At 34.5% G+C, this 115,343-nt stretch carries 87 protein-coding genes, 1 tRNA gene and 1 pseudogene (1 of these 89 running past the window's edge); 58 read left to right on the top strand and 31 right to left on the bottom strand.

What is annotated here, in order from left to right:
* A protein-coding gene (locus RM538_RS04695) for a S1C family serine protease (RefSeq protein WP_311332248.1) crosses the window boundary here: on the top strand, positions 1-1,044 show its 3' portion. Its footprint begins 342 nt before the window's first position; only the last 1,044 of its 1,386 coding nucleotides appear in the window; its start codon lies beyond the left edge, outside the window; it ends in the stop codon at positions 1,042-1,044.
* 123 nt (positions 1,045-1,167) lie between these two features.
* Here RM538_RS04695 and tsf read toward each other — a convergent pair whose 3' ends face one another.
* The 6 genes from tsf to RM538_RS04665 all read right to left on the bottom strand — a co-directional run bounded on the left by tsf (position 1,168) and on the right by RM538_RS04665 (position 8,893).
* Positions 1,168-2,130 (bottom strand): translation elongation factor Ts, encoded by a 963-nt coding sequence (gene tsf, locus RM538_RS04690; protein WP_311332247.1) that lies wholly within the window; start codon positions 2,128-2,130, stop codon positions 1,168-1,170.
* An 87-nt stretch (positions 2,131-2,217) separates the two neighbouring features.
* Positions 2,218-3,156: a 30S ribosomal protein S2 gene (gene rpsB / locus RM538_RS04685; RefSeq protein WP_311332246.1), complete on the bottom strand. Its 939-nt coding sequence runs from the start codon at positions 3,154-3,156 to the stop codon at positions 2,218-2,220.
* Between the two features lie 191 nt (positions 3,157-3,347).
* On the bottom strand, positions 3,348-3,734 hold the full coding sequence (gene rpsI, locus RM538_RS04680) for a 30S ribosomal protein S9 (protein WP_311332245.1): 387 nt from the start codon (positions 3,732-3,734) through the stop codon (positions 3,348-3,350).
* Positions 3,734-4,189: a 50S ribosomal protein L13 gene (gene rplM / locus RM538_RS04675; protein ID WP_311332244.1), complete on the bottom strand. Its 456-nt coding sequence runs from the start codon at positions 4,187-4,189 to the stop codon at positions 3,734-3,736. Before rplM ends, rpsI begins: the two co-directional genes overlap by 1 nt.
* A 115-nt stretch (positions 4,190-4,304) precedes the next feature.
* Complete coding sequence (locus RM538_RS04670; protein WP_311332243.1) at positions 4,305-7,757, bottom strand: pyruvate carboxylase; 3,453 nt, start codon at positions 7,755-7,757, stop codon at positions 4,305-4,307.
* Positions 7,758-7,834: 77 nt separating this feature from the next.
* The gene (locus RM538_RS04665; protein WP_311332242.1) at positions 7,835-8,893 is read right to left on the bottom strand and encodes a hypothetical protein; all 1,059 of its coding nucleotides are present in this window, start codon (positions 8,891-8,893) and stop codon (positions 7,835-7,837) included.
* A gap of 159 nt (positions 8,894-9,052) precedes the next feature.
* On the opposite strand from RM538_RS04665, the gene RM538_RS04660 reads away from it, so the two are divergent.
* Positions 9,053-11,698, top strand: a complete 2,646-nt coding sequence (locus tag RM538_RS04660) for a DUF5916 domain-containing protein (RefSeq protein WP_311332241.1) — start codon at positions 9,053-9,055, stop codon at positions 11,696-11,698.
* 59 nt (positions 11,699-11,757) lie between these two features.
* Here RM538_RS04660 and polA read toward each other — a convergent pair whose 3' ends face one another.
* The 4 genes from polA to RM538_RS04640 form a co-directional block, all read right to left on the bottom strand.
* Positions 11,758-14,613, bottom strand: coding sequence for a DNA polymerase I (gene polA, locus RM538_RS04655; RefSeq protein ID WP_311332240.1), 2,856 nt, complete (start codon positions 14,611-14,613; stop codon positions 11,758-11,760).
* 134 nt (positions 14,614-14,747) lie between these two features.
* On the bottom strand, positions 14,748-16,112 hold the full coding sequence (locus RM538_RS04650) for a phage tail-like protein (RefSeq protein ID WP_311332239.1): 1,365 nt from the start codon (positions 16,110-16,112) through the stop codon (positions 14,748-14,750).
* A 106-nt stretch (positions 16,113-16,218) separates the two neighbouring features.
* Complete coding sequence (locus tag RM538_RS04645) at positions 16,219-16,836, bottom strand: response regulator transcription factor (protein ID WP_311332238.1); 618 nt, start codon at positions 16,834-16,836, stop codon at positions 16,219-16,221.
* 2 nt (positions 16,837-16,838) lie between these two features.
* Entirely contained in the window at positions 16,839-18,587 is a 1,749-nt protein-coding gene (locus RM538_RS04640; protein ID WP_311332237.1) for a tetratricopeptide repeat-containing sensor histidine kinase, read from the bottom strand.
* 134 nt (positions 18,588-18,721) lie between these two features.
* Here RM538_RS04640 and RM538_RS04635 point away from each other — a divergent pair, with 134 nt between their 5' ends.
* On the top strand, positions 18,722-19,651 hold the full coding sequence (locus RM538_RS04635; RefSeq protein WP_311332236.1) for an isoaspartyl peptidase/L-asparaginase family protein: 930 nt from the start codon (positions 18,722-18,724) through the stop codon (positions 19,649-19,651).
* A 30-nt stretch (positions 19,652-19,681) separates the two neighbouring features.
* On the opposite strand, the gene RM538_RS04630 is transcribed toward RM538_RS04635, so the two are convergent.
* Together RM538_RS04630 and RM538_RS04625 are read right to left on the bottom strand one after the other, a co-directional pair.
* Positions 19,682-20,017, bottom strand: coding sequence for a hypothetical protein (locus RM538_RS04630; RefSeq protein ID WP_311332235.1), 336 nt, complete (start codon positions 20,015-20,017; stop codon positions 19,682-19,684).
* A gap of 10 nt (positions 20,018-20,027) precedes the next feature.
* Positions 20,028-20,885: a cyanophycinase gene (locus RM538_RS04625; protein ID WP_311332234.1), complete on the bottom strand. Its 858-nt coding sequence runs from the start codon at positions 20,883-20,885 to the stop codon at positions 20,028-20,030.
* A 97-nt stretch (positions 20,886-20,982) separates the two neighbouring features.
* Between RM538_RS04625 and cphA the strand changes: the two genes are divergently transcribed.
* A complete protein-coding gene (cphA, locus tag RM538_RS04620) occupies positions 20,983-23,619 on the top strand; it encodes a cyanophycin synthetase (RefSeq protein ID WP_311332233.1) in 2,637 nt (878 codons plus the stop codon).
* Between the two features lie 88 nt (positions 23,620-23,707).
* On the opposite strand, the gene RM538_RS04615 is transcribed toward cphA, so the two are convergent.
* The 4 genes from RM538_RS04615 to RM538_RS04600 form a co-directional block, all read right to left on the bottom strand.
* Complete coding sequence (locus RM538_RS04615; protein WP_311332232.1) at positions 23,708-28,252, bottom strand: tail fiber domain-containing protein; 4,545 nt, start codon at positions 28,250-28,252, stop codon at positions 23,708-23,710.
* A 317-nt stretch (positions 28,253-28,569) separates the two neighbouring features.
* Complete coding sequence (locus RM538_RS04610; protein ID WP_311332231.1) at positions 28,570-29,880, bottom strand: sugar MFS transporter; 1,311 nt, start codon at positions 29,878-29,880, stop codon at positions 28,570-28,572.
* 11 nt (positions 29,881-29,891) lie between these two features.
* The gene (locus RM538_RS04605; protein WP_311332230.1) at positions 29,892-30,899 is read right to left on the bottom strand and encodes a glycosylasparaginase; all 1,008 of its coding nucleotides are present in this window, start codon (positions 30,897-30,899) and stop codon (positions 29,892-29,894) included.
* A 9-nt stretch (positions 30,900-30,908) separates the two neighbouring features.
* Positions 30,909-33,842 carry a GH92 family glycosyl hydrolase gene (locus RM538_RS04600; RefSeq protein ID WP_311332229.1) on the bottom strand — a complete coding sequence of 978 codons (2,934 nt, stop codon included), beginning with the start codon at positions 33,840-33,842 and terminating at the stop codon, positions 30,909-30,911.
* Positions 33,843-33,955: 113 nt separating this feature from the next.
* Here RM538_RS04600 and RM538_RS04595 point away from each other — a divergent pair, with 113 nt between their 5' ends.
* Positions 33,956-35,176: a metallophosphoesterase gene (locus RM538_RS04595; protein ID WP_311332228.1), complete on the top strand. Its 1,221-nt coding sequence runs from the start codon at positions 33,956-33,958 to the stop codon at positions 35,174-35,176.
* Between the two features lie 55 nt (positions 35,177-35,231).
* On the top strand, positions 35,232-35,528 hold the full coding sequence (locus tag RM538_RS04590; protein WP_311332227.1) for a thioredoxin family protein: 297 nt from the start codon (positions 35,232-35,234) through the stop codon (positions 35,526-35,528).
* On the opposite strand, the gene RM538_RS04585 is transcribed toward RM538_RS04590, so the two are convergent.
* A complete protein-coding gene (locus RM538_RS04585; protein WP_311332226.1) occupies positions 35,529-36,149 on the bottom strand; it encodes a polysaccharide deacetylase family protein in 621 nt (206 codons plus the stop codon).
* A 4-nt stretch (positions 36,150-36,153) separates the two neighbouring features.
* A complete protein-coding gene (locus RM538_RS04580) occupies positions 36,154-39,453 on the bottom strand; it encodes a DUF2723 domain-containing protein (protein ID WP_311332225.1) in 3,300 nt (1,099 codons plus the stop codon).
* 210 nt (positions 39,454-39,663) lie between these two features.
* Here RM538_RS04580 and RM538_RS04575 point away from each other — a divergent pair.
* From RM538_RS04575 to mddA, 11 genes and pseudogenes are all read left to right on the top strand, one after another.
* Positions 39,664-39,734: transfer RNA gene (locus RM538_RS04575), tRNA-Gln, on the top strand.
* A 488-nt stretch (positions 39,735-40,222) separates the two neighbouring features.
* The gene (locus RM538_RS04570) at positions 40,223-40,711 is read left to right on the top strand and encodes a hypothetical protein (protein ID WP_311332224.1); all 489 of its coding nucleotides are present in this window, start codon (positions 40,223-40,225) and stop codon (positions 40,709-40,711) included.
* Between the two features lie 233 nt (positions 40,712-40,944).
* Positions 40,945-41,874, top strand: a pseudogene (locus RM538_RS13440) (DUF5677 domain-containing protein).
* Between the two features lie 242 nt (positions 41,875-42,116).
* Positions 42,117-42,452, top strand: coding sequence for a gamma-glutamylcyclotransferase family protein (locus RM538_RS04555; RefSeq protein WP_311332221.1), 336 nt, complete (start codon positions 42,117-42,119; stop codon positions 42,450-42,452).
* 77 nt (positions 42,453-42,529) lie between these two features.
* Positions 42,530-42,763: a thioredoxin family protein gene (locus RM538_RS04550; RefSeq protein WP_311332220.1), complete on the top strand. Its 234-nt coding sequence runs from the start codon at positions 42,530-42,532 to the stop codon at positions 42,761-42,763.
* Positions 42,764-42,831: 68 nt separating this feature from the next.
* Positions 42,832-43,557 carry a hypothetical protein gene (locus RM538_RS04545; RefSeq protein WP_311332219.1) on the top strand — a complete coding sequence of 242 codons (726 nt, stop codon included), beginning with the start codon at positions 42,832-42,834 and terminating at the stop codon, positions 43,555-43,557.
* A gap of 1 nt (position 43,558) precedes the next feature.
* Positions 43,559-43,822, top strand: a complete 264-nt coding sequence (locus tag RM538_RS04540; protein WP_311332218.1) for a DUF2024 family protein — start codon at positions 43,559-43,561, stop codon at positions 43,820-43,822.
* A 49-nt stretch (positions 43,823-43,871) separates the two neighbouring features.
* The gene (locus RM538_RS04535; protein ID WP_311332217.1) at positions 43,872-44,492 is read left to right on the top strand and encodes a MarR family transcriptional regulator; all 621 of its coding nucleotides are present in this window, start codon (positions 43,872-43,874) and stop codon (positions 44,490-44,492) included.
* A 231-nt stretch (positions 44,493-44,723) separates the two neighbouring features.
* Positions 44,724-45,590, top strand: coding sequence for an AraC family transcriptional regulator (locus RM538_RS04530; RefSeq protein WP_311332216.1), 867 nt, complete (start codon positions 44,724-44,726; stop codon positions 45,588-45,590).
* A gap of 105 nt (positions 45,591-45,695) precedes the next feature.
* Positions 45,696-46,274, top strand: coding sequence for an OsmC family protein (locus RM538_RS04525; protein WP_311332215.1), 579 nt, complete (start codon positions 45,696-45,698; stop codon positions 46,272-46,274).
* A 12-nt stretch (positions 46,275-46,286) separates the two neighbouring features.
* Positions 46,287-47,024, top strand: coding sequence for a methanethiol S-methyltransferase (mddA, locus tag RM538_RS04520; protein WP_311332214.1), 738 nt, complete (start codon positions 46,287-46,289; stop codon positions 47,022-47,024).
* Between the two features lie 153 nt (positions 47,025-47,177).
* On the opposite strand, the gene RM538_RS04515 is transcribed toward mddA, so the two are convergent.
* The 5 genes from RM538_RS04515 to RM538_RS04495 form a co-directional block, all read right to left on the bottom strand.
* The gene (locus RM538_RS04515) at positions 47,178-48,548 is read right to left on the bottom strand and encodes a vanadium-dependent haloperoxidase (RefSeq protein ID WP_311332213.1); all 1,371 of its coding nucleotides are present in this window, start codon (positions 48,546-48,548) and stop codon (positions 47,178-47,180) included.
* 32 nt (positions 48,549-48,580) lie between these two features.
* Positions 48,581-49,498 carry an NAD(P)H-dependent flavin oxidoreductase gene (locus RM538_RS04510; protein ID WP_349254602.1) on the bottom strand — a complete coding sequence of 306 codons (918 nt, stop codon included), beginning with the start codon at positions 49,496-49,498 and terminating at the stop codon, positions 48,581-48,583.
* A gap of 133 nt (positions 49,499-49,631) precedes the next feature.
* On the bottom strand, positions 49,632-51,107 hold the full coding sequence (locus tag RM538_RS04505; RefSeq protein ID WP_311332211.1) for an amidohydrolase family protein: 1,476 nt from the start codon (positions 51,105-51,107) through the stop codon (positions 49,632-49,634).
* 3 nt (positions 51,108-51,110) lie between these two features.
* A complete protein-coding gene (locus tag RM538_RS04500; protein WP_311332210.1) occupies positions 51,111-51,722 on the bottom strand; it encodes a hypothetical protein in 612 nt (203 codons plus the stop codon).
* A complete protein-coding gene (locus tag RM538_RS04495; protein WP_311332209.1) occupies positions 51,722-52,543 on the bottom strand; it encodes a universal stress protein in 822 nt (273 codons plus the stop codon). The genes RM538_RS04500 and RM538_RS04495 overlap by 1 nt, the downstream gene beginning before the upstream one ends.
* A gap of 160 nt (positions 52,544-52,703) precedes the next feature.
* Here RM538_RS04495 and rimP point away from each other — a divergent pair, with 160 nt between their 5' ends.
* The 3 genes from rimP to infB are packed head-to-tail and all read left to right on the top strand — an operon-like array spanning position 52,704 to position 57,221.
* On the top strand, positions 52,704-53,168 hold the full coding sequence (gene rimP, locus RM538_RS04490; RefSeq protein WP_311332208.1) for a ribosome assembly cofactor RimP: 465 nt from the start codon (positions 52,704-52,706) through the stop codon (positions 53,166-53,168).
* A gap of 9 nt (positions 53,169-53,177) precedes the next feature.
* A complete protein-coding gene (gene nusA, locus RM538_RS04485; RefSeq protein WP_311332207.1) occupies positions 53,178-54,410 on the top strand; it encodes a transcription termination factor NusA in 1,233 nt (410 codons plus the stop codon).
* A 57-nt stretch (positions 54,411-54,467) separates the two neighbouring features.
* Positions 54,468-57,221: a translation initiation factor IF-2 gene (gene infB / locus RM538_RS04480; RefSeq protein ID WP_311332206.1), complete on the top strand. Its 2,754-nt coding sequence runs from the start codon at positions 54,468-54,470 to the stop codon at positions 57,219-57,221.
* A gap of 160 nt (positions 57,222-57,381) precedes the next feature.
* Here the strand turns inward: infB and RM538_RS04475 are convergent, their stop codons facing one another.
* Positions 57,382-57,771: an SPOR domain-containing protein gene (locus RM538_RS04475; RefSeq protein ID WP_311332205.1), complete on the bottom strand. Its 390-nt coding sequence runs from the start codon at positions 57,769-57,771 to the stop codon at positions 57,382-57,384.
* Between the two features lie 226 nt (positions 57,772-57,997).
* Between RM538_RS04475 and RM538_RS04470 the strand changes: the two genes are divergently transcribed.
* From RM538_RS04470 to queG, 10 genes are all read left to right on the top strand, one after another.
* The gene (locus RM538_RS04470) at positions 57,998-59,323 is read left to right on the top strand and encodes a c-type cytochrome (RefSeq protein ID WP_311332204.1); all 1,326 of its coding nucleotides are present in this window, start codon (positions 57,998-58,000) and stop codon (positions 59,321-59,323) included.
* A 67-nt stretch (positions 59,324-59,390) separates the two neighbouring features.
* Positions 59,391-62,465, top strand: coding sequence for a TAT-variant-translocated molybdopterin oxidoreductase (locus tag RM538_RS04465; RefSeq protein WP_311332203.1), 3,075 nt, complete (start codon positions 59,391-59,393; stop codon positions 62,463-62,465).
* Positions 62,466-62,492: 27 nt separating this feature from the next.
* The gene (locus tag RM538_RS04460; protein ID WP_311332202.1) at positions 62,493-64,214 is read left to right on the top strand and encodes a helix-hairpin-helix domain-containing protein; all 1,722 of its coding nucleotides are present in this window, start codon (positions 62,493-62,495) and stop codon (positions 64,212-64,214) included.
* A 4-nt stretch (positions 64,215-64,218) separates the two neighbouring features.
* Positions 64,219-64,755 (top strand): DUF3341 domain-containing protein, encoded by a 537-nt coding sequence (locus RM538_RS04455; protein ID WP_311332201.1) that lies wholly within the window; start codon positions 64,219-64,221, stop codon positions 64,753-64,755.
* A 1-nt stretch (position 64,756) separates the two neighbouring features.
* Positions 64,757-65,452 (top strand): c-type cytochrome, encoded by a 696-nt coding sequence (locus tag RM538_RS04450; RefSeq protein WP_311332200.1) that lies wholly within the window; start codon positions 64,757-64,759, stop codon positions 65,450-65,452.
* Between the two features lie 27 nt (positions 65,453-65,479).
* Positions 65,480-66,844, top strand: coding sequence for a quinol:cytochrome C oxidoreductase (locus RM538_RS04445; protein WP_311332199.1), 1,365 nt, complete (start codon positions 65,480-65,482; stop codon positions 66,842-66,844).
* Between the two features lie 25 nt (positions 66,845-66,869).
* Positions 66,870-67,931, top strand: a complete 1,062-nt coding sequence (locus RM538_RS04440) for a cytochrome c oxidase subunit II (protein WP_311332198.1) — start codon at positions 66,870-66,872, stop codon at positions 67,929-67,931.
* A 21-nt stretch (positions 67,932-67,952) separates the two neighbouring features.
* Complete coding sequence (locus tag RM538_RS04435) at positions 67,953-69,779, top strand: cytochrome c oxidase subunit I (RefSeq protein ID WP_311332197.1); 1,827 nt, start codon at positions 67,953-67,955, stop codon at positions 69,777-69,779.
* 114 nt (positions 69,780-69,893) lie between these two features.
* A complete protein-coding gene (ruvB, locus tag RM538_RS04430; RefSeq protein ID WP_311332196.1) occupies positions 69,894-70,916 on the top strand; it encodes a Holliday junction branch migration DNA helicase RuvB in 1,023 nt (340 codons plus the stop codon).
* A 40-nt stretch (positions 70,917-70,956) separates the two neighbouring features.
* On the top strand, positions 70,957-71,874 hold the full coding sequence (gene queG, locus RM538_RS04425; protein WP_311332195.1) for a tRNA epoxyqueuosine(34) reductase QueG: 918 nt from the start codon (positions 70,957-70,959) through the stop codon (positions 71,872-71,874).
* A gap of 4 nt (positions 71,875-71,878) precedes the next feature.
* Here queG and RM538_RS04420 read toward each other — a convergent pair whose 3' ends face one another.
* On the bottom strand, positions 71,879-72,901 hold the full coding sequence (locus RM538_RS04420) for a LacI family DNA-binding transcriptional regulator (protein WP_311332194.1): 1,023 nt from the start codon (positions 72,899-72,901) through the stop codon (positions 71,879-71,881).
* A 161-nt stretch (positions 72,902-73,062) separates the two neighbouring features.
* Between RM538_RS04420 and RM538_RS04415 the strand changes: the two genes are divergently transcribed.
* The 12 genes from RM538_RS04415 to RM538_RS04360 all read left to right on the top strand — a co-directional run bounded on the left by RM538_RS04415 (position 73,063) and on the right by RM538_RS04360 (position 94,420).
* On the top strand, positions 73,063-75,696 hold the full coding sequence (locus RM538_RS04415) for a TonB-dependent receptor domain-containing protein (RefSeq protein WP_311332193.1): 2,634 nt from the start codon (positions 73,063-73,065) through the stop codon (positions 75,694-75,696).
* 142 nt (positions 75,697-75,838) lie between these two features.
* Complete coding sequence (locus tag RM538_RS04410; protein WP_311332192.1) at positions 75,839-77,143, top strand: MFS transporter; 1,305 nt, start codon at positions 75,839-75,841, stop codon at positions 77,141-77,143.
* 7 nt (positions 77,144-77,150) lie between these two features.
* A complete protein-coding gene (locus tag RM538_RS04405; protein WP_311332191.1) occupies positions 77,151-78,320 on the top strand; it encodes a glycoside hydrolase 100 family protein in 1,170 nt (389 codons plus the stop codon).
* Positions 78,320-79,255 (top strand): carbohydrate kinase family protein, encoded by a 936-nt coding sequence (locus RM538_RS04400; protein ID WP_311332190.1) that lies wholly within the window; start codon positions 78,320-78,322, stop codon positions 79,253-79,255. The genes RM538_RS04405 and RM538_RS04400 overlap by 1 nt, the downstream gene beginning before the upstream one ends.
* A gap of 78 nt (positions 79,256-79,333) precedes the next feature.
* Positions 79,334-81,634: an NADP-dependent malic enzyme gene (locus RM538_RS04395; protein WP_311332189.1), complete on the top strand. Its 2,301-nt coding sequence runs from the start codon at positions 79,334-79,336 to the stop codon at positions 81,632-81,634.
* 188 nt (positions 81,635-81,822) lie between these two features.
* On the top strand, positions 81,823-82,404 hold the full coding sequence (gene ruvA, locus RM538_RS04390) for a Holliday junction branch migration protein RuvA (protein WP_311332188.1): 582 nt from the start codon (positions 81,823-81,825) through the stop codon (positions 82,402-82,404).
* 3 nt (positions 82,405-82,407) lie between these two features.
* Positions 82,408-89,757, top strand: a complete 7,350-nt coding sequence (sov, locus tag RM538_RS04385) for a T9SS outer membrane translocon Sov/SprA (RefSeq protein ID WP_432279793.1) — start codon at positions 82,408-82,410, stop codon at positions 89,755-89,757.
* Between the two features lie 24 nt (positions 89,758-89,781).
* A complete protein-coding gene (gene gcvH, locus RM538_RS04380; RefSeq protein ID WP_311332187.1) occupies positions 89,782-90,162 on the top strand; it encodes a glycine cleavage system protein GcvH in 381 nt (126 codons plus the stop codon).
* A complete protein-coding gene (locus RM538_RS04375; protein ID WP_311332186.1) occupies positions 90,128-90,511 on the top strand; it encodes a VanZ family protein in 384 nt (127 codons plus the stop codon). The genes gcvH and RM538_RS04375 overlap by 35 nt, the downstream gene beginning before the upstream one ends.
* A 68-nt stretch (positions 90,512-90,579) precedes the next feature.
* Positions 90,580-91,302 (top strand): energy transducer TonB, encoded by a 723-nt coding sequence (locus tag RM538_RS04370; protein WP_311332185.1) that lies wholly within the window; start codon positions 90,580-90,582, stop codon positions 91,300-91,302.
* A 114-nt stretch (positions 91,303-91,416) separates the two neighbouring features.
* A complete protein-coding gene (locus RM538_RS04365; protein ID WP_311332184.1) occupies positions 91,417-92,217 on the top strand; it encodes an energy transducer TonB in 801 nt (266 codons plus the stop codon).
* Positions 92,218-92,317: 100 nt separating this feature from the next.
* The gene (locus RM538_RS04360) at positions 92,318-94,420 is read left to right on the top strand and encodes a gliding motility protein RemB (RefSeq protein WP_311332183.1); all 2,103 of its coding nucleotides are present in this window, start codon (positions 92,318-92,320) and stop codon (positions 94,418-94,420) included.
* A gap of 17 nt (positions 94,421-94,437) precedes the next feature.
* Here RM538_RS04360 and RM538_RS04355 read toward each other — a convergent pair whose 3' ends face one another.
* Positions 94,438-95,400, bottom strand: a complete 963-nt coding sequence (locus RM538_RS04355; protein WP_311332182.1) for an MBL fold metallo-hydrolase — start codon at positions 95,398-95,400, stop codon at positions 94,438-94,440.
* 155 nt (positions 95,401-95,555) lie between these two features.
* Between RM538_RS04355 and cyoE the strand changes: the two genes are divergently transcribed.
* From cyoE to tsaB, 15 genes are all read left to right on the top strand, one after another.
* Positions 95,556-96,458, top strand: coding sequence for a heme o synthase (gene cyoE, locus RM538_RS04350; RefSeq protein WP_311332181.1), 903 nt, complete (start codon positions 95,556-95,558; stop codon positions 96,456-96,458).
* The gene (locus RM538_RS04345) at positions 96,458-97,072 is read left to right on the top strand and encodes a cytochrome c oxidase subunit 3 (RefSeq protein WP_311332657.1); all 615 of its coding nucleotides are present in this window, start codon (positions 96,458-96,460) and stop codon (positions 97,070-97,072) included. The genes cyoE and RM538_RS04345 overlap by 1 nt, the downstream gene beginning before the upstream one ends.
* Positions 97,073-97,207: 135 nt before the next feature.
* Positions 97,208-98,188 carry a cytochrome c oxidase subunit 3 gene (locus RM538_RS04340; RefSeq protein ID WP_311332180.1) on the top strand — a complete coding sequence of 327 codons (981 nt, stop codon included), beginning with the start codon at positions 97,208-97,210 and terminating at the stop codon, positions 98,186-98,188.
* 20 nt (positions 98,189-98,208) lie between these two features.
* A complete protein-coding gene (locus tag RM538_RS04335) occupies positions 98,209-98,592 on the top strand; it encodes a cytochrome C oxidase subunit IV family protein (protein WP_311332179.1) in 384 nt (127 codons plus the stop codon).
* A gap of 127 nt (positions 98,593-98,719) precedes the next feature.
* Positions 98,720-99,370, top strand: a complete 651-nt coding sequence (locus RM538_RS04330) for a hypothetical protein (protein ID WP_311332178.1) — start codon at positions 98,720-98,722, stop codon at positions 99,368-99,370.
* A gap of 1 nt (position 99,371) precedes the next feature.
* Positions 99,372-100,055 carry an SCO family protein gene (locus tag RM538_RS04325; protein ID WP_311332177.1) on the top strand — a complete coding sequence of 228 codons (684 nt, stop codon included), beginning with the start codon at positions 99,372-99,374 and terminating at the stop codon, positions 100,053-100,055.
* Positions 100,055-100,579 (top strand): DUF420 domain-containing protein, encoded by a 525-nt coding sequence (locus tag RM538_RS04320; protein WP_311332176.1) that lies wholly within the window; start codon positions 100,055-100,057, stop codon positions 100,577-100,579. The genes RM538_RS04325 and RM538_RS04320 overlap by 1 nt, the downstream gene beginning before the upstream one ends.
* The gene (locus RM538_RS04315; protein WP_311332175.1) at positions 100,579-100,803 is read left to right on the top strand and encodes a hypothetical protein; all 225 of its coding nucleotides are present in this window, start codon (positions 100,579-100,581) and stop codon (positions 100,801-100,803) included. Before RM538_RS04320 ends, RM538_RS04315 begins: the two co-directional genes overlap by 1 nt.
* Positions 100,804-100,950: 147 nt before the next feature.
* Positions 100,951-101,661, top strand: a complete 711-nt coding sequence (locus tag RM538_RS04310; RefSeq protein WP_311332174.1) for an ABC transporter ATP-binding protein — start codon at positions 100,951-100,953, stop codon at positions 101,659-101,661.
* 2 nt (positions 101,662-101,663) lie between these two features.
* The gene (locus RM538_RS04305) at positions 101,664-102,908 is read left to right on the top strand and encodes an ABC transporter permease (RefSeq protein WP_311332173.1); all 1,245 of its coding nucleotides are present in this window, start codon (positions 101,664-101,666) and stop codon (positions 102,906-102,908) included.
* Position 102,909: 1 nt separating this feature from the next.
* Entirely contained in the window at positions 102,910-104,169 is a 1,260-nt protein-coding gene (locus RM538_RS04300) for an ABC transporter permease (RefSeq protein ID WP_311332172.1), read from the top strand.
* A gap of 25 nt (positions 104,170-104,194) precedes the next feature.
* Positions 104,195-105,355: an efflux RND transporter periplasmic adaptor subunit gene (locus RM538_RS04295; protein WP_311332171.1), complete on the top strand. Its 1,161-nt coding sequence runs from the start codon at positions 104,195-104,197 to the stop codon at positions 105,353-105,355.
* A 91-nt stretch (positions 105,356-105,446) separates the two neighbouring features.
* On the top strand, positions 105,447-106,889 hold the full coding sequence (locus tag RM538_RS04290; protein WP_311332170.1) for a TolC family protein: 1,443 nt from the start codon (positions 105,447-105,449) through the stop codon (positions 106,887-106,889).
* Positions 106,890-106,891: 2 nt separating this feature from the next.
* Positions 106,892-108,178, top strand: coding sequence for an efflux RND transporter periplasmic adaptor subunit (locus RM538_RS04285; RefSeq protein WP_311332169.1), 1,287 nt, complete (start codon positions 106,892-106,894; stop codon positions 108,176-108,178).
* A complete protein-coding gene (gene tsaB, locus RM538_RS04280) occupies positions 108,178-108,831 on the top strand; it encodes a tRNA (adenosine(37)-N6)-threonylcarbamoyltransferase complex dimerization subunit type 1 TsaB (RefSeq protein WP_311332168.1) in 654 nt (217 codons plus the stop codon). The genes RM538_RS04285 and tsaB overlap by 1 nt, the downstream gene beginning before the upstream one ends.
* A gap of 1 nt (position 108,832) precedes the next feature.
* Here the strand turns inward: tsaB and RM538_RS04275 are convergent, their stop codons facing one another.
* The 5 genes from RM538_RS04275 to RM538_RS04255 all read right to left on the bottom strand — a co-directional run bounded on the left by RM538_RS04275 (position 108,833) and on the right by RM538_RS04255 (position 113,800).
* A complete protein-coding gene (locus RM538_RS04275) occupies positions 108,833-109,537 on the bottom strand; it encodes a hypothetical protein (protein WP_311332167.1) in 705 nt (234 codons plus the stop codon).
* 10 nt (positions 109,538-109,547) lie between these two features.
* Positions 109,548-110,384 carry a mechanosensitive ion channel family protein gene (locus RM538_RS04270; protein ID WP_311332166.1) on the bottom strand — a complete coding sequence of 279 codons (837 nt, stop codon included), beginning with the start codon at positions 110,382-110,384 and terminating at the stop codon, positions 109,548-109,550.
* 27 nt (positions 110,385-110,411) lie between these two features.
* Positions 110,412-112,526 (bottom strand): thioredoxin domain-containing protein, encoded by a 2,115-nt coding sequence (locus RM538_RS04265; RefSeq protein ID WP_311332165.1) that lies wholly within the window; start codon positions 112,524-112,526, stop codon positions 110,412-110,414.
* Positions 112,527-112,591: 65 nt separating this feature from the next.
* A complete protein-coding gene (locus RM538_RS04260) occupies positions 112,592-112,792 on the bottom strand; it encodes a dodecin family protein (protein ID WP_311332164.1) in 201 nt (66 codons plus the stop codon).
* A 102-nt stretch (positions 112,793-112,894) separates the two neighbouring features.
* On the bottom strand, positions 112,895-113,800 hold the full coding sequence (locus RM538_RS04255) for a NifU family protein (protein WP_311332163.1): 906 nt from the start codon (positions 113,798-113,800) through the stop codon (positions 112,895-112,897).
* A gap of 76 nt (positions 113,801-113,876) precedes the next feature.
* Here RM538_RS04255 and RM538_RS04250 point away from each other — a divergent pair.
* A partial coding sequence (locus RM538_RS04250; protein ID WP_311332162.1) for a hypothetical protein occupies positions 113,877-115,343 on the top strand: 1,467 nt, incomplete at its 3' end.

The following is a 115,343-nucleotide window of genomic DNA, read 5'->3' as shown; positions in this document are numbered from 1 at the left end:
TATACAGGTTATACTGTTCCCGTTGTTCAAGTTTTCTACGGACCCGGAGAAAATGATTACAAATTATATCTCGCAGAAGTTGTTGCAACAGGTTCGGGAGAATATGATGGAGCATTACTTAAAATAGTTAATGACCTTGATGGCAAAAAAGTTTCAAAGAAGTTTACTCCTGTTCCTATTGGTAATTCTGATAATATAACACAAGGAGAGAATCTTTGTGTTTATGGGTACCCGGCTCAATTTTCTGGGACTGCTAGTTTAATGCTTAAAGATTTAAGCACTCTTAGCCTTGGAATTATGAGTGGTTACGACTATGTGTTTAATCAAGATTATGGTTACATTAAAACAGATGCAGAGATACACCCTGGTAATAGTGGAGGACCCGTGTTTAGTGAAGATAATAAGGTGGTTGGTATCGCTACAGCAAAAGGACCTACTACAGGTATTGGATTAATTGGAGGGTTAAACGGGATGTATTATATCTCAGCAATAGATAATAAAGCCCACACAGCACTTGTAGAAAGAGGACTTACTCTTCCTAAAAGATCAAGTTCTATAAATGCAATAAAAGGAGAAAGACAACCAATTAAAACTGTTGCACAAATAAATAATGACATTGCTATTAGAGTTGAAAATGAAAATGCAGCGAAAAGAGCTGCATTAGCAAAAAATTATACTGGCTCAAATTTGTTTTTTTCCTTAATTTCTAGCTCGCCAAATGGAACTCTTCCTCCAAAAGAAAAAAGATATACTAATTTCACATTAGGCAATGGAGCCCAGAGAGGTAAAATAAGGGTTTTCTTAAATAATAGTCCTAACCCGCTAAAAACAGAATCTATTTTGGTTTTAATTGATAAACTATCAACTTATGATGGAAAGTACTACAAGTATAAAGACTTAACTCTCTCTGTCAACCCAAGATTTGCCTCTACATATTTTGATTTTAACTTTTATGATGCTGCAACTTATAGAGTGAGTATTTATAGTGGAGAAAAGGTTTTTATAAAATCAAATACACTAAAAATGAGTCCCAAAAAACTTTAATATCATATAAGCAGAAGTTATAGCATAAAAAAATCCGTTCTCAATTATAATTGAAAACGGATTAAATTATTTATATAAAGCCATTGCAAATTGCAGGATGGCTCTGTTTATTATAAGCTTGAATTAAGCTAAAGAAACTCTCTTAAAGCCTACAACCTCTACATTTTTACTCGCTACATAATCTGCAACAGTTTGCTTATCGTCCATAATATAGTTTTGGTCTAATAAACATTGCTCTTGATCTAATGTAGTATTATCGCTAATAAAACGCTCTAGTTTTCCAGGTACAATTCTATCTAGAATTTGCTCTGGCTTTCCTTCAGCTAATAATTCAGCTTTAATATCAGCTTCAGCTTTTGCTAAAACCTCATCTGTTAATTGTGCTCTAGAAATATAGCTAGGAACATTTTTTAATGTTTTTCCTAAACGACCTAATTCTATATTATCTTTTTCTATAGCAGCGATACGAGCTTCAGTTTCACTAGCAACATAATCAGCATCAAAATCCTTGTATGATAATGTTGTAGCACCCATAGACGCAACCTGCATAGAAACATTTTTAGCAATCTCTGCAGCATTATCAACTGCTTTTGATAAACCAGTTAATGCTCCAATTTTATTACCGTGGATATAAGAACCTACAAAAGGAGCTTCTATTACTTCAAAACCTCCAATTTCAATTTTCTCACCAATAACACCAGTTTGCTCTATTAATTTTTCGGCAACAGTTAAGTTTCCAAGAGAAACCTCAAGAAGTTCTTCTTTAGAGTTTGTATTGATTGCAGCATCTGCAATCTCTTGTGCCATTGCCTTATAAGAGTCATTCTTGGCAACGAAGTCTGTTTCACAGTTAAGAGAAACTAATATTCCTCTTGTGTTATCGTCACTTATTTTTGCAACAACAGCTCCTTCACTAGAATCTCTGTCTGCTCTTTTTTCTGCAATTTTTTGTCCTTTCTTTCTAAGGATTTCAATTGCTTTATCCATGTTACCTTCGGCTTCAACAAGGGCTTTTTTACAGTCCATCATTCCAGCTCCAGTTTTTTTACGTAATTCGTTTACCTCTGCGGCAGTTACTTTTACCATGATATATGTTTAGTATTTTAAAAAAGTCGTCCAAATTTACTCTTGAGAAAAAACCTGAACGACTTATAGGTATTATAAAATTGTTATTTATTCTTCTTCTTTAGTTAGTCCTGCTTTCTCCATTGTTTCAGACTTAGAAGCTACAACAGGTTTTTTTACTTCTTCTATAGCTTTTTCGTCACTAACACTAGTGTTTGCAGCTTCAGATACCTTTGTTTCTTCAGCAACATCGCTAGAAGCTTCTACGGCAGCTCTTTTACGAGGTGCTTTCTTAGCTTCTTTTGGCTCGCTAGCTCCTGCTTTTTCTGTAGTCGCTTTTTCTTTACCGGCTTTTCTCTCAGCCAGCCCTTCAATTACAGCTTCAGAAACTGAAGACATAATTTTTTCGATAGACTTAGATGCATCATCATTAGATGGGATTACATATTCTACCTCTCTTGGGTCACTATTAGTATCTACCATCGCAAAAATTGGAATGTTCAATTTTTGAGCTTCGGCAACTGCAATATGCTCACGTGTAGTATCTACAATGAATAAAGCGCCTGGAAGACGACTCATATCACTAATAGAACCTAAGTTTTTCTCAAGCTTAGCGCGAAGACGATTTACTTGTAAACGCTCTTTCTTTGAAAGTGTGTTAAATGTTCCGTCTTGCTTCATTCTATCAATAGAGGCCATTTTTTTAACGGCTTTTCTAATAGTTACAAAGTTAGTAAGCATACCACCTGGCCATCTTTCTGTGATGTAAGGCATGTTTGCATTACTTGCTTTTTCTGAAACGATATCTTTTGCTTGCTTCTTAGTAGCTACAAAAAGAATTTTACGTCCACTAGCAGCAATCTTTTTTAAAGCTTCGTTAGCTTCATCAAGTTTTGCAGCAGTTTTGTATAAGTTGATAATGTGGATTCCGTTACGCTCCATGTAGATGTAAGGCGCCATGTTAGGATTCCATTTTCTTGTAAGGTGTCCAAAGTGTACACCTGCATCTAGAAGTTCTTTAACTTCTACGCTTGTTTTGTTTGCCATTTTGTTTTTAGTTTACGTTCTGTGTGTTTAGATGTCAACCTTCTCGTAAAGAGCTTGGTTTAGATACTAAACTAATTGTCCCGCCCGGCAGAACGGGACTAACAGCTTATTAATAATTGTAATTGTATGAACTTGTAATTCGAGTAATTTTTAACAACACCCGAAACAGATACCCAACCAAGTTGAGTATATTAACGCTTAGAGAATTGAAATTTCTTACGTGCTTTCTTCTGTCCAAATTTCTTACGTTCTACCATTCTTGGGTCTCTTGTAAGTAATCCTTCTGGCTTTAAGATAGCTCTGTTCTCTTCGTTTAATTCGCATAATACTCTAGACAATCCAAGTCTTATAGCTTCAGCTTGTCCAGTTACTCCACCACCATGTACATTTATAGAAATGTCAAAAGATTTTTCGTTTTCTGTTAATGCTAATGGTTGTTTTACTTTATACTGTAATGTTGGTGTAGTAAAGTAGTTATTTAATTCACGCTTGTTAATCGTGATGTTTCCTTTTCCTTCAGAAACATATACACGTGCAACAGCTGTTTTTCTTCTTCCAATTTTGTGTATAGTCTCCATTACTTGATTTCGTTAAGGTTAATGCTTCTAGGTTTTTGTGCTTCTTGTCCGTGGTCTGCTCCCGCATATACTTTCAAGTTTCTAAAAAGAGTTGAACCTAATTTGTTTTTAGGTAACATACCTTTTACTGCCTTTTCCACCACGCGTGCTGGATTTTTTTCTTTTAATTCTGAAGCTGTCAAACTACGTTGACCACCTGGATAACCTGTGTGACGAATGTATGATTTTTCGTTCCACTTGTTTCCACTTAATTGGACGTTTTCTGCGTTTATGATAATCACGTTGTCACCACAATCTACGTGTGGTGTAAAACTTGGTTTGTGTTTACCACGAAGTAACTTTGCTACTTCACTCGCAAGACGACCCAATGTTTGCCCGTCCGCATCTACTAATAACCACTCTTTTGTAACGGTAGCTTTATTAGCAGATACTGTTTTGTAACTCAATGTATCCATTTCGTTTTTTGTCTAATTGTTAATACTTATTTTATTGCCCTATTTTAGGGTCTGCAAAAGTACTATTATTTATTTGAAAAACAAGCAGGTGTAGATTTATTTTAAGCCTTTACTGTTATTTTAATTTTACTACCAAATCTCCTTTCATAACCATGGTGCCTGGTTGCAGAGCGATAGACGACACAGTACCTGGTTTAGTAGCTGTTACGGTACTTTCCATTTTCATCGCTTCGATTACAAAGAGTGGGTCATTCTTCTTAATATTTTGCCCTTTTTTAACTAATACTTTGTAGAGTGAACCTTGTAGCGGAGCACCAAACTGGTTTTCATCTTCTGGGTCTACTTTTACATGGGCTACTTTTTCTACTTTTATAGACTTATCTTTAATTTCTACAAAGCGGTTTTCTCCATTTACAGAGAAAAATACAATTCTATACCCATCCTCATTAGGAATTCCTACCGAAAGTAGTTTTACAGTAATTGTTTTTCCAGGTTGTAACTCTATCATAATCTCTTCTCGTAGCTTCATTCCATAAAAGAAGTTGGCAGTAGGAAGTATAGATACATTACCGTATAACTTATATTTTTTATGTGCTTCTTCAAAGACACGTGGGTACAAGCTATAACTTAAAAAGTCTTCAAACTCAATAGGGCGCGTAAATCCTTTTTGATACTTTTTCTTGAAACTTTTAAATTCTGTATCAAAATCTATGGGCTCCAAATGCGCATTGGGTCTTTCAGTATAAGGTTCTGCATTCTTAAGGATTACTTTTTGTAATTTTTTTGGAAATCCACCAAGTGGTTGCCCTAAGTCTCCTTTAAAGAAATTAATCACAGATTCTGGGAAGGAAATAGTTTCTCCTTTATCAAGAATATCTTCTGGAGTTAAATCATTAGTAACCATAAAAATAGCCATGTCTCCTACAACTTTAGAACTTGGCGTAACTTTTACTAGGTTACCAAAAAGCATATTAACTTCTTCGTACATTTTTTTAACTAAGTCAAACTTATCTCCAAGCCCTAGTGCTTCGGCTTGTGGTCTAAGGTTTGAATATTGTCCGCCAGGAATTTCATGGCTATACACTTCTGCAGTTCCTGCTTTTAATCCGCTTTCAAAAGGGTAGTAGTATTCTCTAATGTCTTCCCAGTAGTTTGAAAACTCATTTAATTTTTTACTATCAAAGTCATGCATACGCTCTTGATAACGCATCATTTCTACAACACTATTAAAGTTAGGTTGTGAGGTAAGACCAGAGAGCCCTCCAAGGGCTACATCCACAACATCTACTCCGGCTTCTATAGCTTTTAAATACGTTGCAGACTGTATGGAGGATGTGTCATGCGTGTGTAAATGCAAAGGAATCTTTAAAGTATCTTTTAAAGCGCCTACAAGCTGGGTGGCAGCATACGGTTTTAATAGTCCCGCCATATCTTTTATAGCAATCATGTGTGCTCCTGCGTTTTCCAAATCTTTAGCAAGTTGGGTATAATAGCCTAGGGTATATTTTGTTTCATTTGGGTTTAAAATATCTCCTGTATAACTAATAGCAGCTTGTGCAATTCCTCCTGTTTTTTCTCTTACATACTTAATACTAGGCTCCATGGCTTTTACCCAGTTTAGGGAATCAAAAATCCTAAAAACATCAATTCCATTTTCCCAAGACGTTTCTACAAACTTTTCAATCAAGTTATCTGGGTATGCTTTATAGCCCACTCCGTTAGAGCCTCGAAGTAACATCTGGAATAAAATATTTGGCATTAATTTACGGAGCTCTCTTAATCGTGTCCAAGGACTCTCGTTTAAAAAACGCATACAAACATCAAAAGTGGCGCCTCCCCACATTTCAATACTAAAAATATTGGGATGATTTTTAGCATAACTTTCAGCTATTGCAAGCATATCGTAACTCCGCATTCTAGTTGCTAATAAAGACTGGTGTGCATCTCTTATAGTGGTGTCTGTATATTGAATCTTTTTTTCTGAAGAAAGCCATTTGCAAAATGCTTCAGGACCTAATTCAGTAAGTAAATCTTTTGTTCCTTTTGGGAATGCTTCCGAAGGTGAAAAAGTTGGAATTTTTGGTGTTCTAAATATTTTGGTATCGTCTTTATATTTTACATCTGGATTTCCGTTGACAATTACTTCACCTAAATAATTTGTAATTTTTGTTGTTCGATCTTGCGGAAGTTTTATGTCAAATAGTGAAGGCGTTTCAGCTATAAAATTTACTGAAGCTTTACCTTCTTTAAACGTTTCGTGTTGTATAACGTTTTGTAAAAAATGGATATTAGTTTTAACACCACGTATTCTAAATTCTTTTAAAGCACGTGTCATTTTACGAACAGCACCATCTAAGGTTCTTCCATGAGCCGAGACTTTTACGAGCATAGAATCGAAAAAGGGACTCACGCTATAACTCTGGTAAATACTACCAGCATCTAGACGAATTCCCATCCCAGAGGCACTTCGGTAGGTAGTAATGGTGCCATAATCTGGTGTAAAGTTATTAGCGGGATCTTCGGTTGTTAAGCGACATTGCAATGCAAAACCATAGGTTCTAAGAGAGTCTTGGTCGTATATTTTAATTTGTTTATCACTTAGTTTATACCCACCAGCAACAAAAATTTGCGTTTTTATCAAATCGATTCCTGTTACCATTTCAGTAACTGTGTGTTCTACTTGAATTCTTGGGTTTACTTCAATAAAATATACATTATCATCTTTATCTACTAGAAACTCTACAGTCCCAACATTGTTATATGAAACCTCTTCTGCTATCGCAATCGCATATTGGTATAATTGGGTTCTTACATTTTCTGAAACATTAAAAGAAGGTGCAACTTCTACCACTTTTTGGTGCCTTCGTTGTACCGAACAGTCGCGTTCATAAAGGTGTCTTATACTTCCGTGATTGTCTGCCACAATTTGAACCTCTAGATGCTTTGGATTTTCTACATATTTTTCTAAAAACATGGTGTCATCCCCAAAGGCATTTCCAGCTTCACTTTTAGCACTATTAAAAGTATTTGTTAAATCTTCTTTGGTTCTTATAATTCGCATGCCGCGACCACCACCACCAGATGCAGCTTTAAGCATAACTGGGTATCCAATATTTGAAGCTTCTTCAATGGCTGTTTCTACGTTGGTGAGTTCTTTTGTATTGCTTTCAATAATGGGAACATTACATTTTTTAGCAATATTTTTTGCCATTATTTTATCCCCTAATGCGTCCATTACTTTTGGGTCTGGCCCAATAAAGATGATATCATTTTCCGCACATTTGCGAGCAAATTTGGAATTTTCTGAAAGAAAACCATAACCAGGGTGAATGGCATCAACATTTTTAGATTTTGCTAAAGCAATAATAGCATCTCCATCTAGATAAGGCTTTAATGGCTCGTCTTTGTTTCCAATTTGGTATGCCTCGTCTGCTTTATATCTATGTTGAGAGTACCTGTCTTCATAAGAATAAATAGCAACTGTTCTCAAGTTGATTTCTGTACAAGCTCTAAAAACTCGTATGGCTATTTCACTTCTATTGGCAACAAGTACCTTTTTAATTTGCATAACAGGGTATTTGAATGATTAAAACCCTAAAGATACCAAAAATACTATGCATGCATAGTATTTTTGGTATTAAATTTTTATGAAATTATATATGGGTTTTCGTTTTTGTAGTTTCTAACAATAAAGTCTAGTGCAGCTTCTAAAATCTCACCCATATTTTTAGATTTTTTGAAATTGATATCATTTGTTAACACAAATAAGTCTTTTTGGAGTTGCTTTATTTTTGAAGAAGTAGATATGGTATCATTTTTCATGCAAAACAGTAAAGACTGTAAGCGCTCTTTTTCACTATTAGCTCGCTTTGCTAACAAAGAGCGTTCTTCTTTTTTGTACTGTTCTATAGACTCCTCTTGCAGTACTGAAAGTGTTAGTTTCACCAATTCATTATTTTCTTTTAAAAACTGGGGTTTATAAACTTTACTGTTTCCTTCAAAACTTTGTTGGTCAAAATCTATTGCTCGAATTCTATATTGAATTCTATCGAAATCGTTGGTTAACACCATTACATAATTGTAAGCTCGCATGTCTCCAAGAAGCCTAACGAAACAGCGTTCATTAAACTTTACAAACTCTTTTGCAATTTCTCTTTTATCTCTTTCTGAGCAAAATTGAAGATGATTTTCAATAAAATCATCCCCAGGTATTCCAGAGATGTGTTCTTCAATTAAAGAGTTTTCATGTACAAGAAAATTAATATGGTTAGGAGAAAGTAAATGCTCTAGCTCTAGTCCATAAATTCTAGAAGCATCAGCTTTTTTGATGTATAAAAATATATAATTATCGTTTAATATATTTCTAACTTTTACTCTAAAAGGTTTTGTGTTTCCAAAGGTGCAAAAGTCTATACTATCTATAGATAGATAAGGTAAAAGGCTATCGCTACCATCACTATGTAAGATGGAGTACATTCTTTTTAAACTGAATTCTATTTCCTCTCGTTCACTTTCAGAATAGTACACGCTTATCCATAGCGTATCATTTCCTTGAGCGTCGTAAATTACCACAGAACCTTGAAACCGCAATAAATCATCATAGTAAATAGGAATCTTAATAGTTCTTCCATGCTCTGTTAGATACTCAAGTAATTTTTCTGATATATCAAAAGCTGGCTTTTTTTTTGAAATAAGTTTTCGCATAGATTTTGGTAAATATGTATAAAGATAGTGTTATTAAAGTACCTTATTGAGATCACTCAAAAAGTTAAAATTATCTTAAACATAATACAAAACCGTCACAAGCTCACCTTCTATATGTCTATATTTATATAGACATCAATCAATCTAACCTAATCAATTATGAAATTTTTAAAAATCGCTGCGATAGCAATTTTCTGTTTTTGCTGTAGCATTTCTTTTTCTCAAACCGATACTACACCAGATAATCAAGTTACCGAATACCCTAAACGAAGCTACACAACTACTTCAGTAGCTAACTTAGAACCTATTAAAATTGACGGAGTGTTAGATGAAGCTACTTGGGATGCCGTAGAATGGACTACAGATTATACTCAGTTTGAACCCGATAATGGTGCAGCTCCTACAGAGCAGACCAAAATGAAAATTGTGTATGACGACAAAAACCTCTATGTAGCTTTTAAATGTTATCAAGCTGACCCAAGTACTATTGAAAAAAGGATGGGGCGTCGTGATGACTTCCCAGGTGATTGGGTTGAGATTAATATAGACAGTTATGGAGATGAACGTACTGGCTTTTCGTTTACGGCTTCTGCATCTGGAGTAAAAGGGGATGAGTTTATTTCAAATAACGGTAATTTTGATGGGAGTTGGAATCCTATTTGGTATCTAGATACTAAAATTGATGATGATGGTTGGACTGCAGAAATGCGTATTCCTCTAAGTCAGTTGCGCTTTGGAAAAGATGACGAGCAAGTATGGGGAATACAATCAACCAGGCGTTATTTTAGAAATGAAGAACGTTCTACTTGGCAGCAATTGCCAGCTAACCCTCCTGGTTGGGTAAGTTCTTTTGGAGAATTACGTGGTATCAAAGGCTTGAAACCTCAAAAACAACTCGAAATACAGCCGTATACTGTAGGAAAATTGGATACCTATGAAAAAGAGCCTGGTAATCCTTTTAGGGATGGTAGTGATACAAAGTTAACAGGGGGGTTAGATGCTAAAATTGGTGTGACCAATGATTTAACTTTAGACTTAACAATTAATCCAGATTTTGGGCAGGTAGATGCAGATCCGGGAGCCGTTGCACTTGATGGTTTTGAAATTTTTTTCCAAGAACGAAGGCCTTTCTTTGTAGAAAACAAGAGTGTTTTTGATTTTAATGTAGGGGGAGGAGCAGACAACTTATTTTTCTCCAGACGTATAGGAAGAAGTCCACAGGGGTCTGCTTTTGGTGCAACAACTGTATTTGTAGATCAACCTATAAATAGTACTATTTTGGGGGCGGCCAAGTTTAGCGGAAAAACTCAAAATGGATGGACACTTGGAGTTTTAGAAAGTGTAACTGCAAAGGAGTTTGCAGATGTAATTAACCAAGATGGTAGTGAAAGCGAAACTGTGGTAGAACCGCTTACTAATTACTTTGTTGGACGAGTTCAAAAAGATTTTAATGATAACAATAGCTATGTAGGAGGCATCTTTACAGCTACGCATAGAAATATGGAAGACAATCTTCAGTTTTTACATTCGCATGCTTACTCTGGAGGGTTAGATTTTTTACATAATTGGAAAGACAGAAAATACTATGTAACCGGAAAATTTAATTACAGTCATGTTCGTGGTAGTAAAGAAGCCATAGAAGAAACACAACGTTCTATAAGACATTTATTTGCAAGACCAGATGCAAGCCACTTAGAAGTTGACCCTAACAGAACTTCATTAACAGGTACTGGAGGTAGTTTTGAAATTGGAAAAGGGGGTGGTGGAAACTGGAGATATGGAACTGGTGGAAACTGGAAATCACCAGAATTTGAAATAAATGATATTGGGTTTCTTAGGCAGGCAGACGATATTCGTCAATATACCTTTGTGACGAGAAACTTTAATACTTCTACTTCGTGGTATCGTCGTGCTAACCTAAGAGGTAATTTGTCAACTGCCTTCGATTTTGAAGGTAATTATAATCGTATTCAATATGAAATAGGAGGTTTTGTAAACTATAAAAATAATTGGTGGAGTGATTTTGGGGCAGCCCATAAACCTAGAATATTTACAAATACAGCCTTACAAGGTGGTCCAAGGTGGCGATTTAATGAAGAAAACTTTTGGTTCTTTTTTAGTGGTACAGATCAGCGAAAAAAGTTGAGTTTTAGAGCAGGACATGTAAACTCGCAAGCTAAACAAGATAATTTCGCATTTTACAATTATGAGTTTGGAGTACGCTACCAGCCATTAAATACTTTAAGTTTAAACCTAGATTTAGAGTATTCAGAAAACCCAAATAAAACACAATATGTAACTACAAGAAATTTTAATGGAGACCCTCGATATATTACAGCTGCTATAGATCAAGAAACGTTAAGCGCAACACTACGTGTAAATTATAATATTAATCCAAATTTGACAATACAGTATTACGGACAACCTTTTATTTTTAAAGCTAAGTATTCAGACTTCAATTTTGTTAATAATCCTATTGCAGAAGATATAAATGAGCGGGTTACTTTGTTTAACAATGACCAAATAACTTTTGAAGAAGGAGGCTATCTTATTGATGAAGATGCCGATGGTGCAACAGATTACAGTTTTGGAGATCCTAATTTTGCATTTGTGCAGTTTCGTTCTAATCTAGTAATGCGTTGGGAGTATATTCCTGGTTCTGAAATTTTCTTAGTATGGTCTCAAGGGATTACAGGAGTTGGAGATCCTGATAATAGTTTTGGGACTATTATAGACAATCAACTTCTTAGACAGCGACCACAAAACACCTTTTTGATTAAGGCTACCTATCGTTTTGTTTTATAGTGTTATTTGAAAACTACTATTAAATGTTTTAGCGTTGAGGCTCCCGCTTTATTATGAATTTAATGCGCCTCTAGCCAATTTTCTCCTACCCCTATTTCTACATCTAAGGGAACGCTCATTTTGTAAGCGTTTTCCATTTCGGTTTTAATGAGGGTTTTAAGATTTTCTAGTTCTGGTTTATAGGCATCAAAAACTAATTCGTCATGTACTTGCAATAGCATTTTGCTAGTGTAGTTTTCGGCTTGCAGTTTTTTATGGATGTTTATCATTGCCAACTTGATAATATCTGCGGCGCTACCTTGTATGGGAGCATTTACTGCATTACGTTCTGCTGCGCCTCGCACTACTGCATTACGAGAATTAATATCTTTTAAATACCTGCGACGCCCCATTACTGTCTCTACATACCCATTATCTCGAGCAAAGTCAACTTGCTCACTCATGTAGTTACGTAACTTAGGATAGGTTTTATAATACGTATCAATTAACTCTTTAGACTCACTTCTAGACAAATCGGTTTGATTACTTAACCCAAATGCAGATACACCATAAATAATCCCAAAGTTTACTGTTTTTGCATTACTACGTTGCTCGCGAGTTACTTCTTCAAGAGGGACATTAAAAACCTTTGCAGCTGTGGAGGCATGAATGTCTTCCCCATCTTGGAATGCTTTTATCATTGTTTCTTCCTCACTTAATGCTGCAATAATGCGCAGCTCTATCTGGCTATAATCTGCTGCGAGTAATACATAATTTTCATCTCTTGGCACAAACGCCTTACGTACTTCCCGACCTCTTTCGGTACGGATAGGGATGTTTTGTAAGTTAGGATTATTACTACTTAATCGTCCTGTAGCAGCTACTGTTTGCATATAGTCTGTGTGTACACGTTGAGTTGCTTCCTCCACCTGTGTTGGTAATGCGTCTACGTAGGTGCTTTTTAATTTACTAAGACCTCTAAACTCCAATACATCTGCAATAATTTTATGGTCTTTGGCAAGGTAACTTAGCACATCTTCGGCAGTAGAAAATTGACCTGTTTTTGTCTTTTTAGGCTTATCTACTAACTTTAGTTTTCCAAATAGAATTTCTCCCAATTGCTTAGGAGAAGCAATGTTAAATTCCTCACCTGCTTCTTTATAAATATTAGCTTCGAGTTGTTTTATCTCTGTATCTAATTCTGAAGATAATTTCTGAAGAAATGCTTTATTGAGATTAATACCCTCTAATTCCATATCTGCTAGAACACGAAGTAAAGGCACTTCTATATCATCAAATAGTTTCTGAGTATTAGCAGCTCCTAATTCTTCTTGAAAATGTTGCTTTAACTGAAGCGTAATATCTGCGTCCTCAACAGCATACTCGGTTTGTTTCTCAATAGGGACTTCTCGCATAGAAAGCTGGTTCTTCCCTTTTTTACCAATGAGTTCAGTAATAGAAACGGGAGTATAGTTAAGGTAGGTTTCTGCAAGAACATCCATGTTGTGACGCATATCCGGATTAATTAGGTAATGTGCTAACATGGTATCAAAAATTTTCCCTTTTACAGAAACATTGTATTTAGCCAATACCTTTATATCATATTTTAAATTCTGGCCAATTTTCTCAATAGTTTCAGATTCAAAGAATGGGCGAAGTAATTCAATTAGTTCTTGCGCTTCCTGCTTGTCTTCTGGAAAAGGTAAATAAAATCCTTTTCCTGCTTCCCATGAAAATGCAATACCTACTAATTCTGCAGTTAATGGGTTTAGACCTGTCGTTTCTGTATCAAAACAAACAGATGTTTGTTTCATTAAATTACCAATAAATAACTTGGTGCCCATACCTGATTGTACAGTTTGGTAAAAATGCTCCGTATCGTTAATTGTTTTTCTTGAGCTGAAAACTTGTGACTCCTCTGTAGCTTCTCCGTCACCTCCAAATAATGAAAATTGTCCTTGTCCAGCAGTATTGGTTTTAGATTTTATAGTGTTAGCAGATTTCTTTTCTTCTAAACCTTTTTTTGAAGTTGTTGTTTCACCTTTAGTACTCTCTGAAGCAAATGTCTTTAAAAAGTTATCCTTTAGTCTTCTAAACTCTAATTCTTCAAAAATTTCAGTCACTTTAGAAACATCAGGCTCTGACATTTCAAAATCTTCGGCATTAAAAGTTACTGGTACATCAAGCATAATAGTAGCTAGTTGCTTGGAAAGTAAACCAAGTTCTTTATTTGCTTCAACTTTTTCTTTCATTTTGCCTTTTAGCTGGTCTGTATTCTCTAGTAGTCCTTCCATAGAGCCAAATTGTGCCAAAAACTTCTTGGCGGTTTTTTCACCAACTCCAGGTAATCCAGGAATATTGTCACTACTATCTCCCATCATTCCAAGAAAGTCAATTACTTGTAGTGGCTCTTTTACTTCAAATTTTTTCTGTACTTCGGGAATTCCCCAAGTTTCGTAACCACCTCCAAAAATGGGACGATACATAAAGATGTTTTCGGTCACTAATTGTGCAAAATCTTTATCTGGAGTTACCATATAAGTTTTATAGCCTTCTTTTTCAGCTTGTCTAGAAAGTGTACCTATTACATCATCTGCTTCATACCCCTCTTTTACCATGATTGGGATGTGCATTGCCTCTAGGATGTTACAAATATGTGGGGTGGCAGTTCTTATGCCCTCTGGCGTTTCATCTCTATTGGCTTTGTATTCTTCGTACATTTCTACCCTATCCACACTTCCACCTTTATCAAAGCAAACGGCAAGATGGTCTGGGCGCTCTCTTTTAATAACATCTAGAAGCGAATTCATAAACCCCATAATTGCTGAGGTATCTTCTCCTTTTGAATTAATTCGCGGGTTTTTTATAAAAGCGTAGTAGCCACGAAAAATAAGTGCATAGGCATCTACAAGAAAAAGTCTTTTTTGGTCTGGCATGTTGGATAAATTGAATAGTTTATAAAACTACAAAACTTATATCTCCAACCGAAATATATTGTATTACAATTCCTGTTTTTTTATAATAGAAATATGTTAAGAAAACTAGTATGAGTTGTAAAATATATTTGAGACTATCTAAGACGTTCTATTTCAAAGGATGTTTCTTGAACACTTGAGCTAATTGATATTGTTGATGGATTGTAGAACCTGATTTCTATAAAATCACCAGCACTTAACTGTAATATTTGATCTATTGATCTTATAAAATTTGAAGTCCCTGTATGAGTATAACGATTATATCTAACTCTTGAGCCATTTATGTAAATTGCTATTCCAAAGAGGTTGGTTCCGCTTGGCACACTAAATGTTCGACATATGGCATTTACCCTATAATAACCATCTACAGGCACAACAAATCGATCATTTGTTGTGTTGAAGTCTGAATTTATGTCAAAGTCAACGGTGTCAAAATTAATTTTTGTCCATCCAGCTCCAGACATTGCTTGATAACTATTCATTACTATTCTAGCCAATGAAAAATTGGAAATGGAAGTTGTGTTTTCAAAACTAACTTGTCCATTCCCATCAGTAGTTAATATTTGTCCAGCAGTACCATCTGTGGTAGGCAATGCATAGCCACTTCCTGTTGGGTTTCCAATTTGAAATTCGCTATTGGTTCTTAAAATGTTGTTGTCAAACTCACCATATATAAGAGCATTATTTTCATCTGCATTGCTATTTTCAATATAAAGTCTATTACCCTGTGTTTCATTTCTACCAGAACTTTCACCAATAAAAATACCTGAATTACCTGCATAGCTAGAATTTGGACCTGCAGAAAATCCAATGGCAATATTATTTGAACTATTTGAACTGTTTGCAAATGCACCATACCCAATAGCAATATTCTCACTTCCTGTTGCATTGCTACCTAAAGATGCACTACCAATGGCAATATTTCTATCACCACTAACATTACTATATAAAGTTTCAAAACCTATGCAAAGATTACTGTTTCCATCAACATTAGAATATAGTGATCGATAGCCAAGGGCTGTATTTGCAATACCGTTAATGTTGTTGTATAATGATTCAATACCTAAGCCAAAATTTGAATTATTTGAATCGTCATTTTCTCCTGCACCAGCCCCCAAAAAAATTGATGAGTAATCACTTTTCCCATCAATAAGGTCGTCTATTTTTTCTACGTCACTTTTTCCAAAAACAACCCAGTTTGTTGTATTATTATCCCAATAATAAAACCCTTTTGTAGGTGTTCCATTACCTGTGATAAAGACCAACATTCCATTTTGATTGGCGTTTACGCCTGATGGAAACTCATCTAATCTAGGGATGAGCAATCCATCTTTTTCAGAAGGTGTAGCTCCCGCAGATATATCCAATTGTGCATTGGGGCTTAGATTGCCAATACCTACTTGCGCAAAGCCTGTAAAGCTAAAAAAGAGGGGAAGTATATAAACTAAAAAACGTTTCATTACTATTATTTGTTTTACTACAAAAGAAGGTAGCCAGGACCATACTTTTATAAGATTTAAAAATAGTAAGAGCGTTTTAGTAAAAAATCACCTATTTGGGTGATATTTAATAGCTTAAAAGTTTTCTTGTTTTTACAATTGCTTCAGAACGCGAATGAACGTCGAGTTTTTCATATATATTTTTAATATGAGTTTTAATGGTATTAATACTTACAAAATGGTCATCTGCAATTTGATTACTTGTTTTTCCTTGATATATATCTTTTAATACATCAAACTCCTTCATCGTGAGTTTGTTAGGTATAGATTTGTTAATTAATTCTATTTGAAGCGAGTCTGTTTTATTAAATTTATAAAAGTTGGAAACTGCAATTTCTATTGCAGCAAACAAGTCGGCTTCTTCAAACGGTTTTACAATGTACCCCATAGGAAGCGTATGTTTTACTTTATCAAGAATTTCTTTGTTAGAGTAGGATGTTAGGTATAAAAAAGGAATTTCATATTCGCTGTTTATAGTCTCTGCTATAAGAATACCATCTAAATTATCGCCTAAATTTATGTCTATTAAAACAATATCTGGGGTTAGGCTTTTTAAGAAACTTAGAGCGTCAATTTTATTGTAAGCGAGCCCAACTACGTTGTAGTTTACATTGGTAAGTGCCTCCTTAATATCTTCTGCAATAATGGGGTCGTCTTCTACAACAAGAATATTAATTACACTCATTACTATACTGTTTTTAAGTTAGGAATTATTACTGCTATTTCTGTTCCTTTTTTTGAAGAGGTGATTTTTAGATTGGCTTTTAATTTGTCACTAAATGCTTTTATTAGTCTAAATCCTGTACTTGAGATTTGATTTACAGAAAAGTTTTCTGGTAATCCTTTACCATTATCAGCTATAGAAAGGATTAGTGAGTTATTATTAGATGTTAGAGAAACATCAATTCTTCCAGTAGGTTGATCTGTAAATGCATATTTTAAAGCATTGCTAATTAACTCATTTATAATTAAACCTAATGGAATTATAGTATCTACATCTACTTTTATTGAATCTACATTAACTTTAACTTCAATTAATTTATCCTCGGTTTTATAATTTTGAACTAGGTTATTTGCTAACTTATTTACATAATCACTTGTCTCAATACCAATAATTTGTGTGTCTTGATATAAGTTTTGATGAATAAGTGCCATAGCTTTTACTCTGTCTCTCCCTACTTGCATGGCTTGCGAAGCTTTAGGGTCTTTTAATTGACGTTGTTGTAAGCTTAATAAAGAAGAAATAACCTGTAAATTGTTTTTTACACGATGATGAATCTCTTTAAGTAGCGTATTTTTTTCTTCAACAGTACTTTCTAAAAGATTTTTTTGTTTTCCAAGTAGCTGATTCTTTTTCCGGTTTTTAATATAAAATAATGTGACAAGCGTAAGTAGGATGGCTAAGAAGATTACAATAATTATAAATAAAGTTTCATTTGCTTTTTTTCTTTCTAATTCACGCTCTTTTTTCTCAGTTTGATATTTAGTTTCTATATCATATACTGTTTGGTCACGTTGTTTTTCTTTTATTTCAACAAAAGCAGCTTGGTATTTTTTATGGTAATCTATTGCTGTTTTATAATCTTCAAAGGCATAAAAATATTTAGAAAGGGCGTCGTACAAATTGCTTTTAGCTCGTAATGCCGTAATGTTTTCAGCTTCAATAATTGCACGCCTTATTTTAGGCTGCATACCTGTAGAGTCTCGCAATGCCGCTTTAGCTTCAATTAGATACATTAAGTTTTTTTCAGAATCTAAATTATCAGGAGTAACCTTTACAGATTTCTCTAAGTAAGGAATTGCTTTTTTATATTGTTTTTGACGAATAAATAAGTTTCCTAAATTGGCATAAATATTATAATCTAGTTCACGCCTTTTATCTAAACGTAAGCTTTCAAGCATAAACACTTTTGCTTTTTCATAGTTTTGAAGAGACGAATGTATAGACCCCAGATTTATTAGACATTTCTTTTGAAGAACAGAATCCTTATCCTTTTTAGCTCTATTGTAAGCTATGTTGTAATATTCAAGGGCTTTGTTATAATTATCTGAGGTATGAAACATTACACCAAGTGAATGGTAAATAGAAGATGCGTATGCAAGGTTATTAGTTTCGCAAATCCGAATACCTTCAAAATAATACCCACTAGCTAAATCGTAATTTCCAGTAACAATCTCATGGTATAGCCCTTTACTTTCAAGTGCCATTGCTATACCAAAGGGATACTTATTTTTTTTGGAAAGCTGTAAGGCTTTTTCAGCATAAATAAGCGCGCTGTCGTTTTCATTTAAGGTATATTCCCAAGCGTTATCTATATGGGTTTGAATGGTTTTTTTATAAACTGATGTAGCGTTTTGTTCAACTTGTGAAAAGTGAAAAAAGCCATGGAGTGTAGCGAGAAAAATAAGCGGTGAAAAAAAACAATATAATTTCAATACATGTTTTTTGAAAACTACAAGATACTATTTTTTAAAAACCCCAACAAGAATAGTAAAACGAAGAAAAGATATCAATTAAGTCTAACGCATTTAAAATCAAAACGTATTTTTGAGTTTTAAAAACAATAAAAATGAATAAATTCTCAATTGCCATTCATGGAGGAGCTGGAACCCTTGTAAAAGGCTTAATGACGCCAGAATTAGAATCACAATACAAGGCAAAACTCGAAGAAGCACTTGAAAGTGGGTATAAAGTTTTAGAAGCTAATGGAAGTGCGCTAGATGCTGTGGAGGTTAGCGTTACAATACTAGAAAACTCTCCGCTCTTTAATGCTGGAAAAGGGAGCGTTTTTTCTAATGCCGGGACCCACGAAATGGATGCAGCAATTATGGAAGGTAAAAACCTTGAGGCAGGAGCTATTTCTTTAATAACAGGTATAAAAAACCCTATTACTCTAGCTAGAGATGTAATGGAAAAAAGTGATCATGTGTTTCTGGCAGGAGAAGGTGCTATGCAATTTGCAGAGAGTTTGCATTATAGTTTAGAGGAGCCCTCTTATTTTTACGATGAGGTGCGTTATAAACAATGGCAAGGAATTAAAGATAGTGACAAGTTTCAGTTAGACCATAGTGTGAAAAAAGATGGCAAGTTTGGTACTGTAGGTGCAGTTGCCTTAGGTATGGATGGTACTATTGGTGCGGCGACTTCTACAGGTGGAATGACTAATAAAAAATGGGGCCGTGTAGGGGATAGTCCAATGATTGGCGCTGGAACGTATGCAAACAATAAAACCTGTGCCGTAAGTTGTACCGGAAGTGGTGAATTCTTTATACGTGGAGTTGTAGCCTATGACGTTTCATGCTTAATGGAATATAAAGGTATGTCTCTAGAAGAAGCTGCTAATGAGGTAATACATAACCGTGTAAAAGCGATTAATGGAGATGGCGGGTTAATCGCGGTAGATGCGCAAGGAAATATTGCACTCCCTTTTAATACTGAAGGGATGTATCGAGGGTATAAAAAATGGAATGGAGAAAAAGATGTGTTGATTTATAAGTAAACTTGTAATTAAGGCGAAAGTTGTAACTTATTACTTCTTATGTTTATTAGGTTCAATAGAATTAAAATAGTCGTAGCTTTCGTTTAATAAATCCAAAATTAGAGTTTCATTAGTTAGCATGGCTTCAGTAATTAAAATATACCCTTTCATTACAGCTCCATAGGATTTATAAATAGTAGTGTCAAACTTTTTAAAATAGGTTTCTTGGACCTCTTTTGAGAATCTAATTCCTAACTCAGCATTTTTATTTAATAATGAAAACATATACCCGTTTGTGGATGTATAGGGCATTGTTTTCCCAAGACGATCAAATCTGGCACATTTAGTTACAAAGCTATCGTAAAGTTTAAGCCTTTCTTCCCACATCTTGATTAGTTTAGATAAAAGAGGCCTCTACAGGGAGCACTTTAACCTTCTTTTTCTTGATATTAAAGCGATCACCATTAGCAAGAACATGTGTTTTTAAATTTGTTAAGGACATCGGGGTGCCAACATCTAATATTTTTTCGTTATTGTGCTTTAATTTCCTAGGGTCAAAAAGAATAACCATCCCAGAGCCAATTACCTCAAAAGTTTTAGCATTTTTAATAAGAAGTCCAGTATCCTCAGCAAGACCAACACCTACTAGGGTTGGGAATTTAGCTACGGCTTCTGCTAGTCTTCCAAAGCGACCACGACGTATAAAGTGAGAGTCAATTATTAATTCTTTAATAAACCCCATCCCTGTACTCATACCAACTGCACCTTTTATAAATGATTCTGTAGCACTTCCGCCAGTAATCATTTCTTGTGACATACACATAGCACCAGCACTAGTACCTGCTATTACAAAGTCCTCATTTTTATATTTATCAAGAAGAATTTTATGAATAGTTGTTTCTCCAATTTTTCGTGTAATCTTAGATTGATTTCCGCCAGAGAACATAACACAATCTGCATTTTTCACGAGTGTAATATTTTCAGGCAACTCAGAATCCTCACGCTTTCTAATATCAAGAACAGTTACATTGGTACAGCCTAATTTTCCAAAGGCATCAAGGTAGTTCTGTCCTACTTCTTCCGGAATACTTGATGCGGTAGGTACTACTACAATGTTTGCGTCAATTCCACCAGCTTCTTTCACTACATGAAATAAGATTCCCTCACTAATAAACTCTAGTGTGTGTTGCTCATGTTTCTCCGTCCCTTTGTCTTCATTTCCACCTATGGGAATTAATGTTCCTTTTACTTTCATTAAATAGCTTTTGTTGCCTGCAAAAATAGGGTTTTGTTAGTAAAAAAATCTATATATTTATAAACTTTCAGTTATTAATATAATAAACTAACCCTATATGAAAATTCGCGAAATAAATGCTATGCGAGGTCCTAACTATTGGTCTGTACGTCGTCATAAATTAATAGTAATGGTGCTTGACTTAGAAAAAATGGAAGACTTTCCAAGCGATAAAGTACCTGGGTTTAGCGATCGTCTTAAAAAGATGTTTCCTTCTATGTATTCTCATAGATGTAGTGTTGGTGAACCAGGCGGTTTTTTTCAGCGTGTAGATGATGGTACTTGGATGGGGCATATTATAGAGCACATTGCCCTAGAGATACAAACCCTTGCTGGTATGGATACTGGCTTTGGAAGAACTCGTGATTATGGAGAAAGAGGTGTGTATAATGTAGTATTCTCCTATATGGAAGAAAATGTAGGACGTTATGCAGCTGAAGCTTCTGTTAAAATTTGCGAAGCTTTAATTGCAGGTGAAGAATATGACCTAGAACCAGATATCCAGCGTATGCGTGAGCTCCGAGAAAAAGCAAGATTAGGTCCTAGTACAGGTTCTATTGTTGAAGAAGCTGAAAGCAGAGGCATTCCTTGGATTAGACTTAATCAATATTCGCTTGTGCAATTAGGGTATGGAGCCAACCAAAAAAGAATTCAAGCAACTGTAACTAGCGAGACGTCATCTATTGGAGTTGAATTAGCATGTGATAAAGAAGATACTAAATACCTGTTGGAACAGGCTGAGGTTGAGGTTCCTAGAGGAGATATTATTTCTAGAGAGCGAAGCCTTGAAGACGCTTGTCGTTATGTTAGTTACCCTTTAGTCATCAAGCCTATAGACGGGAATCACGGAAGAGGAATCACAGTTGATATTCAAAATTATGAAGATGCACTTGTTGCTTTCCATGCTGCAAAAGAGGTAAGTAGAAGAGTAATTGTAGAAAAATATATTACAGGAGAAGACCATAGACTATTAGTTATTAATAACGTGCTTGTTGCTGCAGCAAAACGGACACCTGCTCATGTTATTGGTGACGGAAAATCAACCGTAGAAGAGTTAGTTGACGAAGTAAATAAAGATCCTCGTCGTGGGTATGGACATGAAAATGTGTTAACTCAAATAACTATTAATGACCTAACAAAAACAATACTTAAAGACGCTGGTTATACAGTAGATTCTGTTATTCCAGAAGGAGAGATGTTAATACTAAAAGATACAGCCAACTTAAGTACTGGAGGTACAGCTGAAGATATAACAGATATTGTACACCCTGCTAATGTTTCTATGGCAGAACGTATAAGTAAAATTATAGACCTTGATATTTGTGGGATTGATATTATGACAACAGATATTACTAAGCCTCTTTCTGAAACTGGAGGCGCGGTACTTGAGGTTAATGCTGGACCAGGATTTAGAATGCACTTAGCACCCACAACAGGATTACCTAGAAATGTTGCCGCTCCAGTTGTAGACAAATTATTTCCGCAACAAGGTGATACTGGTAGAATCCCTATTGTTGCTATCACAGGAACAAATGGAAAAACAACTACAAGCCGTCTTATTGCACATATGGCAAAAATGAAGGGATATAGAGTGGGCTATACCACAAGTGATGGTGTGTATATCCAAAACAGATTGTTAATGACGGGAGACTGCACTGGGCCTGCTAGTGCGGAGTTTGTATTAAAAGACCCTACAGTAAACTTTGCTGTTTTAGAATGTGCTAGAGGGGGTCTGCTTAGAGCTGGGCTTGGTTTTGGAAATTGTGATGTTGCTGTTGTAACTAATGTAGCTGCAGATCATTTAGGTTTAAAAGGGATTCATACCATAGAGCAATTAGCAAGAGTAAAAGGGGTGATACCAGAAACAGTATTACCAGACGGACATGCAATTTTAAATGCAGATGATGATCTTGTGTATGATATGCGTAGAAATATAGATTGCAATCTTGCCTTATTCTCAATGGATGAAAATAACCCTAGAGTACAAGCACTACAGCGTAAAGGAGGAATAACTGCTGTTTATGAAAATGGGTATGTAACCCTATGCAGAGGTGCTTGGAAAATGCGAATTATGAAAGCCGAAGATATCCCGTTAACCTATGGAGGTAAGGCCAAATTTATGATTCAGAATGTATTGGCTGCTGTCATTGCCGCCAATGTTAGAGGTATTAGTATTGAAGATATGAAGGCAGCTTTAGAAACGTTTATTCCATCAGCTTCACAAACTCCTGGACGTCTTAACTTATTTAAATTTAAAAACTTTAAAATCTTACTAGATTATGCTCACAACCCAGCGGGGATGAGAGCATTAAAAGATTTTTCAGATGAGCTTGACGCCAGCCATAAGGTTTGTATCATTGCAGGAATTGGAGATAGGAGAGAAGAAGATAATAATATGATAGGAAGTATTGCTGCTGAAATGAGTGACGAAATCATTATCAGACAAGACAAACGTTTACGAGGTAAAACAGAAGAAGAACTCATTAAGATGCTAGATGATGGTATTAAAATGAAAAATCCAAAAATGAAAACCACGATTATTCCTTCAGAAAAAGAAGCAATAACATTTGCTGTTAATAATGCAAAAAAGGATTCGCTTATTATTTTGTGTAGTGATGTGGTGCCAGATGCCTTAGATTTAGTACAAAAATTTAAAGCACAAGAAGCTGCGGGTGAGAAGGTTTTTTCTCAATAGTTTATAAAATTTAAAAGACCGCTTTTAGAAGAGCGGTCTTTTATTTACATCTATTTGGATTAGTTAGATGCGCCAGTCAAAATCCATTTTATTTTTCTGCTGTTACTTTTGTTTCTTTTGGGTTTATTTTATTCCCGTTTTCTAATGCCAAGAGACGTGCCTCTAGACTTTCATATTTTGCTAATTGTTTTTTTAATTGTTCGTTTTCTTCAGAAAGCGTTTGCAATTCTTTTTTAAGTTCTTTTATTGCTTCAACAAAAAGAGGGTCGTAATCACCATAAGCAGTTTGATAAAAACCAAGATTGTCCTTAGTTACTTTTTCTGGAAAAACTTTCATCAGCTCTTGAGCAATGAATCCGTATTGTAATCCTTTTGGTCGGTTGGAACCTGTTTTGTCATCATTCCACTCATAGGTAACTCCCCGCATCTTTTCAATTTTATCAAGCGCAGTTTCTCCTTTTATAGAAACAATATTTTTCTTTAGCCTTCTGTCACTATTAGCTAACCATGAACCCGCTGTGGTTTTGGATGCATCGCCTTGTACTTCTAAAGTATTGGTTACTGGATTTCGCATAACACCCATTTTACCATCACTATCAAGCCGTATTACATTAGCTCCAGCTTCACTTGAAAAAATATTAAATGTTCCGCCATTTGCTGCATTATCTGAGCGTGCAAAAAGCACCCAATTGTTTGTGGTTTCAACAGCATTGTCAAAAGTAATGCGCGTTCCTGTATTTGCATTTTGAGCTGTCAACATAATATGTGGAGAAGAGGAGCCTGTACTATTATGTATAATATCAAGACGTCCATCTGGGTTTGGGTTATTAATACCTATAGACTCAGACACATAGTTTTTGCCTAAAAAGTAGCCGGCCCACCCACTAGTAGTCGAAACTTGGTTATACGTACCATAGTGTGTGCCTCCTGCTGTAGCCGCAATTTCATTGTAGGTTCCATATCTAAATCCTGTTCCTGTTGTATTAACTTGGTTATAACTTCCATAATGCGAAACAGCTGAAGGTGTCGATGAACCATTTATTATAGTACGAGTTCCGTAACGTAAATTACTCCCGCCAGTTCCTTCAATAAGATTGTTTACACCAATACTTGCACCCCCGCCACTATTAGAAACATAGTTATCCACGCCGAAGTGTAATCCTGCAAAACTTCCTACTTTGTTGGTTTTTATACTCGTTGCCTTGGTGCCAGCATCGATACTCAATCTACCAGTACCCGATGTATTTTGTCCGATGACTACATCTTCTGTTGTTCCATCTGTAGGATATAGAAATGTACCACCATCTGTCCATTCTGAAGTTACCGGATCTACCCAACTAACATTACCTGTGCCATCGGTTTGCATAGTCTGTCCATTGGTTCCACGTGATGCAGGTAAAATATATGTGTTAGCTGTTGTAGTTCCAATGGCCAAATTTCCTAAAAAGTAACCTGCAAAACTGTTAGATTTTAGTGCACTTGAATATACACCATAATGAGTACCACCGGCAGTAGAATTAATAATATTATATGTACCATACTTGGTGCCGCTTCCTGTACCACTTAAAAGGTTTCTAGCACCATAGTGATCCCCTCCGCCAGTTGCTGAAAAAACATTATACATTCCATAGATATCTCCTGTAACAGAAGCGTATGAATAATTGTGTAACCCTTTGTAAGTTCCACTCCCATTCCCTATCATTAGATTGTAAATAGCGGTGTTGTCTCCAGCTTGAGAAGAGCCGAATGTGTTATACAAAATAATTTTGTTATCGTTTCCTGAGTTACTAACTGAGTTATATTGAAGATAATCGGTAGTTCCATCAGAGGCTTCGTTGTGAGAAATATTAAAGTCTCCAAAAGTTGTAGTAGTGTTTATTGATACAGAGCCGTTAGTATAAATATTATCTGAAATCGATGTTGAGGAGGCACCGGCTGTAGTTAGCCAATCAAAATCCCCAGAGTTGAGTGTGTTAGGATCTGTCCATGTAGCATTCCCATTTGCATCTGAAGCAAGAACATATCCATTAGCTTCATTACCATCCACAAACTGCATTGTTCCAACTACGTCTAAGGTAGCTGAAGGGCTTATGTTATTAATTCCAAGATATTTTTGATGCGTAATACGCATTGCTTCTTCCATTGGATTTGTATTTACAGGTCCAGGGTGTATATAAAAAGCTAAACCCACATTATCTTCATCTATGCCTGTTTGCATCGAGGCAATAGCAGCTCTCCTAGAATTGTCTCTTGCTGGGTGTGCTCCACCAAAAGCTATAGAGCCTCCAACTTCATTTAAACCTGAAGTTTCACTTCCTCTAATAAAAATGGCATCTTGTCCTGTGACACCAATATTTGTATTAAAATTATTCAATGTACCAATATGTAATGTTGTTCCAGGCGTATTTGTCCCTATTCCAATTCTATTCCTGCTACCATCAACAAAAAACATATTTTGATTAGTGCCGCTTTCAACCCTAAAATCACTTTCAGTACTGTCTTCGTTAAAAGCAATTTCTTCATTTGCGTGCTGGATGTCGATATAATTCCTACCACCTGCATCAAACTGAACTCGATCTGGGGTAAAGCTCATAAAAGTATTCGTATCGCCATCATGAAAAATATTTGAGGCAGCGGAGATATTTCCTTCTACACGAAGTCCTCCAGCTCCTTGAATGTCAACGGCGCCATTGTCTGCAGTAATTGCTCTTCCAGTCCCAGCACCACCAAAGTCGTAAGCATCGTCTAGTGTTCCTCCTCCAGTTGCATCTTGAAAAGTTACATTACCACCTCCATCAGTTGTCAACACCTGGCCATTGGTACCATCGGTATTTGTTATGGTGTAGGCATCATTAATATTCATTCTACCGTCCTTGTAGATAATTAGTGCATTGCTAGGGGTTGCACCAACTCCGTTCCCTAATACAAATAACCTATCGGCTGCATCAAAAGCGGTTGTAGAATTTGCTGTATAGGATGTATTATAAAAACCAAAAACGGTTTCTCCATAAGAGTAGGAGGTAACTCCTTCTCCTTTTGCAAAACTATGCACACCATATGAATTTACTCCACTTCCAATTGCCCAAGAATAATCATCCCGAGCATTTGCAACATTTCCAAATACTACTGCATGATTAGAGTTATTAGTGTACGAGTTTAGACCAAATGCAAATGAATTATCTCCACTTGCAGCACTATTGTTTCCTGCTACAAAAGAATAATCTCCAGTTGCTTCACTATCGTACCCTAACGAAATTGAACCAAAACCAGAGGCTAAACTTCTCCTGTTTACAGCAAATGAATAGTCACCAATGTTTGCATCGTCCCAACGTGCATCTTCAGAGTATCCTGCTCTAAAGGCTGCTTTTCTGGGGTTAAAAAACATACGAGTTCCTGTGCCGGTTATTTCTGTGTCAATTGCATCACCGCTTCCAAAAGTTCCTGTAACTAAAAAACCATCTTCTCCATCAACTCTTAAAGCACCCGTGTCGGCAATAATATTTTTACCAGCTCCTGCACCTCCAAAATCGTAAGCTTCATCTAGAGTACCCCCTCCTGTAGCGTCTTGAAATGTAACATTTCCACTTCCATCTGTGGTCATTACTTGTCCAGCAGTACCATCTGCTGCTGGCATAAGATACCTATTAAGAACACCATCTGTACCTAGCGACATTCTACCAATAAAAAAGCCAGCATAACTATTTGCTTTTCTTACATCTGAATAAACCCCATAGTGAGTACCTCCTGCGGTGCTTCCAATATTATTAAATGAGCCGTACTTTGCTCCCGTTCCTAAACCGTTAATAATATTTCTAACACCGTAACGCACTCCATTTCCTCCAGCACTCAAATCATTTTCAACACCCGTTAACGTACCAGTTACAGACCAAGCTCCAGGTGCTTCAGTTCTTACGCCAGTTACAAAGCTATCTCCTCCTTCAAATCTATTTAATACTCCTAGTTTTGATCCTTGAGGCGCACTAAGGTCAAATTCGTTTACAATAGCCGTCTTAGGACCACTTCCAGTAGCAACCATTCTATTTTCAATACCATACAACGTGTTATCTGTTGTTCCTCCAATAACATTATGAAACCCTGCATGACGTAGTGCATCTGTAATTGAACCTTGATTATAAATACCATAACTAATTACAGTATCGTCATTTCCACTCATTATATTTCTAATACCACTATTAGTTGTTGCTAGATCACTATTTACATAAAAACGTGATGTTTCAGTAGTATTATTGAGTCCAATTTTTACATTACCAAGGGTGTAAATGTTATCATTAATAGAGGTAGGACTTGTTGAAGTTCCGTTTATATTCCAGTCTGCATCACTTCCACCCGCACCACTAACAGGAACCCAAGCCGATCCAACATTGTCCCAATAGTAAAAACCTTTTGTAGGTGTGCCATTGCCTGTAATAAATACAAGCATTCCATCTTGGTTGGTTCCTACACCTGTTGGGTATTCATCTAATCGAGGGATTAAAATACCATCCTTTTCTGAAGGGGTATTTCCTGCAACAATATCTAATTGAGCTTGTGGGGTAATTGTATTAATTCCTACTTGGGAGTAGGATAGAACACTTGTTAGACTAAAAAGTGTAATTAGTAAACGTATTTTCATAACTATGGTATATTTAGGTGTAAACCACAGCTAAGTAGGGATTGGTAAAGGGCAAAAAAGTTTAATTTGGTGATTTCAAAAATATAGTAGCGAAAAAGAAAAAACCTCTATGATTTCATAGAGGGATATAAAATATGGGTATTCTGTTATGAATTCTTTTAAATAAAGAAAAGTCACCACATGTGATGACTTTTCGCCCCAAATTTGATTGACCCCAAAGAGGAATCAACCTACTTATGTAGTACGAAATTACAAAATATTATTGGACTTCTTTATCCTTTTAAGCAAAAATCAATGAAATCATAGAGTGTAAAACGTTATGCTAAGCTTTTGATTTTCTGTTTTTTATAACCAAAAAATAAGATATAGCCATAACAAGCTATGATTAATATAAATGCAATTTTAAAGCCTACATTGTCTGCTAGTAAACCATATAATGGAGGAATAATAGCACCTCCAACAATAGCCATACATAGTAAACCAGAAGCTTGTGGTTTTAAATCACCAAGTCCTTCTAATGTTAAAGTAAAAATAGTAGGAAACATTATGGAATTAAATAATCCAACTGCAAGAATAGCAAACATAGATAGTACTCCAATACTACTCACAGATACAATTATCATTAGTATTGCAAGCGAAGCGAAAATACTCAACACTTTGGCTGGCTTTATAAGTTGTGTAAGATAGGACCCTACAAACCTTCCAACCATAGCTCCAGTCCAATATAAAAAAACAAAAGCACCTACAATAGCTTTTGCATCTACGTTAGATATGTCTTTACTTATTATATAAGAGGCGAAACTGTTTAAAATACCATTCTCCGAAATAATTTCAGCTAAGTTCATATCCATAAAGTAAAGTACCAAAAAACTGCCAATTGCTACTTCAGAACCTACATATAGAAAAATCCCTAAAACACCCATTAGAACATACTTATTTGAAAGTAGTTTTATATACCCATCTTTTGGACTTTTTTCTAGAATTTTGGGAAGCTTGATGGCTATAAACACTAGAGCAAGAACTGCAATACTTGCAGCTAGAATTAAAAAAGGACCAGAGACTGCTGAAGCTTCGTTAATGTAGTATTCGTTTTGAGCTTCTTCTGAGAGTTTACTAATCGCCTCACTAGACATAATAGTATCACTTAATAAAAAAGATGCACCAATTATGGGAGCAATAGCAGTACCTAAAGAGTTAAATGCTTGCGATAGGTTTAATCTACTTGAGGCTCCATCTTCACTTCCTAGTACAGCTACATAGGGATTAGCTGCCACTTGTAAAATGGTAATACCTGCTGCCAATATAAAATAGCCTAAAAGAAATAATGTAAATATACGTTCTGATGCGGCTGGAGAAAATAATACACAGCCTATTGCCATTACAGCTAAGCCTAATACAATTCCTTTTTGGTACCCAATTTTTGAAAGTAACCACCCAGCAGGCACAGAAAAAATAAAAAAAGCACCAAAAAAAGCAAACTGCACTAATACTGCTTGAAAGTTTGAAAGTTCAAAAACATCTTTTAATCTTGGAATAAGACTATCTACAAGTACTGTAATAAAACCCCAAAGAAAAAAAAGAACAGTAACAATAATAAAGGCAGAACGATAGTTTTTAGATGAGCTCATGTGGTAATTGGTTATTTTTTATTGTAAAATTCTGAGGCAGTATTAGTGTTTTTATCATTTACATACTTAGTCACCCAAAAACCTTCATGAATAGAATAGGAACCAGTTTCTCCTTTTTTATTTACGGCAATGTATCCAATCTGGAAATCCTCATAATTAGGATTTTTTTTAATGATTCTACCTATTGCTTCTTCACAGGCTTTTTGAGGAGACATCCCATTTCGCATTAATTCTACAATTAAAAAACTCCCTACTGTTTTTAAGACAGCTTCCCCAAGTCCAGTTGCTGTAGCACCTCCAACTTCATTGTCAATAAATAAACCAGAACCTATAATAGGTGAATCTCCAATACGTCCTGCCATTTTATAAGCTAAACCACTTGTAGTGCAAGCTCCAGAGATATCGCCATTTTTATCTATGGCAAGCATCCCAATAGTGTCATGGTTTTCAATATTGATAATAGGTTTGTAAAGAGATGTTTTTTTCCATTCTTCCCAAGCCTTTTTTGAAGCCTCTGTTAATAGGTTTGTTTTCTCAAAACCTTGAGAAACTGCAAATTCTTCAGCACCAACTTCAGCTAATAATACATGTGGAGTATCTTCCATAACTTTTCTTGCCACACTAACGGGGTGCATAATGTTTTGCATACAAACCACAGCACCATAATCTCCATCTTTGTTCATAATGCACGCATCTAATGTTACTCTTCCATCTCTATCTGGTAGACCGCCATAACCTACACTTTGGTTTTTTGGGTCTGCTTCTTCTACTCTACATCCTTGCTCTACAGCATCTAAAGCAGATTTTCCCTGTTGAAGTGCTTCCCAAGCTTTTGCAGTTGCATTATTTACATTCCAAGTTGCAATTACTAAGGGTTTTACAATAGTGTTAGATGTTACTTCTTCTGAAGCTAAAGTGCTAGTTGCTTCTTTATTTTCCTTACATCCAATAACTGAAGCTCCTGCTACAACGCCTAAACTACTTAATGATGCATTTTGTATAAATTTTCTACGTTTCATTTACTGTTGTTATTTTACTTCAATTTCATCAACAAAAATCCAAGCTTTTCCATTGTAAGGGTGTCCTAAATGCCATGAAGGTAAGTCACCTAAATTTTTTGCTACAATTTTCACATAGCGAGCGCTATACCCTCTCATGCTAAAGGTAACATTTTTAATTTCGGTGTTTTCGTTAGGTGTTTTACTGTCAATAGTTTGTTTTGGTAGCTCCTTGTAGAAGTTGTTTGGGTTGTCTGATACATAACAAGAAACTTCAGTAGGATAAAAAATCCAACTACGTTGGTCTTGTAAAAAGTTAACAGTAATATCCTCTATAGGTTTTACTTTTCCAAGGTCTACTATAGCAACTACATCTGTGTCTTGATACCCTTGCCAAGCACCTGTTCTAAAGTCTCTAGCTCCTCTTATACCATCAATAAGGGCGTTTTTGCCTCCTCCATTATATTGGTTGGCATATTCACTTTCTAATGTAATACTAAGGTTTGGGTCAATTTTATAAAACTGAGTTTTAATACTACTACTTTTAACCCCATCTTTTTCTGCATACACACTAAGTAAAGTGGCTTCAGAAATTGTAAATGGTTCTTTGTATTCTATATACTCTTCGGTATTTAAGCGATAGTAAATATGTGCTTCTTTATCAATATTACTAAGTGCTATGGTTGTTTCATTTTTGAAAGCCACATCGCCTTCAGAAATATAAGGAACAGGAGTTATTAAGTGTTCTGTAATTTTTGAAGTAGGTACTTCTTCATCTTTTGTTCCCCAACTTGAAGGGGTTGAGGTCATTTCATAAACTAGTGTTCCACCCTCCATAATTTCCTTATGGTACAGGTAGCTTCTATTAAGTTGGTTTCCATTTAATGTGACAGATGCTACGTATTTATTTTCTTCTGAATTATTATTAGCAACAACAGTAAATTGCTTTCCAGATTCTAAATTAATTGTGGCCTTATCAAAAAGTGGTGCTCCCATAATGTATTGATTGCTTCCTGGTGTTACGGGATAAAAGCCTACGGAACTAAAAATATACCAAGCGCTCATTTGTCCACAGTCTTCATTTCCGCTAATTCCATCTGGCTCGTTAGTATAAAGTGTGGTGAGTATTTCTCTTACTTTTTCTTGTGTTTTACTTGGCTTATTTACAAAGTTATATAAGTATGCCATGTGGTGACTGGGTTCATTTCCGTGTGCGTATTGACCAATAAGTCCTGTAATATCTTTTTGGTCTCTTCCAGAAGTTTCAGTCTTTGCACTAAATAATTCATCAAGATGTGCCGTAAACTTTTGTTTCCCTCCCATGAGTTCAATATGACCATTTACATCTTGTGGAGTATATAAACTGTATTGCCAAGCATTGGCTTCTGTATAATTAAAGTTTACTTCAAAAGGGTCAAAAGGTGCAAACCACGTATTTCGAAAACGTCCTCTCATAAATCTACTTTTTGGGTCGTAACTATTTTTGTAAAACTGTGCACGTTGAGTGTATAGCTTATAGTCTTCAGGCATATTAAGCGCTTTTGCCATTTGTGCTATAGTCCAATCATCGTAGGCATATTCTAAGGTTTTTGATACACTTTCGCTTTCTTCTTCCACAGGAATAAAACCAAAAGATTTATAGCTTTCTAATCCTAGTTTATCTCGTGTTGCAGAGTGTTTCATTGCTGCAAAAGCTTTTTTTGCATCAAAGCCATCAATTCCTTTAAGGTAGGCATCTGCAATTACGGGAACGGCATGATACCCAATCATGCAACCTGTGTAGTTAGCCGATAAATCCCAGATAGGCATAATGCCTCCTTCATCATATTTTGCTAAAAATGTATTTATAAAGTCGATAGTGCGTTCTTGCTCAATAATAGTGTAGAGTGGGTGGGCAGCGCGATAGGTGTCCCAAAGTGAAAATACCGTGTAGTAGTCAAAATCTGTGGTTTTATGAATTTCTAAATCCATCCCCCTGTAACGTCCATCTACATCTTGATAAAGATTAGGGGCTAGCATGGTATGATAAAGCGATGTGTAAAAGTTAGTTTTATCATCTTCGTTAGTACCTTCAACAACAATTTTTTCAAGTTGTTTTTCCCAAGTATCATTGGCTTCTTGTTTTATCTCCTCAAAGGATTTTTCCTTAAGTTCTTGTATTCTGTTTTGTTTAGCTCCTTCAACATCTACTGCCGAAATTCCTATAGAAATATAAACAGGTTCATTATTTGGGTTTATAAATTGTAGTGATATCCTTCTTGCCCCGGGCAGACCTGTAGCTGGAGGAGATTGCAAAACATCAATAAATGGATGTGATGTTTTAATATTGAAAAACAAACGCTGGTCTTTGGCCCAGGCATCTGAAAAACGATAACCAGAAATCTCAGTATTAGATATTTTTTCAATTTTAGCGTCTAATACCTTATCACGATGTACTAAGTCTAAAATAGTGTATTGATTTTCAGAAGAAGGAAATTGATATTTGTGCATTCCTGCTCTAGCGGTCACGGTTAGTTCTACATTTATATTGGTTGAATCTAATTGCACTTTGTAATACCCTGGTAAGGCTTCTTCATTATTATGAGAAAAATGAGCGCGATATCCTTCTTTACCATCTGCGCCATTGTTAAAAACTAGTTTGTTAGTAGGCATTAGTAATATGTCACCGTAATCGCTAACTCCTGTGCCACTTAAATGAGTATGAGAAAAACCATAAATGTACGAGTCTGTATAATGATAACCACTACAACCATCCCAGCCGTCGAGTCGAGTATCTGGACTTAATTGCATCATCCCAAAAGGCATTGTAGCTCCAGGGTAGGTATGCCCATGGCCACCGGTACCTATAAATGGGTTTACATAACTTGTTAAGGATTTTGATTTTGTGGCTGGAGCCTCTTTTGTTGAAGTGTTGCAACTAAAAAGCAAGATAAAAAGAATAAGAAGAGGTAAGCTGTGTTTCATTAGATAGAATTATAACCGAAAGGTACAAAAAGCGTTAAAAATAAGTGAATTTCAAATAAGAGGTTTTAAAGTGTAGTATCTTTAGAATTTCATCAAAAGTTTTTGGATACCACATGCGCTGGATTATTTTTATTGTTATCTATATTCTTGTAGATATTTACGCCTTTCAAGCTTTACGAACAGTATCAAAAAATAGCTTGATATATGGGTTATACGTTGTAAGTTCTATTGCTGTATTGGCACTTTTTATTTACGCTCTTTCTTCAGGAGAGTCTAGAACAAATCCAAAACTGATGTATATTTTTGGTTTTTTTCTAGCTTTTTTCATTCCAAAACTGTTCTTAACTATTTTTATGTTTGGGGAAGATGTTGTCCGGCTCTTTGTAGGAATATTTTCCAAAATAGGTGGGGGTAATGAATCTTTTTATATGCCTTCAAGAAGAAAATTTGTAAGCACCCTAGCTTTAGGAATAGCAGCTATTCCCTTTTCTTCTTTGCTTTACGGAATGTTTAAAGGAAAATACAACTACAAAGTATTAAAGTACGCCTTAGAATTTGATGATTTACCAGAGGCTTTTGATGGGTTTACGCTAACTCAAATTAGTGACATCCATAGTGGTAGTTTTGATAATAAAAACAAGGTAGAATATGCTGTTAATTTAATTAATGAACAAAAGAGTGACATTATTCTTTTTACAGGAGATTTGGTTAATAATCTTGCAAGTGAAATGGATGACTGGAAAGCCATTTTTGGAACCCTTACAGCTAAAGATGGAGTATATTCTGTTTTAGGAAATCATGATTACGGGGACTATGTACGTTGGAATACTGAGGATGATAAAAGTGTAAACCTTGCAAAATTAAAAGGTATACAACGTGAAATGGGCTGGGATTTATTACTTAATGAAAATAGAACACTTGAGAGAAAAGGGGAGGCTATAAAATTAATAGGAGTAGAAAACTGGGGCGAAGGAGGTTTTAAAAAAGCGGGCGATTTAGATAAAGCATGTGAAGAAGTAACTACCGAAGACTTTAAAATTCTACTTAGTCACGACCCATCTCATTGGAAGGCACAAGTAAAGGAAGATGATAGAAACTTTCAGCTTACATTAAGTGGTCACACTCATGGAATGCAGTTTGGTATAGAAATCCCAGGCTGGTTTAAGTGGAGCCCCGTAAAGTATAGATATGAAAACTGGGCTGGAATTTATGAAGAGCTAGGGAGATACATTAATGTAAATAGAGGATTTGGGTATTTAGGCTACCCGGGAAGAGTGGGGATATGGCCAGAAATAACAGTAATTAAACTTAAAAAAAGAGTAAATTCTGCTTAATTAAGCGGAAATACTATATTTGTAGTACTATTTTTCCTATAATCTAATTAGGCTTATGTCAAAATTTGGAGAATTAATTGAAAACAGTATTCCTGTTTTGCTAGACTTTTATGCAGAATGGGACGAAGCCTGTAAAGGGATGCACCCTGTTTTAAGAGATGTAGCAGCTGCTATGGGTGATAAGGCAAAAGTTATTAAAATTGATGTTGAAAAAAATCAAGAACTTGCCGAAGCTCTTAGAGTAAAAGGGCTACCAACCCTTATGATTTATAAAAATGGCGAAATGAAATGGCGCCAAAGTGGAGAGCAAGATGCCAATACACTTATTGGTTTAATTAAGGAATACGTTTAGTTACTTCTTGCTTACCGAAATTTTCTCTAATACTTTGGGTAATACATACCGAAGGTTTTTTTCTGCTTTTAAACTATCATGAAAGATAATAATACGTCCATTTTTTAAACCCGATAATGTATTTTCTAAACACTTTTCTTTTGAAATTGAAGTGTCAAAATCGCCACTAAGTGTGCTCCACATTAAAATTTTATAGCCCTCTAAAAGTATTAATTTTGCTTGTTTAAAAGAAAGCTTTCCGTAAGGTGGGCGAAAGAGTTTAGTGTAGTTTTTTGAGGTGTGTTTCTGTATTTCAGTTTCACATTTCACTACATTTTCTAGATACTTGTCTGTATCTGTTTTCCAACCATTAAGGTGATTATACGTGTGATTACCTATTTGATGACCTTCTACAATAATACGTTTAAAAATTTCTGGATGTTTGGCAATATTTTCTCCAATGCAAAAAAAAGTAGCTTTTACATTATGTTTTTTAAGCTCATCTAATACCCAAGGCGTTACTTCTGGTATAGGTCCGTCATCAAAAGTAAGATGTGGCTTTTCTGTGTTTGAAAACGCCCAAATTCTTTTAGGATATATCCATTTAAAAAATTTGGGCGTTTTAACAAAATACCATTTCACGGTATTAATTTATTGGGTTTTCCTCAAGTAGCTCTGCAGCTTCAGGGTCTAGCATTATGTCTAATATGGAGTCCTCAGCTTCTTTAGTTTTGTCTATATCTATTCCTTCTTCTGGAGTATAGAAATGACGGAATAACTTTAGATAATTATTAAAGGTTGAAGCTTCAGGTCTAGCATACTCCTCCTTATCCATAATGATTAAGATATCAATTAGACCGCGATATCGTTCCATATCACTAATAATTTCATCCGCAATAGGATATTGGTTTCTTATCTTCATGCCGCTATAGTACTCAAGTTTTTCTTGATATACTTTTGCAACTTCTTGATAAATTTCTCTTGCCCTTTCGGGATTGCCAACTTCATAGTATCCTAAAACATATGGCTCTAACAAAGAGTAGTATGTAAAGTACTTAACGGGCATTTTCTCCATAGCGAGGTCTAAGATTTCTTCTGCCTTTTCAAGCTTTCCTTCATTAATTAACGTTTCAGCAAGACGAGCAAGATTACTTCGGTACGTAATAGAATTTCTACGTGTTTCTACATCATGATAAATGTCTGGGCTACCACTATTACCCCATTCCCAAGACTTTACAATATCGTACATCTTTTCACTATCTATTCTTCCCATATCAAAAGGATTTCTTGGGTCAACAGGTGTTTTAATTGGAACCAACTTATAGACCACACCATCAAGTTGTAAATAGTCTTTCATCCAGATATAATCATCATCTCCAAAAGCACCACCGCTAAAGTATATAGGACGCTCCCAATTGTTATTAGCTATAACATCTAGCATTAACAATCTGTTTTTATAGAGCACATCACCTTTAAGCGTAATATCTATGTAAGGAACTATTTTATCTGCATCTTCAGGTTTTACTATTCCATTTTTAAGAACAGCTTCTTTATCTACTGGAATCCTAATAACTTTTGAAGGAAATGTGTTTGCAAACTGCCCGCTTTGTAATTCTACCTTAGTTTTAGGGCTATCATCTGCTACAAAGTCCATCCAGGTATTTATGTCTAACGTGTCTCTTTTAGTTTCCTGATAAAACAAGAAGTCTCGAGTACCATATTTGTATTTATCATGTGTTAATTGTGATGGTATAGGATCACTTGTATATGCTTTTTTCTTCATGTCGTCTATATACCAATCTGTTTGAAATAAGCTGGTATTAACAATCCGCACATCTTGTCTGTATTCTTCTATATTTTGAAGATACCATAACATAAAGGTATCATTATCTCCAATGGTGAAAATAATTGCGTTCTCATCAACAGAGTCGAGGTACATTTTACCCATTGTTCTAGCAGTATATCTGTTAGAGCGGTCATGGTCATCCCAGTTTTGTGAAGCTAATAAAACGGGAGCGGCAAGCATGGTTACCCCAAGCACAATAGGTAGCACAAGCTTTGGTTTTAAATAATCTTTAAGCATATCATACAAAGCATAGACCCCAAAACCTATCCACATCGCAAATACGTAAAACGAACCAACTAAGGCATAGTCACGTTCTCTGGGCTCAAAAGGCCGTTCGTTGAGGTACACTTTTAGGGCTAATCCTGTGAACAAGAAAAAGACGAGTAATACCCAAAAGTTTTTAGGGTTTTCTTTAAAATGAAAAACTAATCCTAATATCCCAATAATGAGCGGTAAAAAGTAGTAGGTGTTTCTTGCTTTGTTATACTCTATATCACTTGGAAGGTTATCTTGAGAGCCTAATCTCATTGAATCAATAAAGTCGATACCGCTTATCCAATTTCCATGCAAATCTGTGTATTGCCCTTGTACATCATCTTGCCGTCCGGCAAAATTCCACATAAAATATCGCCAATACATATATCCAAACTGAAACTCAAACATAAAGGATAGATTATCCCAAAGCGAGGGTTTTTCTACATCTAGGAATGGGCCAAAGTCCCTTAAAAAACTATCGTAATTCTCGCCATCTACAAGACCTTCGTTATATGCTTGTTTAAACCTATTGACTTCTTCAACAAGTCGGGGCTCATTTCGATATTCGCGTTTTATTGAAAAATCTAAGCCTCCAGCAAATTCTATATAATTTTTATTGTTCTCTAAGCTCCACATCCTTGGTAATATTGCCTTGTGGGCATCATCTGTATTCTGGCTTGCATTTTTGTAATCGTTTACAATTACATACTTGCCAGCTTCTTCGTCTTTTTCATATTTAGGCTTGTCGTCTTTATAAGGGTTGTCTGGGTCTAAACCTGCATAGGTTTCAGTAAAAAGAGGGCCATAAAACAAGTGCGTTTCTGGATATTGTTCTCTGTTGTAGTATGCTAGTAATTCTCTAGCATTATTAGGATTATTTTCATTAATAACTACACCTGCATTAGCTCGAATAGGTAGCATTAACCAACTAGAAAACCCAATAAAAATAAACAAGATGCACAGTAATAGCGTATTAACTTGCGTATAGTTTTTTTGTCTTGTGTAGCGTAATCCAAAATAGAAGAGTGCTATAAAAAGTAAACCAGCAATTATAGACCCCGAATTAAAAGGAAGTCCTATACTATTTACAAAAAATAACTCCGAAGCACTAAAAAACTTCATTGTCATTGGTAATAATAGCTTGAATATAAAAAGTAGAATAGCAACGACTACCACATTGGCAATAATGAAATTTTTAAGGGTAACTTTTTTATAGTTTTTAAAGAAGTATAGAAAACCTATTGCAGGGATGGTGAGTAATCCCATAAAGTGAATACCAAAAGAGAGTCCTATAATAAAACAGATAAGAATAAGCCATTTGTTTCCTCTTGGTTCATTCATAGCTTGCTCCCAACGTAAACCACAATAAAATAACGCTGACATTATAAAAGCGGCAGCGGCATATACTTCGGCCTCTACAGCACTATACCAAAAACTATCAGTAAATGTAAAAGCTAGTGCTCCAATTGCTGCGCTGCCTATAATAGCGATGCTATTGTAGGTGTTTAACTCATTGTTTTTACCTACTATTTTTCTAAGTAAAATAGAGATAGACCAAAACATAAATAGAATAGTAAAGGCACTCGCAAAAACAGACATTAAGTTAATAGTCAATGCAATATTGGAGGGCTCCATAGCAAAGATAGAGAAAAATGCTCCGAGCAATTGGTACAATGGTGCCCCTGGTGGGTGCCCCACTTCTAGATTACTCGCTGTGGTGATATATTCTCCAGCATCCCAAAAACTTGCTGTAGGTTCTACCGTTAACCAGTAGGTGAGTAGTGCGATTGCAAAAACAGACCATCCTACGATGGTATTCCATTTACTAAAATTAAAATTGGGCATACTTTCTTGTTTTACTTGTGGCGAATTTACTAATATTCTCTCTAAGAGTGTTGCTAAAAAAATGCTAACGTGCCTATTTAGCGTTATATTTTATTAAAATGGGGGTGGAAATTGGGACTAGCACTTTTATACAGATGTTTTAGTACTTTTTTTCTAAAAAAATATTTGCTGAAAACAAAGATTGTAGTAAATTTGCATCCGCAATTACATTGTCCCATGGTGTAATGGTAACACTCCGGTTTTTGGTACCGTCATTCTAGGTTCGAGTCCTAGTGGGACAACAAAACTCCAGCTATTTAGCTGGAGTTTTTTGTTTCACTTGACTGTGGGTGATAGAAGTTCTGAAAATTATAGTTTTAATTTTACAATTTTCAGAACTTCTATCGTAAAAGCATCTAAGAATACTACTAGGTGGGCATTTTTTGTTTTACTTAATTATGGTATAATAACTTTCAAAATAGCTACCATAATCGAAACAATTGCACTTCTATTTGTCTAGACTTTATAGTATTAATCTTTATATTTAGCAAGTCTCTATAAAAAATTAAAAGCATTGTATAATAAAGTAACTAAGGTATCTTTACAGGATAACGTTAACAAAAAACACATGTTATCCTACCTTATTTACGGGATAACGCTACTAAATAGAACGATATAACAAGTTGGCGGTAATATTTATATCATTCGCTAATTCAAAATATCTATTCACGCATTAATACTATTTAGAATTGAGAAACCTGAATATATTGCTCAAAATAAATAGTCGAATATGTATTTAAAATCAACTTTATTATTTACCATCTTTCTCTTAATATTTTGTTCCTGTAGTGTCAAGAGCTATAGAGAAAAGAATAAACACTATTTTGATATTTCAAATGAGCTTAATTTTATAGAAAGCAATATCAAAAATTCAAACGATAATAATTTCAAAATCGAAATTTTCTTTGGTCATAGAAATTTAATTTTAGCAACATCGGACATAAAGGTTTATAAAGATTCAGTTAATATAAAAACTAACACTAAAGATTTTTATGAAAAAAAACATATTTATGCTGACACTTCCTTTGTAGTATCTAAGGAAAAGTTCCTTCGAGAAATTTTATATCAAAAAAATAATGCAAGTAAAATGATAATCTTAGCAGGAAATTATCAAAGTTTTAGAATTTCGAAAGGTGAAAAGGTAATTGAATACCCAACAACTCGAATAGCTGGATATATGATAGATTTTTTAGAAAAAGGAAAAGTTAATTACAAATAATACTACCGCCAACAATGCATATATTTTATGTCTCTTTCCTGCTAATCCTGAATCTCCCCAATTAATCGTAAATTGCCCTAACGGATAAATCCGTCTGCGCGGCGCCATTACGCTAGCTGATTCTCACGCTGCTCCGCAGCTGCGGGCCCGCCTTCGGCGGCCAGCTTGCCGAATCAGCCGCAGTCACGCCACAAAACATATACAAGACCGTTAGCTGTAATTATTAAAAAATCGTGAAACCATTAGATGATTTACTGCCCTTAGAAAGAGATCCATACTTAATTAAAGTCCAAAATCATTTTTCTGATTTATTGAATCAAGTTATTTATTATGGAACCAATATTGTCGAACTTGATACCAAAGTCAAGAGAGAAGGAAAAGACAATAATGTTCCAACATTATTTTTAAGGAATATTCTCGAAATTTCGGATTCCATTTCGATTCTAATACGTAATTCATCAATTGAACCATCAAAGATATTGCTAAGATCTCTGATTGAAAACTCACTTTCACTAGCTTACATGCTAGAAAAAAATGAAAAACAAAGAGCCTTATCTTAAATGGTTTATATCACAAATGAACAAATCAAACATTATTCAAAATTTATGAATGATGAACCCAGTTCAAATCAATTCAAAATTCAATTAGAGAAAGATAACTTAAAAACTGATTTTGGAAAATACTTTGATCATCCCAATTTTGAACGCGTTATTAAAAGCAAAAAAAGCCTTTTAGGTCAGAAAGAATTTATAAAAGTTCAAGAGGAGTATTTAAGAACTAAAAGAAAAAATAAAGGCAGAGTAAAATCTTGGTATTCTTTATATAACGGACCAAACAACATCTTTGAACTAGCCGAGTATTTAAAGAAAACGATTAGATATGAATTCTACTATAGAAAGTATTCGCAAACAGTTCATGCTCAAGACTTATTTAAAGGAATGGCCCATGTTGAAGATAATTCTGCACAAATTATTCAAATAAGAAATTTCAAGGATACACAACCTGTTGCCCAAACTGCAATTTCTCTTTTACTTGAAGTGCTAACTAGTTTTGTAGACAAAAGAATTCCTAATGAGAAAAAAGGTTTTAGTGAATGGTATTTGACAATAAGAGAAGATTTTATTGAATTGAATGATAAGCAGTTTATTAATTATAAAGAGTAATAACTACAGCTAACACTGCATATATTTTATGGCTCGTTTCCGGATAAATCTAAATCTCCCCAATTAATCGTAAATTGGTCCAACGGATAAAACCGTCGGCGCGGCGCCATTGCGCTAGCTGATTCTCACGCTGCTCCGCAGCTGCGGGCCCGCCTTCGGCGGCCAGCCTGCCGAATCAGCCGCAGTCCCGCCACAAAACATATACAAGACCGTTAGCCACAAGCTAAACAAACATCCTGCAAATGAATGAACTTTTGTTTTCATACGGAACACTTCAACTTGAAAAGGTGCAACTCGAATCATTTGGGCGAGAACTGAAAGGAACAAAGGAATTACTTACAGGCTACAAATTGGAACAGCTTCAAATAACCGACAAGACTGTTCTTGAAAAAAGCGAACAGGAGTTTCATCCAATTGCTGTTCCAAGCAAAGACCCAAACGACAAAGTAAAAGGAACACTTTTCAAAATTTCCACAGAAGAACTAAAGCAAGCAGATTTGTACGAAGTAGCTGATTACAAAAGGGTAAAAGCAACATTTCAATCGGGAAAACAAGGTTGGATCTATGTAAAATCTTGAATTTAATTTGTATAGTTAGGAATCCTTACTATATTTGCAGGGCAATAATGCAATAACAGTTTAAATTCATTCAGAAAATGAGCAAATCAATTTTTTATCACGCAGGTTGTCCAGTATGTGTAAGTGCAGAACAGGACATCGTAAACTTAATCGGAGCAGACAATGTGGAAGTGGTTCACATTGGCGAAAACAGGTCGCGAATTACAGAAGCTGAAAACGCAGGCGTAAAATCTGTACCAGCTTTGGTAACACCAAATGGAAATACCTTGCACATCAACTTTGGTGCATCAATGGACGATGTAAAAAGTTAATATTTTTTACCAAAATAGTTAGGATTCCTAAATATTTATTGGAATCCTAACTTTTAAAATCTATAATTATGAAATCAATAGTATTATTACTTTCAGCAACAATGCTTTTCAGCACAACAAAGTCGTGTGCACAGGAAAGTGAATATAAAAACGATGACTTTGCCATAAAAGAAGTTCGTGTGACCAATAAATCTGATTCGGGAATAACCGTTTGGGAAATTGATGTTAACGGAACAGCAGGAAAAACTACACCAACAAAGGTAGGCCAATTAGATGGTGCGCCAGTTTTGGGTTATGTGTTCCCAACCAGTCTAAAACCGACCGATGTAGGCTTTGGTCAGACCGATGGCATTGTTGCCCTTGCCCTAACCTCGCATCCCGATTTTGACGACACACCACTTTGGGATGAAAACAACGACAAGATTTTTGACAATGACGGACTTGTATGGCATCCACATTGGGTGGTCTTGACCAAAGACGAAAGGGTCGCAGGTGGACTTTCGGTAAAACAATTCAAAAAAGCGGACAAAACGGTCGTATTACCACCAACAAACCCAGGAATGCCGATGTATATGGACTCACCAGGATTTCCTGTAACCACGATGGGAAATACTATAAAGGTCATCGTTCCGAATTACAGAATGAATAATCAATCAAATTTCAATTACGATGGTGTTACGGCGTTTATGCGAGTGAACACGAGCAAAGAGAATATGCCAATGTTGGGCGTTTATGAAGTGTATAGCGTTGCAAGTGGCGATTTATCATTGCCTTACACCGTAAAAAAACAATAGAATGAAAGTTTCAGTTTGGGATACCTACATTCAGCGAGAAGATGGAAAAGTGATGCATTTTGATATTCTCGTGCCAAGTGAAGTTACTGACGAAGAAATTATTTTTGGTTTCGGAAAGAAATATCTAAAAACAAAACCCTTTACCGCAAATCATCTAAAGGCAAAAGAATGTAGGTTCTGCCACATAGAACAAGCTACCGAACAGATAATTACATCTATTGAAAATGTTGGCTTTCACATCATTGAAATGGAAAATTGCGATTAATTTAATTAGGATTGCTAACTTTGTCCCGTTCAATAAACGGGACTTTTTTATGGATAACAGCTTATTTAACCCAAAACAACAGGAAATAGATACTTCGAGCAAAATCGTTGCAGGATTGGAACGGATTTCAGAAGTTTTTAAAGTATTGTTGTGGGAAAAAGCCAAATTGGTAGGTTTAAGCCCAATCCAAATTCAGATACTAATTTTCATAGCATTCCACAAACAGGAATTGTGCAATGTGAGCCATTTGGCAAAAGAATTCAATGTAACTAAGCCAACTATTAGCGATGCGGTTAGGGTTTTGGACAAGAAAGGAATGGTTTTAAAAGACTTTTCATCTTCGGACAGTCGTAGCTACTCACTACAGTTGAGCGAATTGGGGAAAAAATTGGTAACAGAAACAAATGATTTTGCTAAACCTCTAAAAAAACAGATAGACAAGTTCAACGAAAACGAATTGGAAAGCCTATTCGGCACAATTAGCGAACTTATTTACAAATTAAACAGTAGCGGAATATTAACCGTGCAACGGACTTGTTATGGTTGTACGTTTTACAAAAAAAATAACGGAACGGATTTCTGTAACCTACTTAAAAAGGAATTAAAGACGACTGAAATTCGGTTAGATTGCCCAGAATATGAAGAAAAACCAGTGGCTAACAACGCATAACGGCTTATGGCTAGTCTTAGTGCTAGCTTGAAATTAAATCCAACAAAAAAACATACCTTTATCTATCGGAACGTATTAGTAAAGCGGCTTTGCCGTAACTTCTGATTCTCACGCAGCTCCGCTGCTGCTTGCTTGCCTTTGGCAACCAGCTTCCGAATCTGAAGCCGCAAAACCGCCACAAACGTTATACAAAACCGTTAGGTATAATTTAAGAAAACTGAAAACTACATAGTGATTAATGCATACGAATACTTTAAAAATCATCCGAAATTCAACAAGCTTGTTGGAAATGATTTCTTGTTCGTAGAATATAAATGTCCTCTCAATATTGAAGAGTATCAATTGTGGATTGAAAATCATTTAATTACTTATGTCATTAGCGGAAAAAAGGATTGGATTACTTCAAAAAAAACACACAAACTTATTGCTGGTGACACTCTATTTGTTAGAAAAGGTGTTTATACTACAAAGCAATATTTAGAAAGTGAGTATTGTGTAATGCTATTTTTCATTAATGACAATTTCATTAAAAGGTTTATTTCAGAGAATCCAACATTTAAAAGAGAATTCAATAATAAGAAAGAGTATAATCAAATTTTCGACATTACTACTAATGATGTATTTAAAACACTAATTGAAAGTATATTCCAATATTTAAACCAAGAAGTGGAAATGCCTAAAGAATTAGTGGAAATTAAATTTAAAGAATTACTCTTCAATATCGTACTTAATTCAAACAATAAAGAACTGCTGTTATTCTTCAATTCAATAATGCAAAACAGTAAAACAACTATTGAAAATATAATGACAGAAAATTTTCAATACGATTTAAAAATAGCTGATTTCGCAAAACTTTGTGGAAAAAGTCTATCTTCTTTCAAGCGTGAATTTAAAAATAAATTTAATACAACACCAAGTAGGTGGTTAATCAACAAAAGGCTAGACCACTCTAAAACACTACTATTAGGTACAAATTTAACGGTAAGTGAGGTAGGTTATGAATGTGGTTTTAAAAATAATTCCCATTTTATACAAGCTTTTAAAAAGGTCGCAAAAGTAACGCCCAATAGTTATAGAATACTCAAAAAAGAAGCGTAACTATATTTATTGAACCTTTAAGAACATTATTTGGGCTTTTAAGAAATCCTGATTGGCAATATAAATACAACCTTTACATCATTAGTAAATTAAAAAAATGATGTGATGCCAAATCAAGAATTTTCAACCAAGAATACAACATCGTATAAAGTCACTTCCATTGTTCACCAAAGACATTTAGTTCTTAATGAAAAATATTTAAAAGATTCCACATCTGCCTGGATTACTGATTCTGCAGAGGTTATTGGAATAAACTTACACGACCCATTTAGAACATCAGTTTCCATAAATGATAAAATGAAGATTCCTTTTAAAATTGGAGTTCATAAAGCAGTTGGAGGCGACCACGATTTTCCAAATCCTGGAGATTTACTTTGTGCTTCGCTAGCATCTTGTTTTGAAAGCACTATCAGGCTGATTTCTAATAAATTGAGAATAGAACTTATTGAAACAAAAATAAACGCAACGGCTCAAGTTGATGTAAGAGGAACTTTAATGATTGATAAATCTGTTCCAGTTGAGTTTCAATCTATGCATATTGATGCATTAATTATTTCTAAAAACACCAATGAAAAGCTGTTACATAAACTAATAGAAGGAGCAAAACGTAGCTGTATTGTCTATCAAACTATAAAAAAAGGCATTCCAATTACTTTAAATACAGTCGTTAAAATCAAAAACTAAAAACAATAAATTATGAAAAAATCAATCATCTTATTATATGGAATTGTAGCATATTTTGTCTTTCTAATTGCTTTTCTATATGCCATTGGATTTGTAGGTAATATTATTGTCCCAAAATCAATAGACTCTGGTACAGAAACTACAATGTATTCTTCCATATTTATCAATGTAATTTTATTAAGTGTTTTTGCTTTACAACATAGTATAATGGCGAGACCAAAATTCAAAGTATGGTTTAATTCTATTTTTAGTCAAGCTATGGAACGTAGCACTTACATTCTGCTATCTAGTTTAGCTCTAATTTTAATCTATTGGCAATGGCAACCAATAACAACTATAGTTTGGAAAACCGAAAACACAATTCTTTCTAGTATTATAACTGGAATATTTTTTCTAGGTTGGCTTATTGTTCTACTTTCTACATTTATGATTAATCATTTTGAGCTTTTTGGATTATCCCAAATTTTCGATAATCTAAAAAACAAACAAACTGCTAACCCAAAATTTCAAACCAACTATTTATATAAAATTGTTAGACATCCCATAATGCTAGGTTTTATAATCGCCTTTTGGGCAACACCTACTATGACAGTTGGGCATTTACTATTTTCATTAGTAACCACTATTTACATTTTTATAGCTGTAAAATATTTGGAGGAGAAAGACCTTCGTAAATTTATTGGAGAAAAATATGAAACGTACCAAAAAGAAGTGCCAATGATTATTCCTTTCACTAAAAACAAGCGGTAGATGTAGAAAAAACTATGCCTAACAATGTATATAATTCATTGAACCTGTATTCCTAATCGGAATTCATAGTGCAATTTACTATCTTTCGGTTAGAGCGGAAAATCATAGCTAATTTTCTATATACAAACACTCGGTAATATTTTTATTTTACTTCTAATTAAACAGATTGTAGCTACTTACAGCTTCGGCTATCTCGTAGCCCAAACGCAGTCCTTCGTCACTATCAACTTGGACATGGACACCTAGCGGTACTCTTGAATATGCATTTTCTTCGGCCATTTCAGAAAAAGCGCTGTAACTCCTTGAAAGCCCTCTAAATTCACTTCTAGTTTCGTGTGTTCTGTCTGTGAAATTAATAGTATCCCCACCAAAATGATCAATAAAAACTCCTGCGGCTGCTCCAGCAAAAGTAGCGTGCCCTGATGGGTAGCTTGGGAATGCTGGATTTGGCGAAGAAATAAATCTTGCAAGATTAGTTGTGAAATCCTCGTTTATGTATTCAATAATATAAGTGCTTGGGCGCTGTGTATTGTAAGTATATTTATCTGCCCATGCTGAAACTGCAGCATCATTTATTGCAAATCCTAACTTTAGTAAAAGCTCTAAAGTTTGTTCGTAATCTAATTCTTCTTGTAAAATTAGTTGGTTCGCTATAGAAAATTGTCTGCCTGGAGGACTCATCATTAAGCCTTCTACATCATCTGACCAAAATTCTGCAATCCATAAATCTTCATTGTCCTCTAACCTTGCGGTAGTACAAATTACGTTTACTTCATCCATTTTTGTATAATACCTACTAGATGTTTCTGTACTATATTCAGCATCTGGAGCAATACTGGAAGTTTCATTAGATCCAATAACAAAAGTTCTCACGCTTTCCCAATAAGGAAACCAAGCACTTTCGCCTTCCCCTGCAATCCATAAGCCATCTCCAACGGGAGGTACATAAGATGCTGGGTTTGGGTCTATTATTTGAGTTTCAGCTTCAGAGTCTGTCTGGCTATAGGCAATAACGGTTTCTGCAACATAGGTTCCCCAGTTAATAGAGTTGTCTATTTCAGATTGTGATAATCCTGTGGAGAGCTCAATTTTGTTTTCTTCATATAGTGTGCTTATTTCAGCAATTGCATTTTGAGTTACACTAAACATAAAGTGTTCTGCAACTTTTGCATATGTAGCGTTCAAGGCTAAGTTTAAGTCTACATTGTCTTCTCTTCTATTAAAATCGATATTAAAGTCTTGAAGCCTATTTGAATTAGAGGTGTAGCCATTCATGTCTACTACAGCTGTCTCATACCCTGCTAAATGAATGTAAGCTAGAGCGCGTGCAATTGTGTTAGGTCTCATGTTCTCTGTATACCTATCGATAGCTAGCCATTGAGAGTTCCATTGAGTGATTAATTCTGTTGTTTGGCTAATTAGTTGTATTTCATCATCTGATTTAAGGTCGTCATTAGAACACGACTGTAAAATGGCAGATAAGACTACTAATACCACAAAGATTTTGATTGCTTTTGTCTTCATAGTTATTGGTTGAGTTAGTTGTTTACATTTTTTTAGACTCTATATTGTTCCAATAGTTTAGCTTGCTCATTAATCGCTTCTTTAAATTCTTTTTTCATAGAAGAAACAAGCTTTTCTAAAGAAACAGTATCTTGTATAGCAGAAACGCCTTGCCCAGCAGACCAGAGTGTCTTCCAAGCTTTTGCTTCGCTGTCTAATTCTTTTCCGAAATCTACTTTAGCTTTACGCTCCCATTGCTCTTTAGTAATACCCATAGATTCTAGGCTTTTGCGCATAAAATTAGCAGGCACACCAGAGATAGCAGCGGTATAAACAATGTCGTCTGCACTAGAGTCAATTATCATTTGTTTGTATTCTTCACTTGCCTTACTTTCATGGGTGTTAATAAAACGAGTACCCATATAGGCAAAGTCGGCTCCCATTTGTGTGGCTGCTGCCACATCACGTCCAGTACTTAAACATCCAGAAAGTAAAATTGTACCATCAAAGATAGATTTTATTTCATTTATAAAGGGGACTGGGTGCAATACGCCAGCATGTCCTCCAGCTCCATTACAAACCAATATAAGACCATCTACTCCAGCTTCAATAGCTTTTTCGGCATGTCTTCGTTTAACAACATCATGAAAAATAACACCTCCATAACTATGTACAGCTTGTACTACTTGTTGTACGGCTCCAAGCGAAGTAATAATTAACGGAACTTGATGTTTTACACAAATTTTTAAATCAGCCTCCACACGAGGGTTGGTATGATGTACAATTATATTTACTCCAAAAGGAGCTGCTTTTTTACCTGTTTCTTTTTCCCAAGCAGCAAGTTCTTGTTTTATCTGGATAACCCATTCTTCAAAACCTTCGGTTGTACGTTGGTTAAGAGCTGGAAACGTTCCAACTATACCAGCTTTGCAGCTTGCTATTACTAATTCGGGTCCAGAAATTAAAAACATGGGTGCGGCAACTACGGGAAGTGAAATGCCTTGAGAAGCTAATTTTTTCAAAATATATTTTTGTTTAAAGTTGAGTTACTATGCGCGCATAGTAGTTGCGAAGATACAAATTATACCTTTTTATAATTAAAAATTAAAAATGCGTGTCCAAATGTGTTTTAAATGATGAATGTAAATATCGCTTAGGATTATCGTGGGCTATTTTATAAAACAATTCTTCTCCTATATATGAGCGTAAATTTTGATGCAGAGATTTTTCGGTTGTTTTTTGAGCAACTACATAATAATCTGTTCCATATAGAATTTTGTGTGAAACCTTTGAGTCATGCAATAAAAACTTTAGCATAGGGAATAAGTCTTCATTAAATAAAATAAAACTTACATCTGCATAGACATTTTCATACTTAATCATTAAGTCATAAATAACCGAAAGCCAACTTGCATTCCACCAAATGGTACGCTTACTCTTATGATTTAATGTGTTTTTCACTCTATTATAATGCTCCACAGAAGCGTGGCTTATATTTTTATTATAGTTATTCCAGCCATCTACTTCGTATTTATACCATTCTTTACTGCCGCCAAAATGCGCCAAACAAATTTTAAGTTTACTTAAATCACATTCGTACCCTAAATAAGAAGAAAGTAGCTCTTTGTCTAACAAGCAATGATAGTTAAGTGGGTGTGTAAAATTGGTTGTCCATTGATAGTTACCTGTCTGTGGTAAAGGAATAGGTTGTGGGTTTTTGGTTCCTTTTTTATTATACTTTAAAATAGGATGCTCATTCCATTTGTCTTCTTTTTTGCCACGATAGAAAACAGTCCCTTCAATACAATGTGTCATAATAGGGATTTGATGTTCTTGCGCAAAAAGGTAACTTTTAATTAAATCTTTGTCAAAAGGATAGTAGCCTAAAGCGGGGTATAGCTTTATACCAGAAAAAATCCCTTTGCTTATTTCAGACTTTACGCGGTATTGAAAGTTTTCGAAGCCATTTTTGTTTGTGGTTTCTTTAATCCTTCTTGGATCAATAAATATAAAAGGAAGTAAATCTGGATTTGTTTTTGTAACTTTTTTAAGTCCTTCAAGTTGTTGTAAGTAAGGTGTTTGTGCTTTTCCAGCTTCCATATAGTCCATATCCATAGAAAGGACTACAAACTTTGTATTCTGAGCATAGGTTTTTTCTAACAAATCATAAATTCTACCTTGGGTTTTATACTGAAGGGAATACCGACCAAGCGTCATAAAACGGTCTCTAATTTGTTTAAATTCTTTACTGAATAAAAACTCAACCCGTAAGATATTTGTTATTACGTTAAAACACCATTTTAAGACAAGTGCTACAATTGCATATACCCAATATAAAACGATTGTCCATTTGCAAAACCGAAGAATTCCAAATTTAATTTTTTTAAGGCTATGCCTAAATTTTTTATACTTATAACTTCCTCTGCTTGTAAGAGTAGAGTAATACCATTTTACCAACTTTATGGTTAAAACCTTTGCTAAAAAACTAGGAACAAACGTTCTAGCAAACTCATTAGGCACATGGTCTATAGTAAATATATGTGTGTGGCAGTTATATATAGTTTTATCTTGTAATGCCATTTCTTATTTAATAATAGGTACACTTTCTTGTAATAAGCGCCAGGTGTATCCTTTGTCTGATGTTTTATCCAAGTCAAAAACAGAGTAAAACCTAAGCATATTGTTAGGGTTATTTGGGTCTACTTCAATAGGTGTTGATACTTCATTAATATTGTCTTCATGAATAGCAAAACCATTGACTACTAAAACCCATTTACCGTTTTTAAACTGATACAAAAAGTACTTGTTGAAGATGGGATCTTTTAGCTTTGCTGTTACTAACAATAAGTCGCTCTCAAATTCTGGAAACCGAAGTGTTTCTATAGTTGCTCCATACGTTTCTTTAATAAGAATAGGTGGTGTGTAGTTGTTTTCAAAATGTATGGATGTGATTCCTTTATTTTTGTTTATTTTTTTTACAAAAGCGTAAAAAGAGGTTTCTTTATTAATATAGTTTCCAATTACAGCGCCGGGAGGTAATGTAGTTTCTTCAGAAATAATTACATCATTCGTGTTAGAGTTGGTTTCTGTAACTTCAGTATCCGCGCTATTAATAATATCTTTTGAAGTATTTGTTGTTTTTGAACCACATTTCAAAAAGAAAAATAGTATAAACCCTAATAAAAAAAGTCTCATTATATTTTAAAAGTAATTACGGGCATATTGGCGTGATTAACTAAATCTTCACTAATACTTCCGTTAAAAAAGTGCGCCAACCCTTTTCTACCGTGCGTACTCATGCCTATTAATTGCATTTTATTGTTTTTGGCAAAGTTGAGTATTCCTTTTTCAACACTTAGGTCGTTATAGATATGAAGCTCAGCGCTATTAGTTTTTGTTTTGTTTAAAAACTGATGCATAAGTTTGTTGGCGTCTTCAGAAGTTTTAAAGCCACTAGGCGTATTTACATGAAGTAAATTAAGAGTGGCGCCAATGGCTTCAGCAAAATCTCTAGCTTTTTTGAAACTTGGAATATTTTCATCTGAAAAATCTGAAGCATATACAAAATCATTCACCTCAAAATTTGGATGCTCGTTTTTAATCACCAAAACAGGTATGGAAGCTGTTCTTACAACTTTTTCTGCATTACTACCTATAAACATTTGCTTAAACCCGCTTGCGCCATGAGAACCCATAACGATAAGGTTTATGTCTTTTTCTTTAACAGTTTGATTTATGTCTTCGTAGATTTCACTATGGCCTACAGCAGTTTTAACAGCAACTTCTGCTAAGTAGGGTTTCTTTAATATTTCTTCAAACTTTTCCTCTGCAAGTTTTACAAATGCGAGGGACTCTGGCATAGGCCCTCTTTTTGCAGTTTCATTAATGTGTGTAGGTAGATTAAGGGAATGTTCAAGATAAATTTCACTACTATTTCTCTTGGCAATTTGAGCAGCAACTTTTAATGCGTTTTCTGCTTGAGGGGAAAAATCTGTTGGTACTAAAATGCGATCCATAAGTGTTTGGTTTGATTAAAATAAAGTAGCATTAAGGTACGAAAAATAAATCGCTGTGCAACAGTTTTTTTTATCCTAAAAAATGTGATATATTTGCACCGAATTTAAGACGCACAAAGGGAGGGGACGAAAAGTCCCCTCTTTTTATAGCCAAAAAGTAATGCAGGAAAAGGTAGAAAATTTGCTTTCTAAAGCGCTAAAAGAACACCCATCACTTTTTTTGATTGATTTAAGTATTACTGAAACCAATCAAATTAGAGTAACCATAGATGGAGATAAAGGTGTTAAAGTAGAAGATTGCATAGCAATTAGTAGAGCTATTGAGCATAACCTAGATAGAGAGGAGCAAGACTTTTCTTTAGAGGTTATGTCTGCTGGGGTTTCAGAGCCTTTAGTGCTTTCTAGACAATACAAAAAAAATGTAGGGAGAAAGCTTAAAGTAAAGACTGAAGCAGGTAAAACTGTAGAAGGAGAGTTGACCAATGTAGATGAAGAGGCGGTTACCCTTAAATGGAAAACAAGAGAACCCAAACCTGTAGGTAAAGGAAAAGTAACAGTACAAAAAGAAGCTGTTTTACCTTATAAAGAGATTGTAGAAGCAAAAGTTATGGTAACATTTAATTAGAAGAATGACATGGAAAATTTAGCGTTAATCGATTCTTTTTCAGAATTTAAAGACGATAAGCAAATTGACAGAGTAACGCTTATGGCGATACTGGAAGAAGTTTTTAGAAGTGCCCTAAAGAAAAAATATGGTAGTGATGATAACTTTGATATAATTGTAAACCCAGACAAGGGAGATTTAGAGATTTGGAGAAATCGTGTTGTTGTTGCAGATGGCGAGGTAGAGGAACCTAACGAAGAAATCTCATTATCAGAAGCCCGTAAAATAGAAGATGACTTTGAGGTTGGAGAAGATGTTTCTGAAGAAGTAAAGTTAATAGATTTAGGACGTCGTTCTATTTTAGCGTTACGCCAAAATCTAATTTCAAAAATACATGAACACGATAATACTATAATTTATAAGCAGTTTAAGGATATGGAAGGTGATATTTACACCGCAGAGGTGCATCACATTCGCCATAGAGCTGTCATATTATTAGATGATGAAGGGAACGAAATTATTTTACCAAAAGACAAGCAAATTCCTTCAGATTTTTTCAGAAAAGGAGATAACGTAAGAGGAGTTATTGAGTCGGTTGAGCTTAAAGGAAACAAGCCAACAATTATTATGTCTCGTGCTAATCCATTGTTCTTAGAAAAACTATTTGAGCAAGAAATTCCTGAAGTTTTTGATGGACTAATAAATGTAAAAAAAGTAGTTCGTATTCCTGGAGAAAAAGCAAAAGTAGCGGTTGATTCTTATGATGATCGTATTGATCCTGTTGGAGCATGTGTTGGGATGAAAGGGTCTAGAATTCATGGGATTGTTCGTGAACTAGGTAACGAGAATATTGACGTAATAAACTATACTAATAATTTACAGTTGTTTATTACAAGAGCATTAAGCCCAGCAAGAGTAACTTCAATAAAAATAAATGAAGAGACAAAACGTGCAGAGGTTATTTTAAAGCCAGAAGAAGTGTCTAAAGCAATTGGTCGTGGAGGTCATAACATTAGACTAGCAGGGCAACTTACTGGATATGAAATTGATGTATTAAGAGAAGGAGCAGAAGAAGATGTTGAATTAAGAGAATTCTCTGATGAAATAGAAGAATGGATTATTGACGAATTCAAAAAAATAGGACTAGACACCGCAAAAAGTGTTTTAGAACATGATATTAGCGACTTGGTAAAACGAACAGACCTCGAAGAGGAAACAGTTGTTGAGGTTGTTAATATCCTTAAAGAAGAATTTGAAGAGTAGTTAGTATAATAGCTACCTTTAACATATATTACAATAAAGAAAATAGAGAAGCATTTTATGGCTGAAGCAAAAAAAATGAGGCTTAACAAAGTATTGCGTGAGTTTAATATCTCGCTGGATCGTGCCGTGGAATTTTTAAGTTCCAAAGGTTTCGAGATAGAAGCGCGCCCTACTACCAAAATTTCTAACGAAGAGTACCAAGTACTTTTTGACGAATTTCAAACCGATAAGTCTAAAAAAATTGAGTCCAAAGAAGTTGGGGAAGAAAAACGTAAGGAAAAAGAAGAACTTCGTTTGGAGCGTGAGCGTGAGCTAGAAGAAAAACAGCAACGTGAAGCAAACAAAGTAGTTAAAGCTGAAGCCAAACTAGACGGTCCAAAACAGGTTGGTAAAATAGATCTTGACGCTAAAAAGCCTTCTAAAGAAACTAAGGAAGAAACTAAGGAAGAAACTTCTAAAGAAGAAAAAGAAGTAGAGAAGGAAGAACCGGTAGCTAAAAAAGAAGCTCCTAAGAAAGAAGTAAAGAAAGAGGCTAAGGCTGCAAAACCAAAAAAGAAAGCTGAAGAGCCTAAAGAAGAACCTAAAAAAGAAGAAAAGCCAGTTGCTAAAGCTTCTCCAAAAGAAAGCTCAGAGGAGCCTAAAGAAGAAACTAAGGCAGAAAGTGATATTGTTGAAACCAATTATAAAAAACTAGATGGCCCTAATTTTACAGGTAAAAAAATTGATTTAACTCAGTTTAAAAAACCTGAAAAGAAGAAAACAGAAAAGAAAGACACTAAGAAACCTGAACGTAAAAGTAGAAGACGCCGTATAAGTAAAGGTCCTGTAAAAGGAAATGCTGGCGGAAACAATTACAGAGGTCAAAACAAAGGAAGAGGGCGCTCAAATGTTCCTAAGGAAGAGCCTAGTGAAGAAGAAGTACAAAAGCAAGTACGTGAAACTCTAGAGAAACTGCAAGGTAAATCTAGTAAAGGTAAAGGAGCAAAATATCGTAGAGAGAAACGAGATAGTCACCGTCAAAAAACAGAGGATGAACTTGCACAACAGGAAGCAGCTAGTAAGCTACTTAAAGTTACAGAGTTTGTTACTGTAAGTGAGGTTGCAACTATGATGAATGTTCCCGTGACCGATATTATTTCGGCATGTATGTCGCTAGGAATGATGGTTACGATGAACCAACGTCTTGATGCTGAAACACTCTCGATTGTTGCAGATGAGTTTGGATATGAAGTAGAGTTTGTAACAGCAGACATTGAAGAGTCTATACAAGTAGAAGAAGATAACCCAGAAGACTTAGAGGCAAGAGCACCTATCGTAACTGTTATGGGGCACGTAGATCATGGTAAAACATCTTTACTGGATCATATTCGTGAAGAGAATGTAATTGCTGGAGAATCGGGAGGAATCACACAGCACATTGGCGCCTATGGTGTAGAGTTAGAAAATGGTCAAAAAATTGCCTTCTTAGATACACCTGGTCACGAAGCCTTTACGGCGATGCGTGCTAGAGGAGCACAAGTAACAGACTTAGCAATTATTGTAGTGGCTGCAGATGATGATATTATGCCACAAACAAAAGAAGCAATCTCGCATGCTCAAGCTGCAGGAGTACCTATTGTTTTTGCAATTAATAAAATAGATAAGCCTACAGCAAATCCAGACAAAATTAAAGAAGGTTTAGCAAGTATGAATCTTCTTGTTGAGGACTGGGGAGGTAAAATCCAATCGCATGATATCTCTGCAAAGACAGGACAAGGAGTAAATGAGTTACTTGAAAAAGTATTACTTGAAGCAGAATTATTAGAGCTTAAAGCTAATCCAGATAAGTTAGCGACAGGTACTGTTGTAGAAGCTTTCTTAGACAAAGGTCGTGGGTATGTTTCCACAATATTAGTACAAGGAGGAACTTTAAAGATTGGGGATTATGTATTAGCTGGTCAGCATAGTGGTAAAGTAAAAGCAATGCACGATGAGCGAGGAAAGAAAATTAAAAAAGCTGGCCCTTCAACTCCTGTTTCTATTTTAGGATTGGATGGGGCACCACAAGCAGGAGATAAGTTTAATGTGTTTAACGATGAGCGTGAAGCAAAAGATATTGCAAGTCGCCGTACACAATTACAACGTGAACAATCTGTAAGAACACAACGACATATTACCCTTGATGAAATTGGACGACGTATTGCACTTGGAGAATTTAAAGAATTAAACATTATTCTTAAAGGAGACGTGGATGGATCTGTTGAGGCATTAACAGATAGTTTCCAAAAACTTTCTACTGAAGAAATTCAAGTAAATATAATTCACAAAGCAGTTGGACCTATTACAGAAAGTGATGTGTTATTGGCTTCAGCTTCAGATGCAGTTATTATTGGATTTAACGTACGCCCAATGGGGAATGCTCGTCAAATAGCAGATAAAGAAGAAATTGACATCAGAACATACTCAATTATCTATGATGCAATTAACGACCTTAAAGATGCAATGGAAGGAATGTTGTCTCCTGAAATGAAAGAAGAGGTAACAGGTACTGCAGAAATTAGAGAAACTTTTAAAATCTCTAAAATTGGAACTATTGCAGGTTGTATGGTGATGAGTGGTAAGATCTTTAGAAACTCTGGAATCCGTCTTATACGAGAGGGAGTCGTAGTATTTACAGGAGAGTTAGAATCGCTTAAACGATTTAAAGATGATGTAAAAGAAGTCTCTAAAGGATATGATTGTGGTATACAAATTAAAAACTATAATGATATACAAGAAGGTGATATTATTGAAGCCTTCCAAGAAGTAGCTGTTAAGAAAAAACTGAAATAAGGTTTTAGTTTTTCAATAAAAGAAAGCAGTAAAAAGCCTTCAATTTATATAAATTGAAGGCTTTTTTATTTATAATATTTTCGTCAATTCGAATGGTTTAAATTTCCATTTTGAACTGTATTGAGAATAAATCTATACTGAAATTTTAATCTAGCTAGAATTACTTATTGGGCTTTAAAATAAATGCAGAAGAAAAATTATCCTGTATTTCTACAAGTGCTCTATCTGCTTCAAGTCGTGTTGCAAAACTACCAACCCAAACCTTGTAATTAGGCGTTTCATATTCTATAGAAGCAGGCCAAGCACCGTAAATGCCTCTGTATTTTCTTATTACGCTATTGGCTTTATTTAACTCACCATAATACAATTGGATTGTGTATCCATCAGTCAATTTATTATCCTTCTCTAAAGATTTTTTGAGTGTTAATAGTTTTGGGATTTTTGAATCCTGATTTATTGTAACACTTCCTTCTTGTGCATCAGCAGTATGAGTTGTGACTAATAGTAAAAAACTGATTATTAGTAAATTAAAAACGTTTCTAAACTTCATAAAAATAGCTTTGTGTTGCAAATGTAAATGATAATAACTTTTAAACAGGTAAATTTATTATTTAGAACTAATATAAATTAGCGATTAACACTTTATTAGCATTTCTAAAATCGATTGTATGCCGTACTTTTGTGCTGTTATTTGAGGCATGTGTTTTTTGCTGTTTTTATATAGCATTTTGTAACTAATTACATGCCAAAACTATGGACAATAATTAACCATTAGTATGAAAAAGGTAATTTACCGAAATCTATCCACAAAGCTGCCATATCTATTATTGGCATTAGTACTCACTTTTTCAACTACCTCTTTTGCGCAGGACGCAACAGAAACACCAGCCGAAGAAACTGCACCAGCAACTAGTAATGGTGGAGATGCTGCTGTTGGAGAGAAACTTTTTAAAGCAAACTGTGCTGCTTGTCATAAGCTATATAAGAGAGCTACTGGTCCTGCTTTATTTGGTGTAGGCGACAAATATGAAAAAGAATGGCTTTATAAATGGATAAAAAATAGTTCAGAGCTTATAGCTAGTGGAGATGCACGTGCAAATGCCATTTTTGAAGAATATAATAAGTCTGTTATGCAGGCTTTCCCTGCGTTGACTAATGAGGATATAGATAATATAATTGCATATACCTATACCGCTAAGCCTGAACCTGCAGTAGCAACTGTTGATGGTGAGGGCGGAACTGATGGTGGTTCAGGTGTTTCGAGCAATATTATTCTTGGAGGTCTTGCGGTAATCTTTGCTTTACTTGTAATTATGTTGTTCTTAGTAAATGGAACACTTAAAAAGATTGCTGCTGCTAATGGTGTTGAGTATGCTCCTAAAGAGAAAAGAACGCCTATCTGGAAGGCTTTTGTGGAAAATCAATTTATGGTATTCGTGACAGCAATTTTCTTATTACTTGCTTCAGGATATTTCATGTATGGGTATTTTATGCAAGTGGGTGTAGACCAAGGGTATGCTCCAGTACAGCCTATTCATTATTCGCATAGAATTCACGCTGGCTTAAATCAAATAGACTGTAAGTACTGTCACTCTTCAGCAAGAAAGAGTAAGCATTCAGGTATTCCTTCTCTTAATGTTTGTATGAACTGTCACAAAAACATTGCGGAGGTTTCTGAAGATACCTACGCAGAAGGACAAAACGAATACGGTGTAGATTACAATAAAGAAATTAAAAAGTTATATGAGGCAGTTGGTTGGGATGAAACAACACAATCTTACACAGGAGAAGAAAAACCTGTAAAGTGGGTGCGTATTCATAACTTACCTGACTTTGCATACTTTAATCATTCACAACACGTAACTGTTGCAGGGGTTGAATGTCAGAAATGTCACGGTCCTGTAGAAGAAATGGAGATTATGTATCAGTATTCTCCGCTTACAATGGGATGGTGTATAAACTGTCACAGAGAGACTAATGTAAATTTACAAGGAAACGATTACTACAAGAAAATCCATGATGAGCTTTCTAAGAAATATGGAGTGGATCAATTAACAGCTGCTCAAATGGGTGGACTGGAATGTGGTAAATGTCACTATTAATAATTAGATTTTTCTTCTTCAGTTTTTCTGAAGAACAATAAATAAAAGATAACAAGTACTATATACTATGGCATCAAACAAGAAATACTGGAAAAGTGTTGAAGAGCTAAACGAAAACAGCTCTATTGTTGAGACGCTACAACAAAATGAGTTTGTAGAACCCATCCCAACAGATGAATTTTTGGGCGATAAAGAAACGTTAGAGGCGTCTTCTACAACACGTCGTGATTTCTTAAAATATGTTGGTTTTACAACTGCAGCAGCTGCGGCAGCTGCCTGTGAAGGGCCGGTAATCAAATCGATTCCTTACGTTGTTGCACCAGATGAGATTGTTCCAGGAGTAGCTAATTATTATGCTTCAACGATAGCAGATGGTTTTGATTTTGCTAATGTACTTGTAAAAACTAGAGAAGGGCGTCCTATTAAAATAGAACGCAACGATTTATCAAAAACTGGAGGAGTAAATGCTCGTGTGCATGCCTCTGTACTTTCGTTATACGATAATAATAGATTAAAAGCGCCATTAGTAGATGGTGCTGAAGTTACTTGGGAAGAGTTTGATACTAAAGTAGCTCAAAAAATGAATGAGATGACTGGAAAGGATATTGTGTTATTAACACAAACCTTTGCGAGTCCTTCTACTTCAAAACTTATTAAAGAATTTACTGCTAAGTATCCAAATGTTCGTCATGTGGTTTACGATACAGTATCTTCTTCTGAAGCCTTAGAGGCCTTTCAATCTACATACGGAGTTCGCGGATTAGCAGATTACGATTTTTCAAAAGCTGAAGTAATTGTATCTGTTGGTGCAGATTTCTTAGGAGATTGGCAAGGTGGTGGTTATGAAGGTGGTTATGCCAAAGGAAGAGTTCCTAAAAAAGGTAAAATGTCTCGTCATGTTCAGTTTGAGGCAAATATGACATTAAGTGGTGCAAATGCAGATAAGCGTGTGCCAGTAACACCAAGTCAACAACTTCAAATTGTAAAAGCGTTAACCGGAAATGGAAGTACTTCGGGTCTTTCAGAAAAAGTAGCCGAGGCTGTAAATAATGCAAAGGCGCAACTTAGAAATGCAGGTGCTAACGGAGTACTTGTAACGGGTTGCCCAGATGTTTCCGTTCAAAAAATGGTGCTAGCTTACAATCAAGGAGTTGCAAGTAAGGCCATGGATGCTGCAAAACCTAGAATGACACGCCAAGGAAATGCTGCACAAGTTGCAAGTGTAATGAACGGTATTCTTTCTGGTACCGTAAAAGGTATTATTACTGTTGGTGTTGACCCAGTTTATTCATTCCCTGCAAAGGGTCTTAAAGAAGCTTACAAGAATCTTGAAATGTCAATGGCATTTTCAATGAAGAAAGATGCTACGGCAAGTGTTTCTCAATTAGTTGCCGCAACCCCACATTACCTAGAATCTTGGGGTGATGCTCAAATCAAGAAAGGTACATTTAGTTTAATGCAACCTACAATCCGTCCATTATTTAATACAAGACAATTTCAAGATAGCTTGCTGCAATGGACAGGAAATTCAAAAAAATATTACGATTACATTAAAGAAACTTGGAGTACAGTTTTAGGAGGTGCTTCATGGAATAAAACATTAGAAGCTGGAGTTTTTGAAAGTACTGCAGATGTCTCTGTAGAAGAAGTAACCGCTTCTGGAGAAGATAGTATGGAAAGCATGACATCTAATGGTGCTTTTGCTGCTACTTCGCAAAATGGAGGATTAGAACTTACCTTATATACCAAGACTGGTTTAGGAGATGGGCAACAAGCTAATAACCCTTGGCTACAAGAATTGCCAGATCCTATTACAAGAACTACTTGGGATAACTATCTTACAATCTCTAAGGCAGATGCAGAAGCATATGGTTTAGAAAACTATAACGTTGCTAATGGTGCTTTAAATGGTAGTAAGGTACACGTTAAGATGGGAGATGTTACTATTGAGAATGTTCCTGTTTTAATTCAGCCAGGGCAAGCAAAAGGTTCGGTTGGTTTAGCATTAGGATATGGTAAAACTGCTGCGATTCAAGAACAAATGCAAACAGGTGTTAATGCATATGCGTTGTATCAAAACTTTTCTTCGGTACAAAATGTAAGCATTGAAAAAGCTTCTGGTGCAGATCATGAGTTTGCTTGTATTCAATTACAAAACACAATGATGGGTCGTGATATTATTCGCGAAACAACATTAGAAATATTTAATACAAAAGATGTTGAGCATTGGAACCCAATGCCAATGGTATCTAAAGATCATCAAGAAATTCCTGTAACTTCAGAAGATGCAGATTTATGGGAACCTTTTGACCGTTCTGTAGGACATCACTTTAACTTATCTATAGATTTAAATGCTTGTACTGGATGTGGTGCATGTGTAATTGCATGTAACGCTGAAAATAATGTGCCTGTTGTAGGTAAGCAAGAGATGCGTAAGAGTAGAAATATGCATTGGTTACGTATTGATAGATACTATTCATCTGAAGACTCTTTTGATAGTGACCTTGCTAAAAAAGAAGGTTTCTCTGGATTAACTGGAGATAATGGTTCATTAGGAGGTTTTGGAGAATTAGAAGATCCTGCAGCAAATCCGCAGGTGGCGTTCCAGCCAGTAATGTGTCAGCATTGTAATCATGCTCCTTGTGAAACTGTTTGTCCAGTTGCGGCAACATCACATGGACGTCAAGGTCAGAACCACATGGCGTATAACCGTTGTGTAGGTACACGTTATTGTGCAAATAACTGTCCTTATAAAGTAAGACGTTTTAACTGGTTCTTGTATAATGAGAATGATGAGTTTGACTACCATATGAACAATGACCTTGGTAGAATGGTACTTAACCCAGATGTTGTAGTACGTTCTCGTGGAGTTATGGAAAAGTGTTCTATGTGTATCCAGATGACTCAGAAAACTATTCTTGATGCTAAGAGAGACGGGAGAGCCGTAAAACCAAACGAATTTAAAACAGCGTGTTCTGCTGCTTGTGATAGTGGAGCATTAGTTTTTGGAGATATAAACGATCACGATAGTGATATATATACTTCAAAGAATGATAATAGAATGTATCACTTACTTGAAGCGGTAGGTACAGAACCAAATGTATTCTACAAGACCAAAGTGAGAAATACTAAAGAAGTTTAAACTAACTAAGAAATAGTAAATAAAGATATGGCGTCGCATTACGAAGCACCTATTAGAAGACCCTTAGTTTTAGGAGATAAAAACTACCACGATGTAACTGTGGATGTTGCTGCTCCTGTAGAAGGAAAAGCTAATAAATCATGGTGGATTGTTTTTTCAATTTCACTTATTGCCTTTTTATGGGGATTGGGTTGTATAATTTATACTATCTCAACAGGTATTGGTACTTGGGGACTTAATCCAACTGTAGGTTGGGCTTGGGATATTACCAACTTTGTATGGTGGGTAGGTATTGGTCACGCAGGAACATTAATTTCGGCTGTACTACTACTTTTCCGTCAAAAATGGAGAATGGCAATTAACCGCTCTGCAGAGGCGATGACTATCTTCTCTGTAATACAAGCAGGTTTATTTCCAATTATTCACATGGGTCGTCCTTGGTTAGCATATTGGGTATTACCTATTCCTAATCAATTTGGTTCTTTATGGGTAAACTTTAATTCACCATTACTTTGGGATGTATTTGCAATTTCTACTTATTTATCTGTTTCTTTAGTATTCTGGTGGACAGGTTTATTACCAGATTTTGCAATGATTCGTGATAGAGCAATTACACCATTTACAAAAAGAGTATATAGTATATTATCATTTGGATGGAGTGGGCGTGCAAAAGATTGGCAACGTTTTGAAGAAGTTTCTCTGGTATTAGCTGGATTGGCAACACCTCTTGTACTATCTGTACATACTATTGTATCTTTTGACTTTGCTACTTCTGTTATACCAGGATGGCACACCACAATTTTCCCTCCATACTTCGTTGCTGGGGCGATTTTCTCTGGTTTTGCCATGGTAAACACCTTATTAATAATTATGCGTAAGGTTTCTAATCTAGAAGCTTATATCACAATACAGCATATTGAATTAATGAACATTGTAATTATGATTACAGGTTCTATAGTTGGTGTGGCATATATTACTGAGCTATTTATTGCTTGGTATTCTGGTGTTGAGTACGAACAATATGCATTTTTAAATAGAGCAACAGGACCTTATTGGTGGGCTTATTGGGCAATGATGACATGTAATGTATTCTCTCCACAATTTATGTGGTTCCCAAAATTGAGAAGAAGTATTATGTTCTCTTTCTTTATCTCTATAGTTGTAAATATAGGAATGTGGTTTGAGCGTTTTGTGATTATAGTAACTTCACTACACCGTGACTACTTGCCATCTTCTTGGACAATGTTCTCTCCAACTTTTGTAGATATTGGAATCTTTATTGGAACAATTGGATTCTTCTTTGTGTTGTTCTTACTTTATGCTAGAACATTCCCTGTAATTGCACAGGCAGAGGTAAAGTCTATCTTGAAGTCCTCTGGAAGTAAATACAAAAAATTGAGAGCAGAAAAAGGTGATGATGCAAAGCATTATGATGAAGTTGCAAAAACTGGAAGTGCTCCTAAAGTTGAGGCTTCAGAAGAAGAGACTAAAGAAAATTTAAATCAGCTTCTTAGTACTATGGGTACGTTTGATGCTGCTACACAACAAGCAGATGATTTAAAGAAAATTAGTGGGGTGGGTCCTGTGATGGAACAAAAACTAAATCAATTAGGTATTTACACTTTTGATCAAGTAAGTAAAATGACCGATAAAGAATACGATTTACTGGACAGTATCATTAATGAATTCCCAGGAAGAGCAAAACGTGATGACTGGGCTGGACAGGCATCTAAACTTAAAAATAACTAAGAATATGGCTTCGAAAGTGGTTCACGCTATATACAACGATGATGATATCTTAATGCAGGCTGTAAAGCAGGTAAAAGATGAGCGTTATCATATTGAAGAGGTGTATACTCCTTTTCCTGTACACGGGCTAGATAAAGTAATGGGCTTAGCACCTACTCGTATAGCAATTTGTTCATTCATGTATGGATTGGTTGGGCTTACTGTTGCAATCACTATGATGAATTTTATAATGATTGAAGACTGGCCGCAAAACATTGGTGGTAAACCAAGTTTTAGCTACATAGAAAATATGCCAGCTTTTGTACCTATCATGTTTGAGCTCACAGTATTTTTTGCAGCACACTTAATGGTAATTACCTTCTATATGAGAAGTAAATTATGGCCATTCAAGAAAGCAGAAAACCCAGATGTTCGTACTACAGATGACCATTTCTTAATGGCTATAGACGCAGGAAGTCATGATGTGGAAAAACTAAGTAAGTTTTTATACGATACAGGAGCCTTGGAAATTAGTTTAATTGATAAAGAAGACGACCATTAATATGAGAAAACTATTAAATATAGGCGTTTGTTTACTAGCTGTATTGGCTTTGGTTTCTTGTCAAAATGATAATAGACCTAATTACCAATATATGCCAAATATGTATGAACCAATTGGGTATGAAACCTATGGTGAATATGAAGTGTTTCCTGGAAACCAAGAAGCATTACTTCCTGTAGAAGGAACCATACCAAGAGGATGGCAACCATACGATTATGAAAATACAACGGCAGGATTAGAACTTGCAAGAGCAGAATTAAAAAATCCTCTACCAGTAACTGAAGAGAATCTTGCAGAAGGAGCTGCCCTATATACAATATATTGTGCGGTTTGTCATGGAGATAAAGGAGATGGTCAAGGAATATTAATGAAGCGTGAAAAATTCTTAGGGATACCAAGTTATGCAGACCCAGGAAGAAATATTACCGAAGGTAGTATTTATCACGTGCAGATGTATGGTCTTAATTCGATGGGATCTTATGCATCTCAAACCAATGAAGAAGAACGCTGGCAAATTACACAACACGTAATGAACCTAAAAGCAACACTAAAAGGAGAGCCGTTATTGGAGCCAGTTGCTGGAAGTGATTCATTAGCTGGAGAAAATGCTATAGTTGAAACAATGCTTGATGATATTCATGAAGGAGACCAAAATCAAGATGAAGAAGAGGATAACAACGAAGAAGACCAAGAATAAACAATATTAAAAGAGAATAGCTAAGATATGTATACGCTACCTAGTAAATTAAGACTTTTTTCAATCATATTTATTGTGATTGGTGCATTACTATTCGGAATGGGTTACATGAGTACTCCTTCTACTACTGCAGAAGTTAAAGAAATGATGGCGGCTCACCATGATGATGGTCATGGAGGTGAAACGCATGATTCATCTCATGATACCAAATCAACAGATCAACATGAAGAAACTGCAACTAGTCATGGTGAAGGAAGTCACGATAGTGAAGAAGCACATTTAGAGCATACATTACATCAAATGCAAAACAGACCTTGGTCTGCATTATACATTGCATCGTTCTTTTTCTTTATGATTGCACTTGGAACTTTAGCCTTTTATGCAATACAGCATGCTGCACAAGCAGGTTGGTCTCCTGTGCTCTTTAGAGTTATGGAAGGGATAACAGCCTATTTACCATGGGCATCGGCAATTATAATCATATTACTATTACTTTCAGTATTTCATGTAAATCATATATTCCACTGGATGGATCCAGAATTAATAGATCCAAATAGTGATCATTACGATAAACTTATTGATGGTAAAAAAGGATGGTTAAACTCTACTGGATTCCTTATCAGAGCTGTAATTTACTTATTAGGGTTTAACTTATACCGTCATTTTTCAAGAAAATGGCAACAAAATCATGACAATGCAGAAGATAACCGTTGGTTTAAAAGAAACTTTAAACTTTCAGCTGGATTCTTAGTATTCTTTATATATACAGAGTCTATGATGTCGTGGGATTGGATTATGAGCTTTGATCCACATTGGTTCTCAACTCTTTTTGGATGGTATGTATTTGCAGGGATGATGGTATGCGCAGTAACAGTTATTGCAATGGTTACAATTGTATTAAAGGCGCAAGGGTATCTTGAGTATGTTAACGACAGCCATATTCATGACTTAGCTAAGTTCATGTTTGGGTTCAGTATTTTCTGGACATATTTATGGTTCTCACAATTTATGTTGATATGGTATTCTAATATCCCAGAAGAGGTAACATACTTTGTAACTAGAATTGAAGATTACAACTTACCATTTTTCGGTATGCTAGCAATGAACTTTATATTCCCAGTATTATTGTTAATGAATAGTGACTACAAACGTGTTAATTGGTTTGTAATTTTAACTGGAATTGTAATATTAGCTGGGCACTATATAGACGTGTTTAACATGGTAATGCCTGGAACTGTTGGTAAGTCTTGGTTTATAGGACTTCCAGAAATAGGATCATTACTTTTCTTCTTTGGATTATTTGTATTAATTGTGTTTACAGCATTAACAAAAGCACCATTACTAGCGAAGCGCAATCCATTTATTAAGGAGAGTAAGCATTTTCATTATTAATTAATTTGAATAGAGACAGATAACGATGACCGCATTTTTAATTGTATTAGTAATTATTCTTTTTGTAGTTGCAGTTTGGCAATTGAATAAAATTTTTCAGATGTCAAAACCTGCTGAAACTGATACTTCAGAAGTTGCTAATGATACCGATAATAATATTAATGGTTGGTTAATGCTAATGCTAGCATTCTTTACCTACGGATTAATTATAGTTTGTTTTATTAAATGGGGCGATGTATTGCTTCCAGAAGCTGCTTCAGAACATGGTTCTGGTATAGACAGTTTAATGCTTATTACTTGGATAGTTATTTTTATTGTAGGTATCATAACACTTTGGTTGTTAAGTTATTTTGCATTCAAATACAGAGGAGAAAAAGGAAAGAGAGCTACTTTTTATGCTGACAATGATAAGCTAGAATTTATTTGGACTATTATTCCAGTAATTGTATTAGCAGGATTAATTATCTACGGTCTTTTCACTTGGACAGATATTATGAATGTTGATATGGAAGACGACCCAATGGTGGTTGAATTATACGCCTATCAATTTGATTGGAGAGCAAGATATAGTGGAGATGATAATACCTTAGGTGAAGCCAACGTCCGTCTTATCGAAGGCGTTAATCAACTAGGAGTTGATGCAGCAGATCCTAATGCTCAAGATGACATTGTAGTAAATGAATTGCATTTACCTGTAGGAAGAAAAATTATCTTTAAAATGCGTTCTCAAGATGTGTTGCACTCTGCCTATATGCCACATTTTAGAGCACAAATGAATTGTGTTCCAGGAATGATTACCCAATTCTCTTTTACGCCTATTACTACTACTGAAGAGATGCGTAATAATCAAGATATTATAGACAAAGTAGCTAAGATTAACGAATTACGTAGAGAGAAAAGCATAGATTTAGTAAAAGAAGGAGATGAAGCATTAGAACCTTACGAGTTTGACTATATGCTTTTATGTAATAAAATTTGTGGTGCTAGTCACTACAATATGCAGATGAAGATTATTGTTGAAACACAAGAAGAGTACGACAAGTGGATTGCTGAACAACCAACCATTGCCGAACAACTTAAAAAATAATAAAAAGCTAAGAAAAGAGATATGTCAGCACACGCACACGAACACGCAGTAGATCATCATGATGATCACGGACATCATCATAAAGAAACTTTTATAACTAAATATATATTTAGTCAAGATCATAAAATGATTTCCAAGCAATACCTTATTACAGGATTGTTTATGGGTATCATTGGTATTGCAATGTCACTTTTATTTAGATTGCAATTAGCTTGGCCTGATAAAGAGTTTACTATTTATGAAGTATTACTTGGTAAATGGGGTGAAGGTGGTGTTATGGATCCTAATGTATACTTAGCATTAGTTACTATCCATGGTACTATTATGGTATTCTTTGTATTAACTGCTGGTTTAAGTGGTACATTTAGTAACCTATTAATTCCATTACAAATTGGAGCAAGAGATATGGCATCTGGATTCCTTAACATGGTTTCTTACTGGTTGTTTTTTATCTCTAGTGTGATTATGGTATTGTCGCTTTTTGTTGAAGCAGGACCTGCTTCAGCTGGTTGGACTATTTACCCTCCATTAAGTGCCTTGCCACAAGCCATTCCCGGCTCAGGAGCAGGGATGACATTATGGTTAGTTTCTATGGCAATCTTTATTGCATCCTCATTATTAGGATCGCTTAACTATATTGTTACAGTAATTAACTTAAGAACAAAAGGAATGTCTATGACGCGTCTTCCATTAACGATTTGGGCGTTCTTTGTAACAGCAATTATTGGTGTTGTTTCTTTTCCAGTATTATTATCTGCTGCTTTAATGCTAATAATGGATAGAAGTTTTGGAACTTCTTTCTTCCTGTCAGATATTTACATTGCAGGAGAAGTATTACACAATCAAGGAGGTTCACCAGTATTATTTGAACACCTATTCTGGTTCCTTGGACACCCTGAAGTATATATTGTAATCTTACCTGCGATGGGTATGGTTTCAGAAATTATGGCAGTAAACTCAAGGAAGCCTATCTTTGGTTATCGTGCTATGGTAGCTTCTATACTTGCAATTGCATTTTTATCTACCATTGTATGGGGTCACCATATGTTTATTTCTGGAATGAATCCATTCTTAGGTTCTGTATTTACATTTACAACCCTATTAATTGCAATTCCATCTGCGGTAAAATCATTTAACTGGATAACCACACTCTGGAAAGGTAACTTGCAGATGAATACAGGTATGCTATTCTCTATTGGATTTGTTTCTACCTTTATTACAGGCGGATTAACAGGAATTATTTTAGGAGATAGTGCTTTAGATATTAACGTACATGATACGTATTTTGTAGTAGCTCACTTCCACCTGGTAATGGGTATCTCTGCATTATATGGTTTATTTGCTGGAGTATATCATTGGTTCCCAAAAATGTTCCAAGGGAGAATGTTAAACAAAAATCTTGGATACGTCCATTTCTGGGTAACTATTATAGGTGCTTACGGAGTATTCTTCCCAATGCACTTTATTGGAATGGCTGGATTACCAAGACGTTATTATACCAATACAGCATTCCCATACTTTGATGATTTAGCAGATGTAAATGTAGTAATCTCAATATTTGCATTTATTACAGCAGCAGCACAACTAGTGTTCTTGTATAACTTTATACATTCTATTTTCCACGGAAAGAAAGGGCCAAAAAACCCTTGGAATGCTACTACTTTAGAATGGACTGCAGAAGTAAAACATATTCATGGTAACTGGGATGGACCTATTCCTCATGTATATCGTTGGTCTTATGATTATAGTAAATTAAATAAAGACGAAAGTGATTACGTGATTCCGGGTCAAGACTTTGTTCCACAACATATTCCATTACAGGACAATGAAGAAGAATTAAATCACTAAGAAATTTAGAAACCCTTTCAAATCGAAAGGGTTTTTTTATATTTGATACTACCGAAGATTATTTCTTAAGATTTCAGAAAACTAATTTCAATTCCTGCTTTTGCAGGAAGTAATATGAACGAAAATTTAGACCCTTCCGAAGAACACTTAACTCCTCAAGATATTGAAATTGAGAAAAAATTACGACCTCTCACTTTTGATGATTTTACAGGGCAGGATCAAGCATTAGAAAATCTTCAAGTTTTTGTACAAGCTGCAAACTTAAGAGGAGAAGCCTTAGATCATACGTTGTTTCATGGGCCTCCGGGATTAGGAAAAACAACATTAGCTCATATTCTTGCCAACGAACTTTCAGTAGGCATTAAAGTAACCTCTGGACCAGTATTAGATAAACCAGGAGATTTAGCTGGATTACTAACCAATCTTGAAGAAAGAGATGTACTATTTATTGATGAAATACATAGGTTAAGCCCCATTGTAGAAGAGTATTTGTACTCTGCAATGGAAGATTATAAGATTGATATTATGATAGAATCTGGGCCAAATGCTCGTACTGTCCAAATTAATCTTGCACCTTTTACACTAGTAGGAGCTACTACTCGTTCTGGTTTATTAACAGCTCCTATGCGAGCTCGTTTTGGAATTGCTTCAAGGCTTCAATATTATACTACCCAGTTACTTACAACTATCGTTCAGCGTAGTGCTTCTATTTTAGATGTTCCTATTACTATGGAGGCAGCTATAGAAATAGCTGGTAGGAGTAGAGGGACACCTCGAATCGCTAATGCACTATTAAGACGTGTTAGAGACTTTGCTCAAATTAAAGGAGACGGCACAATTGATATTGAAATATCCAAGTTTGCATTAAAAGCGTTACATGTAGACGCTCATGGCTTAGATGAAATGGATAATAAGATACTAACTACTATTATTGAAAAATTTAAAGGAGGTCCAGTTGGGATTACAACCCTTGCTACTGCAGTATCTGAAAGTGCCGAAACCATAGAAGAAGTCTACGAACCTTTTTTGATTCAACAAGGATTTATTATGCGTACGCCTAGAGGACGTGAAGTAACCGAAGCTGCATATAAGCATCTTGGCAAATTAAAAGGACCAACACAAGGTGGGTTGTTTTAAACCTTAGGCTTATTATTTAACTCTATTATTAGTTTGATAAGTGAATAAATCAAAAAACACTCAGCTCATTAAAACCGAAGCTAACCGCTTGGGTTTTTTGTCTTGTGGTATTAGTAAAGCAGATTTTCTTGAAGAAGAAGCTCCTAGGCTAGAAAAATGGCTCAATAAAAATATGCATGGAGAGATGAGCTACATGGAAAATCATTTTGACAAACGCCTAGACCCCACAAAACTAGTTGAAGGATCAAAGAGTGTGGTTTCTTTATTACTTAACTACTTCCCTACAGAAGAACAAAGAAATGACAGCTACAAAATCTCCAAATATGCCTATGGTACAGACTACCACTTTGTTATTAAAGACAAATTAAAAAACTTACTCAATTATATACAAGAAGAGATTGGTAATGTTCATGGTCGTGCTTTTGTAGATTCTGCGCCCGTTTTAGACAAAGCTTGGGCTGCAAAGAGTGGGTTAGGATGGATGGGTAAACACAGCAACTTGTTAACTAAGCAAGTAGGTTCTTTTTACTTTATAGCAGAACTTATTATCGATCTCGAATTAGAATACGATACTCCTGTCACAGACCATTGTGGTGCTTGTACCGCCTGTATAGATGCTTGTCCAACACAAGCCATTGTAGAGCCCTATGTCGTAGATGGTAGCAAATGTATTAGTTACTTCACAATAGAGTTAAAAGATGCAATACCTACTCAAGTAAAAGGACAGTTTGACGACTGGATGTTTGGTTGTGATGTGTGTCAAGATGTATGTCCGTGGAATCGTTTTAGCACATCGCATAAGGAGCCTTTGTTTAATCCTAATCCCAAGCTATTAGAAATGTCCAAAAAAGATTGGGAAGAAATAACCGAAGAAGTGTTTGCAGAAATTTTTAAGAAAAGTGCTGTAAAACGAACTAAATTTTCTGGGCTAACAAGAAACATTAAGTTTTTAAAATAGAAAATTAAAAAGCTGTGCTCTCTCTTTTAATCAGTTGTACAGGGAGCTCTACTTTTTTATACTTTACTTCAATATTTTCTTTTTTATTCTTTATTTCTTTGTAAAGAAGTTTAAATGCTTTTTTACCCATTTTATAACCCGGTTGATCAATTGTAGTTAACGAAGGAGATATTACAGATGACATAAACCAATTACTAAATCCAACTATGGCAATATCTTTTGGTACTATGACACCTCTTTTGTTAAATTCAGAAATTGCTCCTACTGCAACTAAATCTGTATTTATAAATAGACCATCAACGTTACTATGCTCTTCTATTAATTGCTTAGCAAAATTTTTTCCCTCATCAAAACTCATGTCGTTACATACATATACAAGTGATGAGTCATATATTAAATTATTATCCTCCAAAGCCTTTTTATAGCCTAAAAATCTATCTATTGAATTTTGAGGTAATAGTGGACCTCTAAAATGAGCAATTCTTTTACATCCAATGTCAATTAAATGTTGTGTGGCTAAATATGCAGCTTTACGATCATTAATGATAACCTTTGAACAATTAACAAGTTTTGCAATTTTGTCAAACATTACAATAGGCTTATTTTGGTCAAGCACCTCGTTAAGATGCTCATAACGTACCGTTGAATTTGCAAGTGATATAAGTATTCCATCAACTTGTTTCCTCAGTAACAAATCAATTTGTTTTTTTTCAAGTTCAAAAGATTCATTAGACTGGAGAATGATTACCATATACCCATTTTTTTCTGCTTGTGAAATAATTCCTTTAATAACACTAGAAAAAAAATGGTGAACAACTTCAGGAATTATTAATCCTATAGTTTTAGATTCTCTAGTTCTAAGGTTTACGGCAAAAGAATTAGGCTTGTAGTTTAATGTTTTTGCAGTCTCTTTTACAAGTCTTTTTGTTTTTTTACTTACGTCTGGATAGTCCTTTAGAGCTTTTGAAACAGTAGTGATAGATATGTTTAAAATCTCTGCTATTTGCCTGAGTGTGACTGGTTTCATATAGAATAAACCTTTTAAATGTTAAAATTTAAATCTACGAAAACGTTTTCGATTAAATCGAAAACGTTTTCGTTAAAAAAAACATAATTTTTTTTTGATTCTCAATGTAAATTGTCAAAAATTAACCAGAATAATAATCATATTCTAAAAATAAGACCAACATGAATTTATTTAAAAGAAATGTTAGCATTTTATTTTTGATGCTATTTTTAGTTACTGCTAGTGGATTTGCACAATCTACAATTTCAGGGAAAATTAATGATGAGAGTGGGATTCCACTTTCTGGAGTTAATGTAGTTTTAGACGGCACTACCTATGGAGCTGTTTCAGACTTTGATGGGAACTATCAAATTCAAAATGTACCAGATGGAACATATGCGTTATCTGCAACATTTATAGGTTTCTCAAACTTTTCTCAAAGTGTAACAGTTAGTGGACAAGATGTTACAGTAAATTTTTCAATGTCTGAAGATGCAGAGTCTTTAGATCAAATACTATTAACGGGTGTTGCTAATCCAAGGTCAAAAATTGAGTCTAGTGTGTCTGTTACTACTATAAAGCCAGAGAATATTGAAAAATCTGCACCCAGAACTACTGCAGAAATTTTTAGAACAATACCAGGTATAAGATCTGAGTCTTCTGGTGGAGAAGGGAATTCAAATATTGCAGTTAGAGGTGTGCCAGTATCTTCTGGAGGTTCAAAATATGTGCAACTTCAAGAGGATGGACTGCCTGTACTATTATTTGGTGATATAGCTTTTGCTACAGCAGATATTTTTACTAGATATGATTCTAATATTGCTAGAATTGAAGCAATTCGTGGTGGATCTGCCTCTACATTATCATCAAACTCTCCTGGCGCAATAATAAATTTAATAAGTAAAACAGGAAAAAAAGAAGGTGGCTCTTTGGGAACATCTTTTGGAGTTGATTATAATACATTTAGAACAGATTTTGAATATGGTGCTCCAATAGGTGATGGATTTTATTTTCATATGGGTGGTTTTTTTAGAGTTGGAGAAGGCATAAGAGATGCTGGTTATACTGCTAATAAAGGAGGACAGTTTAAATTTAATTTAACTAAAGAGTTTGATAAGGGATATGTTAGGCTTTATGGAAAATACCTAAATGATAAGGCTATTGCTTACCTACCAAACCCAATACAAGTAACAGGAACAAATGATGATCCTGATTTTGAAGACCTTCCTAATTTTGATGCTAATTCGCAAACATTACACACACCTTTCTTATCTCAAAGTGTTGGGTTAGGTGAAAGTGGGGAGTTAAGAAGATCTAACGTGGCAGATGGAATGAACCCTGTTTCAACTTCAGTAGGAGTAGAGTTTATGTTTGAGCCATCTGAAGGTTGGAAAATTAAAAACAATGGGAGATTCTCCTTCAATAAAGGAGGTTTTAATTCTCCTTTCCCAGCATCAGTTGTAACAGCAAATGATTTCTTAGCAGGTGATTTTGCTACAGATAATGGATATTCATCTCTTACTTATGCAAATGATGGTTCTCCTGTTCCAGGAAGTGCAATTTTAGCTCCAACTGTACTTTTTGACACAGAGCTAAATAACTTTAACAACTTTATGAATGACCTTAGGCTGTCTAAATCGTTTGATAATATTGATGTTACTCTAGGATTTTTTAAATCTTACCAAAACGTATCTATGTCTTGGTTATGGAATTCTTACTTATTAGAAGCTTCTGGAGATAAGGCTCGTTTAATTAATGGTTTTGATGCTGCAGGAAATCCATTGTCTGTTAATGGTTTAATAGGGTATGGAGCAGCGTTATTTGGAAACTGTTGTCAAAGAGGATATGATACAAATTACAATGTATCTGCACCTTATGCAGATGTGTCTATTGATGCTACAGAGAATTTAAACTTTAATGCTAGTATTCGTTTTGACAACGGAAAAGTAGATGGGTCTTTTGCTGGACCTGTTACTTCATCTACAGATATAAACAACGATGGTGTTATTTCTTATCCAGAGCAAACGGCTCAAGCTATAGACCGCGCTAATCCAACAACTGTAGATTATGATTATGATTATGTTTCGTATTCTTTAGGTGCAAATTACAAATTACAAGATAATGAAGCAGTCTTTGCAAGATACAGTAGAGGCGCCTCTGCAAAAGCAGACCGTATCCTTTTTGCAGGATTAAACTACCTAGATGGAGATCAAATTAATGCATTAGATTTCATTAATCAAGCAGAACTGGGTTATAAAAGAGGTTTTGATAGAGGAGCTCTTTATGCAACTTTATTTTATGCTAAGACTATAGAAGAAGGAGGTTTTGAGGCAACAACTCAAAGTATAATTGAAAATGATTATAAGTCTTTTGGTGTCGAATTAGAAGGTACTTATACTATAAACGACTTAAACTTAAGAGGAGGTATTACTTATACTAAAGCTGAAATAGATAGTGGTGATAATGAAGGGAATACCCCTAGAAGGCAGCCAGATTTTATTTACAACTTTATACCTACTTATGTTTTTGGAAATAGCAAGCAACATAGTGTTGGGTTAAGCTTTATTGGTCAATCTAAAGCATTCGCTCAAGATTCTAATATGTTAGTTTTACCTGGATTTGTAATTGTAAATAGCTTTGTTAGTGTTGAAGTAACAAATAATTTATCTGCAAATTTATCTGCAAATAATGTATTTGATTCTTTAGGTATTACAGAGTCTGAAGAAGGAAGCATTGTTGAAGGACAAACAAACTTTTTAAGAGTTAGACCCGTACCAGGTCGTTCAATCTCATTAGGGTTGAATTATAAATTTTAATATATCTTAGAATCATATTAATATAGAATTTTTTATTAGATTGTTTTGTTAGTTATAAAGAGTCAATAGTTAATTTTATTATTGGCTCTTTTTATTTTTCGCTTATGCACCATACTAGACTAGTATAACATTAGACTTTAAAATGATGAAAAAACCAAAGTTAAGTTTTTGGCAAATACTGAATATGAATGTTGGATTTTTTGGAATTCAATATAGTTTTGGGTTGCAACAAAGCGCAGTTACACCAATCTATGATTTTTTAGGAGCTACACCAGACGCAATTCCTATATTACATTTGGCAGGGCCAGTAACAGGCTTACTAGTACAACCTGTTATTGGAGCTATGAGTGATAAAACATGGAGTCCAAGGTTTGGTAGACGTAAGCCCTATTTTTTAGTAGGTGCAATTTTATGCAGTTTAGCTTTGCTCATGTTTCCATTTAGCAGTTCTTTATGGATGGCAGCAGGTTTACTTTGGATTCTTGATGTAGGTAATAATACTGCTATGGAGCCTTACAGAGCTGTAATTGCAGATAAGTTAGATGGTGAACAACAACCATTAGGTTTTCAAATGCAAAGCTTTTTTACTGGTTTAGGGCAGGTATTGGCAAATTTATCAATATTTATTTTTCCATTAATATTTATAGGAACTACAGGCTCTTTGCCAAGATGGATTTACGCTTCTTTTTTCTTAGGAGCTGCTTTTTCTATTGGAACGGTTTTGTGGAGTAATAGTAAAACAAAAGAAATACCACCAACACCAGAAGAGTTAGCAAAACTTAAAAGCGAAAAGCGAAGTGTTTTGGGCCCGCTAATTGAAATATTTTCGGCAATAAAAGACATGCCTAGAGTTATGTGGCAATTAGCATTAGTTTATTTATTTCAATGGTACGCTTTGTTTTGCTATTGGCAAAACTCCTCAAAAAGTGTGGCGCTTTCTGTTTGGAATGCAACACCATTAAGTAATCCAGAGGCATATAGCGAAGCGGTTGGTTGGACAGGCCTAGTAAATGGCTGGTACAATGTAGTTACTTTTTTAGTAGCCTTTGCATTGGTTGGTTTTGCAAAAAAATATAGCCCTAAAAAAGTACACGCGTTTTGTTTGATAATTGCAGCAATAGGGTTTTTAGCCTTTCCGCATATAGAAAATAAGAATTTGTTGTTCTTTGCTATTTCTGGATTTGGAATTGGTTGGGCAAGTATGATGGGTATTCCTTATTTAATGGTTGTTTCAGATATTCCTAAAGAACGCTATGGTGTATATATGGGAATAATTAATATGATGATTGTTATACCAATGATAATTCAAACATTATCTTTTGGTTTTATTTTAAAGCATTTTTTAAATAATGACCCAAGAAATGCTATAACATTTGCAGGGGTATTATTAATTATTGCCACAATTTGTACCCTTTTAATTAAGACTAGTAAAAAAACAACTTCATAAGTATTCTATGAGTGATATTTCCTATGTAAAAGCAAAAAATTTGCTTTTAGAAGCTAGTTCTCCTAAAGGTTTTTTGGCAAGTGCTAATGAAGTTTCTAACTATAAAAGAATATGGGCTAGAGATGGTGTTATAACTGGACTTGCTGCTTTACTTGATGGGGATAAAAAATTAATTGAAACTTTTAAAAAGACCTTAATTTCCTTAGCTGAAAATCAACATGATTTAGGTCATATACCATCTAACGTTCATTTCAAAGAAAATAAAACAGAGATAAGTTTTGGTGGTCTTGCCGGAAGAGTAGATACAGTTTCTTGGTTTATTATTGGTGTTTGTAATTACGCTAAACTTCAAAATGACACTTCTTTTATTGAACAATTTAAACCTAATATTGAAAAATGTTTCAGGTTGTTAGATTGTTGGGAGTTTAATAACAACCATCTGTTATATGTTCCTAAATCTGGAAATTGGGCAGATGAGTATATCACAGAAGGGCATATACTGTATGATCAAATATTGAGGCTTTGGGCATTAAGATGCTATGTTGCCTTTTATCCAGAAAAACAATATATAGAGAAAATAGAAATCATTTCAAATAAAATTTTGGACAATTATAAGTCTGGAAATATAAAAGAGTCGTATCACCCTAAAGCATACAAGGATCTTAAAAATTCAAAATACTTTGCTGCATCAATTAACCCCTCTGGATATCAAAATATGTTTGATGCTTTTGGCAACTCTTTGGCTTTACTTTTAGATATTGATAAGTCTTCTTTCAGAAAAAAGATTTTAAAGTACACAGAGAATTTAAGAAAAAGTTTGCCTCTACAATTACTTCCCGCCTTTTGGGAACCAATAGATACAGAGAGTATAGATTGGGAACAACTTAAAAATAATTGTAAATATGAGTTTAGAAACATGCCCTTTCAATTTCATAATGGAGGAACTTGGCAAATGGTTAATAGTTTTTATGGGATTGCTTTAATAGATTATGATATGGATATAGCTGTAGATGTATTAAAGTACATTAAAAAGCTCAACAGAATTGAAAATTATGGTTTTTACGAGAACTTTGATACTAAACTTCAAATCCCTAACGGTGTTAAAAAATGCACTTGGAGTGCAGCTGGAGAAATACTACTTGAACAATATATAAACGGAAAAAAACTTTTGTTGTAATGACTTTTTCGAAATCAATAGACATACTATGTGTAGGAGAAGTGCTAATAGATTTTATAGGACACCAGCAGGATGTATTTATAAATCAAACTAGAGATTACCATAGATATTTAGGAGGTTCTCCTGCAAATGTGGTTATGAACTCTGCAAGGCTTGGATTAAAATCAAAATTGGTTGCCGCAGTAGGCAAAGATGGTTTTGGAGAATACGTTTTTGAAAGGTTAGATGAGTTAGGAGTAGATACGTCAAGTATCTGTAAATGTGAACAACCAACTAGCATTATATTTGTTTCAAGGTCTTCTCAAACTCCAGAATTTTTACCTTATAGAACCTCAGACTTTTTAATAAATGAAGAACAAATAACTTCAGAAACCCTAAGAAGCTCATCAATTTTTCATACTACTTGCTTCGCGTTGAGTAAAAAACCAGCACAGAAAACAATTCTTAAAAAAGCAGAAGAAGCATATAATGCAAGCTGTAAATTAAGCATTGATGTTAATTTTTCTGAAAAAATATGGAATGATAGAGATGAGGCAATTACTGTCTTGAAAGAATATTGTTCGTATAACCCACTAGTTAAAATAAGTGATGATGATTCTGAGAGGCTTTTTGGAAATAACTTCAGTAAGAATGAACTTTTTTCTTTTTTCCATGAAAATGGAGTAGATATCGTTTGTCTAACCTTAGGTAAAAAGGGCGTTGAGTTGTCTCAAAAAGGCAAGCCAGTAATAAAAATGTCTGCAATAAAAATAAAAAAAGTTATGGATACTACTGGTGCTGGTGATGCTTTTTGGTCTGGCTTTCTATTTTCATATTTAAAGAAGAAGTCTCTAGAAGAATGCCTAAGTATTGCATTAAAATTAGCGTCGCTAAAACTTCAAAACGTAGGTAGACTTCCCAATAATATTAATATAATCTCTCAGCTTATAGAATAATTTTTGTCTCTACATACTGTCAAGGTTAAAAATAGTATGTTTTCTTACTACCTTTGTTTTTCTTGAAAAAAGACTTTTATGAGTAAACAAAGACGCAGAAGAGAAGCCCTTTTATATCATGCTAAACCTAAACCAGGTAAGGTAGAGGTAGTGCCTACAAAAAAGTATGCTACCCAAAGAGACCTTTCGTTGGCATACTCTCCTGGAGTGGCAGAGCCTTGTCTTGAGATTGATAAAGACGTAAATAACGTATATAGATATACTAATAAAGGAAATCTTGTTGCGGTAATATCTAATGGTACTGCGGTCCTTGGTTTAGGAAATATAGGTCCAGAAGCTTCTAAGCCTGTAATGGAAGGAAAGGGTTTATTGTTCAAAATATTTGCAGATATAGATGTGTTTGATATTGAAGTAAATACTGAAGATATTGACGCATTTGTAAATACTGTAAAAAATATTGCACCCACTTTTGGAGGAATAAATTTAGAAGATATTAAAGCTCCTGAAGCTTTTGAGATAGAACGAAGATTAAAGGAAGAGTTAGATATCCCAGTAATGCATGATGACCAGCATGGGACTGCAATTATATCTTCGGCAGCATTACTAAATGCACTTGAAATTGCAAACAAAAAAATTGAAGAAGTCCGTTTTGTAGTTTCTGGAGCAGGTTCTGCAGCAATATCTTGTACTAATTTATATATAGCCCTTGGAGCAAAACTAGAAAATATAGTTATGTTTGATAGTGAAGGTTTGCTTTCTGAAGATAGAGATAATCTTGCGCCTTCTCAAGAAAAATTTAGAAGCACTAAAAACTACAAATCTCTTGCTGAAGCTATGAAAGGAGCAGATGTCTTTCTGGGTCTTTCAGTAGGAAACATAGTAACACAAGAAATGGTTATTTCTATGGCTAGCAATCCTATTGTTTTTGCCATGGCAAATCCAGAGCCAGAAATTGATTATAACCTTGCGTGTGCTAGTAGAGATGATATTATAATGGCTACTGGCCGAAGTGATCATCCCAATCAAGTAAATAATGTACTTGGATTCCCATTTATTTTTAGAGGAGCTTTAGATGTTAGAGCAACAAAAATTAATGAAGCAATGAAGATGGCTGCTGTAAAAGCGCTAGCTAACCTTGCTAAGGAGCCAGTTCCGGAACAGGTTAATATTGCCTATGGCGAAACACGACTTAATTTTGGAAAAGACTACATAATACCAAAACCTTTTGACCCTAGATTAATTGGTACAGTTCCACCAGCTGTTGCTAAAGCTGCAATGGATAGTGGTGTTGCAACAGAGCCTATTTTAGATTGGGATAAATATGAAGATGAGCTTTTTGAAAGAATGGGAAGTGATAACAAGATTATTAGACTTCTTCTTAACAGAGCAAAAACAAACCCTAAACGAATAGTTTTTACAGAAGCAGATCATTTAGATGTATTAAAAGCAGCTCAAATTGTTCATGATGAAGGCATTGGAATTCCTGTTTTGTTGGGTAGAAAAGATATCATTTCAGAGCTTATGGAGGAGATAGACTTTGATGCTCCTATAGAAATAATAGACCCAAAAAGTAGAGATAAGAATAACAAACTAGAAGTGTATGCCGAAAAGTTTTGGCAGAAAAGGAGGCGAAGCGGTGTGACCTTGTATGATGCCCAAAACCTAATGCGTTTTAGAAATTACTATGCGTCTATGATGCTTAATGAAGGAGATGTAGATTGCATGATTTCTGGCTATTCTAGAGCATACCCTACTGTGGTGCGTCCAGTGCTTGAAACAGTAGGAAGGTTTGATGGAGTAAGTAAAGTTGCCACGACCAACTTAATGTTAACAAAACGAGGGCCACTATTTATTTCAGATACTTCTATAAATATTGACCCAACAGCGAAGGAGCTTGCTAAAATTGCACAAATGACTAACTACACCATGAAAATGTTTGGTCTTACTCCTGTTATCGCAATGATTTCATATGCTAATTTTGGTTCGTCAAAAGATGAGCATGCAACCAAGGTAAGAGAAGCGGTTAAACTGCTTCATAAAAGTAATCCAGATATGATTTTGGATGGGGAATTACAAACAGATTTTGCTTTAAACCCAGAAATGCTTCGAAAGAATTTTCCGTTTTCAAAATTGGCCGGTAAACGAGTAAATGCTTTAATTTTTCCAAATTTGGATTCTGCCAATAGTAATTACAAGCTTTTAAAAGAGCTAAATAATGTAGAATCTATTGGGCCTATTATGTTGGGTATGAAAAAACCTGTACATATTCTTCAACTTGGCGCTAGTGTAGAAGAAATTGTTAACATGGCAGCAGTATCTGTGGTAGATGCGCAACAAAAGGATAAGAGAGAAAAAGAACTCGCTTCTAAAACTAACTAATAAGTTTACATTATAAGTAACTAGCAAATTAAGAGTGTTCTAATTTTAATAAATAGGAGTTTAGCATAAAAAATAATGCAAATACCAACTGTAAAGCGTGAACTTTTTTAATTGAATAATCCCTTTTTATTTGGCTGGCAGATGAAAATAATTATACTATATTTGAAGCTTTAACCTATTGTTAACAAATGATTACCCATATACAGGGCAGACTCGTTGAAAAATCCCCCACAGATGTAGTTATAGACTGTAATGGTATAGGCTATTTTGTAAATATTTCATTTCATACATTTTCGCAACTCCCCGATGAAGAAAATGTGAAAGTGTTTACACATTTACTGGTTCGTGAGGATTCTCATACATTGTATGGATTTTCAACACATTTAGAAAGGGAAATTTTTAGATTATTAATTTCAGTTTCTGGGGTAGGTGCAAATACGGCGAGAACAATGTTGTCGTCACTTTCACCAGATCAAGTTAAAGAAGCGATAGCTTCCAATGACATTGGAGTGATACAATCGGTTAAAGGAATAGGTCTTAAAACAGCACAACGTGTTGTCTTAGATCTTAAAGATAAAGTTTTAAAAGTGTACGGTTTGGATGATGTTTCTACTGTATCAAGCAATACGAACAAAAATGAAGCGTTATCTGCTTTGGAGACATTAGGTTTTGCTCGTAAACAAGCAGAAAAAGTGTGTGATAAGATTATAAAAGAGGATCCACAGGCTTCAGTAGAAACGATAATAAAACAAGCTTTAAAAAATTTGTAAACATTGGGCGCAAAAAATTACGATTTAAACAATAGCTTTAGTAAGCTTTTTATAGTATTTATTTTCATTTTTGGGAGCTTGGCAATGGTTCAAGCACAGGACTCTACCAGTACAGGGGTCACTATGGGACGATTAGATCTCCCAAACCCACCTAGTATTCAAGATTTGTATACCTATGATCCTATCACCGATAGGTATATCTATACCAAGACTTTAGGTGGTTTTTCAATCTCATACCCTCTTATCTTAACTCCTAAAGAGTACCAAGATTTACTGCTTAAAGAGCAAATGCGTTCTTATTTTAAAGACAAAATTGATGCTGCAGATGGAAGAAAAGAAGGCGCTGAAGAACTACAAAAGAACTTATTACCTACATTTTATGTAAACTCTAACTTTTTTGAAACTATATTTGGGGGTAACACTATAGAGGTTATACCACAAGGTAGCGTGGAAATGGATTTAGGGCTACTTTATACTAAACAAGATAACCCAGCATTTTCACCAAGAAATAGAAGTAACCTTTCTTTTGATTTTGACCAGCGTATTAGTCTTAGTCTATTAGGAAAAGTTGGAGAACGACTTCAGATTAATGCAAATTACGATACGCAATCTACATTCGATTTTCAAAATCAAATAAAACTAGAATATACACCTACCGAAGACGATATTATTCAGAAAATAGAAGTAGGTAATGTAAATATGCCATTAAATAGTACGCTTATTCAAGGAGCACAAAGTCTATTTGGTGTAAAAACACAACTTCAGTTTGGAAAAACAACCATAACTGGAGTATTTTCTGAGCAACAATCAGAAACACGTTCAGTAACTGCAGAAGGTGGGGCAACTATAACAGATTTCCAGTTATTTGCTTCAGAGTATGACGAGAATCGTCACTTTTTCTTATCACATTACTTTAGAGATAACTACGATAGATTTTTAGCACAATACCCATTTAATCGTTCTAATATTCAAATTACAAGAACTGAAGTTTGGATTACCAATCGTACAAACCAAACAAATAATGTTAGAAATGTAGTTGCTTTACAAGATATAGGAGAATCTGACCCCGAAAATATTGGATTAAATATTACGCCAGGAGGTTTTATTAATGCATCAAGAACTGCTTTTCCAGATAATAGTAATAACGACTTTAATCCTTTTGGTATTGATGGGCCACAACAGTCGCTTCTTACTCCTGCAATTAGAGATGTAGCAACAGTTGGTCAAGGATTTAGTGGTACGCCGGTTAATGAGGGCCTTGATTATGTGACTTTAGAAAATGCAAGACGATTAAATACGAGTGAGTATCAATTAGATTCTCAACTAGGATATATTTCACTAAATCAGCGTTTAAATAATGATGAGGTTCTTGCCGTAGCTTTCCAGTTTACTGTAAATGGAGAAGTATATCAAGTAGGTGAATTTTCTAATGATGGAGTAAATGCATCTGGTGGTGAAATACCTAATCAAGAAAACCCGGAAGAACCTATTGAAGGTATTTCTCAAAGTCTTGTTGTAAAACTCTTAAAAAGTAATATTACTACAGTTCAAGAACCAGTTTGGGATTTAATGATGAAAAACATTTATGCATTAGGTGCTTTTCAATTAGAGCAGGAAGATTTTAGATTAGACATTCAATACACAAATCCTTCCCCAATTAATTATATTGAACCAGCAACAGGTACAGTAGAATTTCCTGCAGTACCCCTACCAGAGGATGTAGAAAACACTATTTTACTAAATGTCTTTAATCTAGATAGGTTAAACTTTAATGGTGATCCGCAATTTGGTGGCGATGGATTTTTTGATTTCTTGCCAGGCCTTACTGTTGATACACAAAACGGACAAATTATATTTACAAGTGTAGAACCTTTTGGTGAGTTTTTATTTGAAAAACTTTCTAATAATCCTGGAAGTGAAAATTATGAAATCCCTTCTACTTACAATGCTAACCAGAACAAGTATGTATATAGAACCTTATATACAACAACAAAAATACAAGCAGAACAAGAGGATAGTGATAAAAACCTATTCCAGTTAAAGGGTAGTTATAAATCTACAGGAGCAGATGGAATTCCTATTGGAGCCTTTAATATTCCTCAAGGATCAGTAACTGTAACTGCTGGAGGAAGAGTACTTGTAGAAGGTGTTGATTATACTGTTAACTACCAATTAGGTAGAGTGCAAATTCTAGATCCTGCGTTATTAAACTCGAATACACCAATTAACATAACAACAGAGAATAATACATTATTTGGACAGCAAACAAAACGTTTTACAGGTTTAAATATCGAGCATAAGTTTAGTGACAAATTTCAAATTGGAGCAACGTACCTTAATTTGAACGAGAGACCGTTAACACAAAAATCTAACTTTAACGCAGAGCCAATTAACAATACTATTTTTGGCGTAAATGCAAACTTTTCTACGGAAGTGCCTTTCTTAACTAGATTAGTAAATAAGCTTCCTAATATTGATACAGATGTAGAATCTAATGTTTCTCTAAGAGGAGAGTTTGCCTATCTGCAACCAGGGGCTCCTAAAGTGTCTGATTTTGGCGGAAAAACAACCTCTTATGTTGACGATTTTGAAGCTTCTCAAACCGAAATTGATGTAAAATCACCTTTAAGTTGGTTTTTAGGTGCAACCCCAGTAGGGCTCGGTTCTCAAACAAATAACGATTTAACCTATAACTATAATCGTGCAAAATTAGCTTGGTATACCATTGATCCAATTTTTTATAGCACACAAAGACCAGACGGGATAGATGACCAAGATTTATCTTCGCCATTTACTCGTAGAGTATTTATTGATGAAATCTTCCCAGACAGAGATATTATTCAAGGGCAAACGCAAGCATTATTTACGTTAGACTTAGCATTCTACCCAGGAATTCGTGGAGAATATAATTACAACCCTCAAGCCCTAGGTGATGGAGACCCCAATACACTTCCTAACCCAGAAGATAGGTTTGGTGCAATTACAAGACAATTAACTACCACAGATTTCGAAAGAGCCAATGTTGAGTTTATTCAATTTTGGGTTATGGATCCCTTTATATACGATGAAAACGCAAACAACCCAGGTGGTACTTTAACATTCAATTTGGGTAATATTTCTGAAGATATTCTAAGAGATGGTAGAAAACAATATGAAAACGGACTTCCTGCAGATGGTTCAACAGACAATACACTTCCAACCGTTTGGGGTAAAATTCCAACTAATCAATCATTAGTATACACTTTTGATACTGAAGGGCAAGAGCGTATTAATCAAGATATTGGACTTGATGGTTTGAGTGATGTTGACGAGCAGTCTAAACAAGAGTATCCACAACAGTTTAGAAACCTTCCAGATCCTGCAAATGATAACTATCAATATTTCTTACAATCTGAAGGTAATATCTTAGAGCGTTATTTAACTTATAACGGTACACAAGGAAACTCTCCTGTTGAAGTAACAGATACCAATAGAGGTTCAACTCCACAACCTGACGTAGAGGACATTAACCGTGATAATACAATGAACACGGTAGATAGCTACTTTGAGTACAATATTGATATTGCACCAAACATGCATCTTAACAATGAGTATGTAACAGACTTTAGAGAACTTGATGTTACATTACAAAATAATGAAACAATTCCAGTTAGGTGGGTACAATTTAAAGTTCCTATTAGTCAACCAGATGACGCTGTTGGAGGAATAGGTGATTTACGTTCTGTTCGTTTTATGCGTATGTATATGTCTGGTTTTTCTCAAAACACTAATCTTCGTTTTGGAACATTAGACCTTGTTCGTGGTGACTACAGAAGATTTACTCAAACATTGCAGCCTAATGACGACCCAGATGATGACATCACTACTTTTGAGTCTGAATCTGTAAATATTATTGAAAATGAAAATAGAGATCCAATACCATATGTGCTGCCTCCAGGAGTAATTAGAGAAGAGCTTAATAATAACAATAATGTTATTCGTCAAAATGAACAATCATTAGCGTTACGAGTTACCAATTTAGAAGCTGGTGATGGACGTTCTGTATATAAGAATTTTAATGTAGATATGCGTCAATATAAAAACATTGAAATGTTTTTACATGCAGAATCATTACAAAATCAAACAGCACTTTCTGATGGTGAACTTATTGCATTTATGAGATTAGGTAATGACTTGGATCAAAATTATTATGAGATTCAAATACCATTAAATCCAACTGCTTTTTCAGAAACAACTCCAGAAGCTATTTGGCCAATTGAAAATAGAATAAACTTGCCTTTAAGTTTATTACAAGAAGTAAAAACTAGAGTTTTAGGAGGAGAATCTGGAGACATATCAACAGTAGATGGTGTAGAGTTTTTCCAGCAGGCTAGTGTTGGTGATGCTTCAGGTCCAGAAAATGATATGCTTCTTGGGATAAAAGGAAATCCAAGTTTTGGTAACGTGCGTATTATTATGTTAGGTCTTAAAAACAGAGAGGGAAATACAAATGATATCTCTGGAGAAGTTTGGTTTAATGAATTACGTCTTTCAGAATTGAAAAACCAAGGAGGGTATGCAGCTATTGCAAGTATGGATGCAAATGTAGCAGATTTTATGAACGTGAGCGCTTCTGGGGGTATAAGCACTATAGGTTTTGGTAGTATTGAACAAGGACCAAATGAGAGAAGTAGAGAAGATTCTCAAATTTACGATGTACTTACTAATGTAAATTTAGGACAACTATTACCTAAAAAGTGGGGTGTGCAATTACCATTTAGTTATGGTATTGGGGAGGAATTAATTACACCACAATTTGATCCAGAATTCCAAGATATTGAGCTAGAAACTAGATTAGATAATGAAGCCGATGAAGCCGAGAAAGATAGAATAAGAGAGCAAGCAGAGGATTATACCAAAAGACAAAGCGTTAATTTTATTGGAGTTAGAAAAGAACGTACGGGTGACAAAAAACCAATGCCTTGGGATATTGAAAACCTTACAGTCTCTTATTCATATAATCAAGTAGATCATCGTGACTTTGAAATAGAAGAATCATTGGATCAAAGTGTAAATGTAGGAGCGACCTATAATTACAATTTTGTACAAAAACCTTTTGAGCCATTTAAGAAAAATGATTCTATTTTTAGAAGTAAGTACTGGCAGTTCTTAAAAGATTTTAACATCAATTACTTACCAACTAATATTTCGGTAACCTCAAATATTGTAAGGCAGTATAATGAGCAAAAGTTTAGAGAAGTTAACTTTGAGGAGGGTAATATCCCAGCACCTTTATTATTTCAAAGAAATTTCTTATTTGATTGGCAATACACACTAAATTATAATCTAACTAAATCGTTACGTTTTAACTTTAGCTCTTCAAATAATAGGATTGTTACAAATTATCTAACAGAACGATTTAATGATGACGGGAGTGTAGATTTTATTTCAGATGACACGGTAGGAATTTGGGATGGTTTCTTTGATATTGGAGATCCAAATCAACATTTTCAATCATTACAATTAAATTATGATTTACCGTTTAGTAAATTTCCATTCTTAAAGTTTATACGAGCTACTTATTCTTATACAGGTGACTTCCAATGGCAAGACGGTAGTGATCAATTTAATAACTTACCTATCACACTTAGTGATGGAACTACTGATGTATTTGACTTAGGTAATTCTGTTCAGAACGCTAATACTCATAGAATTAATGGTAATCTCGACATGAATGCTTTTTATAAGTATGTTGGTCTTACCAAAATTAAAAAGAGTAATAGAAATAATGCTGGAGGAAGAAATGGAAATAATGAAAACAGTAAAGCTGGCGGGAATAGCAATAACCCCAAAGGAGAACGTGGAGGTAAACTAGGCGGCGGTGACGGAAATAAAGGAAGCGAAACAGAACAGGAATCTGGTGGTAAGGCAGGAAGCTCATCTTTATCTACAAGAGCAGGTGGAAGAAATGGCAATGAAAACAATAGTGGTGGTAGCGGAGGCGGTACTGGCCTAAGCGGTGGTGCAAAAGCTGCAAACTTTGGTATTGGGTTATTAACCTCTATCAAGAAAATTCAGTTTAATTATCAAGAAAATAACGGTATATTCTTACCAGGATATACCCCAGAAGTTGGTTTTGCAGGTACACTTGAACCTACATTTGGTTTTACATTAGGTAGTCAAAGAGAAATACGTGAACTGGCTGCACGAAAAGGATGGTTAACCCTATATCCAGAATTTAATGAGCAATATACTGAGACGGAAAATAGGCAACTTGATGTACAGGTTAATATGGAGCCAATTTCAGATTTAAAAATTGATTTAAACGCAAGTAGAATTTATGCTGAAAATTATGCCGAAAATTACATAGTAGAAGATGGTCTATATAGATCACTAGCGCCAAATACATTTGGTAATTTTAATATTTCTACTGTTTTAATTAGAACGGCCTTTAGCACAAGTGATGAAGAAAGTTCTGCTGCTTTTGATGATTTTAGAAACAATCGTCTTGAGGTTGCAAATAGACTAGCCGAAGATTTCTATGGAAACTCTAACTTTGAAAGAGATGAGAATGGATTTCCTGTTGGTTTTGGTAGAACAAGTCAAGATGTATTATTGCCAGCCTTTTTGGCTGCATACAAAGGAAGCAATGTCTCTAATGAGAAAAACGGATTCTTACGTGACATACCATTACCAAATTGGGATATTAAATATACAGGATTAATGAAACTTCCATGGTTTAAAAAGACTTTTAAGAGGTTCTCTTTACAACATGGGTACAGAGCAAATTATTCTGTTAACCAGTTTCAAAACAACTTAGATTTTGATCCTAATAATCCTGAGGAAGTAAATCAAGAAGGAAACTTTAAGCCAGAAACATTATTGACAAACGTTAACTTAACAGAGCAGTTTTCTCCGTTATTACGTATTGATTTTGAAATGCAAAACTCATTAAAAATTTTAGCAGAGTTGCGTAAGGATAGAGCACTTTCTTTAAGCTTTGCAAATAATCTTCTTACTGAAATTAAAGGCGATGAAATTATTATAGGCCTAGGATATAGAATTAAAGACCTTAAAATTGGGACAAATTTTGGAGGTAAAAAGAAGATACTTACAAGTGACTTAAACTTTAAGTTAGACCTATCTAGAAGGGATAATAAAACAATAATTAGATACCTTGATATTGAGAACAATCAAACAACGGCGGGTCAAACCATCTACGGGATTAATTTTGTAATGGACTATGCCTTAAGTAAAAACTTAACAGCCTTATTCTATTACGACCATACATTCTCAGATTATGCGATATCTACAGCGTTCCCACAGACAACTATAAGAAGTGGATTTACGTTACGTTATAACTTCGGAAATTAAAAACACTATAACACTTAATTTATTATGAATATTCCATCAAACCTAAAATATACAAAAGACCATGAATGGGTTGCAATCGACGGAGATGTAGCAACAGTTGGTATCACAGATTTTGCACAAGGAGAGCTTGGTGATATTGTATATGTAGAAGTTGAAACTTTAGACGAAACTTTAGATAAAGATGAAGTTTTTGGCACAGTTGAAGCTGTAAAAACAGTTTCAGATTTGTTTTTACCCCTTAGCGGTGAGATTATAGAATTTAACGATAGTCTTGAATCTGAGCCAGAAAAAGTAAACTCTGACCCCTATGGAGAAGGCTGGATGATAAAGATTAAAATGTCTAATCAAGATGAAATTTCGGAGTTATTAGATGATGCTGGATATAAAGAGCTTGTTGGCGCCTAAAAGACTCCTCATAACTGCCATTGCATATACTATTGTAATTACAGTTGCATTCTTATTACCTTCAATAGAAGAAAAGCCTATTGATATAAAAAATTTTGATAAAGCATTACATGTATTAATATATGTAATGCTTGTTTTTTTATGGTTACTTTTTTTCAGAAATAAACTTAATCTCAAAACTTGGTGCTATATATTAGGAACAATATTTTTATATGGCATAATTATTGAAGCTTTGCAAAGTAGTATTACAACTTCTAGACAGGCTGATGTGTTTGATGTACTAGCAAATAGTTTTGGTATGTTAATAGGAGTAATACTCTTTTTTACGATTTCTAAAAAGATTTCCTGAGATTGTATAAATTTTCTTTTTATTAAGTAAGAAAATATATATTTTAGCAACACTTTAAATATTCTATTATGGAAAACAAAAAAAACCCAAAAGCAGATTTAAGACATAGACTGTTGATTTTCTTTCAACTAGGTATGGCTTTCATGCTATTAGTAGCTTGGCAAGGTATTGAGTACAAAAGTTATGACAAAAGTGACCTTGACGCAGGGATGCTTGATGTAGGTGATGAGCTGGAAGAAGAAGTTCCAGTAACACAACAATTAACACCACCACCACCTCCACCACCACCACCACCAGCTCCAGAAGTTATTGAGGTTGTAGAAGATGAAGAAGAAGTTGAAGAAACCATTATAGAATCTACAGAGACAAATGCTGAAGAAGAAATTGTTGAGGTAGAAGAAATTGAAGAAGTAGAAGAAGAAGTAATTGCAGATGTACCTTTCGCGGTAATTGAAAACGTTCCAATCTATCCTGGTTGTGAAAAGGAGAGCGGAAACAATGCAAAGAAAAAATGTATGTCTGAGAAAATTCAAAAGTTTGTACAAAGAAAATTTGATACAGACCTAGCAAGTGACTTAGGACTAGAAGGAAGACAGCGTATTTCAGTTCAGTTTAAAATTGATAAAAACGGAAACGTTGTTGGTGTAAGAGCTCGTGCTCCACACCCTAGACTAGAAAAAGAAGCTGTAGATGTTGTAAAAGCATTGCCTAAAATGCAGCCTGGTAAGCAACGTGGTAAGCCAGTTGGTGTACTGTATGCGTTACCAATCCTATTCCAAGTAGAAAACTAATGTAGAGTTAGTATATAAAGTATAGTAAAAAGACCTCCTAAATTTAGGAGGTCTTTTTTTTGGCATAACACTTGCAACTGTTTTTATACTATTAATCGTTTAAATTTTTTTATTATGAAATCACTAGACCACAACGCCAACCAAAAAAAGCCGTTTGTATCTAAGAGATTAGATAAAAAGAACATTAATATAAAATGGAACTCAGTACGTTATTTTCAAGTAGGTATTATTGTTAGTTTATTGCTTGTTTTTGGAGTAGTAAACATGTCTTTTAAGATTAAAGAAACAATAATTAATGTAGAAGAACCTATTTTTTTAGAACCAGAGATTACTATGGGTCCTGTTACTTTAGAACAACCCAAGGTTAAGATTGTAGCTCCCAAAAAGAAGGTTGTTAAAAAACAACCTACTCCTCAAAAAAAAATCACAGATGTGGTAAAAGTAGATGATAATACGGCTACAATTGATGATACACCAGTTGAGCCTACAGATACACCTACAAATAATCCAGTTGTTGATGATGCACCTCCAACTACTACAAAACCAGTAGAGCCTTCAGGTCCTGCAAACATAATTGGAGTAGAACAAGTTCCTATTTTTCCTGGATGTGAATCGCAGCCTACAAGAGAAGAAAAAATACAATGTATGTCTTCAAAAATAGGGAGCTTTGTAAGTAAAAAGTTTGATACAGATAATTTTGATTACTTAGAAAGTGGTAAAACACATAAAATTTATGTAAAATTTACTATTGGAGATAATGGTGCTGTTAAAGATATAGAAACTCGAGCGCAATATAGAGGACTAGAAAAAGAAGCAGAACGAGTAATTAATAAGCTCCCTCTAATGGAGCCCGGAAGACAAGGAAGTAAAACGGTAGATGTAGTATATATGATACCTATTGCTTTTAAACTTTAAAAGAAGAAATTTATAAACCTGCTTTTAGAAAAGCAGGTTTTCTTTTTTACATAAATCATTATAAAAACAGTATCTTTCAACTTTAAATCGTATTGTTGAAATGAAGTTACTTACCTCAGTTTTATTCTTAGTTTCATTTGTGTTTATTAATGCCCAAACCAATACTAACTCCTTTGAGAAATACCCTGTTTTTCCTGAATGTGAAACAAAAGAAATTAATGAATTAGAAAATTGTTTCAATAAAACATTACAAGAATTTATTTATAAAAACTTTAATACCCCAGAAATAGTTTCAGAAGAAAATTATAATGGAAATGTTTCAGTTTTCTTTGAAGTTGATAAAGAAGGAGTTTTTAATATTCTTTATGTTGATGGTGTTTATACTGAGCTAAAAGATGAAGCAAGACGTGTTTTTGAACAATTACCAACAATAACACCAGCAACCTATAATGGAAATCCAGCTTATGTGCAATTTACATTTACTATTGCTATTCCTTTGCAAGAGCCAGTAAATAATACTGTTAAAGAGGGCGTAAGTAAAAACAATATTACTACTAGAGAAGAAATAACATCTTTAAAGCAAGAATATGATGAAATAACTAATCTTGCTTATGAAAATGAGGAGTACACAAGTGTTATAAATATTCCGCTTTCACATCATAATTATAGTTTGTTTGATCCCGCATTAAATAGGGTTGGTCAAAATAATCATACCGCTCAAAAACCATTTATTTATAGTGAAGTAAATAAATACTACAACTTTGAAGCAGAAAATGCAAAGCTTTTAAAAAACAAAGAATCATGGTTTGGAAGAAAGTTCTGGGACGAGCACATGGTAACAATTAAGGGTGAAGACTACTGGATTACGTTAGACCCTGGAGTTGATTTACAAGTGGGTAAAGATTTTGATCAAGAAATAGACACTTATAATAATACAAGGCTAGTATACGCACAAGGGGGTTTAGGTAAAAACTTCAATTTTTTTGCTGTTGTAAGAGAAAGTCAAGGAAGGTTTGCAGATTACTTTAACCGGTTTGCTGAAGCAAGAAAACCAGATGGAGGGAATCCAGCTATTATTCCTGGACAGGGAATTGCTAAGGATTTTAGAACAGACTCATATGATTACCCCATTGCCGAAGGACATATTTCATACTCTCCATCAAAATGGATTAACATTCAATTAGGGCATGGTAAAAATTTTATTGGTGATGGGTACCGCTCACTTTTACTAAGTGATAATGCAAGTCCATATCCATTCTTCAAACTCAATACAACGTTCTGGAAATTAAAGTATACAAATACATGGATGTCTTTAAGAGATGTAAGACCAGAGGTTACAGCAGACGGATCTTTCAGAACAAAATATGTTGCTAGTCATTATTTGAGTTATAATGTGACCAAACGTTTAAATCTAGGATTCTTTGAGTCTGTTATTTGGCAAAATGATAATGATAGAGGTTTTGATTTTAATTATCTAAACCCTGTAATATTTTACAGAGCGATAGAGTTTTCAACAGGGTCTAGAGGAGGAAATGCGTTAATAGGGTTAAGTGCAAAATATAAATTTACAGATAGAGTAAATGCCTATGCGCAATTAATGATTGATGAATTCTCATCTGGTGATATTTTTGGAGGAGAAGGGAGTTTTAAAAATAAAATAGCACATCAAATAGGAGTTAAATATTATGATGCATTTGGAGTACAAGGCCTATTTTTACAGGGTGAGTATAATAGAGTACGCCCTTATACTTATTCTCATAATACTATAGTCTTAAATTATGGTCATAACAATCAATCTTTGGCCCACACGCTTGGAGCAAACTTTTACGAGTTTGTAGGTGTTGCTAGATACCAAAATGGAAGGATTTTTGGAGATGCTAAGGTGGTTTATGCTAAAAGAGGTTTTGAGTTTAATACTACAGAAGATTCTTTTTACTATGGTAGCAGTATTTATGGGACAGAGGATAACAGGATATCAGATTTAGGAAATGAAATTACGCAGGGAAACACTACAGACTTTTTTCATACAGAAATACTAGGAGGTTATTTATTAAACCCAGCAACAAATTTAAAAGTATATGGTAGTGTGATTTTTAGAAATTTTTCTCCTAATGAAAATACCCAAGATGTATTTAAGAACAATACAACTTGGGTAAATTTTGGAATTAGAACAGATTTATTTAATTGGTATTATGATTTTTAAGAGCTAGAAGCCCTAGCTTATTTTTTTTCTTCTTTTTGCTGTTCTTTTCTCTTCTTCTGAAATTCTTTTTCTACTTCTTTATACATTGTTCTTCGCAGTTTTTCACCATTAATATAGCCATCTCCAAATCCTCGGCTATCATAAGAAGCAGTTATTTCTTCCATATTAGCTACTTCTTCTTCGGTTTTACCTTGTAAATAAGAATTCTCGACTCTTTTCATAAAACCTGTCAGCATTATAATAGTGTTTCTTAAATCATTGGCGTTTCCTACAGGGCCATGACCAGGAATGATTTTTGTTGAATTATCACACATCATATAAATTTCTTCTAATGCCTCTATAACTCCCCATACACTTCCTCCGCTAGACAAATCAATATAAGGGTATTTTTTATTGAAAAACACATCTCCAGTATGTATTACGTTAGTAGAAGGAATATATACTACAACATCACCATTGGTATGTGCCTCTGATACATGAAAAGCGTATATCTCTTCTTTTCCTAAATAGATTTTAAGATCTTCATCAAAGGTAATTTGAGGCATTTTTTCAACGGGCATCAAATTAGTTCTGGCTTTCTTTCTTTCAAGATCACTCATTTTTTCTAAGTCATTAGTATCTGTCCCTCTTAAGTTTTTGTGTCCAATGATAGTTGCGCCACTTTGCTTAAAATTTTCATTTCCTCCTGTGTGGTCACCATGGTGGTGTGTGTTTATTAAAAATTTTATTGGGTTAGGACTTAGAATTTGTATTTTTTCAAGGATAGAATTGGAGATTTCTGCAAACTGGCTGTCTATTAAAAGTATTTCATTCTCTCCTAAATGCATACCTATGTTCCCGCCTTTCCCTTCTAGATAGTAGGTGTTTTTGTTTACTGGTCTAAGCTTAATATTTATTTCTTTTTCTTTTTTGGTTTTATCTTGAGATAAGCCAAAAAATGGAACTAAAAGCATCCCTATAATTAGTAATGATAATCGCATAATATGTGTTTTAATTTTAAAGTTCGAAAAATACTAAATATTACTACATTATTAAACAATAAACTCAAATATATATTGTGATAAAACTATAGTGTACAGTATCTTTGCAATCCTAAATAAGAGAAATCTAAAGTAGGTTTTTTTAAAACTATAAGTTGAAAACAGTAGAAACAAAAAAAATAAATAAAGGTTTTCTTCGTAATTTTTTAGAAATTACAAAGTTTAGGCTTTCAATAAGTGTTGTCTTTTCTTCTGTAGCTGGATATTTATTAGGTGTTAATGAAGCCATAAGCTTTAATATTACAGTTTTCCTTCTCTTATGTTTTGGTGGTTACTGTATGGTAGGAGCTTCTAATATCTTCAATCAAATTATTGAAAAAGATTTAGATGCTTTAATGGACAGAACAAAAAACAGGCCACTTCCAGCAGGTGCTATAAGTAATAATCTTGCCCTTTTTTATGGAATAATACTAACTAGTCTTGGTCTTATTTCATTGTACATTATAAACCCTCAAACGGCTATGTTTGGGGCAATTTCAATTATACTATATGTAGCTGCATATACACCTCTCAAAACAAAAACACCTTTGTCTGTATTTGTAGGTGCTTTTCCGGGTGCAATACCCTTTATGTTAGGATGGGTTGCTGCAACTAACGATTTTGGAATAGAGCCAGGAACTTTGTTTATGATTCAGTTTTTTTGGCAATTCCCTCACTTTTGGGCAATAGGGTGGTTTCTTTTTGAAGATTATAAGAAAGGAGGCTTCTTTATGTTACCCAACGGAAAAAAAAATAAGGGGACCGCTATACAGGCAGTTTTGTACTCTGTTTGGACTGTATTAGCTTCTTTAATTCCCGCATTTGGCTTTACTGGAGCGCTATACCTATCTCCTGTTGCTGCTATATTAATTGGAGGTCTGGGAATTTGGTTTATAACATTTGCAGTAAAACTGTATAAAAATCAAACAGATAAAGCAGCAAAACAGCTAATGTTAGTAAGTGTAAGTTATATTACTTTACTGCAAATTATTTATGTTCTAGATAAATTTATACGATGATGGATTCACAAAATAATGAAGAAATAAAAAAGCAAGAAGAACAAGCGCTTTTTGAAGAAAATCAATCTAGAAGAGCTAAAAAAATGATGCTTTGGTTTGGTATTATTAGCTTGTCAATGAGTTTTGCTGGACTAACTAGTGCCTATGTTGTAAGTAGCGAACGTAAAGATTGGTTAACAGATTTTCAAATACCTCAAGCGTTTTACATTAGCCTTGTTGCAATTTTATTAAGTAGTGTGACAGTACATTTTGCTAAAAAAGCAATCCTAAATGGAAACAACAAAAACGGGATGGCTTTATTAGTATCCACTTTTATTTTAGGAGTAGGTTTTGTTGTATTACAATTTATTGGCTTTAGTCAAATTATAGAAAACGGATACTACTTTACAGGAAGTGAGAGTTCAATAACAACCTCTTTTATTTACTTGGTTGTTCTTATGCACTTAGCTCATATTCTGGTTGGATTAATTTGTTTATTAGTTGTGATTTATAATCATGCTAAAGGAAAATATATTAACGGTAAAATACTAGGAGTGGAATTAGCTGCAACATTTTGGCATTTTGTAGATATCTTATGGATATACCTCTTCTTGTTTTTTTATTTTGTAAGGTAAATTATTGTTTTCTAGTGAGTTCTATAAACAACATATAGCACTAATTATTAAGGATTAGTATAAATTAATAAATCATGTTTCGTGAGATAAAAATTATACCTATTTTTGTGCTTTATTTAACACCAAATAATTTCTATGGAAGCAACTGTTGCTAAAACAGGTACCGAAGGAAAAACCTGGGGTGGAGGTAACCAACCACTTAGAGCCAGTTATGGTAAAATGATGATGTGGTTTTTCATCGTTTCTGATGCTTTAACTTTTTCAGGTTTTATTGCCGCTTACGGATTTTCAAGATTTAAGTTTATTGATGCTTGGCCAATAGCCGATGAAGTGTTTACCCACGTTCCTTTCTTACATGGAGTACCTGCTCCAATGTACTACGTGGCATTTATGACACTTGTGCTTATTTTCTCATCTGTAACAATGGTACTTGCTGTTGATGCAGGTCACAAAATGCAGAAACAAAAAGTAATTTGGTATATGTTTTTTACCATTATTGGTGGAGCAATATTTGTTGGTTCTCAAGCATGGGAGTGGGCAACTTTTATCAAAGGGGATTATGGAGCAGTAGAGACAAAAGGAGGAAAAATACTTCAGTTCTTAGACAACAATGGAGAGCGAGTTGCAATTTCAGAATTTGCAGTTGAAATTCCTTCAACGAGAGAAATGCATAAAGAAGGAGATGGTATTTGGTATGATGCAGACGGAACACAAACCACTTATAATTTTGAAGAAGTTAAAGCTGGTTTCTTAGCTAATGATGATTTATTGATACGTACTCAATATTTAGATGAAAACGGTGAGCCTACTGTTTTATCTAGAGAAGAATCCATAGCTAAAATTGAAAAAGATGGGAAGCTCGTTGTTGAAGGTGCAAACCTTAAACATAACGAATACGGAACACCGCTATTTGCAGACTTCTTTTTCTTTATAACTGGATTTCACGGTTTTCACGTATTCTCAGGAGTAGTTATAAACATCATTATATTTTTTAATGTAATTATTGGAACATACGAGCGTAGAGGAAGCTATGAAATGGTTGAAAAAGTAGGACTTTATTGGCACTTTGTCGATTTGGTTTGGGTATTTGTATTTACATTTTTCTATCTCGTTTAATTGTATTGAAAGTTTAAGAAATGGCACACGAACATAAATTAGAAATCTTTAGAGGCGCTTGGAAATTTAAAAGTAATATATCCAAAATATGGGGTGTATTCTTTTTCCTTTGCTTTGTAACTGCAATAGAAGTAGTCTTAGGTATTATAAAACCAGAAGTGTTAACAGAGAATCGCTTTCTCGCGATGAAGTTACTTAATTGGATATTTATTATTCTTACACTTGTAAAAGCATATTATATAACTTGGGACTTCATGCACATGCGTGATGAGACCAAAGGCTTAAGAAGAATGGTAGTATGGACAGCAGTATTTTTAATATGCTACTTAATCTTAATCTTACTTATAGAAGGAGATTACATTTTTGATGTGTATAAAGCAAATTACGTAAAGTTTGATTTTTAAAAACAATCTGCAAATAATTAATTTAAAACCACGCTTTATGCGTGGTTTTCTGTTTTTAAAAAGTAGTTAATTAGGTTGTGATAACACCTTTTAGGCAGTATTTTTGTAAAATAAAATGTGTAACACGATGCAGGTAAAAAAGTATTTAGTTTTAGGAGTTCTTTTCATTTTACCATTGTCTATGTATATGTTTTTTGCTTCTGGGAAAGATAACTTTGGTCGCTTACCATTACTTACCGAAAATGTAAATGATGTTTCTAATTTCTTAGATATAACAGGAAAACCTGTAACACTTCAAGATAAAATTACTGTATTAGGGTTCTTTGGTAAAAACCCTATAGATCAAAAGGCTAGTGCTTTTAATTTGGCGCACAAAATTTATAAAAAAAATAGAGAGTTTCAAGATTTTCAATTTTTGTTTTTAGTCGAAAATGGAACTCAGAACCAAGTAATCAAGCTAAAAGAACAAATTGGAGAAATTGCAGATCCAGAGCAATGGATATTTGCGTTTGGAACTTCAGAAAATATTGATGAAGTATTTAACTCTCTTAAAACTAATTATTCACTTAACTCAAGCTTTGCCACATCACAAGTTTTTATAATTGATAAAGAGTTAAATTTAAGAGGTAGAAAACAGGATGAAGACGTAGGTGTCTTGTTTGGTTTTGACGCTTCAGATTATTCAGAGATTAATAATAAAATGGGGGATGATGTAAAGATTATCTTAGCAGAGTATAGGCTAGCTCTTAAAAAATATAAAGCAGATAGAGAAATATAAAATGAAGTACTCTAAATATTCATACGTAGGTTTAGGCGCAGTAATTGTTGTTTTTGCTATTATCTTTTTACCAAGAATTGTAAATAGAATTACAAATGAAGAAATTGTAGATGGTGATAGGCATAACCTTGAACGTAAATCGCTAGAGAAAGAACTAGCTACTATAGCTAATAAAACTGTCCCTAAGTTTGAGTTTGTAAATCAAAATGGTGATACTATTACTAATGACTTCTATAAAGGAAAAGTCTATGTAGTAGACTTCTTTTTTACCACCTGCCCAAGTATTTGCCCCATAATGACAACTAATATGCTAGATGTACAAGAGGCGTATAAGGAAGAAGAAAGTTTTGGGATTGCATCCTTTAGTATTGACCCTACATATGACACTCCAAGAATACTAAAACAATATGCAGATGGTTATGGAGCTACACACCCCAACTGGAATTTCTTAACAGGAGATAAAGCTAAAATACACAGCCTTGCCAATGCAGGCTTTAATATTTATGCTGTAGAAAACCCTGAAATAGATGGCGGTTTTGAGCATCAAGGCTACTTTGCTTTAATTGATAAAGAAGGAAAAATACGATCTAGAGTAGATAGTAATGGAAACCCCATTATTTATTATGATGGTCTTGAAAAAGAAGGTATAAAAATGTTAATTGAGGACATAAAAAAATTATTATAATGAGCGCAAGCACTACATCAAAAAAATACAATATTTGGATTTGGATACTTTCCATTGTTATTCCGGTTGCTGTTGCAGTTTTATTTACTATTAGAATTCCTAATGTAGAACGTTTGGGTTTTTTGCCTCCTATTTATGCTACAATTAACGGGCTTACTGCAATCCTATTAATTATTTCTGTAATTCAAATTAAAAAAGGGAATAGAAGAGCACATGAGCTTTTAATGAAAACATGTATTGTATTGTCAGTACTGTTTCTCCTCATGTATGTTGCTTATCACATGACATCAGACTCAACCTCATACGGAGGAGAAGGCTTTATAAAGTATATTTATTTCTTCATTTTAATATCACACATTTTACTTTCTATAACAGTAATCCCTTTTGTGTTAATTACCTATGTGAGGGCCATTACATCTAATTTTGAAGCCCATAAAAAAATTGCTCGCATCACTTTTCCAATATGGTTGTACGTGGCTGTAACGGGCGTTATTGTATATATCATGATATCTCCTTATTACTAATGAAATATAAATTATTAATAACTCTGTTGTTTTTAATCGCAGTACTTCCTGCTGAAGCACAATGTGCTATGTGTAGAGCTGTGTTAGAAAGTGAAGAAAGTGGTCAAGCTGCCAAAGGAATTAATAATGGTATTATGTATTTAATGATTTTTCCATATTTACTTATTGGAGGAATAGGTTTCGCAATCTATAGAAGTAGACAAAAAGCCAAAGCAAAAAATTAACATACTCTTAATAAAATAAGTGTAACAATTAAAGCAGTAAATAGTCTTGTTGTATAGACTTTTACTAACCAAAATTGAAGTAAGTCTTAACATGATTTTCACAAATAACAACCAATTTGATTGTTACTTTGTAGTAATATTACTTTTATGATAGAAATTAAAGACTTGCACAAATCTTACCAGATGGGAAGTAACTCACTTCACGTTTTAAAAGGTATAAACTTTAATGTTTCTGAAGGTGAAATGGTCTCAATAATGGGGTCTTCTGGATCTGGAAAATCTACCTTATTAAATATCCTTGGTATGTTAGATGAAGCAGATGAAGGAAGCTACACCTTAGACGGGAAACCCATAAAAAAACTTAATGAAAAAGTTGCAGCAAAATATAGAAACCAATTTTTAGGTTTCATTTTCCAATCCTTTAATCTTATTAACTATAAGTCTGCTTTGGATAATGTTGCTATGCCTTTATATTATCAAGGTGTAAAAAGAGCAGAACGTACAGATAAGGCATTGCATTATCTTGAAAAAGTTGGACTTGCAGAATGGGCAACTCACTTGCCAAACGAACTTTCTGGTGGACAAAAGCAAAGAGTTGCAATTGCAAGAGCACTTGCTAGCGACCCAAAGGTTTTACTAGCAGATGAGCCTACAGGAGCACTAGATACTAAGACGTCTTATGGAGTTATGGAGTTAATTCAAGGAATTAATGATGAGGGAAAAACCATAATTGTGGTTACTCACGAAGATGATATTGCACACATGACTAAACGTATTGTTAATCTTAAGGATGGTGTTATTTTAGATGATAGTGTTGTGTCTCAAGTGAGAGCAGTAGCAAACGCTCAAAACCAATAGCAATGTTTGATTTAGAACGTTGGCAAGAAATATTTGAAACAATAGGAAAAAACAAACTCCGTACTTTTTTAACGGGGCTTTCAGTTGCTTCAGGAATTTTTATTCTTGTAATTCTTTTAGGTTTTAGTAGTGGAATACAAAAAGGGGTTAAAACACAATTTGAACAAGACGCTACTAACAGAATTTCAGTTTGGACACGTGTTACTACAAAAGAGTATAAAGGGCTAAATCCAGGACGTTTTATACAAATGCGCATAGGTGACTACCAAGCCATTAATGAAAAATATGAGGAGGACTTAGAATACAAAACTGCTATTTATAATATTTGGGGGAGTCAAGTTAATTACAAAGGTGAAACAGGAAATTATCGTTTAGAAGGGGTAAGTCCAGACCAGCAATTTATTGAAAATGCTAGTTTAACTTCAGGGCGTTATCTCAATCAAGATGATATGGATGAGTCTAGAAAGGTAGCTGTAATTGGATATGTTATTCAGAAAGATTTATTTAAAGGAGAAAACCCTATTGGAGAAATCATATCTATTTGGGGAGTCAACTTCAAAGTAGTAGGTGTTTATACAGACCCTGGTGGAGAACGAGAAGAAAGTCGAGTGTTTGTTCCATTACCTACCTCTCAAATTGCTTTTGCCGCCGGAGATAGAGTTCGATCACTAGCATATACTGTAAAGATGTCTGATAATTTTGATGAAGCCGTAGCAAAATCTACTGCAATTTCAGAAAATATTGAACAGGATATTAAAGAAAGGCACATTGTAGCACCAGATGATAGGAGTGCAGTTAGAGTAAATAATACCTTAGAAGAAGCAAAAAAAATCTATAGTCTAATCGCTGTTATTAGAAATGTTTTTTGGTTTATAGGCATCTTTACAATCATAGCTGGTGTAGTGGGTGTGAGTAATATAATGCTTATTATAGTAAAAGAAAGAACTAAAGAGATTGGAATTAGAAAAGCTATTGGTGCTTTGCCAAGTTCTATTATAGGTCTTATTCTACAAGAAGCTATTTTCATTACAGCCTTAGCAGGATTTATAGGTCTTTTTGCAGGTGTAGGCTTATTACAGTTAGTGAGTCCTCTGGTTGATAATGATTTTATTAAATCACCTCAAGTAGATTTTAATACAGCAGTAACAACTGTTATTGTTTTAATAGTAGCTGGAGCCCTAGCAGGTTATATCCCAGCAAGAAGAGCAGCCAATATTAAGCCAATTGATGCATTAAGAGACGAGTAGTATGTTTAATAGAGACCGTTGGAACGAAATTTTAGAGGCACTAAATGCTAACACATTTAGAACCTTCTTAACTGCTTTTGGTGTTTTTTGGGGAATTTTTATTCTAGTTGTATTGCTTTCCTTAACTAAGGGACTTAGAAATGGAGTAAGTAAAGATTTTGGAGATTTTGCTACCAATTCTATGTTTATGTGGGGTCAAGGAACTTCTAAGCCCTACAAAGGGTTGCCTAAAGGAAGACGTGTGCAATTTAAAGTTGAAGATGTAGGAGTTTTAAAGCAGAAATTACCTGAACTAAAATATGTGTCTCCAAGAGGGCAATTAGGGGGATATCAAGGAGCAAATAATGTAACTCGTAATGATAAAACAGGAGCTTTTACAGTAAGTGGAGATTACCCTGAATATATAAAACAGCAGCCTATGGATATTACTGCTGGTAGGTTTATAAGTTACTCAGACATAAACGAAAAAAGAAAAGGAGTTGTAATTGGTAATGGAGTAGTGACAAGCCTTTTTAATGTTGGAGAAGAAGCTGTTGGGGAGTACATAAAAATTAATGGAGTAAACTTTATGGTAATTGGCACTTTTCAAGCACCAAACAATAATGGGGATAGCGAAGAACTTGCAAATACTATATATGTCCCATTTACCACTTTTAATCAAGTGTTTAATAGAGGAGATACAGTAGGGTGGATGGCAATAACTGCGCACGATGATTTTAGTATTACATCTTTAAAACCTAGAATTTTAGAAATTATGCGGGAACAGCGTACTATTCATCCAGAAGATGAAAGAGCTATTGGAAACTTTGATCGTGCAGAAGCCTTTGGAAGAATTACAGGGCTTTTTGATATTCTAAAATTCGTTGGCTTCTTTGTTGGAGGCTTAATATTAGCCTCTGGAATGATAGGGGTCATTAATATTTTACTAATTTCAGTAAAAGAGAGAACTAATGAAATAGGTGTACGTAGAGCATTAGGAGCCACTCCTTGGCAAGTGAGAGGTCAAATAATTCAAGAATCTCTAGTGTTAACTATCTTTAGTGGGATGTGGGGTGTTGCATGCGGTGCATGCGCAATAATGCTTATGAACTATGCTTTAGAACAAAGTGGTCCAGTAGATAATTTTGCCAATCCTTCTGTAAATATTTGGGTTGTAGTTATTGCACTTGGAATATTAATTTTTTCTGGAATAGTTGCAGGGCTTTTTCCAGCAGTAAGAGCAACAAGAATAAAACCTGTAGATGCATTAAGAACAGAATAACTAACAAATTACTATTTATATTAAGATGAAAAAAGGATTTATTATAACCGTACTAGTCGTTATAACTTTAGGATTTATTTGGGGACTTTGGTATGTCTTTAATCTGGACAGAAAAGACCCAGAAATTTTTAAAACAGAACAACCTTCTAAAAAAACTATTGTAAAGAAAACAGTAGCTACAGGAAGCATAGTTCCTAAAGAAGAAGTACTTATAAAGCCAAATATTTCAGGTATAATTGATGAAATTTTTGTAGAGGCAGGAGACGTTATAAAGTCTGGAGACTTAATAGCGAAAGTAAAGGTAGTGCCCAACGTTACTTCTTTAACTAGTGCTAAAAACAATATTAACTCTGCAAATACGCAAGTTGAAACAGCCCGCCTAGCTTTCGAAAGTCAAAAAAATATATATAATAGGCAAAAGGAGTTATTTAATAAAGGTGTTATTTCTGCCAATGAGTTTGATCAAGCACAGCTTTCTTATGATCAGGCAAAGCAACGTTATAATCAAGAAAAGGTTAACCTAACAGGAGCTAGACAAAATTATGATATTGTGAAAACTGGAACCACAAGCGGTTTAGGAGCTTCTGCAAACACCGAGATTAGAGCAACTGTCTCTGGGATGGTGTTAGATGTGCCTGTAAAAACAGGGAATCAAGTTATTGAAGCAAATAACTTTAATGATGGTACTACAATTGCTACTCTAGCAGATGTAGATAAAATGATTTTTGAAGGAAAAGTTGATGAAAGTGAAGTAGGAAAAATTAAAGAAAACCTTCCTTTAGAAATTACAGTCGGAGCAATAGAAAATAAAAAATTTGATGCAATACTAGATTATATAGCACCTAAAGGAGTTACTGAAAACGGAGCTATTCAGTTCGAAATTAAAGGAACACTATCTAAAAAAGATACTACTTTTATTAGGGCTGGCCTAAGTGCTAATGCCTCTATTATTTTGGCAAAATCTGAAGATGTTTTAAGTATTAAAGAAGCATTAGTTAATTACGATTCAGAGACAAAGAAACCCTATGTAGAGGTGGAAGTGGGAGATCAATCTTTTGAGAGACGAGAAGTAGAATTAGGACTTAGTGATGGGATCTATGTTGAGGTAATAAGTGGTGTATCACAAGAAGATAAAATTAAAGTTTGGAACCAATTAAAAGCACCTTCACAATTTGGAGGTAGATAATTATTAAAAATAAACTGTAACACTTTTAACAATTAAAAGACTTATGCAGCAACAACAATCAAAAAAATATCTGAAAAGTCAGATGTACAATATGAAAAACCTAACCTTTTTTCTAATAGCATTATTTACAATAGCAAGCACTCACGCACAAAAAAAGTGGACACTTAAAGAGTGTGTAGAACATGCCCTAGAAAATAATATTTCTGTAAAACAAAGCGAACTAGATGTTGATGTAACAGATATAGAAAAATTATCTGCAATAGGTAATTTTATTCCCTCAATAAGTGCAACAGGTGGAGTTTCAGAAAATACTGGACTTAGCTTTAACCCAGTAACTAACAACGCACAGACAACAACTTTTTTATCTGCGACGGGTAGAATAAATGTGGGATATACGCTGTTTGATGGGTTACGAAATTTTAGACAACTACAAAGAGCAGACATTTCAAAATTGGCAAGTCAATATCGTCTAGCTAAAATGAAAGATGATATTTCTTTATTTGTTGCTAATGGATATCTGCAAGTACTACTTAATAAGGCAAACCTAGAAGTTATAAAATCTCAAAACCAAGTAACACAAGACCAAATAAAGCGTACTAATGACTTGGTTGATGCTGGGGTGCTACCAAGAGGAGATTTATTAGAAATTGAGGCTACAAATGCTAGTGAGAAACAAAGAATTGCGGTTGCTGAAAATGCAGTTACAATTTCTTTAATAAGTCTAGCTCAACTACTTCTTATTGAAGACTATGAAAATTTTGATATTGTTGATGAAGGCTATGATATAGTAGAGCAAGGAATTGAAAGTAAGCCAGTAACAGAAATTATTAATACAGCAAAAGAAAACCGAAGCGAAGTAAAAATAGCTGAAAGTAATGTAGAGCTTGCCGAAAAAGATTTACAAATAGCAAGAGGTAGTTATTATCCAACACTTTCTGCTTTCTTTGGGTACGATACACGTTATACAGATGCAACTTCTTTTCAATCGCAAATTGACCCTGATAATCCTACTGTAACACAGCAAATTGGGGTTGTTGAAGAAACTGGACAAGCCGTAATTGGAGAGTTTCCAAATACACAAACTGTTATAGTTGGCGCAGACCCATTTATTGATCAGTTATATCAAAACGATGGTATCGCATATGGATTTCAATTAAATATTCCAATACTTAACGGGTTTGCTGCAAGAGCAAACGTGAAACGAAGCAAAATTAATCTTGAAAGAACTAAGTTTCAATTGGAACAAGCTAAATTAGATTTAGAGTCTAATGTATACCAAGCTTATGTAGATGCAAAAGGAGCCCTTAAGGCATATGAAGCCGCTTTAGCCGCATTAGAGTCTCAAGAACTGGCGTACCAATATGCAAAAGATAGATATGATGTAGGGCTTACAAATGCTTTTGATTTTAGCCAATCTAAGTTACGCTACGACAATGCAAAAATTGAAGAAAATAGAACCAAATACGATTATATTTTTAAAACCAAGGTGCTAGAATTATACTTTGGTATTCCAGCAACCGAACTAAAGTTTTAGATATGAAGAAAAGAACACTAATCATCATTGTTTCACTATTTGTAATTGCAATTATTGCTTTGATAGCTGCAAAAAAAGCAGGAATGATAGGCGGTAATAGCGATGCAAAATCTGTTGAAATTACAGAAGTTACTCCAATTGACATTATTGAAACTGTTGCTGCAACCGGAAAAATTCAACCAGAGGTTGAAGTAAACCTTTCATCTGAAGTTTCAGGAGAAATTATTGAGCTTCCTGTAAAAGAGGGGCAAGAAGTTGAAAAAGGCGATTTATTAGTAAAGATAAATCCAGATTTAATTCAAGCAGCGCTCAGTCAATCACAAGCTGGTTTACAAAATGTAAGAGCACAACTATCTCAAGCAGAAGCTAATCTTAACAATGCAAGGTTAAACTATGATAGAAATAAGTCACTATTTGAAAAAGGAGTGATTTCAAAATCTGAGTGGGATCGCTCAGTAACAGAGTTTGAAAGCGCTAAGGCTAATAAAGATGCTGCATATTATAGTGTACAAAGTGCAGCGGCAAATGTAAAACAAACTAGAGATAACCTTTCTAGGACTTCTATTTATGCTCCTATGAGTGGGACAATTTCAAAACTTTCGGTTGAACTTGGTGAAAGAGTAGTAGGAACTGCTCAAATGGCAGGAACAGAAATTGTACGTGTTGCAAATTTAAGCAACATGGAAGTTGAAGTTGATGTTAATGAAAATGATATTGTAAAACTTTCTTTAGGAGATTCTACAATTGTTGAAGTAGATGCTTATTTAAAGAAAGAGTTTAAAGGAGTAGTTACAGAAATAGCAAACTCTGCAGAAAATACTTTATCTGCGGACCAAGTAACAAACTTTAAAGTAAAAGTTAGAATTTTACCAGAATCCTATGCAGACTTAACAGAAGGGAAGCCAGAAAGCTACTCTCCTTTTCGTCCTGGAATGACAGCAACTGTTGATGTAATTACAAATAAAAAACAAAATATTGTTGGAGTACCAATTAGTGCCATTGTTATTAAGACCGATACTACTTCTACAAGAAGAAGTTTTAAGAAAGATAATACTGCTGAGGAAGAAAAGTTTGAATGTGTTTTTGTTGAAAATAATGGTAAAGCAAAATTAAGAGTAGTAACAACAGGAATTCAGGATGATACAAATATCGAAGTAAAAACTGGATTACAAGAAGGCGATAAAGTTATAACTGGGCCTTATAATACAGTTACCAAGAGTTTGAAACCTGGGGATGATGTTGAGCAAAAGAAAGAAGAAAAGGATAATTCAGATAAGGAAGACGCTTAATGGCAACAATACTCTGTCTTGAAACAGCAACAACTAATTGCTCAGTAACGCTTTCAGTAAATGGAAGCGTTATTGCGTTTAAAGAAGATAAAACTCCAGGCTATTCTCATGCTGAAAATCTGCATGTATTTATTGAAGAAGTGTTAAAAGAAGCTTCAATAAAAAAAGAAGCCCTAGATGCTATAGCGATAAGTAAAGGACCAGGCTCATACACAGGCCTTAGAATTGGGGTTTCTGCAGCAAAAGGGCTGTGCTATGCACTTAGTATCCCGTTACTCGCAATTGAAACCTTAGATGTCTTAGCACAACAAGTTTCAGAAAATGTTACTATAGTACCTATGCTTGATGCAAGAAGGATGGAAGTATATAGTGCAGTCTTTAACTCCGATAAAAAAAGGATACGAGACACTAAAGCTGAAATTCTGAATGAAGCATCTTTTTCTAAGTATTTAGAAAATAACAAGGTAGTTTTTATAGGAGATGCGGTAGCAAAATTTGAAAGAATTTGTAATCACCAAAATGCTTCTTTTGTTGAAGCTTACCCCTCTTCACTTCAAATGGTATTTATTGCTGAAGAAAAACACAAAATAAGCGACACCGAAGATGTCGCTTATTTTGAGCCTTATTATTTAAAGGATTTTGTTGGAGGATAATTTATTTAACAAAATTAAATAAAGTTATCATGTCATTTTCGTCTTCAAGGTCTAGTTTGTTTTTAGCAATAAAAGACTTACTACCCTTTTTTAAACTTTCCATTTTCTTTATTGCCTTTGATTTTCTGTCGGGCACTTCTATAAATTCGTTATTAGAATTATCTAAAAAATAATAGCTAACATTTTGAGTAAATGATGCAGGCTTGTCTCTTTCGTAAGAATTTCTTGCCTTTCTTGCTTCATTTAGCTTTGCATTATGCTTTTTATATAAATTGAAGTTTTCATCCTTTTTCAGTAAAACTAAATAACTGCCATCTGTATGGTTATCATCTCTAAAGTTATCCATATAAACATACTTCTTACCAGCAATTTCCACCCAAATCCTAGAAGATCTTAAGACGCTATTGTGAGGGCCTTTAGTTCCTTTTGATGGGTCTTCAACCTCAATTAAATCATTGTAGATATTATATCTCAATAAAACATTTTGATTTTGAACTTTACCTCCAGAATATATTTTCCCTGGTAGAAAAGCTTCGGTAACGTAAGGAGAGCCTTCTATGGCACTAATTTCTACATCTCCTATAAGCTGTTTGTTATAGTTTTGAGTCCAGATTGCCTCTGCAGCTCCTCCTCCAGAAACATCAAGTTGCGAGTAGGAATTATTCGCTAGAGCAATTATTAAAAAAAGTAAAAGAAATTTTTTCATAATATTTAATTTATTGATTTGTATTATATAAATGTACATCTCTCTGCGGAAAAGGGATGGAAATCCCAGCAGCTTCAAGACGTTTTTTTCCTTCTTCAAGTGTATAAAACCTAATAGGCCAAAAGTTGTCAATGTGTGCCCAATATCTTAGTGATAGATTTACAGAACTATCTGCAAGTTCTGTAACTACAACCATAGGCATTTTGTCCTCTAACTTTAATACTGTTTCTTGCTCATTTACTAAGTTAAGCAAAATATCTTTTGCTTCCTTAATATTACTATCATAACTTATGCCAAAAGTAAGTGCTTCTCGCCTTAATTCCTCTTCGGTGTAGTTTATAATATTTTCGTTAGATAACTTTCCATTAGGAATAACGGCTATTTGATTTCCAAATGTGTTAAGTTTTGTTGTGAATATAGAAATCTCTTTTACAGTTCCTTCTATTCCTTGTGCTTTTATAAAGTGCCCAACTTTAAAAGGTTTTAATAATAAAATTAAAACGCCGCCGGCAAAATTAGACAGAGATCCTTGTAATGCAAGACCAATTGCTAATCCTGCTGCACCAATTATGGCAACAAGAGAGGCAGATTCTACCCCTAGTTGTGTTACAACCAAAACAAATAAAATAATTTTTAGCCCCCAATTAATTAAACTAGCTACAAACTTCTCTAAAGTTACATCAAAGTCTTTTTTGTCAAAAAATCGTTTTACTAGTTTGTTTATTAACTTAACTACCCAAAGTCCTATAATTAAAATAAGTATGGCCCCAATTAATTGTGGTAAAAAGTCTATTAACTTTTGTCCATACTCTTCAATATAAGTATCTAGGTTTTTAAATTTTTCCATAAATGCTATCTTCTTTTTATAAATTATTTATTTAATTGATTGTATTGCTTTTTCTGTTTCTTTCATTGGTAACTTACAGGTGTTATTAACACATACATAAATATACGTTTCACCTTCAATATGCCTTCCTTCAAGTAAATATCCATTGCTTGCTTCTATACTTCCAGCAACAAGTTTATTAGGTAAATATTCTTGATTTATTTCGTTTATTTTTTCTTTTGCATTTTCACCTACAACTACTATTTCATAGTATTTATTTTGATAATTTTCTAGTAAATCTAACCAGTTAGAAAACCCAGCTGGATATTGCTCAATTTCTAATTGAACGTTTTTGAGCATTTGTCTATTAACATCTTTATACCTAGGACTATCATAATAATGTGAAAGTTTAAAAAGATTTTTTGCCATTATTGAATTTGAAGCAGGAATTACATTGTCCCTATATTCAAAATTTCTGGTAACAAGGGCAGCATCTTCGGTAGACGTAAAATAAAACATGCTTTTTTCTTCATCAAAAAAGTACTCGAACGAATAGTCTACAAGTTGTTTTGCTATTTGTAACCATTCTTCATCTAATGTAATTTCATATAAAGAAATATAGGCCTGCGCAACAGCAGCATAATCCTCTAAGTATCCATTAATTGTACTTTTTCCGTCTTTATAGCTGTGGAATAAAGCACCGCTTTTTTGTAATTGTTTTTCTTTTATAAAACTGGCATTTTTTAAAGCAACTTCAAGGTATTCTGGAGTTTTAAATGCCTTGTAGGCATCAATATATCCTTGCAGCATAAGAGCATTCCAAGAAGTGAGGGTTTTATCATCTAGTCTTGGTCTGTCTCTTTTGTTACGATACTCTAACAAAGTTTTTTTCCATTCTCTTTTCTTATTCTGAAATACTTCGGGAGTAAGATTATATTCACTTAAAATTTCAGTATCTGTCTTTGATCTTATTAAGATATAATTGTTTTCCTCTTCCCATTTTCCAAAGTTATTCACATTATAATAATCAGAAAAAAGTTTAAAATCATCACCCATTAGTGCCTCTAACTCCTCTTTTGTATAAGTGTAATAAGCACCTTCTTCCAATTCTCCATTTTCATCCTTACTATCAGCATCCAAAGAAGAATAAAAAGCGCCTTCACTATTAGTCATTTCTTCTTTGATATAGTTTAGTGTTTCAAAAACGACTTCTTTGTAGAGAGGATTTTTTGTAGCCAAATAAGCATCACTATAAAGACTAACTAATTGTCCATTGTCATATAGCATTTTTTCAAAGTGGGGTACATGCCATTTCATATCAGTACTGTACCTTGAAAACCCACCTCCAATATGGTCATATACACCGCCATACGCAATCTTGTCTAATGTTTTAGTAACATAATTTAATAGCTCATCATCATTGGTGTTTTTTGCTCTTCGAAGAAGATAATGATAATTACTAGGCATCATAAATTTTGGTGAACGTTTGTAGCCTCCATAAAGCGTATCAAAACTTTCGCTCCAAGTTGCAATTAAATCTTTTGTCGGGTAATTCTGTAAGTCAACGTTTTCATTGTTAACAGTAATTAAGTCCATGCTTTTTATACCTTCTTCAAGCTTACTTGCGTATTCTTTAAGTCTTTCTGGATTAGTATTGTAGGCTTCTTGGATTTGTTCTAGCGCGTTTGTCCACTCTTGTTTTGTAAAATAAGTACCTCCAAAAACAGGGCGACCATCAGGAAGGGTAATAACATTAAGAGGCCAGCCAGCACTTCCTGTCATTAACTGTACAGCATTAATATAAATTTGGTCAATATCTGGACGCTCTTCTCTATCTACTTTAACTGAAATAAAATTATCATTCATCACGGCAGCTACTGTAGAATCTTCAAAACTTTCACGTTCCATTACATGACACCAATGGCAAGCTGCATAACCTATACTAATAACCATTAATTTTTTTTCAGCCTTTGCTTTAGCTAGTGTCTTTTCATTCCATGGTCTCCAATCTACAGGATTGTGAGCATGTTGTAACAAGTAAGGACTTGTTTCATTAATTAATTCATTTGTATAAGCATGTGTTTCCAAAGGCTCTTTTTTTGAAGAATTACAAGAAATAATAATAATGGATATAAAGACTAAAATAAGAGAACGTAGCATCATAGAGTTTAAAATAAAAAGATGCGCTTCTTATTCTAAGAAACGCATTTAATTTTATTAATGTTAGGTTACTTTACCTCAAAAGTTATTTTTACGTTCACACGATATTCTGTTACCATATCACCATCAACGCTAGCGCTTTGCTCATTTATATAAACAGAACGAATGTTTTTTACACTTTTTGCTGCTTGTTTAACAGCATTTTGAGTAGCTTCTTCCCAACTTTTATTAGAATTTGCTAATACCTCGATTACTTTTAAAACTGCCATAATTTGTTTGTTTTATTAATTTTTAGCAAAATACAAATTATATGGCGCTTTCTATCTCAAGATATCGTTAAATCCTAGGGGTTTAGAAAAGAAAAATGTGGTTTATCCGTTAATGGCAACAACGTTTTGAACCCTTCCTTGCAGCATTTCTTTTAACATTGTTTCAATACCATTTTTTAAGGTAATTGTAGAGGAGGGGCATCCACTACAGGCTCCTTGTAAAAGAACTTCAACAGTTTTGGTATCTTCATTAAACGACTTAAATGCTATGTGACCGCCATCCCCTGCAACTGCCGGTTTTATGTATTCATCTAGTATTGATATAATTTCTCTGTCAATATCTTTTAAATCTGTAGTTGCAACTGTTGCGGTATTACTTTCTTTTGAAGTAGTTTCAGATAAAATAGCGTCGTTTAAAATTTCTTTTCCATCTTCTATGTAAGTTTTAATAAATCCTCTTACTTCTGTAGAAATTTCATTCCATTCTGCAATATCATATTTCATAACAGAAACATAATTGGCACTAATAAATACTTCTTTAACAAACGGAAAACTAAATAGCGCTCTAGCAAGAGGTGCATTTTTAGTTGTATCAATATTTTTAAACTCAAAAGTTCCTGTGGCAAGTGGTTTGTTAGCCACAAATTTCATTACACTAGGATTGGGAGTGCTTTCTGCGTATACAGTTACGGGTACTTTTTTAGTGGAAGTATCATCTACAATTACAGCTTCGCCACTTTGGATATAAGAGTCTATAGATTCGGCAACTTCATTTTGCACATCTTCCCAATTAACAATATTGTATTTTTCTATAGCAATAAAGTTTTGAGAAATATATACCGTTTTTACAAATGGTAAATGAAATAGCTGTTGTGCTAGAGGACTAGGTTTTGCTTCATCTATATTTGAAAACTCATAACTTTTTGCTTGTGTTAAAAATGTACTAACAATAAATTTCACAATGTTTTCGTTGTTAGTAGGTTGTATCTCTATGTTAAAATCAGGCATAAGGTGCAATTTTATTGCAAAAATATGAAAAGAAACGCAATCTAATCAATATATTTGGCAGCTTAATAACCTATTTATGCGAATATTATTACTCCTCCTAACCATACTTTTCACTTTAAACTTTAATGCTCAACAAGTTCAATTATTTGAGCAATTTAATGGAAGATTCGATTTTACTGCTTTTGGTAACACTCTTAATACTGCCGAAAATGGTGGTGGACCATGTACTATACTAACTCAGAGTAGTGCTGTTTACACTTTAGAGCCCTTGCAAACACTTGTTTCTGCTAGACTATATTGGGCTGGATCAGGCTCAGGTGATTTTGATGTAACATTAAATGGTACAGCAGTTTCTGCTGAAAGAACATTTGCTGTCAATTCACAGGGTAACCCATTCTTTGCAGCTTATGCAGATGTAACAACTATATTACAGGCTAACGGACAAGGAAATTACACACTTTCAGATTTAGACTTAACAGCTGTTATACCCACATATTGTGGTAATGGTACTAACTTTGGAGGATGGTCTATAGTAGTTATTTACGAAGATCCTAGATTAACTTTAAATCAAATAGGATTATATGATGGTTTAGAATTTGTTTCTGCTAGTAATACCAGCTTAAGTATAACAATAGACAATCTTAATGTTGCTAGTCAAGACTTAGCAAAAATAGGCTTTTTAGCTTGGGAGGGTGACCAGTTTCTCGCTAATAATGAATCATTAAGAATTAACGGGGTATTGATTGATAATCCGCCTTTAAATCCAGGTGACAATGCCTTTAATGGTACTAACTCCTATACGGGGTCAGACCAATTATTTAATATGGATTTAGATTTTTACGATGTTGCTAATGTTTTGATGGTGGGTGATACAAGTGCAACTATAGAGTTAACATCTAATCAGGATTTTGTTATGATTAACAATGTTATCACATCTGTTAATTCTGAAAACCCTGATGCCACAATTACAATTGACAATTTAGGGGTTTTATGCTCAAACAATAATGTAGATTTATTTTACACAGTATCGAACACTAATAGTACTTCTCTTTTGCCAGCTGGCACACCCATTGCATTTTACAGAGATGGTATTTTAATTGGGCAATCTCAAACAAACTCAGATATTCCTATTGGAGGTTCTGAAAGTAATTCAATTACTTTTAATTTTGATATAGCTACAACACCAGCTACTTTTACATTACTTGCTGTAGTTGACGATGATGGTACAGGTACTGGAATTGTATCTGAAACTGACGAAACTAATAATGAAGATTCTGAATTTGTTGATTTTTCTAGCCTTGCTTTAGATTTAGGACCAGATATTTTTCCTTGTGAAAATACAGAACCTATTTTAGGTCGTCCTTTAGCGGGTCAATTTAATTATCAATGGTTTTTAAATGGAGCTCCTCTTGCAGGAGAAACTGAGTCTACTATAATGCCGATGGTTAGTGGTACTTATACATTAGAGGCAATAAGTGCGGCATGTTTTGCCACGGATGATGTAGAAGTAACCTTTGGGGCAGAATTTATAGTAAATGATATG

Origin of the sequence: Patiriisocius hiemis (genome assembly GCF_031846325.1) — a bacterium.
Taxonomy (GTDB): domain Bacteria; phylum Bacteroidota; class Bacteroidia; order Flavobacteriales; family Flavobacteriaceae; genus Patiriisocius_A; species Patiriisocius_A hiemis.
The sequence above is the reverse complement of the archived record's forward strand: the minus strand, read 5'-3'. Positions and strand labels throughout refer to the sequence as shown.

Coding starts and splice junctions, on each gene's coding strand:
- RM538_RS04270 (WP_311332166.1), bottom strand. CDS start 110,384: ATGGAAAAATTTAAAAACCTAGATACTTATATTGAAGAGTATGGACAA.
- RM538_RS04630 (WP_311332235.1), bottom strand. CDS start 20,017: ATGTGGGAAGAAAGGCTTAAACTTTACGATAGCTTTGTAACTAAATGT.
- RM538_RS04340 (WP_311332180.1), top strand. CDS start 97,208: ATGGAAGCAACTGTTGCTAAAACAGGTACCGAAGGAAAAACCTGGGGT.
- RM538_RS04650 (WP_311332239.1), bottom strand. CDS start 16,112: ATGAAACGTTTTTTAGTTTATATACTTCCCCTCTTTTTTAGCTTTACA.
- tsaB (WP_311332168.1), top strand. CDS start 108,178: ATGGCAACAATACTCTGTCTTGAAACAGCAACAACTAATTGCTCAGTA.
- RM538_RS04260 (WP_311332164.1), bottom strand. CDS start 112,792: ATGGCAGTTTTAAAAGTAATCGAGGTATTAGCAAATTCTAATAAAAGT.
- RM538_RS04670 (WP_311332243.1), bottom strand. CDS start 7,757: ATGCAAATTAAAAAGGTACTTGTTGCCAATAGAAGTGAAATAGCCATA.
- RM538_RS04415 (WP_311332193.1), top strand. CDS start 73,063: ATGAATTTATTTAAAAGAAATGTTAGCATTTTATTTTTGATGCTATTT.
- RM538_RS04515 (WP_311332213.1), bottom strand. CDS start 48,548: ATGAAGACAAAAGCAATCAAAATCTTTGTGGTATTAGTAGTCTTATCT.
- RM538_RS04365 (WP_311332184.1), top strand. CDS start 91,417: ATGAAATCACTAGACCACAACGCCAACCAAAAAAAGCCGTTTGTATCT.
- gcvH (WP_311332187.1), top strand. CDS start 89,782: ATGAATATTCCATCAAACCTAAAATATACAAAAGACCATGAATGGGTT.
- RM538_RS04580 (WP_311332225.1), bottom strand. CDS start 39,453: ATGCCCAATTTTAATTTTAGTAAATGGAATACCATCGTAGGATGGTCT.
- RM538_RS04455 (WP_311332201.1), top strand. CDS start 64,219: ATGGCTTCGAAAGTGGTTCACGCTATATACAACGATGATGATATCTTA.
- RM538_RS04595 (WP_311332228.1), top strand. CDS start 33,956: ATGCGCTGGATTATTTTTATTGTTATCTATATTCTTGTAGATATTTAC.
- RM538_RS04275 (WP_311332167.1), bottom strand. CDS start 109,537: ATGAAAAAATTTCTTTTACTTTTTTTAATAATTGCTCTAGCGAATAAT.
- RM538_RS04645 (WP_311332238.1), bottom strand. CDS start 16,836: ATGAGTGTAATTAATATTCTTGTTGTAGAAGACGACCCCATTATTGCA.
- nusA (WP_311332207.1), top strand. CDS start 53,178: ATGGAAAATTTAGCGTTAATCGATTCTTTTTCAGAATTTAAAGACGAT.
- RM538_RS04635 (WP_311332236.1), top strand. CDS start 18,722: ATGAATAAATTCTCAATTGCCATTCATGGAGGAGCTGGAACCCTTGTA.
- ruvB (WP_311332196.1), top strand. CDS start 69,894: ATGAACGAAAATTTAGACCCTTCCGAAGAACACTTAACTCCTCAAGAT.
- RM538_RS04505 (WP_311332211.1), bottom strand. CDS start 51,107: ATGGCATTACAAGATAAAACTATATATAACTGCCACACACATATATTT.
- RM538_RS04555 (WP_311332221.1), top strand. CDS start 42,117: ATGAATGAACTTTTGTTTTCATACGGAACACTTCAACTTGAAAAGGTG.
- RM538_RS04400 (WP_311332190.1), top strand. CDS start 78,320: ATGACTTTTTCGAAATCAATAGACATACTATGTGTAGGAGAAGTGCTA.
- RM538_RS04665 (WP_311332242.1), bottom strand. CDS start 8,893: ATGCGAAAACTTATTTCAAAAAAAAAGCCAGCTTTTGATATATCAGAA.
- RM538_RS04540 (WP_311332218.1), top strand. CDS start 43,559: ATGAAAGTTTCAGTTTGGGATACCTACATTCAGCGAGAAGATGGAAAA.
- rpsB (WP_311332246.1), bottom strand. CDS start 3,156: ATGGCAAACAAAACAAGCGTAGAAGTTAAAGAACTTCTAGATGCAGGT.
- RM538_RS04285 (WP_311332169.1), top strand. CDS start 106,892: ATGAAGAAAAGAACACTAATCATCATTGTTTCACTATTTGTAATTGCA.
- RM538_RS04370 (WP_311332185.1), top strand. CDS start 90,580: ATGGAAAACAAAAAAAACCCAAAAGCAGATTTAAGACATAGACTGTTG.
- RM538_RS04295 (WP_311332171.1), top strand. CDS start 104,195: ATGAAAAAAGGATTTATTATAACCGTACTAGTCGTTATAACTTTAGGA.
- RM538_RS04605 (WP_311332230.1), bottom strand. CDS start 30,899: ATGAAACGTAGAAAATTTATACAAAATGCATCATTAAGTAGTTTAGGC.
- RM538_RS04440 (WP_311332198.1), top strand. CDS start 66,870: ATGACCGCATTTTTAATTGTATTAGTAATTATTCTTTTTGTAGTTGCA.
- RM538_RS04320 (WP_311332176.1), top strand. CDS start 100,055: ATGAGCGCAAGCACTACATCAAAAAAATACAATATTTGGATTTGGATA.
- RM538_RS04445 (WP_311332199.1), top strand. CDS start 65,480: ATGTATACGCTACCTAGTAAATTAAGACTTTTTTCAATCATATTTATT.
- RM538_RS04410 (WP_311332192.1), top strand. CDS start 75,839: ATGATGAAAAAACCAAAGTTAAGTTTTTGGCAAATACTGAATATGAAT.
- RM538_RS04330 (WP_311332178.1), top strand. CDS start 98,720: ATGCAGGTAAAAAAGTATTTAGTTTTAGGAGTTCTTTTCATTTTACCA.
- RM538_RS04660 (WP_311332241.1), top strand. CDS start 9,053: ATGAAATTTTTAAAAATCGCTGCGATAGCAATTTTCTGTTTTTGCTGT.
- RM538_RS04405 (WP_311332191.1), top strand. CDS start 77,151: ATGAGTGATATTTCCTATGTAAAAGCAAAAAATTTGCTTTTAGAAGCT.
- RM538_RS04475 (WP_311332205.1), bottom strand. CDS start 57,771: ATGAAGTTTAGAAACGTTTTTAATTTACTAATAATCAGTTTTTTACTA.
- RM538_RS04305 (WP_311332173.1), top strand. CDS start 101,664: ATGTTTGATTTAGAACGTTGGCAAGAAATATTTGAAACAATAGGAAAA.
- RM538_RS04435 (WP_311332197.1), top strand. CDS start 67,953: ATGTCAGCACACGCACACGAACACGCAGTAGATCATCATGATGATCAC.
- RM538_RS04535 (WP_311332217.1), top strand. CDS start 43,872: ATGGATAACAGCTTATTTAACCCAAAACAACAGGAAATAGATACTTCG.
- RM538_RS04570 (WP_311332224.1), top strand. CDS start 40,223: ATGTATTTAAAATCAACTTTATTATTTACCATCTTTCTCTTAATATTT.
- RM538_RS04325 (WP_311332177.1), top strand. CDS start 99,372: ATGAAGTACTCTAAATATTCATACGTAGGTTTAGGCGCAGTAATTGTT.
- mddA (WP_311332214.1), top strand. CDS start 46,287: ATGAAAAAATCAATCATCTTATTATATGGAATTGTAGCATATTTTGTC.
- RM538_RS04335 (WP_311332179.1), top strand. CDS start 98,209: ATGGCACACGAACATAAATTAGAAATCTTTAGAGGCGCTTGGAAATTT.
- RM538_RS04360 (WP_311332183.1), top strand. CDS start 92,318: ATGAAGTTACTTACCTCAGTTTTATTCTTAGTTTCATTTGTGTTTATT.
- rimP (WP_311332208.1), top strand. CDS start 52,704: ATGCAGGAAAAGGTAGAAAATTTGCTTTCTAAAGCGCTAAAAGAACAC.
- cphA (WP_311332233.1), top strand. CDS start 20,983: ATGAAAATTCGCGAAATAAATGCTATGCGAGGTCCTAACTATTGGTCT.
- RM538_RS04625 (WP_311332234.1), bottom strand. CDS start 20,885: ATGAAAGTAAAAGGAACATTAATTCCCATAGGTGGAAATGAAGACAAA.
- RM538_RS04545 (WP_311332219.1), top strand. CDS start 42,832: ATGAAATCAATAGTATTATTACTTTCAGCAACAATGCTTTTCAGCACA.
- rpsI (WP_311332245.1), bottom strand. CDS start 3,734: ATGGAGACTATACACAAAATTGGAAGAAGAAAAACAGCTGTTGCACGT.
- ruvA (WP_311332188.1), top strand. CDS start 81,823: ATGATTACCCATATACAGGGCAGACTCGTTGAAAAATCCCCCACAGAT.
- RM538_RS04265 (WP_311332165.1), bottom strand. CDS start 112,526: ATGATGCTACGTTCTCTTATTTTAGTCTTTATATCCATTATTATTATT.
- infB (WP_311332206.1), top strand. CDS start 54,468: ATGGCTGAAGCAAAAAAAATGAGGCTTAACAAAGTATTGCGTGAGTTT.
- RM538_RS04450 (WP_311332200.1), top strand. CDS start 64,757: ATGAGAAAACTATTAAATATAGGCGTTTGTTTACTAGCTGTATTGGCT.
- RM538_RS04590 (WP_311332227.1), top strand. CDS start 35,232: ATGTCAAAATTTGGAGAATTAATTGAAAACAGTATTCCTGTTTTGCTA.
- tsf (WP_311332247.1), bottom strand. CDS start 2,130: ATGGTAAAAGTAACTGCCGCAGAGGTAAACGAATTACGTAAAAAAACT.
- RM538_RS04460 (WP_311332202.1), top strand. CDS start 62,493: ATGGCGTCGCATTACGAAGCACCTATTAGAAGACCCTTAGTTTTAGGA.
- polA (WP_311332240.1), bottom strand. CDS start 14,613: ATGCCAGACCAAAAAAGACTTTTTCTTGTAGATGCCTATGCACTTATT.
- RM538_RS04510 (WP_349254602.1), bottom strand. CDS start 49,498: ATGTTTTTAATTTCTGGACCCGAATTAGTAATAGCAAGCTGCAAAGCT.
- RM538_RS04495 (WP_311332209.1), bottom strand. CDS start 52,543: ATGGATCGCATTTTAGTACCAACAGATTTTTCCCCTCAAGCAGAAAAC.
- RM538_RS04600 (WP_311332229.1), bottom strand. CDS start 33,842: ATGAAACACAGCTTACCTCTTCTTATTCTTTTTATCTTGCTTTTTAGT.
- RM538_RS04500 (WP_311332210.1), bottom strand. CDS start 51,722: ATGAGACTTTTTTTATTAGGGTTTATACTATTTTTCTTTTTGAAATGT.
- RM538_RS04525 (WP_311332215.1), top strand. CDS start 45,696: ATGCCAAATCAAGAATTTTCAACCAAGAATACAACATCGTATAAAGTC.
- RM538_RS04550 (WP_311332220.1), top strand. CDS start 42,530: ATGAGCAAATCAATTTTTTATCACGCAGGTTGTCCAGTATGTGTAAGT.
- RM538_RS04470 (WP_311332204.1), top strand. CDS start 57,998: ATGAAAAAGGTAATTTACCGAAATCTATCCACAAAGCTGCCATATCTA.
- RM538_RS04345 (WP_311332657.1), top strand. CDS start 96,458: ATGGATTCACAAAATAATGAAGAAATAAAAAAGCAAGAAGAACAAGCG.
- RM538_RS04300 (WP_311332172.1), top strand. CDS start 102,910: ATGTTTAATAGAGACCGTTGGAACGAAATTTTAGAGGCACTAAATGCT.
- RM538_RS04465 (WP_311332203.1), top strand. CDS start 59,391: ATGGCATCAAACAAGAAATACTGGAAAAGTGTTGAAGAGCTAAACGAA.
- rplM (WP_311332244.1), bottom strand. CDS start 4,189: ATGGATACATTGAGTTACAAAACAGTATCTGCTAATAAAGCTACCGTT.
- RM538_RS04395 (WP_311332189.1), top strand. CDS start 79,334: ATGAGTAAACAAAGACGCAGAAGAGAAGCCCTTTTATATCATGCTAAA.
- RM538_RS04420 (WP_311332194.1), bottom strand. CDS start 72,901: ATGAAACCAGTCACACTCAGGCAAATAGCAGAGATTTTAAACATATCT.
- RM538_RS04610 (WP_311332231.1), bottom strand. CDS start 29,880: ATGAGCTCATCTAAAAACTATCGTTCTGCCTTTATTATTGTTACTGTT.
- RM538_RS04310 (WP_311332174.1), top strand. CDS start 100,951: ATGATAGAAATTAAAGACTTGCACAAATCTTACCAGATGGGAAGTAAC.
- RM538_RS04315 (WP_311332175.1), top strand. CDS start 100,579: ATGAAATATAAATTATTAATAACTCTGTTGTTTTTAATCGCAGTACTT.
- RM538_RS04290 (WP_311332170.1), top strand. CDS start 105,447: ATGAAAAACCTAACCTTTTTTCTAATAGCATTATTTACAATAGCAAGC.
- RM538_RS04255 (WP_311332163.1), bottom strand. CDS start 113,800: ATGCCTGATTTTAACATAGAGATACAACCTACTAACAACGAAAACATT.
- RM538_RS04615 (WP_311332232.1), bottom strand. CDS start 28,252: ATGAAAATACGTTTACTAATTACACTTTTTAGTCTAACAAGTGTTCTA.
- RM538_RS04355 (WP_311332182.1), bottom strand. CDS start 95,400: ATGCGATTATCATTACTAATTATAGGGATGCTTTTAGTTCCATTTTTT.
- RM538_RS04375 (WP_311332186.1), top strand. CDS start 90,128: ATGATGCTGGATATAAAGAGCTTGTTGGCGCCTAAAAGACTCCTCATA.